We start from the raw sequence: 95,622 nt of genomic DNA, 5'->3' as shown, positions 1-95,622 counted from the left end.
AGTGACGGGGGTGGGGTTGTTGGCCGGGATCGCTTTCATGATTGGCCCCAGCGCTCTGGCGATGCCGTCCTCGGGCATGCCGTAGTCGCGCAGTGTCCTCGGCGCGTCCAGCGCCTGGCGGAGGGCGGCCAGGCCCGCGCTCGCCCCGTCGGTGGGGAAGACCGTGCTGTCGTAGACCGCTTCCTTGCCGCACCGCCCGGACTGTGCCGCGTTCCGGCGGAAGGCGACCGCCTGGCTGGCCGATCGGCCCCGCGCTCCCGGCCGCCGAACAGCGTCAACCAGGTCGGGGTCGTCCACTCCGTCGGGACCACAGAGACCGTCCTGACCGCCTTGCTCCGCCCACCTCGGTCGCGGTACGCGGAGACCCGGCTCGCCGTACTGGATTGCGGTCCTGTTCTGGGGGCCCGCGAGTGTCGGGCGGGGTCGTCGTACCCTGACCCTTGTCACGTGCCGCGAAAGGTGGACAACGCCGAGCGGCAATCGGACAGCGCGTCGGCACGAGACGCCTGGTGTGACGATGAGGCGCACGATGCCGTGAGTCGGAGGTGATTCACGGAGGTGGCAGCGGAGCGCGGCCGATGCCGTCGTCGTAGCGCCGTGGTGGGTCAGGTGTTCCAGGGGTCCGTTCGCAGGTGGCGGTCGAAGAAGCGCTCGATCAGCTGGGGGGTCAGCCGCACGGAGCCCTCGGCGTCCGGGAAGCGTGAGGACCGCACCGTGGCCGTCATGGGGTTCAGTTCCCAGGCGCCGGTGTTGAGGAGGCCGTGGTCGGCGCCGTGCACCAGCAGCAGATGGGACTCGGTGCCCGCGGCGACCAGGGTGTCGTGGAGGCGGCGGCTCTGGGCCGGGCCGATGAGCAGGTCGGCGTCGCCGTGCAGGAGCAGCACGGGCGGCACCTGCGGGTGGGCCTGCCGGGCCGGGCTGGCCTCGACCGCGGCGGCGGCCCGGTCCGACGGCGGGCCGCCCAGCAGACCCCATGCCGGATCGGAGGGATCCACGCCCAGCATTCCACCGGGCAGCGCGTCCTCATTGAGCCGGAGCAGGTCGGTCGGGGGGTAGCCCGCCACCACCGCGCGTACGTCGGGCACCGCGGGGGAACCGTCGGCGTCGGTGGCGAAGGCCGTGAGCAGTGCGAGGTGCGCGCCTGACGAGCTGCCCCACAGGCCGATCGCCGCCGGGTCCAGGCCGTAGGTGTCCGCGAGGTCGTGCAGGCGGCCCAACGCGTCCTGGACGTCGTGCAGTTGCGCGGGCCAGACGGCGACCTCGGAGGAGCGGTACTCGATGTCCGCCATGGCGTATCCGCGTTCGGCGAAGAGCCGGGGCAAGTGGGGTCCGTAGCCCCGGCGTTGATGCCGCCAGCCGCCACCCGGCAGCCATACGATCACGGGGGTACGGGCCGACGCGGACGACGTCGGCAGGTACAGATCCATCCGCAGGTCCGCGCCCGGTGCCGCGCCGTATGCGATGTCGCGCACCACCCGGACGGACGTCGGGTCGGCCCTCTCGGGCGGGAGCGGTGCCCGGCTGAGCCCTTCCATGAAGCGGCCCATGACCGCGGCGTTGTTCGCCGCCACGGTCGTCGGGTCGGGGGTGTGCGGCTGCTGTGAGGTCTCACTGGTCAACGGTTGGTCCTGTCCTGGTCATGGCGAGAAGGGGGAGGGCGCGACGCTTGTGTTCACGGTGTTGGTCGAGCCGTTGCCGGTAGTGCGGTGCGAGCCTGTCCGGGGTCCAGTCGAAGTCGTCCGCCAGCCGCACGTCCACTGCTGAGACACCGGGCAGAGCCGTGAGCCGGAGCTGGGCCTCGGTCGCGAACGAGCCGATGAGCACGCAGCTCGGCTCGGTCACGCCGACGGTGACCGCGATGCGCTGACCGCCGGCGCCGTCGTCCTGTACGCGAATGTCACCGACGAGTCCCATGTCGTCGAGTCCGGCAGGGACTCCCGCGGTGATGCTGCACGGATCGAGGATCTCGTTGAGCGTCGCGCGGACCTGGGTTTCCGTGACCGTCATCGGGCACCGGCCAACGCGTCGTCGACCGGGGCGACGCGTCCGCCCCACGGTTCCTGGAGTTCGGTGGTGTCGAACTCGTCGCCTCGGATGCGCTCGCGGAGGTCCTTCTCGTCGATGCCGTGCATCCGCAGGAAGTTGCGGCCGAGGATGTCGGCCTTGATCTCCTTGGTGAGCTCGGGCAGCCCGTACTCCTCGATCAGGTCACGGGGCATCTCGAAGTTCCAGAACGCCTCGATCGCCGGCCGGGGGTGGACGGCGTCGCAGCCGGTCGCCCAGATGATCCGCTCGGCGGCACCGGCCTGGAGGAAGGCACCCATTGCCTGGGCGAAGCGGCGGGGTGCGTAGACCGCCATGAACGACGTGGCCTCCAGGTTGACCCATATGTTGCGGAAGGACTCCAGCTGAAGGGCCGTCTCCTCGACGAAGGCCATGCCGCCGTGGACGACTTCGAAGGTGAGGTCGGGGAAGGCCAGCGCGGCGGCTTCCACGTCGCTCATCCCGAGGGCGGAGGTCGGACCGGGTCCGACCGGGAGGGCCTTGTGGATGGCCACGACCTTCAGACCGTGCTGCCGGGCCCGCTCCAGCAGCGGGAAGCAGATCTCCGGGTCACCCATGTCCAGCGCGGTCACCCGGCCCTCGACGACGTCGATCGGATAGAGCTTGAGGGCGTTGACCCGGTGCTTCTCCACCAGCTCGTCCACCCGGTCCAGGGCGCCGGGGCGCAGCGGGGACACCGCGCCGTAGATCAGCACGCGCTCCGGCCACTTCTCGCGCATCTCAAGGCCGACGCCCAGCGCCGAGCCCCCGTCCCGGAAGTGGCCGTAGATGGGCGTCTCGTGGTAGGCGATCACGTCGGTCTGGCTCTCCGCGAGCAGGGCCCGGCCGATGATGTCCGCGCCCGCGCCCCGCATGTAGGTGGAGCGTTCGAGGGTGTATTCGGGGCCGCTGACCCGCTTGTGCAGGCCGTAGAGGTGCTCGCCGATGGCCGCCCCGATATGCGGGTTGACGCAGTTCTCGGGCCGGAAGTTGTAGTTGTGGGCCACGCCCTCGACGACGAGGAAGTCCTCGATCACGGTCGTTCTCCTTCGGTGTCACGCGTGGCGGAGGCGCTCACGCGGTCAGGTCCTTCAGGCCTTCCAGGGAGTGGGAGGCGAGTCGCTCGTCGGTCTCGGCGTCGGCTCCGCCGACGCCGACGGCACCGATGACCTCGCCGTCGTCCACGGTGATGGGCACCCCGCCCGGTACGGCGAGGAGGCCGGCGTCGACGTGGTGCACAGGCGCGACCGCCATCGCGGGTGACGCGGCGAAAGCGGCGAACTTCGAGGTCGGCACGCCGGTGACGGCGGCGGTGTAGGCCTTGCGGCGCGCGGTCTCGACCCCGATGGGGCCGACTCCGTCGTCGCTGAGCAGCACCTTGGTGATGCCGCTGCGGTTGACGACCGCCACGCAGATCCGCGCCCCCTCGGCCCGGGCCGCGTCCAGTGCGGCCTCGGCCGCCTTGTACGCGATGGCGTACGACAGTGGTTCCCTCATCCCGCGGTCCCCTCATGGAGCGGGGCACCGGAGGCTGCCGGGATCCCGCGGATCAGGTCCGAGGCCTTCTCCGCCACGGCGATGACGGTGGCGTTGATGTTCGCGCCGGGCACGGTCGGCAGCACCGACGCGTCGACGACACGCAGTCCGTCGATGCCGCGCACCCGCAGCTCGGGGTCGACGACCGCGGTCTCGGAGGTTCCGATGGCGCACGTGCCGCAGGCGTGGTTGGCGGAGTAACCGGTCTCGCGCAGATAGCGCTCGAAGTCGGCGTCGGTGCGCACATCGGAGCCCGGTGCGAGCTCCGCCCGGATCATCGGGGAGACCTCCGGGCTGCGCAGGAGGGCCAGCGTGGTGCGCACGGTCTCCCGCAGCGCGGCGACGTCCTCCGGCTCGGTGAGCAGGTTGAACGTGATCCGCGGCGGGGCGTCCGGGTCGGCCGAGCCCAGCCTGACCTCGCCGCGGCTGCGGGGGGTCGCGACGGCGTTGAGGGCCACGCAGTGCCGGTCCTTCAGCGGCCGGATGGCGGGGAACCACGGCCGGGCGTCGAAACCGCCGGCCAGGATGCCGAGGAACCCGTCGGGACGGTCCAGGTCGGGGCGGGTGCGAATGTACGCGGAGAGGAACTCGGGCATCCCGGCCAGCGGACCGTTCCCCGTGAGCAGCCAGCGGAGCGCGCCCACCGCCGCGCGGTCGACGCGCAGGTGCTCGTGGAAAGTCACCGGATCCCTGACGTCGAACAGCACGGGAGCCGCCGGATGGTCCTGGAGGTTGGCGCCGACGCCGGCCAGGTCCGCCACCGGTTCGATGCCGTGCTCGCGCAGGTGATCCGCCGGTCCGATGCCCGAACGCATCAGCAGCTGCGGCGAGTTGTAGACACCCGCGCAGACCACGACCTCGCGGGCCGCCCGGATCACCCGGCTCTGTCCGCCTTTCACGACACGGACGCCCGTCACGCGTCCCCGGTCGAGCACGAGCGTGTCCACCAGCACCCCGGTGAGCAGGGCGAGGCCGGGGCGTCGTCGCAGCGCGGGGCGCAGGTACGCGGCGGCGGTGCTGTGCCGTCGCCCACGGTGGATGGCGTTCTCGACCTGGCCTGCTCCGGTGGGGTCCCCACTCTGGGTGTCGTCGGGGAACTCGATGCCCAGCGATCGGGCGGCGCGGTCCAGACGGCGGCCGAAGGGACCTCGCCGGACCGTGGTCGACACGGTGACGGGTCCATACCCGCCGTGGTGCTCGGTGTCCCCGCGCCAACTGCTCTCCGAGCGGCGGAAGTACGGCAGCAGGTCATCCCAACCCCATCCCGTCGCACCGGACTTGGCCCAGTCGTCGTAGTCGAGGCGGTGCGCGCGGACATGGGTCGAGCCGTTGATCGATCCGGTGCCGCCGACCAGCCGGCCACGCGGGACCGGGATACGCCTGCCGTTCAGGCCCGGCTCGGGCTCCGACTCGTAACCCCAGCCGATGTCCTTGCGTCCCGACAGCAGCCCGACCCCGAGGGGGAGTTGAACGAGCAGACCGCGGTCCGCGGGCGGGCCAGCCTCGATCAGCAGCACCCGTGTCCCGGTGTCCGCGGACAGGCGCGCGGCGAGGACGCAGCCGGCCGTACCCGCGCCGACGACGACGTGGTCGTACTCGGCGCCGTGCCCGGCGCTCATACGGAGGGTCCTGCGCTGGGTCCGGACATCTCGTCTCCTTCGGCTCTGGAGCGAACGCGCGCTGGAGGAGCTGCGGGAAATCGCGGGGAGGCGGTCGCATGGCTCGGCACGTTCTCGGGTGTTGTCGCGAGGTGCGGCTCAGTCCGCGAGCGGGGCGTCACCTCGGTGCCGGGTCACCGTAACAAGGGCGTCCGGCGATCCGACAGGGGTCTGCAAGTAATTCATCAAACCAGGTCGGAGTCATTGACAGTTTTTCATCAGAGCCGTACAACGGCATGAAACGCCTCAGGGGCGCACACCGCTCGCCGTGCCTGTCCGTCCCTGTCCGAGCGTGCCGGAGAGCCGCCGCACGCTCGCGCCGTAACGCCTCGCGACAACGCGAAGCAGCCTCGACCGCGGGCTGTCCGACCCCCTCGAACAGCCCTCGTACACGCGTCCCCACAGCCTCAACGCCGAGGAGATGGTCCACATGACCGACACGACCGTGCCCGACACGGGAACCGGCTACGGCCGCAAGCCCTCCTCCCACGACGCCCGCCTGACCGAGGTCGGCCCCGGCACCCCGATGGGCGAGGCGCTGCGCCGCCACTGGCAGCCGATCGCCAGCTCCACCGCCCTGACCAGCGACGTTCCGCACCGCGTGCGCCTGCTGGGCGAGAACCTGATCGTCTTCCGGGACGGCCGGGGCCGCCCCGGCGTCGTCTTCGAGCGGTGCGCGCACCGCGGCAGCAGCCTCTTCTACGGTCGCGTCGAGGAGGACGGCATCCGCTGCTGCTACCACGGCTGGAAGTTCGACGTGCAGGGCCACTGCCTGGACCAGGCCTGCGAACTCGACGGTGGCAAGCGCCGCAATCTCGCACGTCAGCCGTGGTATCCGGTGGAGGAGGCCTACGGCCTGGTCTTCGTCTACATGGGCCCGCCCGAGCTCAAGCCCCCGCTGCCGCGCTACGACAGCCTCGAGCCCCTGGGCGAGGGCGAGAGCTACCACACCAGCTGGATGGTGCCCGGCGCCGAGGTCATCGGCCTGGAGCAGGACTACAACTGGCTCCAGCTGTTCGAGAACGCCGTCGACCCCGTGCACGCCGCGTGGCTGCACTCCAACCACAGCGGGTTCCAGTTCCAGGGCACCGGCACGACCGGCTTCCCCGAGCACTACTACGACCATCGCACCGCCGCCGAGCGCACCACCTACCACCGCACCGACAACGGCGTGAAGTACGTCTGGCGCTACCAGGACACCAAGGGCGACGGTGGCGCACCCGTCGACCTGGAGTGGTCGGTGGAGTGCATGCTGCCCAACGTCATCGCCCTGCCCGACTTCATCCGCTCGACCCCCGACGTCCGCAACGACATGCTGATCTGGGTCGTCCCCGCCGACGACACCCACCACCGGCTGGTCTTCTCCATCCGCTCCGCCGACCCCGAGCGGGCCACGTCCTTCATGTTCGGCATCAAGCAGAACGGCAAGGACGGCTGGCAGCTGAGCGAGGAGGAGAAGCAGCGCTTCCCCGGCGACTACGAGGCCCAGTGGTCACAGGGCCCCATTACCCAGCACTCCGAAGAGACCCTGGCGCCGTCCGACAAGGGCGTCGTCATGCTCCGGCGCATGCTGCGCACGATGCTGGACGACGTCGAGGCCGGACGCACCTCGCTCGGCGTCGCCACCCCTGGCGAGCCGGTCCGCCGTGTGGAGGCCGGCCTCGTCACCCGGCCGGAGGCGCCCACGGAGACGGATTGGGCGGCAGCGCCCACGGCGGCAGGGGCGTGACCGAAGCGTGAGCACCATCTGGACGGACGCGGTCGTCGTGGCCCGGTACGACGCCACGCCGAGAATCGCGGTCTTCGACCTCGCCCGGGCCGACGGCGACGAACTGTGGGAGTACGAGCCCGGTGCCCACATCGACGTACAGGTCGGTACGGCGGGACTGATCCGGCAGTACTCCCTGTGCGGACCACCGGGCATCCGCAAGCAGTACCGGCTCGCGGTCCTCGACGAGCCCGCCTCGCGCGGTGGTTCACGCGCCATGCACGCCCTCGCCGAGGGCGACACGCTGCGCATCGCCGCACCGCGCAACCGCTTCGGCCTGACGTCCGCGCGCCGGCACGTGCTTCTCGCGGGCGGCATCGGCATCACCCCGCTGCTGTCGATGGCCCAGAGCCTCGACGCCACCGGGGGCGACTACCACCTGCACTACTGCGCCCGCAGCCGGAGCGAGGCCGCGTTCCTCGCCGACCTGGAGAACCACCCGCGGGTCACCCTCCACTTCGACGACGAGCCCCCGGAGCAACGCCTGGATCTGGGAAGCGACTTGGGGGACCCCGCTCCCGGGACCGCGGTCTACGTCTGCGGCCCCGGCGGGTTCATGGACTACGCGCTGGGGCGGGCGGCCGAGCTCGGATGGCCCGCGTCCGCCCTGCACAAGGAGCGCTTCAGCGCCTCGCCCCCAGTCGCGGCCGAGCCCGGCGGGGGAGGGGAGGGCGGATTCACCGTGCGCCTGTCCTCCACGGGAGCGGAGTACCTCGTTCCCGAGGACCAGAGCGTCCTGGACGTCCTGCTGGCGAACGGCGTCGAGGCGCCCAACTCGTGCGGACAGGGCATCTGCGGCGAATGCATCGTGCGGGTGCGCGCCGGTGAGCCCGACCACCGGGACGACGTCCTGACCGACGAGGAGCGCGGGGAGGGTCTGTTCACCCCGTGCTCGTCCCGGTCGAAGTCCCCGATCCTGGAGCTGGAACTGTGACCACCTCATCGACCGCGGCGAAAGACCTCGCCGCCGCTGCCCCCGTCCCCGCCTCCGCTCCCGCCACGGTCGAGGAGGCCGAGGCCGCCTGGCTCGCCGCACAGACCCTCCCGGACCCGGAACCGGCGCTCCGCGCCCTGATGCATCCCGACTGCGTGATCGTGCACTCGGCGGTGGGCCACATCCACGGCGTCGACGACTGGTTGCGGTACGCGGCACGCCTGGGCCGCACCAGTCAGGTGGACACCCATGACGTGACCGTCCAGCGCTTCGGCACCACGGCCGTGGTCAGCTGTCTCCAGGAGATGCGGGTCGCCTTCGTGCCCGAGCTCACCCCGTTCGTCATCCAGGCCGCCGTCACCCGGGTCTGGGTGCGCTCCCCGTCGGGCGGCCGGCAGCTGGCGCACCTCCAGATGGCCCGGCGACTGCCGCCCGGCTGAGCGGCGCACGGACTCCAGGAACCCGGCGATCCGGTCGGGGATCCGGTGGTCGTCAGTCCTGGGGCTCGCCGTCCACCGGCGAGCTCTCGTCCTGTGCCGCCTGTGTCGCTGTTGTCGCTTCGGCGAGCGCGGAGACGATCCGCCCTACCTGCTCCGCGTAGTGGTCGATGAACTCCGGTGATTCTGGGTCCTGTTGGCCGAGTTCACGGGCGATCCACGGGATGGCCACCGGAGCGATCGAGGCGGCGAAGAAGACGAGGGCCACGGCCCCCACGTCGAGGTCGCTCCGGAATTCACCGCGCGCCTGCCGCTCGCGGAGTTCCTCGACGTGCTTGAACAGCTCGGCGGCCCGCTCGTCCTCGGCGGGCGGGCGCGTGCCGGGCTCTTCGCGCGTCAGCGTGTGCACCCACGCGGGGTCCTCATGCGCCCAGTGGACGTAGCGCCGCGCGGCATCCGCGAAGGTACGGGCCTGGCTGACGCGCATGGACTCCTCGAGCCACTGATCGCTCAGCGCCTCGTACAGCCCGCGTTTGCCCCCGAAGTAGTAGGTGATCAGCTGATGGCTGACGCCGGCCGACTCCGCGATCCGCACGACCCGGGCCCCGTCGAAACCGTGGGCGGCGAACTCCGCGCCGGCGGCGGCCAGAATGGCCCGCCGGGTGCCCACCGGGTCGCGCTGACGACCGGGATCATCGGGGTGCCTCCGGCGCTGCTGCCTGCCGGACGCCGCTCCCGACTTTCCTGGTGTCGCCTCTTCCCCTGTCACATGGACGACCTTACCGGCGGCCTTGTTGGACAGGCCAACCACTTGCGGCGTCCGTTGAGATTCTCCGTCTGCTGGTGGTACAGCAGCTGCGTCCACATTGACCAGGCGAAACGGTAGTTGGCGCAGCCTTCGGCTGAGCTGGTCCGGACATGGTCCGGATCTTGCTCTGGAGGTGTCGGTTCGGTTCATGCTGCGACTGCAGTGCAAGCGATTGGGAGCGAGCGGGACTTGACGGCGCAGATAGTTGCCTGTCCGGACGCTGACTATCTGGGATCGAGGGGGTGGTGGTGAACCCGTAGGCCGGTCCAAGATCGTGCGGAGTCGGAGGTCGTGCCCCGGCGTCAGCCCAGCCGCAGCAGGCTCAAATCCCGGCACAGCGGACCGGTGCAGCACCCGAGAAGAAGGCCCGCACATCCGAACTCGTGGCTCGGCAGACGCTTGTGGCGACCTCAGCCGGGACTCAACACGATGACTTCCAGCTGCGCCCTGCGCCGTGGATTCAGTCCGCGACCATCGACCCGTCGTCCTACCTGCCCGTAGTGGACAACGTCTCCTTCGAGTGCCTCCAGGCAGATGGCGGGGCATTGTGACCTGCACCAAAGCTCCAACCGCTGGGTTTCTTTGCCGTTACTACGAGTTTGCGGGGCTCTGGGTTTGCTGGGGCAGCAGGCCACGGAGATGACCGAAGACCCAGGTGTCGACGGCGTCGGGGTAGCCGTTGACCCAGTCCGTGGGTGGCGGGTCGTGTGGTTCGGCCAGGCCGTGGCACCACTGCGAGATGTTGTCGCCGTCAGCGAGATCCGTGACGGCGGTGCGCAGCTTGACCGCTTACTGAAGGATGCGGTCGCGGTCCACTGACCAGATGGCACCGATCGAGGCTCCTTCGTGGGCGATCCAATTCCGGGCCTGCCTGGCTTTGTGCAGGGTGTCCATGTCCAGGGTCCTGCCCATGGCGTGTGGGGCCAGACTCTGCAGCGTGCCGCCCAGCAGTTTGTCGGCAGGGACTGAGGCGACAGCCTCTTCGAAGGTCATGGCCGGGTCGCCTTGGTGGGCAGTGATCAGGTTGCTGATACGGAGCACGTATTGGCTCCGAGAGCGCGCTGAGGCAGGTGGGGGCGTGGGCGCGGAGGGTGCACGATGTGACTGAATCTTTCAGCCCGCCACTCGATGCGCGCTGGCTCGCCGGACAGACGTGGCGGCCCCGGACTGAGCACCGGGCACCACGACGCCGCATGGTGGAACGTGCTCTGGCGCGACCGGGGCCTCGCGGGTTTCTTCGATTGTGACACCGCCAGGCCCTCAACGCGGGAGTTCGACCTGGCCTTCATGGCGTTGACCTGGTTTCCCTGCACGTACGAGGGCCCGCCGAGCGGACCGGCTTCACCGCCTTCGAGGACCGTTCTCGGCGCCTGCGCCTGCTCGACGCCTACGGATACGAGGGCGACCGCCTGCAGTTCCAAGCTGTCGTGGCGAAGCGGGCCAGAACCAACGCGGACGTCATCCGCCGCATGGCCGCTGGCGGCGACCCGGTCTACACGGCCCTGGAGCCGGTTGCCGCCGACCTCGATCAGGCGGCCCGCGAAGTCGACCTGCTGCCCGCTTCCTTCTGGCTGCCCCCGGATCGCGGCCACGACAACCCTCTGTCTCACCGGGCCGTCCGCACCGCCCGCACTGACACCACGGGACCCGACCGCCACAGCAGATACCGGGCAAATCGAACCTCTGGCCGGTTCCCCGGATCCCTGCCACGGCCGCGATACGGCGCTGCTCACAGTGATTCGATCCACTCGCCGGGCTCTTCCAGCACATAGGAGGCGCCGGCCGCCGGCGACTCGCGGGCCGTACCGTCGCACGACGCAGGGGGCTCCGGGATGGTCGCCGCCTGCGGAATCGCGACCGCGCACGCGGCACAGGCGTCGGCGAGCTGCCAGGTCCGGCCCCAGTCTGCCCGGATCAGTACCAGTTGCTCTGAGCCTCGCTCTCGCCCGGGCCTGGAGCCAGTTGCTTCGCGGGGCCGCCGCGGAGAAGGAAGGCGAGCGGCTCCGCGGCATCGTGTCCACCGCTTTCCTCTACCTGCGCGAAGCAGGAGAGGGCCGCAGGGCGGGCCGGATCGAGCGCGGCCTGAACGGGAGGTAGCTCAAGTCGGTCGGAGTGTCAGTGGTCGCCGCCATACTCAGAAGATGTGCAACTGACTTTCAGGCGCATGTCCAGGAGTCCTCGACCGAGTAGGAACGAATTGACACCCGAGAGCGACGCGGTGCCTGACCGCGACCCGTACCTTCTGGCGCAGATGCGAGAGGCCTTCGGGCGCGTGGTCTACAGCCACAAGACCCATGAGAAACAGGCGGACATCTGCTTCACCAAGCACCGGTGGCAGCAGGGCGTCCTCATTGCTCTCACGGCGATCAGCTCGGGCACCTTCCTTGCCGCGGTGGTCGGCCTGCTCGGCAACGCAGTGCTGACGAGCCTCGCGACCTCTTCTATCGCGCTCCTGGTCAGCTGGATGAGCCTTGGGACGAAGACCTTCAAGTTCGAGGAGGAGTCCGAGGCCCACCGCGGCATCGCCTCTCGGCTGTGGGACGTCCGAGAGTCCTACATCTCCCTCATCGCCGACCTGATGTCCGGCACCGTCTCCAACGCGGAGGGCCGAGAGCGGCGGGACGAGCTGCAGCAGGCCGCGCGCGACGCCTACGCCGACGCGCCCAGGACGAGCAGCAGGGCGTTCGCGCGCGCCCAGGGCGGGCTGCAGAACAACGAGGAGATGACGTTCACCTCGCGCGAGATCGACCTCTTCCTCCCGGAGGCGCTCCGGCTCGGCGAAGGCGAGGCATGACGATGAAGACCTCAGAGATCTTCGAAACATTGCTCAAGAACCTGAAGGTCGGGGAGACGGCCACGACGGTCGCCTCACGGCGGGACGAGATCACGAAGGCGCTCAACAAGGACTTCCGCGACAAGGACGGCTGCACCGACTACAAGCTGATGGTCGGATCGTTCGGCCGGCACACCGCGATCAAGGGGGTGTCCGACCTCGACATGATCTTCATCCTCCCGCCCGGGATCCGGTCAAGCTACGAGGGGGACACCGGCCCGCGGAGAATTCTCGAGAGGGTTCGGGACGACCTCAAGGCGCGGTACAAGAACACTGAGATCCGCGTCGACCAGTGTGTCGTCCGAGTGCGGTTCACGTCCAACGCCTTCAAGTTCGAGGTCCAGCCGGCATTCGAGAACGTCGACGGCAGCTTCGACTACCCGGACACGAAGGCTGAGGGCTGGAAGGTCACCAAGCCGCGCGAGGAGATCGCCGCGACCAAGGAGTGCAACGACCGCACCTCGACGAACATGCGCCACCTCGCCCGGATGGCACGGGCCTGGAAGAACGCGAACGGCGTAAACATGGGCGGCCTGCTCATCGACATCCTCGTCTACAACTTCTTCGACCAGACCGACGACTACGACGCAGCGGGCACAGGCTCGTTCGACCTCATGGCCCGCGACTTCTTCGAATTCCTCAAGGATCAGTCAGAGCAGGAGTACTACCTGGCGCTGGGCAGCCGGCAGCGGGTCCACGTCAAGGCGCAGTTCCAGCCGAAGGCGAAGAAGGCGTACAACCGATGCCTCGAGGCGATCGCGGACGAAGGCAAGACGTCCGCCAACAAGAAGTGGCGCGAGGTCTTCGGCACGTCGGTGCCGCTGGCGAAGAGCGCGAGCGAGTCGTCCCGGTCGTTCAGGGACACCGAGGAGTTCATCGAGGATGAGTTCCCGGTCGACGTGTCCGAGACTGTGTCCATCGACTGCGAGGTCACGCAGGCCGGATGGCGTCCGACCTGGCTTCGCGCGATGCGTCGCGGCGGGATCCTGCTCAAGGCCGACAAGGGCTTGAGGTTCGTGGTCACCAGTTGCTCGGTCGGGGAGCCCTACACGCTGAAGTGGAAGGTGCTCAATCGTGGTCCGGAAGCCGAGCGGCGGGACGCGATCCGCGGCCAGATCGTCGACTCGAGCAAGCGGGGAGTCCGCATCGAGCACTCGGACTTCAAAGGCGAGCACGTCGTCGAGTGCTACGTAGTCAAGGACGGGGTCGTCGTCGCTCGGGACCGGATCGACGTGCCGATCGGTAACACGAGCGTCAAGAGGGCGAACGCCTTGTAGGGAACCGATCCTCGGAGCGTGACGAGGCCTCGACGAATCTGTCGGGGTCTCGTCGCATCAGACGCATCCGCCCCTAGGGTTGAAGCATGAGCAGCTCTCTCGCTGTCATGTCCGAGTGCCTGCTCAACGCGGAGCTGGCTTCTGCGGAAGTGGTATGCTGCCCGCCGCCCGGCAGAGCTGCGTTCCGGGGATCCCGGCAGGTCCGCTGAGTAGATCGTCGATCTGCTCAGCGACGAAGCAGATGCCGCGGAAGCGGAGTTTCGGCGGGTTCGAGACCTCGGCTGAGGCTGGTTCTCCGTCGGACGCTTCCGGAGAATGGTGTCGTGGAACGGCGGATCGACTTCTGGCGAGAGCGGCAGATGTTCTGTGCGCTGCGATCATGGGTGGCGTGTCGATTTGGACTGGATCGATCGGTGGGAGCAGGCGACGGAAACCTGCCCCGGCTGCGGCATGACCTGCGAGCACGAGGATTCGCCTCGGGTGACGCTTGACTGCGAACAGGGCACCTGTGGCACCTGCCTCACCTCGGTCCTGGAGGGCCGGCCCGACCATCGTGACTCGGTCCTCGCCGATCACCAAAGGTGCTGTCGGCGATCGCGCAGATGCTGCACCGGCACGGCTTCAGCCACCAGGTGCCGGCCCGTCGCGCGATCGAGCGCGACGAGGAAGCCGTCACCGGGTGGGTGAAGGAGACCTGGCCGCAGGTGGAAACGCCGTGGCGGCGCTCGGGGCCTGGCTCTGCTTCGAAGACGAGGCCGGGTTCTCGATGACGCCGCCCACGGCCCGCACTTGGGCCAGGCGCGGACACACACCCATCAGCCGAGTGCGGGGACGCTCCCAACGCCGCTTCTCCGTTGCCGCTTTGGCTTGCTACAGGCAGGGCGAACGCTCCCGTCTGATTTACCGGCCCAAGCGAAATCTCGATCACAAGCGGGCCGGCAGACGCAGTTTCACCTGGACCGACTATCGCGACCTGCTGACCACCGCCCACCAACAGCTCGACGCGCCGATCGTGCTCGTCTGGGACAACTTGAACGTGCACAGGGACAGACGGCTGAGGGAGTTCATCGACACCCACGACTGGATCACCTGCTACTTCCTGCCGGCCTATGCACCTGACCTCAATCCCGTCGAGGGCATCTGGTCACTGCTGCGACGCAGCAGCCAGGCCAACACCGCCTTCACCCACCCTGAGCACCTGATGTGTTCACTGCGGCACGGCCTCCGCAAGATCCAGTACCGCAACAACCTCATCGATGGATGTCTCGCTGAAACCGGCCTCACCTTGACGACATCACGCCAGCAAGGTCAGTAACAGTACGTCTTGCGCTGCTGAAAGGTCGTCTCGACCTTCTTCCCGGCGTCCTCTTCCCAGCCCACCGACCCATGGACCTCGGTCGGTTACCGGGCCATGGCTCACCAGACCCCATGTCCCCGATCACAGCCGCTTGTGCCGTATCGACCAACTGGCCAGCGGCCCGAGCGCATTCAGCAGTTGTCGTCCCGCCTCCGTGATCAGGTACGTCGTGTGATAGGGAAACGTCTCCTCTCTGTCCCGCAACACAAGCCCCTCCTCCCGGAGCTTGCTGAGTGTCCGATTCAGCACGGAATCCTGGATGTAGCGCCGCTCCGACGGCTGTTGAGGATTCGCCGTTCTGTCCCGGATGGCCTGTAGTAGTACCCCGTACTGGCTCGGGCCGGCTGAAAGCACCTCCAGAACGTCGGTGACCCACTCACGCCGCAGAATCCGCAACGCGTACCTTGACTGTTGGGCGACCGTCCAGCCGGGCTGCTGCTGGTAGTCCTGTCGCTGCCGCACATGGGCCCTGCGACGTAGCAGCCCCGGCCACTGCGAGAAACGGTTGCGTCGGCGAGCGCCGTCATCCGGCGGATCCTGCACAGCAAACTCCTTGCCCCAGCAGTCAGTTGGTGGACGCGGTCACCTCTCAGTCAGGTCGAGGAAGCACCGCAAGCAAGTCGGGTCGGTGTGACGGGCCGCGTACTGCGGTCTGACGAGCCAGTGTGGTCCCAGCGGGTAGGTCCGGCAGACGTTGGGGACGACGACGTAGGAATTGCGCCCCAGGCATCGAGAGCGCGGCGCGCTCCAGTCCGCGGCTGTGCCCGGAGGGACGAGGAAGTACACGCTGGGGATCCTCATGTCGGGGTCGGCGATGACGGGGCCGAGCTGCGCGGGGTTGAGTGCTCGGAAGTAGTGGACGACTGCGATGCCGAGGGGCTCCTCGATGCGTACGGCGTCCCACCACTCGCCCGCGGCGACGGCGGACGCTCCGTCTACGGGAACCCAGGCCGCGTAGGGGACGGACTGGTGTTGTTCATCTGTCTTCATGATGTGTCCAGGGGGGCTGTGCATCGGTTGAGGAGGGTGGAGAGGACGGTGTAGACGTGCTCTACGCCGAGAGGGGACAGAGCGATCTCGTGCTCGGCGGTGCGGGGGAGACAGTGGTCGGGCGCGAGCATCAGGCGCACGCCGAGGCCCTGTGTGTCGATGGCCTGTTTGCCGGAGTCGTCGGCGAAGAGGCCGGTGCAGGGGAGTGCGACGCGCACCTGGTCGCCGCCGCTGCTCTTGGCCTGGCGCAGGGCCGCGTCGCAGTCCAGGAGCAGATCAGCCAGCGCTCCCTGCGGTAGGTCGGCGGCTACGGCAATGCCCATCGAGACCGTCTGGCCCGTCAGCGTGACGTTCACCCCTCGCTGCGTGCGCACGTCCACGGTCAGACCACGGACCCGGTCGCGCATTCTGCGGGCGATGACGAGGGCGCGGTTGAGGTCGAAGTCGGGGAGCAGGATCAGGAACTCGTCGCCGGCGCAGCCGCCGTAGCGGCCGACGAGCCCGGCTTCGCCGCTTCCGTTCCGGAGCACGTCGGCGATGGCGCGGAGCACGGCGTCGCCGGCGGGATGGCCGTACGTGTCATTGATCGTCTTGAACCGGTCGACGTCGGCGAGGATCAATGCGAGTGATCGGCGGTCGCGGCGGGCGTCTGCCAGGGTGCAGGCCGCCCAGCGATCCCAAGCGTGCCGGTAGAGCGTGCCGGTGATGGCGTCGACGAAGGACTCACCGCATGTGGTGCAGCGGCCGGCCCGGCTGTGTGCCGTCGTTGCCGAGTCGGTGGATTCGTGGAATGGCGAACCGTAGGCAGAGCCGGTCGCCGTACGCGAACGGTGTAGCGAAGTCGCTTGCGGAGCCATGTTCATCGTCCCCTCGCAGCGCGGCATGTGGCTTGCGCTGAGGCGTCTTGGGCCGACAGGCGGGGATGTGGAGCTGGTGCGAGTCGTCGGCTTTCCGGGCGCCCAAGCGGCCGTTCGTGCCTCGGCGGTTCAAGAGTGAACAACTCTGGGATGATTGACAGATTCTCTGGCTCAACTGCTGGTTGAATCTGACGGGGTGTGAGTCTAGGGTGGAACCGTTCAGTCCTGTCAACCGATGCTTTGGTAAAGGGAAGTGAAAGGGCATCGGGGGGAGTTCCGTGTTCAGGGGGATGTGGTTGTGCCTGGTGCTGCGGAGCGAACGAAGCTGGCTGAGAGGCTGGAGCGGCTCTTCGACGAGATCCGTCCGGAGGGGCCGAAGGAGCGGCGATACACCAATGACGAAGTCGCCGCAGCGCTGAAGGAGCTCAAGCCCGGGCTCCGGGTGAGCGGGGCGTATCTGTCCGCTTTGCGCAATGGTACGAAGCGCAATCCATCGATGGATCTGCTGGCAGTGCTGGCGCGGTTTTTCGGGGTCTCGGAGTCGTACTTCGTTGATTCTCTCTCGGAAACCCGCACCGACGCAGAGTTGGCCTTGGCCAGAGTCGGACACAACCCTGAGGTGAGAAACCTCGCCCTGCGGGCTCTGGAGCTCAGTCCTGAAGGACTGGCCATCGTGACGCAGATCGTCGAGCACGTGCTCGCCCAGAACCAGGCCCGGGATTCTGTGGATCCGATCAACTGAAATCTGTCACTGCCACGGAACGCCCATGACCCGCTGCGCACGGGAGGGACCCGAGACCGATGAGTGAGCGTGACTTACGCAGACGCTGTCGGCGATTACTCAACGATCTGGATATACAGCCGCCTCTGGACGTAGAGGAGCTGTGCCAGCGTTTCGCACAACAGCAGGGCAAACCAATCCGGTTGCTGCCCTACGACATCCCAGTGCCGGGGCCTTTCGGCCTGTGGATCGGCACCGATGACGCCGACTTCATCGTCTACCAGCGGCAGACCAGCCGAGCTCATCAACGGCACATCATCCTCCACGAGTTCGGCCACCGATTCGCTCAGCACCAGAGCTGCTCCCCACCTGGTCTGGCGTCGGTTCTGGGGAGAGGCGCTGAAGCCGCAGTGCGGCATGGGGAGTTACCTCTCCTCCCGGAGAGTGCGATTCGGTGCGCACTGGGACGTTCCGTGTACGACGACGAGCAGGAACGCGAAGCCGAGACCGTGGCCACGATCATCCTCGAGTGGGCATCGGTACTCGATCACGTCGTTCCCAAGGCTCGGGACGACGGCGCGGCCGAGCGAATGGGTAAGGCACTGAGCGACCGGCTGGGGTGGCTGTGAGCGATCTCCTTGCCATCTACGGAATCAGCGCGTGCGTCGTACTCGTTTGGACGGTCGTCCGTTTGATGCGAGCGCCGCACGATCGGGCCCTGTGGTCGTTGTGCGGGCTCATAACCGGTTGGACGGTGTCTTTCCCGTTCGGCCGGGCCGCCGACCGGCAAGCCGGCCTGCTTGGGGCGACGCCCATGGAATCGCGCCTGATCGAGCACTCACTTGTGGTGATGGGTGTCCATGGTCTGGTCTGCTTCTATCTCTATTCGGCTCTCAACGCCCCGCAGGCGACGAAGAGGGCCTGGCAGTACGGAGTCCCACTGGCTGTGACGCTCGCCGTGCTGATCACGGCTGCGCTGCTCACACCTGAGGGAGCCGGAACCCGCGATCACCGGGTGACGTACGTGGCGGTGTTCTTCGTGGCCGCGGACGCGTACTGCGTTTTCGGCTTCAGCCAAGCCTGGGTGTGGAACCGCCGGTATGCGCGTGGTGCGGGGCCTCGACTGCGGCGGGGGCTTCGTCTGGCTGCCATCGGCATGACCGCGATCGTGATGGCGAGTGTCCTCTTCATCGTGGCCGTTGTGCTGCGCTGGGCAGGCGGTGGTTCCGCGCCGGACTCCCTGCACGCCAATGGAGCCGCAAGCACCGCACTCGGGTGGTTCGCCGCGGTGTTCCTCCTGTTGCCGGGAGTCGTCACTTTCCTGGTGGGCGTTACGTACCCGGCCGCGGTCATGCACGCGATTGCGCTACGCCTGTGGTGGCGCCACCTGAGGCAGTTCCGCCGGCTGGCGCCTCTGTGGGGCGTGCTGCACGAGCACTTCCCGGAGAACGTACTGCCGCGCGTTCCGGTGAGGCCTTGGCGGGATGCCCTGAATCCACGTGCTGTTCACCGCCGTTACTACCGTCGGGTCATTGAATGCCGTGACGGTCTCGTCCGCATCAGCCCTTACGTCAAGGCACCCGACTGCACGAGCAGTCGAACTCCTCAGGAAGTCTCCAGCGGTTTACGACGGGCATTGAAAGCGCGTGCCGAGGGGCTTCCGGCTGCGGCGAGTGCGGTGCCCATCGCAGTGCCGGAGGACGCCTCCCTGGACGCCGACGCTCTCGAGCTCATCGCACTGTCTGACGCACTCCGTGTGGAACGCCAGAACGGAGAAACGTGATGCACGCATTGATCATCGGCGGCGGGGTCGCCGGTTCCGCCACCGCTCTCGCGCTTCAGAAAGCCGGCATCTCCTCCGTCGTGTACGAGGCCCATCCCGCGGGGGTTGATGAACGCGGAGCCTTCCTCTCGCTCTTCGCCAACGGCATCGACGCACTGAGCGCGATCGATGCCCACGAACCAGTGCTCGACCGGTCCTTCGTCGGCAGCCGCATCGACTTCGCCACATCCAGGGGGAAACAACTAGCCAGCGCCCGGCTGGACCGTGACGCGCAGGGTGCACTGCCCGCACCGCGCATCCTGACGCGCGCCGACCTCTGCCAGGCCCTGCAGGGTGAAGCGACACGACGCGGCATCCCCGTGAAGCGCGGCAAGCGACTGGTTTCCGCCGCGCGCACGTCCGCCGGGCGCGTCGTGGCCACGTTCGAGGACGGCAGCCTGGACGACGGTGATCTCCTCGTGGGCGCCGACGGCATCCACTCGGTCGTACGGCGGACCATCGACGGCGATGCGCCCCGTCCTCAGTACACGGGCGAAGACGTCGTGTGCGGGTATGCGAGGAAAGCGCCGGTGCTCGCTCCACCGGAGACGTTCCGCATGATCTACGGGAAGCGGGCCTTCTTCGCTTACCTGACCACGCCGGGGGGCGACACCTGGTGGTTCACCAACGTGCCTGGCAAAGACGGTTCGGCCACGGCTCCTTCCCGGGACTGGAAACGGCTGGCACTGACACGGGTGCGTGCAGACCTGCCTGCGGCCGCTGACCTCATCGGCGCGAGCGGCGACGACATCGTAGGGATCCGTGTCTACGACATGGCATCGACGCCCACCTGGTTTGCAGGCCCCGTGATCGTCATTGGAGACGCCGCTCATCCCGCTTCGCCGAACGCCGGACATGGAGCAGCCATGGCCCTGGAGGACAGTGTGCTGCTTGCGATGTGTCTCCGCGATCTACGGGGCGTATCGAAGGCGTTCGAGAGGTATGAGCAACTGCGGCGTAAGCGCGTTGAAGCCCTTGTCGCCACAAGCGCTCAGATGCGTAAGCGCGCAATCCCGGCTCCACTCCAACGCGTCTTACGGGACTTTATGCTGCCGCGGCTGTTGAAGGACGGTCCCCGTAATGCGGCTCCTTGGCTCACTCGGCATCACATCGACTGGCACGAGAAGCTCGCCATTGGGTAAAGGATCGGCAACTGCGGCGTACCGACTCGAAAGTCAGTACGCCCACGCACCTTGAAGTAGGACCGCCGGCGCCGAGTAGGGATGGATGCAGGCCCCCGCGCGACGCGTGGTTGGGCAGGAGCGTACGTCCTCTTCGGGAGGTGACCGCCGTGCCTGGTTTCGGAAGAGTGAATTGCCGGGCCCTGTACGTCGGTGTCGGCACGACATTGGCCCTAGTCGCCGCCGGGTGTACCGACTCGGGCCATGGCACGGCCGGTGACGAAGGCACCGGCGACCGCGATCTGTCCAGCGTGGCAAGTCCGAGTGCTTCGCCCACGTCGTCCCATGTTCAGTCCGCCCAAGAACAGGCGACACGGGTGTACTTGGGCATGTGGCAGGACATGGCCACGGCGGCCAAGACCTCGAACTGGACGTCACCCCTGCTCGCGCGGAACGCCACGGGTGATGCGCTCGGAGCGATCACTCGTGGCATGTACGCCGACCATCTCAACGGTCTCATCACCAAGGGCGAGCCGAAGAACTCGCCATCGGTCAGCCAGATATCGCCCGAGAAAAAGCCCACCGCGGTGATGATCTCCGACTGCGGAGACTCCTCCCACTGGCTGAAGTACCGCAAGAGGACGGGCAAGTTGGCGGACCAGAGGCCAGGAGGGCGCCAGCGCATCACCGCGGAGGTCAAGAAGCAGGACGACGGGACCTGGAAGGTCACGCGGTTCGCCGTCGAGGGGGTCGGATCGTGCTGAGGCGTGCGTCCGTCGTGTCAGGTGCTGCAGTGGTGCTGCTCGGCACGGGCGTTGTCCCGGCGTTCGCGGATGGGGGATGGGGATCTGTGGACTGTTCACAGAATCCGTATCCGGGGTGCGAACTGAGTGCTGGTAAAAGTGGCCGGCCGGATACGGCGCCACGGCATGCGACTCCTCGGGCTCCCTCGCCCAACGGTGGCGGCAAGGGCGGCCGCGGAAGCGGATCCGGACGGAAGGCGTATCGCGATCCGAATCTCGCGATGTGCGCCTACGAACGAAGCGATTACGAGCCTCCGCCGGAGGTGGCCGAGGCTGCCTATCACGGGCCGGCGGTGCAGGGGGCCGGGGTGGTTGCGGCGGCGGTGGTCGTCGTACGCCGCCTCGGACCCGCTGAGAGCCGGCGGGCAGGCGAACCGAAACCGGAGGGGAAGGGCGCCTGGTACGTGTACAAGTGCACTGTGGGAGGCGCACGGGATGCCTTCTACCGACCCCCGGTTTGGATTCCCGATCAGCTTCACCAGCTAGTAGCCGCTTCGGTGCCCCCGCCTGCACCTGTGGATCTCGCGCAGCGAGCTCGGAAGCAGCTCCGGCTTCCCTCTCCGACGATCGAAATGAGCCCGCCCGGCGAGCAGTTGGTGAACCTGCCGACATGGTTGTGGCTCGCCCGGAGCGCCTGGCGGCAGGTGTCCGCGACGGCTTCGGTGCCCGGGGTCTCGGTCAAGGCCGCGGCGCGGCCCACTGAGGTGATCTGGCGGATGGGGGATGGCAGCACGGTCACGTGCAGAGGCCCAGGGACGGTGTACACCTCGGAACCAGAGAGCGGGAGCGCTGCACAGGCCCAGAGGCCTTCGCCGGACTGCGGTCATACGTATCGCACTTCCTCTGCGGGACAGCTGGGCGAGGCGTATCCCGTCTCGGTAACCGTGCACTGGACAGTCAGCTGGCGCGGAGCCGGGCAGTCCGGAACTTTCCCTGACCTGACGACCACGTCGAACGCCCAAGTGCGTGTAGTCGAGAGCCAGGCATTGAACATCGCAAGCCAACTCAGGGAAGAGGGCGACAGGTGACTACGCAGATGCGCGCCAAGGGGCGAGACAAGCCCTCGGCGGCAAGGACAGACCCGCGTGGGCCGGGCCGCCGCACCGAGCGTGCCCCGAGCCGACTCTCGGTCGTAGCGCGTCGGAGGCAACTGCCGTACCTCGTGATGGGGGTTCTGCTGGTTCTCGGCTGTACGACGGGAAGCGTGCTGCTGTCCAGCCGACTGGGGCAGCGTGAGACTGTGCTCGCGCTCGCCCGGCCGGTGAGTGTGGGGCAGCAGCTGAAGAGCTCCGATTTGCGCGAGGTGAGGGTCGCTCACGGCAGCGGGCTCGGCGTCCTACCCGCCGCATCTCGTGCCACCGTGGAAGGACGCCCACTGGCCTACAGCCTGCCCGGGGACTCGCTGCTGACCGAGAGCGTGCTGGGCCCCGCACGGGTTCCAGCTACGGGGCAGGCACGAGTCGCAGTAGGACTCAAGGCCGGTCAGGTCCCTGCAGGCATCGGACTGGGGAATCACGTTTCCGCGGTAGTCGTGCCCGAGAGCGGCGGTACCACAATGCGTGCGAGCGTCAGGTCGTGGCCGGCTGTGGTCGCTGATGTGCGATCCGCCCAGGACGAGCAGCTGACGGTCGTGACGCTCGAACTTGCCGAGGACGACGCCCGACAGTTGGCCGCAGCGGACGAAGGAACGGTCCGCATCGTGGTCGTACACGGAGGTGGTGAGCGATGACGATGATCGCGGTGGGCAGTCTGAAGGGCTCGCCCGGCGCCACGACCCTTGGCTTGGGACTTGCGAGTCGATGGCCGCACGGCCATCGACCGGTAGTTGTGGAGTGTGATCCGGCAGGTGGTGACCTCGTGGCCCGCTTCCGGTTGGAACTCACACCGGGGCTGGTGAGCCTCGCCGCCGCCGCACGACGCGCCGAGCACTCCGACCTGCTGTGGCAGCACACGCAGCAACTGCCCGGAGAACTACGTGCCGTGGCCGCACCACCTGGCGCGGACCAGGCTCATGCAGCCTTGATGGAACTGACGAGCGGGAGTGAAGAGCATTCAGCCCTCCGGACTGCAGCCGAACCTGCTGGGGCGGTGGTCATCGCGGACTGCGGGCGGATCGAAGCGCGCTCGCCTGCATTGCCGATCGTCAAAGGCGCCGATGCTCTGCTGTTGCTCATGCGGGCTCGTGACGACGCGCTCGCTCATGCGGCAAGCAGAGTAGACGCGCTGGCCAAGTGGTCGACAAGTGCATCCCTCGTGCTCTTGGGCGACGGCTATCCCGCACGTGAGGTGTCCCGCGAGCTGGGGATCAGCGTGCTGGCCAGGCTGCCCGAGGATCCGAAAGGAGCCGCGATCCTGTCCGGCAGCAGCCGCCGGCGCTCCGCACTTGGGCGGTCGGACCTCGGCAAAGCCCTCGCGGCCCTCGCGGAACGACTTGCCGACCAAGTCGCCGCGCAGTCTGCCGATCCTCCCAAAACGGCCAGGGCAGCGCGATGACAGCGGAGCCGGTACGCGGATCCGGCGCCTCGAGCTCTGCTCCGCCACACAACGGAGTGCCGCGCCTGTTGCTGGGCGCGGGCGTGCACGATCCCGCCGAGGTGCCCGGCATGGGGGCGGAAGCGAACAGCGCTGCAGAACGGCTGAGGAAGCGCCTTCGCCAACAGCTGCCCCTAGGGCTCGCTGCACGCTTGCGAGTGAATGACGCCGAGGGATCGAGCCCATGGAACGTGTCCAACCGCCGGGCCGCAGCGGACGAGATCCTTGCCGACGCGGCCGAAGAATATGCGCGGGAACAGATGACCAGGGGCGGGCACGTCGTCCCGCCCGATGTTGAGCAGCAGGTGATGGAGACTGTGCTCGACGAGCTCTTCGGCCTGGCCGGCCTCGAACCGCTGCTCCGCGATCCCGACATCGAGAACATCAATATCAACGGTGATCGAGTCTTCGTTCGCCGCTCGGACGGCCGTCGGGAGCGATTGCCGTCCACGGTCGCCTCCGATGCCGAACTCATACAGCTCATTCGTGACCTGGCCGCCCGATCGGGGGTGGAGGAGCGCCGCTTCGACCGGGGCAGCCCCGGGGTGAGCTTCCAACTACCCGGTGGTGAGCGGGTGTTCGCGGTCATGGCGGTGACCGCTCGTCCTTCAGTGTCGATCCGGCGCCACCGCTACACGACGGTGTCGCTCGCTGAGCTGCGCAGCAACGGCACCTTCGACCGCCGCCTGGAAGCCTTCCTGGGAGCGGTCGTACGGGCCCGCAAGAATGTGCTGATCACCGGCGGAACCGCGATAGGCAAGACGACACTCCTCCGGGCCATGGCTGCCGAGATCCCATCTTGGGAGCGCCTCGTCACCATCGAGGACGTCTTCGAACTCGGCCTGGATGCCGATTCCGAAGCCCATCCCGACGTCGTTGCCTTGCAGGCACGTGAGGCGAACATCGAGGGCGAAGGGGCGGTCAGCCAGGCCGAGTTGGTGCGCTGGGCCCTGCGGATGGCCCCGGACCGGGTCATCGTGGGCGAGGTGCGCGGGCCCGAGGTGATCCCCATGTGCAACGCGATGAGCCAAGGCAATGACGGGTCCATGGCCACCTTGCACGCATCCAGCAGCCGGAGCGCGTTCACACGCCTTGCTTCCTACGCTGTGCAGGGAGCGGAGCGGTTGCCGCTGGAGGCCACCAACCTTCTGGTCGCCTCCGCATTGGACTTCGTCGTCCACCTGGAGCGGCCGCGCGGGGATGCCGGCGGGCGCGTGGTGTCGTCCGTACGCGAGGTCGTCGATGCCGACGGTCCACAGATCGTCTCGAACGAAGTCTTCAAACCGGGACCCGACCGTAGGGCGGACTCAGGCGTGCCATTGCGCTCCGAGACGCTGGACGAGTTGGAGGCGGCCGGACTTGACGTCGATCGGTTCGAGCCGGGGGCGTGGGGGCGGTCGCCGTGAACGCCGACGCGATCTCGGCTGCCCTCCTCGGGCTCGGCGTCGGCCTTGGGCTGCTTCTCGTCGTACGGGGATGGCGCGGTCCGGCCGCGGGGCGGTGCCTGTTCCGAAGGGAACAGGGGGGCCGCCTGGGCCGCCGGCTCGCAGTGTCACTGGGCGCGGGGTTCCTGTGTGGGGCCCTTACGGGCTGGGTGGCAGGTGGCGCGATTGCTGCCCTGGCCACCTGGAGTGTCCCGGCGCTGATCGGCTTGGGAACCCTTGATCAGCAGCGCCTCGCGCGAGTCGAAGGCATGGCCGCTTGGACTGAGATGCTGCGCGACACCCTCGCCGCGGCCGCCGGTCTGGAGCAGGCGATCAGCGCAACGGCTGATGCCGCTCCCGAGGCGATCCGGCCACAGGTGCTGGAGCTGTCTGCGCGCCTGAAGAGCGGCGAAGGACTTGGCGCTGCAGCCCGTCTCCTCGCCCATGAACTGGCCGAACCGACGGCCGACCTCGTCTTGGCCACGCTCGTCCTGTCGTCACAGAACCCGGCACGCCACCTTGCTCCACTGCTGGGAGAGCTAGCAGCGACTGCACGTGCACAGGTGGCCATGGAGCTGCGCGTGGACGCTGCGCGAGCCCGCACCCGGACGACCGTGCGCGTCGTTGTCATCACCTCCCTGACCTTCGCGTTTGGGCTCGTACTCCTCAACCGTCAGTTCTTGGAGCCGTACGACACCGCTCTTGGACAGCTGGTCCTGGTGCTCATTGGCGGACTGTTCGGGACCGGATTCCATTGGCTTCGGCGGCTGGCCCGATTCGACGTCACAGACCGCTTCTTTGGCCACGTCGAAGGCATGACCAATGACTCCATTGGTGGTCGATCGCAGAGCCGGGAGGTCAGGCGATGATGCTGACAATGCTTCTGGGAGCGGGAGTTGGCCTGGGACTCTGGGCGTTGATCGTATGGCTCGTTCCGCCGAAGCCGCGTCTGGCCGATCTCCTTACGCGATTGCGCCGCGACACGAAGCCCGCGACTCCGTCGCCTGCGGAACTGGAGGGCTGGGCGGCCCGATTGGGCGCACCGTTCGTTGGACTAATGCGATTCCTCGGGCTGCCGCGCCGAGGAATCGCAGCCGATCTGGTGATAGCGGAACGCTCGGTCGACTCCCACCTGGCAGAGAAGGCAAGCCTCGGCCTGATCGGCCTCCTCCTGCCTACGACCGTTCAGATCCTGGTTGTTGTTGGCGGCCACTCCCAGCAGTGGGCCGTGCCTGCCGGGGCCTCCTTGGCATTCGCCGGCACCGGGTTCCTGCTCCCCGACCTGACCGTACGAGCTGAGGCACGGCGCCGTCGCGCGGCCTTCCGCCACGCCCTGGGCTCGTACCTGAACCTCATCCACATCCTCCTCGCCGGCGGCGCAGGGTTGGAATCCGCACTGCACGACGCCGTTGACATCGGACAGGGACGGGCCTTCGAGCACCTTCGCCGCACCCTCAATACGGCGCGATTTACCCGCAGTTCACCCTGGACAGCGTTGGGCCGACTCGGCTCCGAGCTGCAGATCGACGAGTTGACGGAGCTTGCCGCCTCACTCTCGCTCGCCGGTTCCGAGGGAGCGAAGATCCGCGCATCGCTGTCGGCCAAGGCGGCCGCCATGCGTCACAGGGACGGTGCTGAGGCCGAGGGCCGGGCCAGCGCAGCGACCGAACGCATGGCGTTGCCCTGCATGCTCATGGCCTTCGGCTTCGTCCTCTTCGTCTTCTATCCGGCCTTCGCCCAGATCACGGCCTCGCTATGACACCGCCACGACGCAGAGAGGAGTTCGGCCATGCAACTGCTCATCCCTCGCGAGGGTTTGGCGGCCCGTGTCATCGGCTTTATCCGGCGTGCTGTGCTTCGCGGGATGTCGTACGACCGCGGTTCCGTGACGCCGGAGATGGTGATCTGGACGGCCTTCGGCGCAGCCCTGGCGCTCGCGGTGACGGCGCTGTGGGGCCCGCAAATCCTGGCTGCCGCTCGGGAAACCCTGTTCAAGTAGGACGAGTTGGCGCCGAGGGGAGCACCACAGTGGAGATGACGATCGGCATGCCGCTCGTGTTCCTCCTCGTCCTGATGCTCGCGCAGGCAGCCCTGTACTTTCATGCCGCCCACATCGCACAGGCAGCGGCTTCACATGCCCTGGCGGCAACACGGGTCGAGAACGGGAGTACGGCAGCAGGGGAGGGCCAAGCGCGGTACGTCCTCAGCCAATTCGGGCCCGGCCCTCTTCGCAATACGAGCATCGCGGTGCGCCGAGGAACCCAGCAGGCCGAAGTCCGAATCTCAGGCGTGGCAACGAGCGTCGTTCCGTTCGTTCACATCCCGGTCTGTGCACGGGCTGTAGGTCCTGTCGAGGAGTTCGCGACAAGGGATGGGCTCCCATGATCTCCGGCCCCCGCACTCAACGCGGTCGGCCGGATAGCGGCCTGGCAACGGTGGAGCTCGTACTCGTCGTTGCTGTGCCGGTGCTGATGCTGGCCTTCTTGGTCCTGTGCGGACGCATCACGGAGTCGCGGCTGCGCGTCGAAGACGCTGCGCACCAAGCAGCCCGCGCCGCGAGTACCGCTCGCTCAGCCGACGCTGCGAAGGATCGAGCCCGTACGACGGCCGCCGCTTTGCTCGGTGAGGGAGGTGTGGGATGCCGGTCCGTGGGCGTCGAGGTTGAGGGCGCTGTGCAGCCGGGGGAGACGGTCACTGCTGTGATCACATGTCGCGTCGAACTGAGCGACTTGGCCGTACTGCGGGTTCCGGGCACGGCGATCATCCGCGAGTCCTTTGCCGCCCCGATCGATGTGTATCGCGGCGCGCTCTCACCGGCTGCGAAAGGAGCGATGTGGTGATCTCCATCGTACGCCGGCTCTCGTACGACGACGGGGGCCAGATGACTGCCTTCGTCGTAGTCATCACGACAGTCACCGTGATGTTCGCGGGCCTGGTCCTGGACGGCGGTCTCGCGTTGGCGGCGAAGAGCCGAGCCCTCGGGGAGGCCCAAGAGGCGGCGCGCGCAGGAGCCCAGGCGATCGACGTCGCTGCGTATCGGCGGGACGGCACATGGGTCTTGGCCCCCGGGGAGGCGAGCAGGCGTGCGCGAACGTGTCTCGCGTCCACGAAGGACGACGGTAGCGTTTCTGCGACCACGACAACCGTCAGCGTGACCGTCACGGCTCGCCAACCAACCCAACTTCTCCGGCTCTTTGGCGTCGATGACCTTACAGTCACCGCTGTCGGGAGCGCCCGTCCGGTGCGGGGAATCGCTGGCCGCGATCCTTAGGACCTGGGCTGAGATGGGAACCGAAACTCTGCGCCGGGCTGGCCGGTTGGTGCGCACTGTTGTGGCCGCCGGTGTCCTTGCTGCGCTCGTCGCAGGCATTCCGTGGGGGCTGGCCCGGTACATCGGGTGGCCTTTGCCCGACCACATCCCGAGAGCCGCAGAAGCGGTGTCGTTCTTGGGCTCCCCATTGAGGACCGGGGTCCTGCTCGATGCCCTTGCCTGCGCTCTGTGGGTGGCCTGGGTCGCTTTCATCATCACAGTGCTCAATGTGGTGGTTGAGGTCGTAGTCGCCGTGCCCCGTCTGATCCCGCGTGTCACGAGGACCGGCCCGCTGCGGATGGTGGCGGCAGCCCTCGTCGGAGGGTTCGTATTCGCACTTGCGCCCAGCCGGGACTCTCACGCCGCATCGGCGGTTCACAGCGATACGGAGACAACAGCCGTAGTACGACCGCCCCGCAACGGCATCCATGACAGCCTGTGGCGAATCGCCGAGCGTCGACTCGGTGATGGTTCCCTTTGGCCCCAGATCTTCGAGCTGAACCGTCACCGGACACAGCCCGACGGCCGGGCGCTGACGCACCCCGAGCTCATCCAGCCGGGATGGGTGCTGTGGCTGCCTGCGCCGTCAGCACCACCAGCAGACGACGGCCATGGCGGTGAAACGCCCAGCCCATCCAGTCCGTCCTCGCCGCCGCCCGGGCGATCCTCGCCATCTGACACTGCCACTGATCATGATCAGCATGACGGGGGATCCGACTTCCCCGACGGTGCGTTCGTTGGGATCGGCGTGGGCGCGGCCATTATTGGGGTGTTGGCGGTCGTGAGGCGACGCCGTCGGGCCCGCCGTCGCCCGAGGAGCGGCGAGAGGGGCGATGTTCAAATCCCACCGGTCATACGTGCTCTGCGAGCGACGCCAGAGACCGTGCCACAACCGGCGGCACGGTCGACTCCGCCCTTCGAGTCACCAGAACCTGGCCAGCCTGTGAACGTCGTCGGTGTAAAGGACAGCAGAGCGCAGGCCTGGGACATGGCGCGGGCTCGCGGACTAGGACTTGTCGGGCCAGGTGCCAGTGACGCAGTCCGAGCACTGCTGGTCCATCTGCTGGCCAAGCAGTCGGCGTCCGGCAGCGACCGCGCCGAAATCGTCATCGCATCAGGCGACGTTCCGGGCCTTCTGGGAACAGAGGCAGGTGCGCTGAACTCCACCCACCGCTTGCATGTCGTCGCTGACGAGGCCGAGGCATTGAATGCCATGGAGGCAGAGCTGCTTTCTCGGACCCGGGCGCGGCATGAGGGCGAACGGCTCGGAGATGCCAGGCCGGCTCAACTCGTGCTCGTCACACGGGTGCAAGCCGTGGATGAGAGGCGTTTGCACGCGGTGTTGGACAACGGTTCTGCTCTGGGTTTGGCAGCCGTCCTCGTCGGACACTGGTCGTCGGGTACCACGCTGCGTATCCGAGCCGACGGCACGGTCGCGGTCGCTGCGCCTCCGAGTGCAGAGGCTGCCTTCGGCGGCTCCCGGCTGTTCTCGGCGCCAATGGAAGACACGCGCGCGCTGGTTGAACTCCTTGCCGAAGGAACAGCGTCGGGAAGCACTGCTCGGAGGAACAAGCACACCATTGGAGTTCAAGTTCTGGGAGCTGTCCGTCTGACGTACGAGGCACCGAACGCCTCCACGACGACAGATATCACCGACGCGTTTGCCCAAAAGCAGCGTGAGTTGCTCGCATTTCTGACGCTTCACCGAGACGGAGCGCGACGTGAGACGGTCGCCGGCGCATTGTGGCCAAGGGCGCCCTACAACCGTCCGTACAACAGCTTGAACGCGACTCTGAGCCAGGTACGTCGCGCTCTCCGCTCGGCCACGGGCAGCAAGGTCACAGATGCCACCCGGCTCAGTGACGGCCGCCACGTGCTGGACCAGGACCAAGTAATCGTGGATCTATGGGAATTCAAGTCCGATCTCGAGTTGTCCCGGCGACTCGTCGACGACGAGGAGGCTGCTTGTGCTGCGTTGCAGCGGGTGGTCGACCTTTACAAGGGTGACTTCGCCGAGGACGTCGTAGCCGAATGGGTGGAAACTCCGAGAGAAGAAGTCCGACGTAACTACCTGGACGCCATCTCCACGCTTGTGCGGTATCTGAGTCGGACCGACCCTCGCCACGCCTTGCACCTCCTGGAGCGAGCACGCGAGCGGGATCCCTACAACGAAGCCCTGTACCGAGACATCGCCCGCCTGCAGGCGCAGTTGGGACGCCTGGACGCGGTGCGTCGGACATTGGAGCTGCTCAAAAGGAGCCTTGCGGAGATAGACGAGGAACCCAGTGCGACTACGGTCGCGCTGTACGAGGCCCTGCTCGGTCCCGGCGGGCCTGGGACAGGTAGCCGAGCAGGGCCTGTCTGAGAGAATGCTCGGCATGGCGATTTGAAGCGCACCTGCTGGGCGAGAGCACTGGACCAAGCTCCCAACCTGGGACACGGTCCTCGACGGTGATCGACGGATCTGTGTCGTGTGCGGGGCGGCTGTCCGCTCGTACCAGTACCGCGTTCATCCACCCGAGTCCTCCTCGTTCGAGCGGTGTATCGGACTCGCGTGGTGCTCCGGTTGCCGGTTCTATTCGGGCACCATGGTTCACGTCCCCCGCGAGCGGGTCCTCGTCGATGCCCTGGTATCACTTCCGCGCGAGCAACGTGAACGGCTCGAACGCTCCGAGACACGGTTGATCGGGTTCCTCGACCGCCGGCTGGCAGGTCCTCCACGGCTTGACCCGTCAAGCAGTTCGTCGGTCGTCTCCACGAACGAGCTTCACTAGCAGTTCGGTGTCCCGCAGGTCGGGCAGCACGGCCTCCGCTCCCGCGTCACGAAGGGCCGCTTCGGCGCTACGTCCCGACGCCACCGCGATCACTCGTACGCCATTGGCATGCGCGCCCTCCACGTCGGCCGGTGTGTCACCGATCAGGACCGAATCGGCCGCGGTGGCGCGGGCGCGTTGGAGGGAGAGTCGGACGAGTTCGGCTCGCGTGTCGTCGTCCTCGCCGTACGCACCGAGGTCCCAGTGGATGTGCCGGCTGAGACCGAAGACGCCGAGTTTGATCTCGGCGGCGGGACGGATGTTTCCGGATACGACGGTCTGCTGGACGCCGGCGGCCTCGAGTGCGTCCAGGGCGGCCTCGGCTCCGGGAAGCGCACGGCCCCGTGCTCGGAGATCTTCTGCGCGTTTGACGTGTTCGTCGGCCAGTGCTTCGGCGAAGCGCTCGAAATCCGGGCGAGCGGTCACCAGGCCGTGCAGTTTCGCCGTCTCGCGGAAGATGACGGGCTCCGTGATGCCGTCGATCTTTGCCTGCTCGCGCATGGGTTGGCCCGTGGCGCGCTCGAAGGCCGAGGCCGACAGCTCGCGGCCCACACCGCGTGTGTCGATCAAGGTGTGGTCGATGTCCCACAGGACCAGCCATGCCATGGAGCGCCTCAACTTCCCGTCCGCCGCCGGTAACAAGCCGTCATGCTCTGATGCACGGATTGTGCTCCAGCATGCTCCGCTCGCTCTACGCTGACTGTAGGAGCCGCGGTCGCGGAAGGGGCTGAACAGTGAATCCGGCGAGACTGCCGGTTGGTGCCCGAGTCAAGTACTACCGGCGCAGGAACGGCAATCGCTCACAGGCCGCCGTGGCTGGCCTGTGCGGCATTACCGAGCGCTACCTTCAGCAGATCGAAGCCGGGACGAAGATCCCCTCCGCGCGTGTCCTGTCCCGGCTCGCCTCCGAGCTCGGAGTTCCGGTGGCCGCGCTGCTGGCCGAGGAACCGGTCGAGCATCGCCCTGCGCCCCTGACCGCGGCACCCACTGTGGCTCGCGCACTCATGGGGTGCGGGATGGAGCGGGACGAGGCGCCCCTGGGGACTGCCGAGCTGCGGGAGCGCGTCAATCAGGCCTGGAGGATATGGCAGTCTTCACGGACCCGGTTCAGTGAAGCCGCAGACATCCTGCCCGACCTGATCTACGACGTCGAGGTCGCCGTGCGGTTCCACCGAACGGGAAGCGATGCTGCGGAGCGGCGCGAACTTCTGCAGGTGGCGGCCGACTTGTACGGTCTGCTGCGTTCGTACTGCCGTCGCGCGGGGCGACTCGACCTCTCGCTGATGGTCGCCGATCGGGCGATCCGCGCTGCTGAGGGTGCCGACGACCCGGTGCGCATCGCGGCTGCGAAATGGAATCTTGGGCATGTTCTGCTGTCCCACGACGATCCAGGTGGAGTCGACGAGGCCAAGGACGTTGCTCTGTCAGCCGTGAAGCAGCTGAGGCAGGCTCCGACCACCACTGAGAGCAAGGCAGTTGAGGGAGCTCTCGAACTCGTCGCTGTCGTATCCGATGCGCGCCGGCATCGCTGGTGGGAGGCGCGCCAGCGGCTGGAGCAGCGCGCTGCTCCGCTCGCTCGTCAGGTCGGGGAGGGAAATGTCCAATGGACCGTCTTCGGGCCGACCAACGTCGAGATGCACGCGATGAGCATCGAGATGCTTGCGGGTGAAGCCGCCGAAGGGCTCCGCGTGGCCGACCAGATCGACACCAGTCGACTGCCCAGCCGGGAACGCCAGTTCACGTTCGGGCTGGAGCTGGCCCGGTGTCACGACCTGCGTCGGGAAGATGCCGCGGTACTGGTCCACCTCCTCGACCTCGAAGAGATCGCTCCCGAAGACCTGGCGCGCAGCGCGCTCGCACGCAGCATGATCCTCGACCTGCACAGGCGTGTCCGACCTACCTTCCGCCGCCAGGTCACAGGCCTTGCCCAGCGGCTCCAACTGGTCTGACCCGAACCCATGGTTCACCCGAACTCTCAGTTCGGGGCGCGTCGTTGGCCTTCCCCTACTTTCACCGCACAGCGATGAAGGACGGGAGACATGATCAGCGGCGTAGGAGATCTCACCTGGGTCACCGGCATGCGGCTGACGCCAGCCGGTGTCGAATGGGACGCGGTTCGGGTCGGCCGCTATCTGGGGGTACAGGCCATTGGGCGGATCGCACGGCCCGGAGCGGTTGCTGTTGATCCTGCATGTGCGGAGCCGTTCCTGTACTTCCTACTTCCCGCCGGTAGTACGGACGGTTGGGAGGTTCCGCATACGCGGCCGCTCGGCGCGAATGCGTACGTCGTCCTGCCGCCCGCGGACAAGGACTCGCCCCCAGGACCGTACTGGCTCATTCCCCCGAAGTGCGGCTTCACTCGGGCGGCAACGTTGCGCCGGGCTCTCGAGGAGGCCGTTGCCGTTGCATCGAGTCCGGCGCAGATGCTGGCGGTCGCCCGGCGCTTGATCGACGATGACGCCGAACTCGCGGATCGGCAAACGGTGTTGAGTCTGGCGCGGGACCTGCGCGGCTACTTGATGGTCCTGATCCGCGAGATCGAATACCGGTGCAGGCAACCGGGGGTCGAGACAGCTGTCCGTGAGGCTGCCCTCGCCGGCGTGGGAGAGGCGGAACAGCGCCTGGGCCAGGCCGCGGGCCGCACATCGACAAGCGAAGTCACGTACGCACGGGGCCTTGCCAGGTCTGTCGATGCGCTCCTCGATCATCGGGCGAAGCTCGAGGCGCTGTAGACCCACAAGTTCCCGTCCCGGTCAGCCCACGCTCCCGGGCCGGGGCGGGGCCCAATTGCTCCTTTCTCACACCAGGAGGGCTCAGTCATGAGCACTGCCGTTTATGCGTCTGCGGGCTCTGCATCCCCCGCCCACGGCATTCTGTCCGTCGAATGCGAGCTGACTGGCCGTTGCCAGCAGCGGTGCCTGCACTGCTGTACCGACTCCGGCCCGACAGCCAGGACAGGCACCATGACCCACGAAGACTGGGTGAAGGTCATCCACTCGATCCGTGAACTCGGCATCCTTGGTGTCCAGTTCATCGGAGGCGAACCGACGCTGTACCCGCGGCTCATCGAACTGATGGCCTACGCTCGGTCGCTCGGGTTGGCTGTCGAGGTGTACTCCAACCTCATCCATGTACGTCCCGCCCTGTGGGAGGCCTTGTCCCAGGAAGGCGTACGTCTCGCCACGAGCTACTACAGCGACGATGCGGCCGAGCACGATCAGATCACAGGTGGCCGCGGAACGCATGCCCGTATCCGCTCCAACATCGCCGTGGCACTCGGGCGCGAGATCCCGCTGCGGGTCGGGATCGTCCGGGTCCTAGGCGAGCAGCGTGTCGAGGACGCCGAAGCCGAACTGCGAGCCCTCGGCGTGAAGCGAATCCAAGTGGATGGCGAGCGGAAGGTAGGCCGCGCAGCCGAGCGCCTGTCAGCGATCCCGAGCATCGACGAGTTGTGCGGCCATTGCTTCCACCATCGCGTCGCCATCTCCCCGGACGGTGAGGTCTACGGCTGCATCCTCAGCCGCTTCCTGCCCACCGGGAACGTCAAGGAACAGCCGCTGCAGACGGTCCTCACCGGGCGTCGCTGGGCGGAGGCACGCCGCATGGTTCCTGTGGCCACCGGACGTGGTTGCACGCCGGACGACTCCGGCGACTGCGATCCTGCCAACACCGAAGCCTGCGATCCGGCGTACGGTCTCTGGGCATGAACTGGCAGCCGCACGGCGCACTACTCGCGGCACGCGTCACCCACCACACGTCACGGTGGCGCGGTTCCGTCGCCGCCGTGCCGCGCCACCAGTTCGTCCCTCGCTGGTGGGAACGTACGGAGGACGGCTGGACCCTCCGACGAGGGTCGAACGACGTGCGCATCTGGTTTTCGGTCGGCTACAAGGACAGCTCGCTGATTACGCGGGTCGGCCCCCTGCATGCCGACCACGCGCAGCCCGGCGACCATCCGCAGGGCCTGCCCACTTCCTCGGCGACTCTCCCGAGCCTGCTCGTGCGGATGTTCCAGCACGCCCGCATCGACGACCGTGACGAATTGCTGGACGTCGGTACCGGATCCGGGTACGGCACGGCCCTGGCCGCCCACCGACTCGGAGACAAGCGCGTCACGAGCGTCGACGTGGACCCCTACCTCGTAGGCGCAGCACGACAGCGACTGGAGCGCATCCGTTTGCACCCCAAGGTAGAGGCCATCGACGCCACCGGGGACCTGCCTGGAACCTACGACAGGATCGTCGCGACCGTCGGCGTGCGGCCGGTCCCCGCCAGTTGGCTCGCTGCGCTCAAGCCGAGCGGGCGTCTGGTGACCACGATCGGCGGCACTTCGCTGATCGTGACGGCGGACAAGCGCGGTGATGGCTGCGCCGTTGGGCGCGTTGAATGGGACCGGGCCGGCTTCATGCGCACCCGACAGGGCGACGACTTCCCGCCACCGCCCGACAAACTGGTCGAGCGGGCACGCTCGGACGAGGGGGAGACGATCACCACCGGGCCCTATCCGGTCATCGATGTTGAACAGGCCTGGGACCTCGCCTCGATGCTCGAGATCACCGTGCCCGGAATCCTCTACGGCTACGAGGAGACAGCGGAGCGGCGAACGACATGGTTCGCGCATGCAGACGGCTCATGGGCGAGGGCGACGGCCCACGGCAATGAACAGCCGGCCGTGCACCAAAGCGGGCCACAGCGCCTGTGGGACGTGCTGGATGAGATCCGCGCGTACTGGCTCCAGCACGGCGAGCTGCCGCTGCGAGGGGCCAATGTCCTCATCACCCCGGACGGTGAGACTCGCTTGGCCAGAGGCAAGTGGTCTGCGCAGCTGTGATTTTGGGGGTACCTCTGCCCCTTCCAACTGGGCTTCCAATACCTCCCCCTACTAGAGAGGTAGCCCCTCCGTGCACCTTTGGTGCAGGTCAGAGGGCTGTGGGGGCTACCTGAGTGTCATGCAACTTTGTCTGAGACAGGTTTTTCTCAGTAGGCGCCGGCCGGGGGAGGGGGGAGGCGAGCCACGAGGCCGTGGGCAAGTGGGCGCACTTGGTGCATTGGGTATGGAATTTGCGTAATCCTTGATTTTCAACTTGAGATCTCCTGGGTTTGAATGTCGCTGGAATTAGTTGGTCGATTGGGGATTTTGGCGTGCATTGCCTCAGTTCTTCTTGACGTATTAGTCGCACGTGTAGTCAAAAATCTTGCCATTGCATCTTGAATTGGCCCCCAATTGCGGGAAAATGGAATTGATAAGACGCAGTGCATCGGGCACGCGTCATAAGCGATCGGGGACGATCGTGGCGAACCAATCCCTTTCGGGGAACTCCTCGAAATCTGGTCGAGGTGCAGACGTCACAGCGGATGACATGAAACGCGTGACGTCGGAAGACTTCAAGGAGCTGCAACGGATGGCGCGCGGCTACTGTCGAGCCGTCGACTCCACTCGGTCTCGTAAGCGCATGGATGGCAGCGCCACAGCGGTGCGCAACGGGAGCGCACCGTACGGCACGGACGACGTGAGTGACGACGTCACCCAGGATGCCGTTCTCATATTCGCGAAACGGTTACGGGAGATCATTGCGACCTGTGAGGTCGCTGCGCTATGGGTGGCAACTCGGGAACCGTCTGCTTGGCAGTACGTGCGACGCGACGGAGAGACCATCGTGGTGACCCGTAAGACGCTGCAGTACTGGGCCGTGAGGGATGCGGCCGCGCGCAACGGATACCGGCTGGACGCGAAAGCGGGTGTGGCTGAAACTCCGCCGAGCGTGCAACTCGGCCCGTATCTGTCGGGCCTCAGCGAGACGATCTTTCGTGCTGCTTGGGGTGACGGCAGCACGTATCCCGCGCTACGCACCATTCTCGGCATCGCCGAAAAGGCCGCAGACCTAGGGCGTGCCGGTGTCATGGGGCGGGCTGCTCAGGAAATGTACGGCGGTCCCCTGAACTCATCCTCGAAAGTTCAGCGAACCAAGGATATTGCTCTGAGGGAATGGCGTTCTCTCACGGAGTCGCTCGACGCAGTGCGGGAAGATCTGGTGTACCGAGGAGCGGCGGCGCAGGAAGTCGACTAGTCGAGCACCGCAAGAGCGGCCGGTTTGCCGAACCAAAGGGGTTCGGGAAACCGGCCGCAGTCGTGCTACGAGGAATTTCCGGGCTGATCGGTAATCGGAGCCCTTTCGCGCACGTATTTAGGTGAACGCCCTGACCGTCGAGTGGAGGAGATCATGGAAAACGCAAGCGCCATTGAACTGATCCACCGCGTGATCTACAAGCCGGGCTGGTCTTTCAAGGCCCGCGATCACGTCAACCGCTTTGAGGGAACGGTTGTCGTCCGGGTGAACTATCCGGCGCGCAACAGCAACCGCGATCAAGCAAACGGAGGGTACCCCGAGGAGATCACGGCCTACGCGGAGTTTCCCATTGTGGTGAAGGACTCCACAGACGAAGATCTCTACGCCGCATTGCTGCGAGTGATCTCGTCCATTGAGGAACACGAAAGCCGTGAGTTCCTGCGGGTGCACCCTACGGGGTGGGCGCCGTTCCATCCGCATCGTGTCGACGGTATGCGTAGGTGGGCCGCTCGGCATGGGAAGGCGGACGTGCTCGCCGATCTTCAGTTCGGCGTTGCGTGATCCCGCGGCATCAGAGTCGTGGTGCGCCCCGCATCCCCTTGATCCCTCAGAGGGGATGCGGGGATCAAGGGAGATTCCTTTCAGAGATCGGTAATTGGGGCCTGTCCGGATCCGTATTTAAGTGAGCGCCGGAGGGTCCTGTCCGAAGTCCCGCCCCGGCACCTCCCGCTCGGTTGCGTAGCTCAGTTGGCAGAGCGCGGATCTTATAAGTCCTGGGTCGCGGGTTCGAGTCCCGCCGCAACCACTGGACCCGGCGGCAGCTTGGCTGCATTCCCTGCCGTTGGCCATCCCGGAATCCCCCGACGGGATGGGGAGGGTTCGCTTCCGAATCGCTCCCGGAACCGACCCTCCGTCCTCCCTTCCTTAATCGCCCGGACACAGTCACGGAATCGTAGGGATCAGCATGATGTTTGAAGCCATCTACCTTCGTCACATCGAGGAGATCGTCGCCGAGTACGGTCACGCGGTGCAGTACGTCGGCGCCGACTCGGAAACCCGCGCTCGCCCGTTCGCCTACACCGTCGGCCTGCACCGGGAGGGCAACCGGGACTACGAACTCGCTATTTCCGGACTCGGACCGCACGCCTCGGCCGGTGTGCTGGACCTGCTTGCCGAAGCGCTGCAGGCGAGCGGGACACGACCCTCCAACGGACTCGAAGTCGGGAACCTTCTCGTAGGCAACCTCGATCTTCGACTACGACCGGTGAGCCATCCCGAGGCATTGGGCACCATCCGCGCACTGTATGGAACGACTCCACCGGTCTGGCAGGCTCTCTGGCCTGACGTGGGCAACTGGTTCCCGGGCGACCCGGGATACGACCTGGCAGATCACGTCCAAGTGTTGCTGTGAGTTCCGGCGGCGAGGCGGAGGGCACCAAGACAGTCTCTGATGGACTTGGCTGCCCTGCGCCGAACCGCCCGCCCGGCTAACCTCCTGCTCGAGTAGCCGTCGAGCCAGGAGGAAACGCCCGTGGAGATCGACCTGAGCAAGGCCCGGGCGACCGTGAGGGAGCTCTCCGAGGCGCTGGAAGCGCTCGACGGCACTGTCGTGGACGAGGCGCCGACGCGCGCAGGCCGGTCACAGCGCACCAAGGTGAGCCGTACGCTCCAACGTCTTGCCCACCTCGGTGATCGCGCCTCGGTCGAAGTCATGGACGCGTACTACGTGTTCAAAGATCGTGACGAGCCGGCCGAGTAGCGGCCTTCGGTGAACCGCGAGACCGAGACGCTCCTGCGCGACGTCGTGACCCGCGTGAAGCGGGCAGTTGAAGACCAAGAATGCCCAGCTGTCGTGTCATTGCAGGGAGACAGATTCCTGACGTTGTCCGACTACGACTATCTCCGTGATGACGCCACGGCGTTGGGGTTCGAGGAAAGGGCCGGGGCGCGGGCCGAGGAGATCCACGCGGTCCGATGGGCGTTGGCCGTGCCGCAGGTTCTGGCCCTCATTGAGGGCGACGTAGCAGCGCGTGCGGTCTCGAACCTGCCTCTCCGAGAAGGGGAAAGAGAAGCCATCACGTGGATGACGTGTGATCTGCAGGACGGGGTGGACTATGGCTTGGTGCCGTACACGCGACGCCCGAGCGGCCATCCCGTGTTCGGTGACCTGGAGGTGTTCACCGTCGCGGTCCGGCCTACCGATTGGATGCCGGGCAGGCATTTGCTGCGCCGCTTCGGGGAGCATGGTGACCTGCGCTTTTAGTACTTACACGGCAGGTCGCGTAGCACCTGCGTAGTCGTCGCCCGGGTATCGGTAGGGCCCGATGCGGATCACCTTTCCCCGGCCGGGTGCGTCGATCATCTGGCCCCCGCCGATGTAGACGCCCACATGGTGGATCCCATTAGGCGTGCGGCCGTAGAAGAGGAGGTCGCCGGGGGCAAGGGCGGACGGATCAGCGACCCTCGGTCCCGCGTCGAACTGTTGCTGCGCGGTGCGGGGCAACGCGATGCCGGCAGCGGCGTAAGCCGCTTTGGTCAGCCCCGAGCAGTCGAAGCCGGCATCCCCTGCGGCCGGGCCATTACCACCCCAGACATACGGGAGGCGCAGTTGCCCTATGGCGTAATTGATGGCCGTAAGCGTTGCAGTACTCGGGACGCCCCGGCTCTCGTGCCGGTACGACTGGGCGACGGAGAGGACTTTCCCCACGTACCAGTCCGCATGGTTGTACGCGAAGATCGCCTGCCGGAGGTTGTGCCCTTCGCGTGCTCCCGCGTCGCAGAGCAGAGTTACGGCGGCATGGATCGCGTCCCGAGGGTTGTACGGGGACGGGATGTGGGACGCAGATTCTGGCAGCGGGTGCCTCGCGGTGACTTGAGCGAAAGTGGAGTCGAGGAATTGCATCGGACCGCGCGCTCCGGCGTAGTTGGCTCCACTCTGGACCCCGGGGAGTGTGGAGCGGCCGTGGTCCGTCTCCACCTTGCCGATCGCGGCGGGTATGGACCAGTCCAGCCCTGGGCAGTCGGTGGCAGCCTGCCGGTAGAGGAACAGGTAGTCCGGCGGGATGTCGGCCATGGCGTGCGCGCTGGGGCGGGCGCCGGGGCCACTGAGCGGCGAGAGGATGCCGCCGGCCCCGGCGGCCGTTGCCACGACGGCCACCAGGGCGGTCCCGACGGTGAGGCAGATCTGCTTGTGCATCGCGCCCTACCACCATCCGTGGCCGGTCCCAGGCTTGGGGCACTGAGGAACTGGCGGTGGCAGCAGCGAGTTGGCCCCGTTGCTCCCGCCGATGTCCTCTTGGGTGGCGGGCAGGAGCGGAAGCTGCGGCCAGGCAGAGAGCAAGGCCGACAGTGGCCGGCGGCGCGAGGCGGGCCCATTGAGCGGAAGCCAGCTGTCCCCCAACGGATCGCTGGCCGTGGGGAGTTCGCCATTGGTCGTGGCCACAGGCACGGTTGCCGGATCGGGCAGCGTGGCGAGGGCCTGTCCGAGCGCGTGGCGGACGCCGGATTCCCTGCGCAGGGTGGGGGTCCAGACGAGCACTGGTGTGACGATGCTGGTGTTCTCGGCGAGCTTCGCATACCGGGGCAGCTTGTCGCCCACGCGCTTGGCTGGCCGTTCCGTTCCGCGGTCGTACTCCAGAAACCACTCCAATTCTCCCGCGGGTGTCCACCAGCGGCCGTACCCGTCCGGACACACGACATCGCCGAAGTGGCGGCGGCAGCGCGCTTCGGACCACCAGGCGACCAGGAACCCGTCGACATCTGCTTGCCGGGACCGGGCTATCAGGGAGGTGAAGACGCCATTGGTGCCGACTGCGTGAGCGAGCAGGAGCGAGTAGGCGATGCTCATCGCGCGCTCGTGGCGGTAGCCGATAGCACGGAGTTCCACACCCTCTTCGCGGGCGAGCACGGTGGCACCGGCGATGTCCAGGATGTAGTGCATGGGGGCGGTGCCGTAGGAGACGAAGGGCTGGAAGCGGTCGACGACCCGCCACATGTACAGCTGACGGAGCCGAAGGTTGGCTGCCCGTACGGAGGGCCAGGCAAGTTCTGCGATCTGGCCGGACGTGAACACCCGGTGTTCGTACAGCATGCGGATCAGCCAGCGGTCGCGCGTCGTCAGTCGCGGGGCGAGGCGTGCGAGGTACTCGCCGGTGACGGCGGCTCGACGGCTGATCCGTTTGGGGCGGCAAGCGCGAAGCGTGAGTGGTGGAACTGCGTTGGTGATCAAGAGAGTTCACCTCCTGGTGAGGGGCGTGCCCGGCGCGGATCCGAAGGACGGGCCTCGATGTTTGGCCCGCTTGTCCGCCCGGCTGCGGGGCGGGCGTTGCGGCGTGCAGCGGCCCGGATGCGTCGGGCCCTGCCTGGTACGGGTGGTGGGAGCGGCATGGTGACCGCGGTGAAGGCCGGCGCCTCGGTGCCGTGCAGGACCGGCCGCACAGCCACGTGGAATGCGTCGAGATTCGAAAGATCGTGAGCGGTGAGGCGGGGCTCGGTGTGGCGCGCCAGGATGCGGGCGTCTTCGGGGGAGGAATTGAAGAAGATCTTGGTGCGGGCGTTGGTGCTGATGCCTTCCTCGAGCTCTCTGGGGAGCTGGCGGAGGTATTGGTGGGCCAGGGTCAGTGAGAGGCGGTATCCGCGGGCCTCGGCGAGCATGTCCTCCAGCGGGTAGGGGAGGTTGAGGAAGTGGTGCGCCTCGTCGATGTAGAGCGAGGCGTCGCGGCGCTGGTCCTGCGGCACGCTGGCGCGGCGGGTGGCTGCCTGCCAGGTGCGGGCGACGACGACGGAGCCGATGAGGTGGGCGGTCTCCGGTCCGAGAGCGCCGCGGGTGACCCGTACGAGGCAGAGGCCACCGCTGTCCAGGAGGTGGTCCATGTCGACGGTCGATGGCCCTCCAGCGAGGGTCTGGCGGACGAAGGGACGCAATAGGAAGCCACGGAGTTTGTTCATCAGGGGTGCGGTGATCTGAGCGCGTGCTGCAGAGGAGAGCTCGTCGTACCAGGACCAGAAGCCGCGCAGGACGTCGTCTTCGGTCTGGACCATCGCGCTCTTGCGGAAGCCGTCGTGGGACAGGAGCTTCAGCAGGTCGGTCAGGAGCGGTGTCCCGGGCAGGGCTCGGAGGGTGAGCAGGCCGGCGCGCAGGATGTCGTCGGTGCGCGGGCCCCAATAGGCGGCGTATACGCGGGAGAAGATCGAGACCAGGTTGTCCACGGTCCGTGCGGTGTCCGCGCCGTCGAGCGGGTTGAGGATCGGCGGATGCCAGCGGCTGTCCGCGTCGAGGAGGACGACCTTGTCGCCGAGGTGCTCGGGCAGGCGGGCGAGGACGTCCATGACGAGATCGCCCTTGGGATCTACAACTACTTGACCGCGCCCCGCCTCGGCGTCGGCAAGGATCATGTGAGCGAGCAGGTGCGACTTGCCGGAGCCGGTGGCTCCCAGCAGGTGGATGTGCTGGCGTGCGTCGGCAGTCCACAGGGCAACGGGGCGGCGACCCGCTGCGTCGGACAGGCCGATCGGCTTGGCCTGTGGCCCGGGCGGCGCGATGCCGGGTGGCGGTGACACGGCCCGGGCTCCGGCGCGTTGCAGGCCAGGGACGGCGACATCCCAGGGCAGGTGCGCGAGCACTGAAAGCTCGACGATGGACCACAAGTCGCCCTTGTCGAGGCGGCGTTCGGCCAGCGCGCGCAGCGCCTTCCGAGGTTGCTTGCGCCGGAAGTAGTTGTGGTCGCTGTAGCAGGCGTAGACGCTGGCGACGGCATGGGCGCGACCTCGAAGCCGGGCGCGGACATCGGTGCGGTGCTCCTCACTGCTGAGGTCTGTGATTGCGTACCGAATCCGTCCCTCGTACGCGCCGCCGTGCTGCTTTGCCACGATCGCTCGGTCTTGTGCGGAGGTCTCGAGCGTTGTCTGGCGATGGCTGGGAAGAGGCGGCGTACGGCGGGCGGATGGCATCCCGGGGGTGACGATGTCCAGCAGACGGCTCACCATCCGCGTTGAATCCTGAGCATGTGCGCGGTGAGCCGATCGTCGTGCCTTGCTCAGCCTGCGGCCGGTCACCGGCCGCGCGAGAACCTGCACGACCACCTGCTCGGAAGGGGCGAGGCCGAACGGTGCGCCGAGCAATGCCCGCAACGGGTCGGAGTTGAAGTCGGTACGCAGCGGAAGGCTCTCGTTGCGGGCCAAGCGGAGCTCGCCGGAGGCGGACTCGATTCGCGAGGCAGTCTGCACCGGCTCTGTCGCGGGGGTTGTACGGGTTCGGGCGCCTGGCCAGGCTGCTTCGACGGCCCGCTCCACCATGCCTGGAGGGACGGAGCCGGGCACCCAGAGTTGGATCTTCGTTGAATCCCGGTTCAGTACGTACTCCCAAGCCAGATGCGGTTGTCCCAGCAGTAGCCGTCGCCAGGCCGGGCGGAGCAGGCCGGTGAGGTGGGACCACAGGGCGAGTGCGCCGGCGGGATCGGCGATCGGCGCGGGAAGGATCTGGATGACACGAGCGCCGTCGGCCATCGCCCGACGGCATCGCAGGCGCCACCACCGCCGGGCGGCGAGCACGGTGCTCAGCAGCAGGACCAGAGCTGGAATGGCCAGCGGACTCCGGGACGCGACGTGATGCAGCAACCACTGCACGAGCGCTACCACGACTCCGTGGGGATCGCGAAGGAACCGCTCCAGCGGTGGTGAACCTTCGCCGATCGCCGAAGCCGGGCAGGCGCGGTCGAGTGCCATGGGCGACCCCCTTCGCGGGGAGCAGAGAGCTGAACAGGCAGCGGCTAGGCGGAATCGAGCGTGATGTGGCCGAAGGCGTCGACCTCGAGGCCTTGTGGCTCAAGGTCGGGCGGGGTCAGGTCAGGAGATGCCGGCGCTTCCTGCACCGTCGCGCCGCCGTCGGCGTACATGGCAAGCTCTGCAGGATCTGTGGTGATGAGGTAGTTCTCGGCCGGTGAGGCGATGCTCTGGAAGGCGACCCGCTGAGGACCAGCGATCAGCAAGCCCTGACCGCGGTCGGCGGTGAGCAGGAACTGCCGTTCGCCATCGGACAGGTTGAAGGTCCGGGCGATCTCGTCAACGACCTGGGGAGCCTGTCGTAGCAAGATCTGGGTAGCGGAATTGGAGACCACCGCCTTGCCCAGATCGCTGCTCAGGACATCTGCCGTGTCCTGGGTGGCGACGGTCAGTCCGGCCCAGTGCTTGCGGCTGGCTTTGGCCATCCGGAACAGGAATTCGGCGCCAGCCGACTGGCGCATCAGCAGCCAGGCCTCGTCCACGACCACCAGACGGGGAGTGTTCAGCGCCGGGTTGGCAACATGGCGCCAGATCGTGTCCAGCGTGAGGAGCGTTCCGATCGCCTTCAGCTCGTCGGGCAGGTCGCGCAGAGAAAAGACGACGAGATGCCCTTCGGGGTGGGTGGTGGTGGGAGCCGAGAAGAGTCCCGCGAAGGCGCCGTGGACGAACGGGTGTAGCCGCGCGGTCAGTTCAGTCCCGCCCTCGGTGTCCGCCAGCACTTGTGCGAGGTCGCGCAGCAGTGGAGCGGGGCGTGTCCAGGTGTGGGGATCCCCGGTGACTCCGGCCTGTTGGTAGGTGGCCACGAGCGCCCGGTCCAGGACGGCCCGCTCGGCGGACGTGAGACTGCTGCCCAGCAAGACGTCGATCACGGTGTGCAGGAACAGCGAGCGTCGGACAAGCGCATCCTTGGGCGCGCTGCGGCGCCCGTCCGGTCGAGTGTGCAGCGGCAGGTCGAACGGGTTGAGGCGTACGCCCTCCGCACCGAGCCGGATGTAGGTGCCGCCGACCGCGGCGGCCAGCCGGGCGTACTCGTCCTCCGGGTCGATCACGTGGACCTCGACTCCGCGGTACAGCGAGCGCAGCAACTCCAGCTTGACCAGGTAGGACTTTCCCGCGCCCGAACGGCCCAGCACGACAGCGTTGTGGTTGTCCTGGGCGAAACGGTCCCAGTGGACCAGGCCCTGGCTGCCGACGTTGTAGCCGTACAGCACACCGGTGGGCGCGCCGGTTGTTATGGGATCGGTCGGCGGAAGATCCGGGTTGGTGAACGGGAACGCGGCGGCAAGGGCGCTGGTGTCGAACGTGCGGCGCAACCGCAGCAGATCCAGGCCCATCGGCAGGCAGGTCACCCAACCCTGAAGACTGCGGTACGTGGCGGGCTTGGCGTCCAGCAACAGGCTGGCCGCAAGCGCGCGTACGGCGGCTGCTTCGTTTGCCAACTCTTCGTCGCTGTCGGCGTGGACGGTGAAATAGAGGCCGACGCGGTACAACTTGCCTTCCCCACGGGCGACTCGGGCCGAGAGGTCGTAAGCGTCCTCGGTCGCAGCCTCAACGTACGGGTCGAGCAGGCGGCCCTTGTCCTGGCTATAACGTCGGCCGGATTCGAGACGGGCGAGTTGCCGCTTGAGGCGATTGGCGGCGGTGACCGGATCGATCGGCTCGATGTGCAGGCAGACGTCCAAGCGGCCGGGATAGGTGAGCAGGGGCTGGAGCCAGCCGGGGTGGACCTCACGCGGATAGCCGGTGATGGCAAATGAGGCGACCCGCTCGGCGCCGATCTCCAGATGACGGGCTTTGACCATCAAGGTGTTAGGGGCGAAGGCGCCGGCGTGGTCGGCTTTTTTGTGTGTCGGCTGGCCCGGCCGTGATGTGCGGCGGTTCACTGAGAGCCAACCCCCTCCCAATGCTGGCGAGTTGTACCGGTGATCACATCGTGGGCTGTAGCCAGGGCAGGCGAGGGTGGGACCAGGCTGTCGGGGTTACAGGCGGTCGCCAGGACGGCGGTCGCTCGAGCGGAGTCGAGAGGGGTTACGGCAATACCGGCCGGACCGAGCAACTCCGAGGCTTCCGCGAGGCGTCGTACCAGCCGCGTTTCGACCGAACGTCGCAGTCCTTCGCTCGGCGCGAAGTCCCGGGGGCGGGACGCGCGCGAAGTGAGGCCGCTGAATGGGGACGAGCTGTCCGCGGGCGATACGGATCGCAGCGGCTCGCGCAGTACCAGCAGCACCTGCCGCTGGAGCAGATTCGCTTCGTGGGCCAGCTGTTGCAGATGCTCGGCGTGCTCGCGTGCGGCCGTTTCCAACCCGGGGTGCGGCAACTGGTCCGCGCACTCCCGTAGCTGGGCGATCTGGGCCGACAGATCGAGACGCTCGGCCCGGACAAGGATCTGCAAGGGGGCGGTGAGGGAGTGCAGGTAACTGCCGAACCCGCTAATGAGCGCCTCCTGTTCGGCAGGCGTGCGGAGTGCGAAGTTCACCGTGCCGCAGACTGCGAGCACGGCCAGCCCGTCCGCTCCCAGGTCGACGAGGCCGGTCTCGGTGACCTCCTTGGCGGGCAATTGCGGTGCAGCAGAAGAGGGCGTGCGCGGTTGCCCGGGTTCGTGGCCCACGACGCGCGCCTGGATCCATGCGGGCGGTTGCGGCAGGCCTTCGGGGGCGGTGATCCGGTAGCTGGGGGCGAGGTGCTGTCGGACGGCGGCCAGGGCCAGCCTGTCCAGGGACAGCCCGTCGCGTCGGCCCAGCGCGAGCAGCGCGGCCGTCGCCGCGAGGGGCAGGGCCACGATGAGGAAGACGGCGATCGGTACGGTGAGGCGGGTCAGTGACCAGAGGCCGTACAGCACGATGCCGGTGACCGTGAGGATGAGGAGTTGGCGTGCGGTGAGGTTCGCCAGCACGGTGTCCTCGCGGTCGACGTCCGAGGGGATGCGTACGGGCTGCGTCATCGCGGATCACCTCGGCGGCGATGCGGGCGCTGGGGCGGGGGCGGTGCGAGGGCTCGTTGGCCGGGGGAGCGGTAGGTGAGGGGCGGCGGGGTGCGCGTGGCGTGGCCGGAGCGCACTGGTGGCGGTGGGGGGACCGGCTGCTGGAAGCGCGGGGAGCCCGCAGGCGTCCGTGGTTGGACGAGAGGGCGTACAGCCGAACTCGAGCCTGGTTCCCGGAACAAGGGCGGTTCGGGGGCCGTGGTCGGCCGGGCCGACGGCGGAGAGGAAGGCGTCCGGGCGCCGTGAGGCGATGGGGTGTGGAAGAGAGGCGGCGCTGTCGTAGCGGCTGCGCGCGGGCCTGAGACAGTCGGCGGCTCGCTCGGAGCGGGTGCGAGGAACAGGGGAGTGCTGGGCGGCCAGCGCCGAGGTCCTGCGGCGGACGGCCCGCCAGGCGAGGGAGGGCCAGGCCGTGGCCGCCGAGGAGGCAGGCCGGGCGGCGCCCCGGGCCCTGCTGGCGGTCGAGGGTTGCCCGTCGACGGTCCCGCGCCAGCCCACGCGGATCGGGCAATCCGTGGCGCCCTCGCCCCGGCGCGCAGTAGCCCGAAAACCTTGTACGCCACTGCGGTTCGGACGATGCGTCCGGTGAAAGAGGGCCGGTGACTCACCCGCGCGGAGGCCAGGATCCAGAATGGGATCTTGAACAGGATGTACAGCAGGGCCAGGACGACGAGTCCGTTGACCAGGCCGTTGCGAACGGAGCCGAACAGGCTCAGATTCCCGGGCGTCAAGAAGATCCGGATCGCGACGACCAGTGCCATGGACTGCGCCACCTGGATGGCCAGCAGGCCGCTGAAGATGCGCCACCACCACCGTGCCACGCCGTCCGTCATCGGCAGCGCGTGGCACATCAGGGCCAGTGGGGCCCCGACCACCAGCAAGATCGTGAGAGCCACACGTACGACATAGGTGACCAACAGCGCGACCAAGAGGCCGATGACGACCCCCCACAGTACGACCTCGAAGATGTCGCTGCCGGGGGCGAAACTCTGCAGCACAAAGTCCCGCAGCGCCGCGCCGGCTGTCTGCTTGTCGAGTCCTCGGCCGGCCACCGCGACCGACAGGGCGTTGGCGAGGTCCACCGCCTTGGCTGCGACGATCAGCGACATGCAGGCCGCCAGGAATCCCAGCGGGATGCGCGGCCCCAACTCCCGTAGGGAGTACTGCGATTGCAAGCTCCCGTGGAACATCAGCACCACTCCGGCTACCATCACCAGCAGCGAGTAGGCAACGATCACGATCTCCCACGAACTCGACCACAGGTGATCCACCTGCGGCAGCGATGAGAGGGAGGGCGTGGTCAGGAGGGTCTCGCTGAGCAGCTTGAGCAACGGGTCGAGCGCCGCGCTGACCAGGGATTCGAAAAACGCATTGAGGGCCGCGGAGATGCCCTTGGCGATCCAGCCGGCCACACCACCGGGATCGCCGGCGGTGAGCATCAGTCCCCCGTCCCGACGATCCCCTTGAGGATCGCCACCACGAGCGGCGCCAGGGCAGCGAGCCCGTAGCCCCAACCGGCGCTCTTGAAGGCCGACTTGGCCTTCTCCACCTCTCCCGGGTCGCCACCGGCCATCAGATAGCGGACGCCGCCCAGGCTGAGGATTACCGTGGCCAGCCCGGCGAGGATGCCCATGATCCAGTTCCGGATGTTGTCCAGGACCTCGTTCACGGACTTCGCCAGGGCCAGCACCGAGCCGGCGTCGACGGCGCTCGCGGAGGTTGCGCCGACGAGACACAGAGCCAGCACGGCTGAACCCACGAACGTCCAGCGGCGAATCCGACCAGCACGCAGTGATGTGGTGCGCCCGGCGACATGGGCCCGGTGCGTTCGCGGGAATTGGGGCCTGCGCATGGGGGCACACCTCCGAGTGCGGTACGAACGATTCGCGGGTCGTCAGGAAACCCCCGCATTAGGAAAGGCCGCGTTTCGCGCTGTTTTTGGACACCAGTTCGCGAAAATTTGCCGTAGAAGTGTGCGGAGGGCAGGAGTTGGTCCGGGCGTGTGCCCGAACTCGCCCGACCTCGGCGCCGGTCCCTGTCCGGCCTTTGCAGGGCCGTGTCCGGCCTCGGAGGAAGGTGACCAGTCGGTCCTCGGCCCGCTGGCGGGCCTTGTAGGCCGCCTGGGCGGCCGTCCCGTGGGAGTCCGCCCAGTCCGCCATGGCCTGGCCGTCCAGCCGGGTGGCGCCGATCAGGTCCGCCTCGGTCCGAGTCAGGACTCCCTCCCGCACCGCCCGCGCCAGGACCAGGTCCGGGTGACCCCACGGGCGTTGCGGCGGGGCCGAGCAGAACCGCGGTGCGACGGGCACCGGTGCGTCCAGCGCCTCGTTGAGTGCGGCGAACCCGCGTCGGTAAGCCGTCCACCGCAGCCGCACCAGCACCCGGGGCCGGTCCAGGTCGACGGTGGCCAGGGCTTCGAGGAACCCTGCCAGTACCTCGGCCTGCATGTCGTAGGCATCCCCGGGGTATCGGGCGGTCAGCCAGCGACTGACCCCGGTGAGGGCCGGCAGGGCCATCCCCACACAGGCCAGGCTCCAGGCCGCCCCCTGCTCCCGTGCACAGCGCACCAGGTGTGCCCACACCGCATCCCGAGTCCTTTTCGGGCAGCGGCGCAGCAGCAACCACCGGCGGACCTCGCCGAGGGGGAGTGGCCGGTTCGGCAGTCCGGCGAAGGGCCGTCCGTCCAGGCAAAGCGGCCTCGGCCCGTCCGCCAGCATCGTGAACCAGGCCTGGGCGGCCTCCAACGGCAGTGGGTCTTCCGGGCGTTGAGGCCGCTGAGTTGCCTCGGCGGTCCGTTGTTCCTTCATGTCGGTCGCCTCCCTCGGGGCCGAAGAAGTGAGGGTTCGAGGCAACCGGGGCGCCGACAAGGAACGACTAAGAAGGAGCTATTTGGCGCGCCGCCACCGCGACGGCCCGTGTGGGCCGTCGATTTGGCGATCCGTTGCCTTGGCGTAGTAGTGGCTTAGCTGTGATCTAGTCGCTGGGTAGTAGTGGTGCTGCTTCCGTTGGATTCGTGGGAGCAGGGTTGTGTCCAAAACAGCGGGATTCGGCGGCCTCTATAGATGGGGGGTGAGTCGGACGGCCGGACCTACTCCGTGCGGCGACAACGGCCAGGGGGGCCTCATGCCGGGTTACGCCAGCTGGGCTGCATGGATGCGTCGCGTGGGAGCCCTGGCGGTGGCCGGGGTGGCCGCCTATGCCTCCTACGTCCATCAGTACGCGTTCGCGCTCCAGGGTGGTGCGGACCGGGCGAGCGCCGCCATCTGGCCGTTGTCTGTGGACGGTTTGCTGCTCCTGGCGACCGCCGCACTGCTCACGCGGCCGGTCCGTACCGATCGCCGCTTCCGCTGGACCGTCTGGCCGGCCTTTTGGTTGGGGATCGCCGTCTCACTCGTCGCGAACATCGCCGCCGCGCCGGCTCTGGCGTGGAAGCCGATGCTGGTCGCGGGCTGGCCGCCAGTGGCGCTGCTGCTGGCGGTGGAACTCCTGGCCCGTGGTCAGGGCCAAGAAGTGAACACCTCAGCCGGTGGCGGCCAAGGAGCCGTCATGGCGGAGGCTGTCGATCCCTTGCTCGACCAGGCGCGCCAGGTGGATGCCCGGCACCGTGAGGCGTATCAGCGTCCGGTTTCGGCCGAGTCGTTGCGCAAAGCGCTGCATGTCGGGACCGAACGCTCGAGGCACCTAGTGAGGTTGATACGCGCGGGGCAGAACGGCGACATCGTGCAGTCCTGAGTGTGCCTTCGCCTGCAGCACCATGCTACGGCGAGGTGGGCCGGTGCGGGGAGCGGAGTACGAGCAGGGTGATCTCGCTGGGGGCGAAGACGCGGAACGGCGGGCCCCAGAAGCCGGTGCCGCGGCTGGTGTAGAGGAGGGTGCGGGTGCCGTGGTGGGTGAGGCCGGCGAGGGCGGGCTGGTCGATGCGGACCAGGTGGTGGAAGGGCCAGATCTGGCCGCCGTGGGTGTGGCCGGAGAGTTGGAGGTCGACGCCGTCGGCTGCCGCCCGGTCGACGAACTTGGGCTGGTGGGCCAGGAGCAGGACGGGTAGGTCGGGGTCGGCGCCGTTCAAAGCTCCGGCGAGGTGGGCGCGGTGGCCTGGCAGGCCGGAGGACTCGGCGGTGACGTCGTCCACGCCGGCGACCACGAGGGTGTCGCCGCCGCGTTCGAGCAGCAGATGGCGGTTGCGCAGCGGCTCCCAGCCCAGCTCGCCCATCAGGTCGACCCAGCCCTGGGCCTCGCTGTAGTACTCGTGGTTGCCGGTGACGTACACACGGCCCCAGGTGGCCTGCACGGTACCGAGTGGGACGGCCTGGGCGCGGCGGCGTTCGGCCGTGCCGTCCGCGATGTCGCCGGTGTGGCAGACCAGGTCGGCTTCCAGAGTGTTCACCGTCTCGCACACCCGCGCCGACCAGCGAGTGCGATCGAGCGGGCCGTAGTGGGTGTCGGTGATGAGGACGACGCGGAGGCCGTCCAACCCCGCACCCAGCCGTGGGAGTTGCACGTCGAGGCGGCGCACCCGTGGCACGCGGCGGGCCTCGGCGTACCCCCAGGCGAGCAGTACGGCGGTTGTGCCGAGGACGGCCCAAGTGACGATTCGGGCCCGGTCCTGACTCTCACCGACGCCGGCCACGGTCAGGGCGAGCCGCAAGAGGACACCGAGCAGAACGGACCAGGTGAACAGAACCCAGCTGGTGCCCAGCAGGGTGTCGCCGACTATCGCCGTCCGGTCCTGCTGGCGTCGACCGTGGCCGCGCACCATCGCGAGCGGCATACCGACGAGGCCGAGGGCGAACAGGGCGGTGCCGACCAGCGTGACCGGCAGCGGCCAGTGCTGGCCGGTGTACAGGAGCACCCAGCAGGGCACGGCCCACAGCAGGACGGGGGCGATCAGGGGGATGTAGCGCATCAGGCGGAGCAGTCGGCTCTGCCGCGGAGCTTGCACTTCGCTGTCGGCGGGTCGGGTGTCGCTGGTGTCGGTCACGCTTCCCCTCTCGGACCGGGCTGCCGTCTCGCGCACTGTATCCGGTCGTCCTCGGGCCGGCCGGACGGGCGTTCATAAGTGCGGCGCTGTGGGGCGAAGGGTGGGGGACCCCGCGGAGCAGCGGGGTGTAACGGGCGTGCGGGCTGGTAAGTCCCGGGACTTGCTCGGCGAACGTCACTGCTGAACAACGGGAGTTGAGGCCCTTGAAGCGCCGCACCACCGACAGGACGTACTTCAGCCGATGGTCAGCGAGTGGCGGTGTCGGCGGCCAGGTCGTCCGCGTGCTCGCCGGTGACCAGGTAGACGACACGGCGGGCGACGGAGACGGCGTGGTCGGCGAAGCGTTCGTAGTAGCGGCCGACCAGGGTGACGTCGACGGCCGTCTCCACCCCGTGGTGCCAGCGGTCGTCCATCAGGTGCTGGAAGATCATGCGGTGCAGCTCGTCCATGCGGTCGTCGTCGTTCTCCAGCTGCAGCGCGGCGTCGATGTCGTGGGTGATGAGCACCTCGGCGGCCTGTGCCATCAGCCGCTGGGCGAGCTGGCCCATCTCCAGGATCGTGCGGCGCAGATCCCGCGGCACGGCGTGCTGGGGATACCGCCGCCGGGCCACACCGGCGACATGCTGGGCCAGGACTCCGCAGCGCTCGAGTTCCGCACTCATCCGCAGGGAGGTGACCACCACCCGAAGATCGGTGGCGACCGGCTGCTGGCGGGCCAGCACGGCGATCGCCTGGCTCTCCAGATCCCGTTGCATGTCCTCGGCCCGCTCCTCGATGGAGATCACGCTCTCCGCGAGCTGAAGGTCAGCGTCCAGCAGGGCGCTGGTCGCGCGCCCCATGGCCGAACCGACCAGGTTCGCCATCTCCACCAGGGCCTCGCTGATCGAATCCAGCTCCTTGTGGTACGACTCCCGCATCCGTCCTCGTCCCCTGTCCTCGGTCTGCCTGCACCAGCTGCCAGATTCGCACACGGTGGTGGCCGGGTGTCCGCGGGAGGCGCGTCAGCATCGAGGCGGTAGCCGGTGACGATCTCGGCGGCGAAGCGGATGACCCGGTCCGTGTCAGGGTGCGCGGGTGGCCGTCGTCGACGCGCTGGAGGCGCGTCGAAGAGGTCAGGCCGCCGAGTTCGCCGCAGTTCCGGAGACCGGTTTGATGTGGGCGAAGGCGCTGCGGGCGTTCCAGGTGGGGAACGCCCGTACCAGCCACGAGGGGCCGTGGAGCTGGATGCGGCGGTCGCGGACGGCTGCGGCCCAGGTCTGCCGGCCGGCGTGCCACCTGACGAAGGCTTCGGCTTCCGCCGTGATGTAGAGGTCCTCGTCGAGACCGGGGTACGTCTTGCAGATCTCAGTGTCTCCGTGCTCGATCAGCAGCCAGTACCGCTCGTGGCGCGGTCGGCCGGTGAAATCGAAGCGGATGACGACGCGCTGCTCCGGGAGCCGGTCCCGACGGAGCATGTTGCACATCGACCAGAGCGCCACAAAGGGATCGAGGTGCTCGGGGGCGATCTCGAGCCAGGCGGCACCCCACTCGCCGAGTGACACGCAGACCTTGAAGAGGTCGTGACCGGCGGGTGTGAGCTCGTAATGGCGTCCGCGTCCGTCGGGCTTGGGCGCCGACTCGACGATGCCGAGTCGTTCGAGCTGTTTGAGCCGCCCGGAGAGCAGGGTGCGGGAGAGCCCGGGCGCGCCCTGCAGGATCTCACCGAAGCTTCCGCAGCCGAGATACAGGTTGCGGATGATCAGCGGCGTCCAGCGCTCGGCGAAGATCTCGGCGCCGCGGGCGATGGGGCAGTACTGGCCATAGCTCCGCACGGCACCAGTGTCCCACCGCTGCCCGCGGCGCCGTGGTCCAGATTCTTGACTTCACGGCCGCGGGCCCCGGTGATGCGATGGATGTCGAGCGAGGAGGCGATCGCCATGGAGATCGATGGGTTCCGGGGCGAGCTGATTACCGCTGATCACGCCGACTACGACACCGCACGAGCGGTGTGGAACGGCGCCGTCGACCGGCGCCCCGGGCTGATCGCCCGATGCGGCGGGAGCGCCGACGTGGCCGCGGCCGTGCGCTTCGCCCGCGACCACGACCTGGAAATCGCGGTTCGGGGCGGAGGCCACAACGTGGCCGGCACCGCGGTGTGCGACGACGGGTTCGTGATCGACCTTTCGGCGATGCGGGCCGTGTGGGTCGATCCCGTGCACCGCACCGCCCGGGCGCAGGGCGGTGCGCTGTGGGGCGATGTCGACCACGAGACACAGGCCCACGCGCTGGCCACCACCGGCGGCATCGTGAGCCACACCGGCGTCGCCGGGCTCACCCTCGGCGGCGGCATCGGCTTCCTCATGCGCACACACGGGCTCACCGTCGACAACCTCCTGGCCGCCGAGGTGGTGACCGCCGAGGGCGACATCGTGCGGGCATCCGCCGACGAACACCCCGATCTGTTCTGGGCGCTGCGAGGCGGCGGCGGCAACTTCGGCGTCGTCAGCTCGTTCCGGTTCGCTCTGCATCCCGTCGGCCCGACCGTGCTGGCCGGCCCCGTCTTCTGGGCCGCCGACGACACCACCGAAGTGCTGCGCTTCTACCGGGACTTCGCCGGCGAGGCACCCGACGAGCTCGGTACCGTCGTGCGGCTCGGCGCCGTCCCCCCATTGCCGGCCATCCCCGAGGATCTGCACTGGCGGCCGGCCATCGCCGTCATCTGCTGCTACGCCGGCGCCGTCGAGGACGCCGAGCGGACGGTGCGGGCCCTGCGGCGGTTCGGGACGCCGCTCGTCGACCTTCTCGCACCCACTCCGTACGCCGCCTTCCAGGCCGCCACCGACGACACCGTCCTTCACGGGTGGCACTACTACTGGAAGTCCACCAACCTCGCCGGGCTCTCCGACGACACCATCGCCGTCATCGCCGACCACGCATACGCCGCCCGCTCGCCCCGGTCGTACTCCGCGATGTTCCACATGGGTGGCGCCGTCGCCCGCGTCCCCCAGGACGCCACCGCCTACGCCGGTCGCGATGTGGCCCACAACATCATCATCGACGGCGTGTGGCTCCCTGCCGAGTCCGACAAGCACGCCGCTGCCGAGACCGCCTGGGCGCGGCGATTCCTCCAGGCCCTCCAACCGCACCGCGCCACCGGCGTCTACGTCAACTTCCTCGACTCCGACGACGACACCGGCCGCGTCCGCGAAGCCTACGGCGATCGCACCTACCGGCGACTCGCCGAGGTCAAGGCCAAGTACGACCCCGACAACGCCTTCCACCACAACAAGAACATCCGCCCCGGTTGAGCATGGCCGGAAGGCGCGCTCGGGGAGGACGGCGCACCGCCACCGAGCCAACTGCGGTGCCTTCCGGTCCTTACGCCCGCCGAAAAGGGGGCGGTGAGCCGGACGCGTGACGTTTCGTCCGGCAAGGCGGCAGAGGTCGTGTGCGCCGGCCGTGCGGTGGCTGAATTGGCCGCAGCAGCCACCGACCGCAGGTAAGGAGACCGGGCATGCCACGGGCTGAAGTGAACGGCATCGAGCTCTTCTACGAGGTGGCAGGGGACGGCGATCCGCTGGTCCTGGTGCACGGGTCCTGGGGCGACCATCACAACTGGGCCCCGGTCCTCGACGCCCTCACGGCGAGGTTCCGGGTGCTGGTCTACGACCGGCGCGGGCACAGCCAGAGCGAGCGTCCGCCCGGGCAAGGGTCGCGATTCGAGGACGAGGAGGACCTGGCGGCGCTGATGGAAACCCTGGGGCTCGCGCCGGCATTCGTCGCGGGCAACTCCTTCGGCGCCTCGACCGCCCTCGGCCTGGCCGCCCGGCGCCCCGAACTCTTCCGGGGTCTTGTCGCCCACGAACCCCCGCTCATGGGCATCGTGGCAGACGACCCCGAGCTGCGGCCGCTGATGGCGTCGACCGGAAAAAAGATCGACTCTGTCATCGGACACCTACGGGCCGACGAGTTCCACGCGGGAGCACGCCAGTTCGTGGAGGAGGTCGCCCTGGGCCCGGGAGCCTGGGACCAGCTGCCTCAACAGCTGCGCCAGACGTTCCTCACCAACGCCCCCACATTCCTGGACGAGCAGGCCGACCCCGAGTGGTCCGATCTCGACCTCGACAGCCTCTCGGGCTATGCCGGGCCCGCCCTACTGACGAAGGGCACCAACAGCCCGCCCTGGTTCGCCACGATCACCACCCGGCTGGCCGGGGCGCTGCCGCAGGCGCAGACGTACACCTTCGAAGGAGCCGGGCACATCCCCCACGTCACGCACCCGGACGCCTACGCGCGCCGCGTGACCGGCTTCATCGAAGACAGCCATGGCCACTCATGACCGGTGAGCGCCCGAGGCGGCGGTCGTCCCTCAGCTCTGCGATTCGCTGATGTTGACCATCCACGGGATGCCGAACCGGTCGGTGCACATGCCGAAGACGTCGCCCCACATCTGCTTCTCCAGGGGTACGGACACCGTGCCGCCGGCGGACAGCTTCTCCCAGTAGCCGCGCAGCTCGGAGTCGTCGTCGCCGCTCAGGCTCACGGAGAAGTTGCTGCCGGGGGTGTGTTCCATGCCGGGCGGGGAGTCGGCGCCCATCAGGGTGAAGCCGCCGGCGGTCTCCAGCATGCCGTGCATGATCTTGTCCGCTTCCGGGGAGTCCGGGTTGCCGTATTCGCCATAGGTGTTGAGTGCGAGCGTGCCGCCGAAGACTTCCTTGTAGAACTCCATCGCCTGGCGGGCGTCGCCGGCGAAGCTGATGTACGGGTTGAGTCGCGAGGCCATTGCAGTCCTCCCTGAACGGGGCAGAGGGTCAGTTTCGGTTGGTCGTGTCGCCGGTGCGCTCCGCGAGCGTGTGGGCGACGAGGGCGTTGGCGTGGCCGTGGCCCAGTCCGTGTTCGGACTTCAGCCAGTTCACGAGCTCCATGTGTTTGGTCAGCGGCGAGGAACGGATGAGGTCCTGCCATTCCGCGATCGGGCGGCCGTACTTCTTCTCGATGGAGGGGAAGTAGCTCGCAGGGCCTTTCACTGGGGCGGTCATGGTGGTGGTCTCCCGTCTGTGCCGGTGTCGTCCGCCCTTTGACCGACGGCGCCGTCCGAAGTCATCGGCGATCCGGTGTGTGCTGCGTCACATGCGTGCCTCCCAGTTCGCCGCCTCACTTGGGCGGCAGACCCGCCGCGAAGGCCCGTCCCTCGGCGATCCAGGCGCCGAGCGTCTCGTCCTCCGCGACCGCGGCGCCGTCGACCACGACCCAGCCGCGCATCGGGCGGCCGGTCATGTCGAAGATCCGCGCTCCCGGCCGGGTGAGCGCCGCGTCCGTCGCCTCCGGCCCGACCCGCACCATGAGGTCGTCGCCGGTGACGCCCACGGCCATGTTGCCGTGCAGCAGGAACGCGATCCCGCCGAACATCCGCTTCTCCGTGATCGCCGGATCCGCGGCGAGTCGCTCGCGGATCCGCTCCGCCAGCCCTTCGTCGTACGCCATCGCCGTCTCACCCTCGATCCACGAGTCGCGCTTCCAGGTCGCGCAGGTCCTTGACGAGATTGCCCCGCACCTGGCGGGCGAGCAGGGGTGCCGCCAGCCGGTAGAAGCCGCCGTCGCCGCCCCGGACGCGGATCCGAGCGAGGGTGCCTTCCGGGTGGCGGTCGAAGGTGTATGTGACGTGCATGGGCATGGGGCCCGCCACCGAGATCATGTCCAGCAAGCGGGGCGGGTCGTACGCGGCCACCTGCAGCACGTAGTCGATGCGCCGGCCCAGGAAGTACGCCGTGCGCGTGACCTCGGCCCCGACGCCGAAGCTCCCGCCTTCCGCCTCCCGAGTCAGTTCCGCCGTACGGATGCCCTGGGTCCTCCCCCATAGCCCTGAACGGGCATGGGAGGTGCCCCCAGGCGTCATGCCGCCAGTCCATCGCGTACGCGGCCACCCGCTCGGGCGGCAGCCGGACGACGCGCTCGGCCGTCACGTCGATCGTCATGCCTTCACCTTCCGCGCTCCCGCCCGAGGTCACCACCCGGTGCGCAGCGGATGGCCGAAGGGCAGCGCGAGCACCACCTGGGACCTCCTTCAGCCGCCTGACGTGTGCCGCCGGGGGCGGATGACGCGGGAAGACGCCGCGCGGCTTCGCCCGGGGGCGAAGAGGGCAGGTCCTGACATCGGTGAAATAGTCGCCGCGCGCGATTGACGTTTCAGTGGTGATGTCCGTCCTGCATGCGAGCGTCGTCGTGCTCGTGTTCAGCGCTGGCGGGTGCCCCGCCCATCATCCGCAGCATGGCCGGGCCGCCGGTGCGCCAGAACCGTACGAGCAGGGCCGCGGCCAGCAACAGGAAGGCGATGTTGAGCCAGGTCGTGTAGTTCCAGGTGATGCCCTCGTCCGGGATCGTGGCGTCGGCCTGGTCGGGGATCAGCCCCAGGCCGCCGAAGACGAACTCGACGACGTACCCGGCGACGGCCATCGCGGCGAAGAAGGTGACCAGCAGGAAGGCGGCCATCCGGGCGCCGTAGTACTTCCGGTAGATGTTCAGGATCGGCAGGATCAGCAGGTCCGCGTAGATGAAGGCGATCACACCGCCGAAGCTGATGCCGCCCTTCCACAGCACGACCGCCAGCGGCACGTTGCCGATGGAGCACACGAAGGTCGCGATCGCGACGAGCGGTCCGACGAGCGGGCCGACCAGCTTGGCGGCGAGCGGATGGCCCTCCAGGAAGAGGCCGCGCCAGAAGTCGTCCGGCACCCATGCAGCGATCGCGCCCGCGATCAGCAGCCCGGCCACCAGGTCGCGCAGGATCGCCGCCCACTCCATCACGAAGATGTGCGACACGGACGTGAACCCGTCCCGAGAGAGCAGCCTGCGCCGGAAGCTGCCCGTCCCTCCCACCGACATGTCCATCGCAGCGTGGCCTTCCATGGAGCCGGCCAGCCCGTGATCGGCCTGCTCGCGAGCCTTGGCGAGAAGCCGTTGGCGCAGGAACAGGCGGAACAGCACGGCGAGTACGAGGATCATGACCGGCCCGCCGATGAACTCCGCGGCGGTGAACTGCCAGCCCATCAACAGCGCCATGATGATGCCGAGTTCGATGACCAGGTTGGTGGAGGCGATCTCGAACGCCATCGCCGCGGTGAAGTCGGCGCCCTTGCGGAACAGCGAGCGGGCGAGGGCCACGGCCGCGTAGGAGCAGGAGGACGAGGCGGCGCCGAGCCCGGCGGACAGGGCGAGCGTCCGGGGGCGATCGTCGCCGAGCAGCCGTACGACCGTGGAGCGGCGCACCACCGCCTGCACGACGGCCGAGAGTGCGAAGCCGAGGATCAGCGCCCAGGTGACTTCCCAGGTCATCGATCCGGCAATGGACAACGCGTGCCCGATCGCAGCCATGGACCCACCCCTTCCCGACGTGTTTCTGGTGTCGGCGCAGACCCTACCCCTAGGGGGTATATCTTGCGTGTCCTCGGCGTACTTGCGCTTGAGGGAGAAGGGGCTCACGGGGACTGAAGTGTCGGGCGACGGTCATCGTCCAGCCTTCGAGAGCTGGTGTGCCGCCTTCCACGTGGTCGAAGGGGTCCTGGACGAGTGGGACTGTCCGGCGTGGACTTCGCCCTGTACAACCAGTTCCCCACCGGCAGCTTGCAGGCGTTCGGCCTGACCTTCGAGCCGGCGTACGGCGAAGTGCCCGAGCGCACGTTCTCCAGCGAAGCGCCCGAGGGTGCGCCTACCGGCGCGGGAGGAGGTGGGGGACGTCTCCTCCCGCGCCACCGCCGAGAGTCTTGAGCGGCCGATGACTCAGCTGCGGGAGGGCCGTTCGGCGGGGTGATCGACAGCCGGTCAGGGCGCCGCACCCAGCATCTGGTCCATCGACGGATCCGACATCTGCAGGCCCGGCAGCAGCCAGTCCTGGAACGGAGCGAGCACGGCCAGCACGAGGAAGGCGACGCCCACCGCCCAGCTGAGCCACGGACCGCCTCGCCACAGCTTCTCCAGGAAGATCACCGCCGCCAGTGCCGCCATCGCCGCCACATTCATCACGCCGAGCGGGATCAGGACGATCATCAGCCCCCAGCAGCAGCCGACGCAGTAGAGCCCGTGGTGCGCGCCCACCCGCAGATCCTTCGCCCACGGTCGGAACCGCGCGTACCGCAGCAGCTGGAACATCGGGCTGCGGCAGTGGCGTAGACAGACCCGCTTCAGCGGCCCGAACTGCTGGACGCCCGCGAGCAGGAAGGCGCCCGCGCCGATCCAGCGGCCCGCCTCAGGGTGATCGTCCACCAGGTGCCCGGTCGCCGCCAGGGCCGCGTACACGAGCAGCCCGAACCCGGCCCAGGCCAGCAGGTAACCGCCGACGAATTCCGTCAGGCGCAGCGCACGGACGCGGCCCGCGGTGCTGCGGTTGATCGCCTGCACCCAGGTCAGAGCCACGGGTGCGAGGGACGGCAGCATCATCGCCGCCATCATGACCACCCACAGGAGGAGGAAGAGCGGAAGTGCCAGGCCCATGGTGCCCGGCTCCATCCCCATGTCGCGCGACTGCGCGGCCGTGAGCACCCACGCCAGAGCGGCGATCAGGGTCAGCAGGGACCAGCCGAGGGCCAGATCACGCCTCGGCAGCAGGACCCCCGGCCGGGTGGGCTCCGGCGGGGCCAGCCGGAGATACGGCATGGCTTGCCTCCCAAGGACGCCCACTGCTGCCGTGGCCGCGGCGAGCACTCCGAAGACATCTCCAGCAGAGCACAGAATCGAGGGCTTCAAAAGCGCAGGACCGGGACACGGGGCGCAGCCCTCACGACAGCGAGCGGGCCCCGTTCGAGGAACTGGGGTTGCCGAGTGAGGGGTCCCGATCAGCCGCTCCCGCCTCCAGAGGACACTCCGCTTTCGCGTCGGCGAGGCGCACCGTGGAAGTGACGCACCTCCGTGTCCTGGGAGAGGAGGTGCCAGATGGCTGAGCAGACCGGCAGCAGCCCGCCCTGGCGCGTGGTCGGCGATTGGTTCGAGTTCGTGGAGGACTTCCGACCCGAGATGCGCGGCATGGACATCGCTCCGATCACCGTCGAGGTCGACGAGGACCTGGGGTCGTGGCGCGCCGAAATCCTCGGCCGGGTGACCGCCCGTGCCGAGGCCCTCACCGGTCCCACCACGCCCGAGGGGGCGCGGGTCCAGCTCCACAACCCGCCGGGTGCCGAGGTCGGCCCGGGGCAGATTGCCACCTGGGGCCGGGCCACCACCGGCCAGGTCGACGCCTTCGGCTTCAGCTGGAGCCGCAGCGGCAAGTCCAGCAAGTACTTCCCCTTCGACTGGAGCGGCCCCGGCTGACGTGCGATCGGTCGGGGCTCAGTGCGGCCGGTCGTCAGGGTCCGCGCTGCCACAGCTTCTCCAGGACGGGACGACTCGGGTACTCGCGTGGAGTCGTCGGGAAGCGCTCTGAGAGGGCCGCCCGACCCGCACAGGGCGGGAGGCCCGGACTGCCGCGAGGCAGTAGGCCCTCTCAGAGGACGTCACCGACGTAAGAGCTGCCCCCCTTTGTCGCCCACTGCCTCCGCCAGGTCTTGTGTACGGGCGCGGCCGCGGACCCCGCCCAGGTCGCCCACCGGGCAGGGAGCAGCGTGGAGGGCAGCGTTCAGTATTGCTCGGTCTCCACGAAACCCGCGTCCACGTCGTTGTTCGCGCCGAAGGCTTCGGCGGCGGCGGGCGCGTTGAATCCGGGCGGGCTGTCCTTCAGGGCCAGGCCCATGCCGGCCAGCTTTTCCTTGACCTCGTCGATGGACTTCGCACCGAAGTTGCGGATGTCGAGCAGGTCGGCCTCGGAGCGGGCGACGAGTTCACCCACGGAGTGGACGCCCTCGCGCTTGAGGCAGTTGTAGGAGCGGACGGTGAGGTCGAGGTCCTCGATCGGCAGTACGAGGTCGGCGGCGAGGGCGGCGTCCGTGGGGGACGGGCCCATGTCGATGCCCTCGGCGTCGATGTTGAGCTCGCGGGCCAGACCGAACAGCTCGACCAGGGTCTTGCCGGCCGACGCCATGGCGTCACGCGGACGCATGGCCTGCTTGGTCTCGACGTCGACGATCAGCTTGTCGAAGTCGGTGCGCTGCTCGACACGGGTCGCCTCGACCTTGTACGTGACCTTCAGCACCGGCGAGTAAATGGAGTCGACCGGGATACGGCCGATCTCCTGGCCCACCTGCTTGTTCTGCACGGCGGAGACGTAACCGCGGCCACGCTCGACCGTCAGCTCCATCTCCAGCTTGCCCTTGCCGTTGAGCGTGGCGAGGACCAGGTCGGGGTTGTGCACCTCGACACCGGCCGGGGGCGCGATGTCGGCGGCGGTGACCAGACCCGGGCCCTGCTTGCGCAGGTACATCACGACCGGCTCGTCGTGCTCCGAGGAGACGACCAGCTGCTTGATGTTGAGGATCAGGTCGGTGACGTCCTCCTTGACGCCCGGCACGGTGGTGAACTCGTGCAGCACGCCGTCGACGCGGATGCTGGTGACAGCAGCGCCGGGGATCGACGACAGGAGGGTGCGGCGAAGGGAGTTGCCGAGGGTGTAGCCGAAGCCCGGCTCCAGCGGCTCGATCACGAACCGGGAGCGGAACTCGTCGACGACCTCTTCGGTCAACGACGGACGCTGAGCAATCAGCACGAGGTGTTGCCTCCAATGTGTCCGGCGCCCGCTATGTGACGCCGTGGATACCACGAAGGGTACGGGCGATACGGGCGATACGGTCGCCGCAGCGGCCGAACGGCCCGACTCTCCAACCCGGCGCGGAGGCGTGAGCCCCGAGCGGGAGAGGGTCGGGGCCTTCTTCGTGTCGTGGTCGCAGCTGGGTGAGGGGGTGTCGACCGTGGCCAGGACGCGGTTCCAGGAACTGACCGACGCACTGTGTCGGGACTCGTTGCCTGTGCGCTCAGTTTCTGTCCGACACCTGACGATTCCCGCGCCCGATGACCACGTCCCGGCATCTGTCGTCACCCTCTCCGACGCTACAATTGAAGAGTTCTTCAATTGGTTAGTTGCCGTGGAGCCTAGGTGATCCGGAGCCCGGAGGTCGGAGTGAACGAAGTCACCGAGGCACTGCTGGCGCGGGTACACGCGGCGCGGGCCGGACTGGCGGCCGCCGTGGCCGCCGACGACGCGTACGCCGTTGCCGTGGCCCAGGACGAGCTGGACGACGCGGTGCGCCTGGCGCGGCGGCACGGGCTGGACGTCGAGGCGACGGAAGCGGACGAGGGGTGATCGGGATGCCGGTTCCGCTGTACGAGGCGAAGGCCGAGTTCTTCCGGATGCTCGGCCACCCGGTGCGGATAAGGGTTCTTGAGCTGCTGCAGGACGGGCCGAAGCCGGTGCGCGACCTGCTCGCGGCCATCGAGGTCGAGCCGTCGAACCTGTCCCAGCAGCTGGCCGTGCTGCGCCGCTCGGGCATCGTGACCGCCACGCGTAGCGGTTCGACGGTGGTCTACGAGCTGGCCGGCGGCGACGTGGCCGAGCTGCTCGCCGCCGCGCGGCGGATCCTGGCCACCTTGCTGACCGGTCGGCAGGACCTGCTGGACGAGCTGCGTGCGGCGGAGCCGGCGAGTTGAGCGACAGCGGCGGGTTTTGGCTGCCGTAGCGGCGCAGCACGCCGATCGCGGCCGTCGACCAAGTGCCGCCCGCGGTGCAGCGGCACATCGCCTCGTTCAGGCTGGGGCCCGGCACGTGGGGTGAAGCGGCCGCCTCCCGGTGCCGCAGAGCGCTGTCAACTCCCGGGAGGCGGCCGCCGATTGAGGGCCGTCGCTACGACGGCGGTTTCCCCTCGACCTGGGCGGCTTGCAGGTCGGCGAGGAGTTCCGCCTGGCCGGCCAGCACGCCCTGGAGGATGGTGCGGGCCACCCGCAGCAGCTCGGCCACGTGCGGGCTGGTCAGCGAGTAGTACACGGTCGAGCCCTCCTTGCGGGTCACGACCAGGTTCGCCCGCCGCAGCACGGCCAGCTGCTGCGAGAGGTGCGCGGGCTCGATCCCCACCTCGGGCAGCATCTCCGCGACCGCGTGCTCGCGCTCGCTCAGCAGCTCCAGGACGCGGATGCGCGCGGGGTGGCCGAGGGTTTTGAAGAACTCGGCCTTCAGCTGGTACAGCGGCGTACTCACCGTGCCGTTCCCTCCCCCGTGCAGCAGCACGGCCGCACCGGCCGGGCCTTGGCGCATCGCATCCACCCACTCGTCAAGAACATGCGGCCCATCCTCGCGTGCGGCACCGGCCAGACCGAATCCGCACCGGGGATGAGAGCCGTCGATTTCAACAGTGATGACCTCAGCAGTTGCTAAGATTAGCAACTGCTGAGGTCATGTGAGGGAGGTTCGCGTGAGGATCACGCCGCTGCGCGGTTTCGGCGTCGCCTGGCTCAAGTGCCCGGCCTGCCGTCTGAAGTGCCGCCCCACCGCCGTCGCCCCGGACGGCAGCTGCCCCCGCTGCGGCGAGCCCCGCCTGCTGAAACTGTCCCTCGGCGGCCGTCCCGATCGGCCGTCCCAGGACGCCGACCGCCACTGACCCGCGCACGGCAGGCGAGCCGGGGAGAGCAGCCATGGGTGACTGGGACGTCCAGTCCTGCAGTGGGGTCCGCTTCGAATGGGGGCCCGCGGGAGCGAGCCGCCTCGCGACCGAAGCGGCCTGTCTGGTCACTGTGGATGTGCTGTCGTTCTCCACGACGGTGAGCGTCGCCGTCGACAGGGGCATCCGCGTCCTTCCCTTCCGGTGGCCGGGCGGTCTCGCCTCCGAGGACGAGTGCAGCGGTGCCGCGCAGGCCGCCGCCGCGTACGCGCGCCGGTCGGGCGCCCGGCTGGCCGCGCACCGCCACGCCGTCACACCGGACACCCCTTGGTCACTGTCGCCCGCCCATCTGCGCGCCGCCCCCTTCGTGGCCCGCCTGGTGCTGCCGTCACCCGACGGCGCCGCGGTTGCAGCCGCCGCGCCGTCCGGTGTGCGGGTGGTCGCCGCCTGCCTGCGCAACCTCACCGCGGTCGGCAACTGGCTCACCGCCCGCAACTACGGCACCCCCGAACACCCAGTCGCCGTGATAGCCGCCGGTGAGCGGTGGCCGGACGGCAGCCTGCGCCCCGCTCTGGAGGACCTGCTCGGCGCCGGAGCCCTCATCTCCGACCTGTTCTCCCAGGGCGCGGGCCCCCTCTCCACCGAGGCCGCCGCCGCGAAGGCGAGCTACGAAGGCACCGCCGACCTCGTCCACGCGGTCGCCACCAGCGCGTCCGGCCGCCGGCTGGCGGCGATGGGGTTCGTCGAGGACGTGGCGATCGCCACCGAGGAGGACGCCTCCGCCCTCGTCCCCGTACGGCACGGTGACGGCGCCTTCGCCTCGGGCTGAGAGCCGGCCAGGTCAGTCGCCCGACTCGGCCACGTCCGGCCACCCCGTGGTGCGCCACTCATGACGCCCCTCCACCTGTCGCCCGTGCACTGCGCTGTGCGCGGCGAGCGCCGCAGCCAGGTCGGCATGGACCGGGATGGGCGGGCAGTCGCCGGCGGGGACGAGGGACCCGTCGGCGGGAATGGCGGCCAGCTCCAGGCCGCGGCCCGCCTGGGCGAGGCGACGGGCGGCCTCGGTGATCGCCAGCTGTCCCTCGGCCGACCAGCTGCGCAGCTCGGTCAGGTCGACGACGACCGGGCCCGTGCCACGAGCCAGCGCCCAGCCGACCGCACCGGTGAAGCGGCGGACGGCGTCCGGGCCCAGGTACCCGGCGACGGAGAGGACGCCGAGGTTCTCCTCGACGGTGTAGCGCCAGTCGATGGTCATGGTGGTGAACTTCCTTGCCGTGCGGCCCGGTTGGATTCAAAGGGGGAGGGTGATCGAGACGCTCTTGCCGTCGGTGTCGCCATGTACGGCCGCGGTGCCGCCGAATTGCCGGGCGAGCTCCACGACCGTGCCGAGACCACCCTCGGTGCCGGCGGCTTCCCGAAGCGGCGGCTGGTGGGGGTGGCGGTCGTGGACGGCGAAGGCCAGGCGGCTTCCGCTCGCCGCATACATCACCATGATCTGCGGGGACCGCTCGGCGGCGTGCCGCACGCTGTTGGTCACCAGCTCGCTGAGGATCAGCAGCGCCGCGTCCACGACGGGCCGGTGCAGGCCGATCCCCCACTCGGCCAGCGCCTGTTCGGCGGTCTCGCGGGCGAGGCGGACGGCGGACGGCTCGGCGGGCAGCGTGACTATGTGCCGGTGGGGCAGGGCTTCGAGCTGCATGGCCGTCAACCGTCCGTAGCCCGGGTGAACCGGAAGCCGGTCACGCTCTGCGGGCGGATGCGGACGAGCGTGTCGTGCGGACCGTGCACCCAGCCGGGCAGGGTCCGCTGGTAGTGGGCGGCCTCGTCCGTATCGGTGATCACGTCGGCCTTGCCGGTCGCGGTCACCGTCCAGCCGGTGCCCGTCTCGGCACCCACCTCGTCCACCTGGTACGTCACGGACAAGGGCACCGCCGCGGCCGGGGTCGGCGTGCGGGCGATCAGGCTGCCGAACTCCCACACGTGCCGCGCGGGACGGACCACGGCCTGCTCCCGCTGCACGTACACCAGCCGCCCCAGACCGCTGCCCTCCAGCAGCCACACCGCCTCCGCACCGGAGACCTCGGACATGCGCAGTACGGCGGGACGGGGACTCATCGGACTGCTTCCTCGCTGGTGGCTTCGGTCGGCCGGGCCGCGACGGCGGACAGGACACCGGCCGTTTCCAGGTGATCGCGCGCGCCGCGGATCGCGTCGGGGGTGGTGGCGTACTCCCGGCCTTCGTGGCCCAGCAGGTCCAGGGCGCCGACGGAGTCGAGGACCTGGCGCTGGCCGGGGCGTATCCCGGAGGCCAGGACGAGGATGCCGCGCCGGTTCAGCTTCTCCACGGCGTCCTTGAGGACCAGCGCCCCGGTGGCGTCCATGGTCGACACCCGGGACATGCGCAGGATGACGACCCGTACGTCGGCGACCTCGGTCAGCTCCAGCAGGAAGCGGTGCGCGGCGGCGAAGAACAGCGGTCCGTCGATGCGGTACGCCACGATGTGCTCGGCCAGCAGGGCGTGCTCCTCGGCGCTGTGGTCGCCCCGGTCGAGCGGGACCTGGTCGAAGCGGGCCTGCTTGGCGACGGCACGCAGGGCGAGGGCGCTCGCCACGACCAGGCCGATGATCACCGCGTAGACCAGGTCCAGGGCGAGCGTGGCCACGGCGGTCAGGACGAGGATGAGCGCGTCGGAGCGAGTGGCCTTCGCCATGGCCTTCAGCGAACCGACCTCGACCATGCGGATCGCGGTGGCTAGCAGGACGCCGGCGAGCGCGGCGAGCGGGATCTTCGAGACGAGCGGTGCGGCGGCGAAGACGATCACTGCGAGGACCGCGGCATGGGTGAGAGCGGCCAGCCGCGAACTCGCACCGGTGCGGACGTTGACAGCGGTGCGGGCGATCGCGCCCGTGGCCGGAACCCCGCCGAACAGCGGGGCGGCGATGTTGGCCAGACCCTGCCCGAACAGTTCCCGGTCCGGGTCGTGCTTCTGGCCCACGGTCATGCCGTCGCCCACCGACGCCGACAGCAGCGACTCCAGCGCGGCCAGGGCGGCGACCGCCACGGCAGAAGTGAGGAGGCTGTCGAGCGAGCCGAGGTCGAGGAAGGACAACGACGGCACGGGCAGCCCGGCCGGCAGCGCGCCGATCGGCTTCGCCGCGTCCAGATGCGCGAGCTGCGCAACGATCGTCGCGGCGATCACGGCCAGGATGGAGAACGGGACGGTCGGCCGCCACCGGGCACCGAGCAGCATGACGGCGGCCACCGCGAGCGCGAAGCCGACGGCCGTCCAGTTCGGAGAGTCTGCGAACTCCTCGACGGCCCGCCAGGTCACCACCAGCACCCGGTCGCCCTCGGGCTTGGGCACGCCGAGGGCGTTCGGGATCTGCTGCAGGCCGATCACGCAGGCGATACCGAGGGTGAAGCCCTCGACGACCGGGGCGGGCACGTACTGCATGTACTTGCCGGCCCGCAGCGCGGCGAGGCCGACGAGCATGACGCCGGCCATCAGACCGACGGTGAGCACCCCGGTCGGCCCGTACCGTCCCACGATCGGTACGAGGACCACCGTCATCGCGCCGGTCGGGCCGGACACCTGCAGATTCGACCCGCCGAAGACCGCGGCGAGCGCGCCCGCGACGACGGCGGTCGCCAACCCCGCCTCCGCGCCGAGCCCCGAGGAGACCCCGAAACCCAGCGCCAGCGGCAGCGCGACGATCGCCACGGTCAGGCCGGCCAGCAGGTCCCGGCGCGGGTTGCGCCCCACTTGGGCCAGATCCTCCCGGCCGGGCAGCAGCGCGGCGATCCGGGCCCACGCCCGGCTGAAAGCCGTGGTCATCGCGCGACGACCTCGGCTTCCCGCAACTCGGCCAGCAACTCGTTGCGCCCGGCCAGCAGCTCGGTCAGGATCCGGCGCGCTGCCTTCATAAGGTCGGCCACGTCCCCGCCGGCCAGCTCGTAGACGACGGTGGAGCCTTCCCGCGTCGACGTGACGATCCCCGAGCAGCGCAGCACCGCCAGCTGCTGCGACAGGCTGGACGGCTCCACCTCGATGGCCGCGAGCAGGTCCCGTACCGGCATCGGCCCGTCCTGCAGCAGCTCCAGCACCCGTATCCGTACGGGATGCCCCAGCATCCGGAAGAACTCGGCCTTGGCCTGGTACAGCGGAACGGACACGACCCTCGGCTTCCCCTACACCCCACCCGGGGCAGACGCGAAAGGCTCTGCCCGCGGCTACCTGCGAGCACAGTCAACACAGCATCTAACCAATTGCGAAATTTTGCAATTCAGCATCCGATTGCAGCCTTGGTAGCCCCGGCACGGAGGGGGGTGCCGGCCGCGGATCAGGCCTTCTTGACCACGCTCGACTTGAGCTGCATCGCCCCGAAACCATCGACCTTGCAGTCGATGTCGTGGCCGTCGACCCCGTCGACCAGCCGGATGTTGCGCACCTTGGTCCCGGCCTTGATCCCCGAGGGGCTGCCCTTGACCTTGAGTGCCTTCACGACCACGACGCTGTCGCCGTCCTGCAGCACATTGCCGACGGCGTCCTTGACCACGCGCTCTCCGGCCAAGTCGCCGCCGTCTGCACCGGCCTCGGCGGGAACCCATTCGTGGCCGCACTCGGGGCACACCACCAGGGCGTTCATCTCGTAGGTGTACTCACAGGAGCACTTCGGACAGGGAGGAAGATTCTCAAGCATCCCGTCAGCGTATCCGGCCCGTCACCTGGGACGTTCCCCGCTGCCGGCTCGCCGATACGCCGCTGCGGGGCCCGGACGGCCGGTTCGAACGGTACGCGGACGCCTGGTCGCGGGGGTCAGCGGGGCACACCGACGGGACACTGAGAGAGCCACAAAGGCGCGTACGCAGTTTTCTGAGGGCTCGGGGCTGTCAGCGATGAGTTCTGCGGCGTCCGGCGGTCGTACTGTCGAACCCGTTATGGAGGAGGGCCTCTGATGCGCAGCGTGACCTATTCGATGAACGTCTCACTCGACGGCTACATCGTCGGGCCGGACGGCGGCTTCGACTGGACGGTGCCCGACAAGGAGGTCTTTCGCTTCTGGATCGACGAGATTCGAGAGGTCGGCGTCCACCTGATGGGACGGAGGCTGTACGAGACGATGCTGTACTGGGAGACCGCCGAGCAGGAAGCCTCGCTCGACGACGCGGAGCTCGAGTGGGCCGCGCTCTGGAATCCGCTGCCCAAGGTGGTGTTCTCCCACACGCTGTCGGCAGTGCAGGGCAATGCCCGCCTGGCCACCGGCGGCCTGGCGGAGGAGATCGAACGGTTGCGGGCCGAGCCGGGGGAGGGCGACATCGCGATCGGCGGCGCGACTCTCGCCGCCGAGGCGGCCTCGTTGGACCTGATCGACGAGTACCGGGCCATGCTCTACCCGGTGCTGATCGGCGGTGGCATTTCGTTCTTCCCCCAGCACGAGCGCCGGGTGGATCTCGAACTCGTCGAGACCCGCACCTTCAACTCGAAAGTCGTCTACCTCCGCCACCGCGTGACGCGCCCGTAGGGTTGCGGGATGCGGTGACCGGAGGTTCGGCGGCATGCACCTTCGAAGAAGGGGCCGGCTCGCGGCCGCGGTTCGCATCTGTCCGCGCACGGGACTGCGTCACGCTGTGCGGCGAGATCCTCGCCCGGTCGGCGGGCGCCGGCTCCGCATAGGACTTCGGCGAGGCGTTCGAGCACTACCGTGAATTCATGGCGGCACCCTTGGATGTACTGGTGGTCGGAGCGGGACCCACCGGGCTCGCACTCGCCGCACAACTGCGTGCCTACGGCGCGTCGTTCCGAATCGTCGACCGCTCCCTCGACCGGGCCCGTGAGTCGCGCGCGTTGGCCATCCAGCCGCGCACCCTGGAGGCACTCGCCCCGTTCGGGGTGACCGACGAACTGATCGGACGCGGCAACCCCGCGATGCGGGTGAGGATGCATCTGCCGCGGCGGGTGGTGCAGCTGCCGTTGTTCGACATCGGGCTGACCGACACCGCGTACCCCTTCCTCCTGTTCCTGTCGCAGGCGGAGACCGAAAGCGTCCTTTGCGAGCATCTGCGGGGTCAGGGCGTGGGAGTGGAGCGAGGTACGGAGCTGGTCGGCTTGGAGCGCGCGGGCTCGTCCGTCTCCTGTCGGCTCCGCCGCGGCGACGGCACCGAGGAGGCCGTAGCGGCGACGTACGTCGTGGGCTGCGACGGTGCGCACAGTACGGTGCGGGCCCAGGCGGGCATCGGTTTCGAGGGGTACGCCTATCCGCAGACGTTCCTGCTGGCCGACCTGGAGGTCGACGGGCTGGAGCCGGGGGCGGTGCACACATACATGAGCGGGGCCGGTGTGCTGTTGTTCTTCCCGCTCGGCTCGCCGGCCACCTGGCGGATGCTCACCATGCGGCCACCGGGCGCCCCGGACACCCAGGTGACCCTGGGGCTGCTGCAGGAGATCACCGACCGATACGCCGGCGACCGGCTGGCGTTGCGTGATCCGGTGTGGATGACCGACTTCCGTCTCCACAACCGGGGAGCCGCCCGCTACCGGTCGGGGCCGTTCTTCCTTGCCGGGGACGCGGCCCACATCCACAGCCCGGCCGGCGCCCAGGGCATGAACACCGGTATCCAGGACGCCCTCAACCTGGGCTGGAAGCTCGCCCTCGTGAGCCGGGGGAGGGCTCCGGAGAAGTGGTTGGAGACGTACGAGGCCGAGCGCGCTCCGGTCGGCCGCAGCGTGCTGCGCTTCACCGACCGGGCGTTCACCATCGGCACCAGCAGCAACCCGGTGATCCGTTTCGCCCGCACCCAACTCGCCCCACGCCTGGCTCCGTTGGCGCTGCGAGCGACCGGGCCGCGCGGGCTGGTCTTCCGTACGGTGTCGGAGCTGGGCATCCACTATCGGCGCGGCCCTGCCAGCACGGCGGGCCCGCAGTCGCCGAGGCGCGGTCCGCGCGCGGGCGACCGGCTGCCCGACCTGCCGCGCGGCCTTCAGGCGCGGACCGCCGGGCCGGGATGGCACCTGCTCCTGTCCGGGCCGCCGGAGCTCTGGGGCGAGGAACGGCTCGTCTCGCTGCTGAAGGGACGGGACGACCTGGTCGAGGTGCACCGGCTCGGGGACGAGGGCCCGTGGAGGGGGGTGACCCACGGGCTCGTACGCCCCGACGGCTACCTCGGCTACGTCGCTCGCGGCATCCATCTGGACGGTCTGCGTGCGTACCTCGACTCTTGGCTACTTGCACAGCACCGATGAAGAGGGCGCGTCCGTAGTCGCAGAGGCGGGCGTCGCCGCAGCCCATGGTGACGACGCCGGCGGCGCGGACAGCGCCGGGCCACTCAGCGACCCGGCAAGCCATCCGTCCGGTCCCGGCCGCTGCCCCGCCGATGGGTCCCGTAAGTTCCCGGCGAGGGGCCAGCCCAAGGTCTCTACAGCAGGGGGTGGTCATCGGTGACAGCGGGATCGGGCTCGGCCGGCCCGAGCGCCCAGAAGCCGCCGTCATCGGCCGGTCCGAAGTACGCGTCGCAGTCGGCGAAGTCCACAGTGAGCAGTGGCCCGTCGGACCCCGCGAGGGCGTCCGCGAGCCGTTCGTCGAGACCGCCCGCGCACTGCCGTACGACGTCGAAGCCGGGCGGGAGCCAGGGGGCGGGAGCGCCGTCCCGTACGAGGACGCGGCGGGTCGCCGGGGTGGCCGCCACGGTGAGCCGGGTCTTGACCCGGCCCGGCATCGGTTCCTTGGCGATGACGAGCAGCGTGGTCACCGTGCGGCCCTTCCGTCGGCCAGCACGCGGCTATGTCCCGTACAGCCTGCCAGGTGCCGTGCCAGGTGCCCGTCGCCTTCGAAGCACCGGGCCGGGGCAGATAGCAGACGTTGTGCTCGGTGATCCGTCGGCTCGCGTCGGCGGTGTGCACCACCATCTGCAGGGGATAGCCGCTGCGCCGGTCGGTGAGGCCGAGGGCGAGCAGCGGCTCGCGGCCGGCGGCACGGGGGCGAGGTCGTCCAGCCCAGCTCGTCCCGCAGGGGGGACGAGTCCGCGGTGATGTGCCGGACGTCGCCGAGCCGGTACTCGCCGATGACGAGGGGTACAGGTCCTCCGTGCGCGGCAGCCAGCGCCCGCGCCATCTTGACCACAGTGTGCGGCTCACTGCTGCCGGTGGTGTACGCCATCAGCACACCGCCCCGTGCCTCGGCCTCCAGCGCGGCCACGTTTGCGGCGGCCACGTCCCGCACGTGGACGACGTCCCGGCGCTGGAGCCCGTCCTCGAAGATGCGCGGCGCCTCGCCCCGCGCCGGTGCCAGCCGACGGGGCGCGTGCGTCAGCTGGGTGCTGCAGGATCGAGTTGGAGGTCGAGCCAGACCCGGTCGCGTATTTCGATGCCGTCGATGCGGGTGCCGGGTTCGTAGCCGGTGCGGGGGGTGAAGGCGTCCCGTTCGATCGTCTGGAGACGGAATCCCTGGCGCTGGTAGAAGCGCAGGTTGCCGATGTCGGCCGCGGCAGTGGCGACCAGCAGGCGTCTGCTCGACTCGCGGGAGACCAGGTCGATCGCACACCGCACCAGGCGTCTGCCCACACCGGTGTGCTGAAGGTCTTCCCGTACAGCCATGTTCTTGATCTCGAAGGTGTCGGCGCGGTCGGTTGCCACCAGTTGCAGGTGACCGATGGCATTCGTTCCGCGTAACGCGACGAGCACGCGCCCGTCCTGGATGTAGGAGTCGAGTTGGGTCGACGAGTCCTCGGCCAGTGCGAACAGCGGCCTGAGCCTCTCCCGCGAGCCGTTGTACTGCACCACCCGCACCCCGTCAGGGGTTTCGGCCTCTGGTCCTCGGACCGTGCGGGCCGCATGATCGGCAACCGGAGCATCGGGGCGAGTCGCGGCTTCGCTCGGCGGAACCTGCTTCACCAGAACGGAACGGGTGTACAGCAGGTGGAAGCCTCGGCGCTGCACGTTCTGCTGGGACTTGGAGCCCGGTTGGGTGGTCACGACGGCGATGTCGCAGCCGGTGGCAGCGGCGTCGGCGAGCCGGGCCGAGAGCAGGGCGGTCTGGACGCCGCGTCGGCGGTACGCGGGGGCGGTCGCCGCGCCCGTGAGCTGTGCAACGCCGTCCGCGGTGCGGAGGCTGCCGCCCCCGGCGACGGTGCCGTCGTACAGCGCGATGTAGTGCACCACACCCGCCGCGGCGAAGTCTCGCTCGGCGTTCGCGAGCACCTGACGCGGGAACTCCTCGTGCGAGGGAACCCCCTGGTCGTCGGGATGAGCGAAACCCTCCACCACCACGTCCAGCCACGCATCGAACTCGTCGTCGCGACTCACCCGGACCTCGATTCCAGGAGGAGTCACCCGCTCGTACTCGCCGTCGAGCGCGAGCCCGAGCACGTTCTCGAACGAGGCCAGCCGGTAGCCGCGCTCCGTGAACAGGGCGCCGACCGCCGGGTCGGCCAGCTCGGACACCTCGGCCTGCACGGGAACACCGCGATCGCCGAAGGCACGCTCAATGCGGTCGAGCGTGGCCGTGTCGGGTACACCGTCGAATCCCAGACCGGCGATCTTGTTGAAGGGCGAGCCGTCCTCGGCGAACGTGGCGACTGCGCCGGCTACCCGCATCATGAAACTGCCGTCGTCTCCCCGGCGTCGGCGGGCGGCCTCGGCCGCCGCTGTCATCAGCTGAGACTCGACGCGTTCGATGCGCTGCGCCATGGCGACATCGCAGAAGAGCGGCAACTGGTTCATGTCCGCCCGCACCCCATTTCCACGCTCACGATCCGAGGCTAGCGGCTGTCGCCTGAGCCACAGCGGCCGAGATTCTTACGGTTTCGGGATCGGGCCGGCCGGACACCGGGCCCCGTCTCAGGGCTTCCCGGCGGCCAGTTCCACCCACGGCTCGGCGGCAGCACTCTCCGGGCACCGCTGAGCGGAGTCGGGGGTGTTGTGCATGAGGCGCGCCTGCGCCGCACGGTTTACGGCCGAATCGTTGTGGGAGCGGCGGTCCGGCCCGCCGCTCCCACAACGGCGATGGGCTCTATACGGCGGTTCGGCCGGCGTCGGCCGCGACGATGGCGCCGGTGAGGTAGGCGGACCGGTCCGTGGCCAGGAAGAGGATCACCTCTGCGATCTCGCGAGGCGTGGCGAGCCGGCCGAGGACGGTGGTCTTGGCGAACTGCTCGGCGCCCTCCTCGCCCACCGTGTCGAGCACCATGTCGGTACGGGTCGGGCCGGGGGCGACGGCGTTCACGCGGACCCCGGCCGGGCTGAACTCGGCGGCCCAGGTGCGGGTCAGTGACTCCAGGGCCGCCTTGGTCGCGCTGTAGACGGACAGCCCGGGCAGGCCGATCCGGGCGGCCATGGTGCTGACGTTGACGATGGTGCCGGTGCCCTTGGCGACCATGGCGGGGGCCAGGGCCGCGGTGAGGAAGTACGGCGCGCGGAAGTTCGCCGCGAGAGCGGTGTCGAAGGTGTCGACATCCTGGTCCACGGTCGGCGCGCCGGGGAAGATCGCCGCGTTGTTGACCAGTACGTCCACGTCCCCTACCGCCTCGGCCAGGTGCCGCAACGACGCCAGGTCCGTGAGGTCGGCCGCGACGAACCGGGCGCGGCCCCCGGCGTCCGTGATCGAGCGCACGGTCGCCGCACCGCGCCCGGCGTCGCGGCCAGAGACGACGACCTCGGCGCCCCGCGCGGCCAGCAGCCGAGCCGTCTCACTGCCGATACCGCCGGTCGCGCCGGTGACGAGCGCACGCTTTTTGCTGAGTTCCATGCCTGGGTCCTTCCAGAGGTTGTGCCCGTGGAATGGGATGCATGACCCACAATGGGCACGAAAAAATGGGTTGTCCAATCCAGAAACTGGTAGCCTGTGCGACTATGGGGACCCAGGCGGAGACAGGACGGCCGGAGCGGAAACTGACCCGCAAGGGCAAGGAGACCCGGCGCCGGATCGTCGAGGCGGCCGCGCAGCTCATGTATGAGCGCGGCGTCACGGAGGCGACCCTGGAGGACGTGCGAGCCGCGGCCGGGGTCAGCGGCTCGCAGATCTACCACTACTTCGCCGACAAGGACGCGCTGCTGCTGGCGGTGATCGAGCACCAGACGGAAGCGGTGCTGGACCGGCAGCAGTCCCTCTTCGCCGACATGGACACCCTCGAGGGCCTACGACGCTGGCGGGACGGCCTCGTCGAGTACCAGCTGCGCCTGCAGTGCCGTGGCGGCTGCCCGATCGGCTCCCTCGGCAGCGAGGTCGCCGAAACCAATCCGGAGGCCCGGCTCGCCGCGGCCACCGGCTTCCTGCGCTGGGAGTCCGCCATCCGCTCCGGCCTGCAGGCCATGCATGACCGCGGCGACCTCGACGGCGACCCCGAAGAACTCGCCCTCGCCACCCTCGCCGCACTCCAGGGCGGCCTTCTCCTTACCCAACTGCAGCGCCAGGTCAGGCCGTTGGAGGTGGCCCTCGACGCGATGCTCGCCCACATCGCATCGCACACGAGACACCCTTGACGCTGTCGTCGGTGTCAGCGACAACCGCTGAATCCCTCGGCGGCCGCATCGGGTGCACGGTGCTCGACAAGGCGGAGCGGCGGGTGATTCCGCCGTGCCCGAACGAGTGTGGAGCGCGCCCTGCGCCGCCACCACGAGACGATCGGCGCGGGGTCGGGATTCCTGATATCCGAGAACACGCGACATCGGTCGAATTGATGACGGATGAGAGGCAAAGCGCGACAAACGGAGATCCGCGCGAGAGGCTGCGGCTGGACCGCCCCCGTTCCGGGACAGCCTGCCGTCCGACGCGAAGGAGCCCGCCGTGACCGCCACGAACCCCGACGACGCGTACCGCTTCGACGACCTCACCGCCGTGTTCATCAACTGCACGCTCAAGCCCTCTCCGCAGCTCAGCCACACCCAGGGCCTGATCGACAAGAGCGCGGAGATCATGATGTCGCGCGGCGTCACCACGTCCGAGATCCGGGCCGTCGACCACGACATCGCCCCGGGCGTCTATCCGGACATGACCGAGCACGGCTTCGCCACGGACGAGTGGCCCGCACTGTACGAGCGCGTCATGGCCGCGGACATCCTGGTGCTCGCCGGACCGATCTGGCTCGGCGACAACAGCTCGGTCACCAAGCATGTCATCGAGCGGCTCTACAGCTGCTCCGGACTGCTCAACCCCGAAGGCCAGTACGCCTATTACGGCCGGGTCGGCGGCTGCCTCATCACGGGCAACGAGGACGGTGTGAAGCATTGCGCGATGAACATCCTCTACAGCCTCCAGCACCTCGGCTACACCATCCCGCCGCAGGCCGACGCCGGCTGGATCGGCCCGGCGGGCCCCGGCCCCTCCTACCTCGACCCCGGTTCGGGCGGCCCGGAGAACGACTTCACCAACCGCAACACCACCTTCATGACCTGGAACCTGATGCATATGGCGGCCATGCTGAAACGAGCCAAGGGCTTCCCTGCCCACGGCAACCAGCGCTCGGAGTGGGACGCGGGCTGCCGCTTCGACGCACCCAACCCCGACTACCGGTGAGCCTGGACTTCTTCCGTGGACACGCGCCAGGCGCAGGTACTCGGCAGCGCCGGATCATCCTGTGCCGCGGCGTCGCAGACAACGGCGATCCGGCACACCGCGGTAGCCGAGAGCTCATGAATGAGCCGCTCGTCCCTCCCCGCGTCCGCTCTCCTCGGCGTCGAACCAGATCCGGCATCCGCCGTCTGCGCACGGGCAGCCGCAGGTGCGTATGTCTTCCCTCAGCCTGCCCTGCCGCCCACGCTTGCCGCCCTGAGGCAACTGTATGCACTCGGGATCGTGGTTCCTCTCAAGGTCGCCCGCCCGCGGTTCGAGAGAGTCCCGTCGTTACGACGGGCTCCAGCGCCGAACTGGTTACGGGGGGCCAATGACGGTGAGCATTCGGGCGAGCTTCCATGGTCGGCGGCCCCAGGCGGCGAGCTTCGCTCCAAGAAGATGAACCAGCGCGCGAACTGGCGGCCGACTTCCGCGGAGCCGTGCGGCGCCCGGGCCCCGAGCTTTCAACACCGTCTACCGGCGAGTGCGCCGCGAGGATGCCGGTACGGCCAAGGTCTCGGCCCGGTGGACGATGACGTTGAAGGTGCCGTGGTCGCGTTCGATGTGGCCGTCGAGCAGGACGGCGGGGGCCTCGAGCAGGGTGCGACGGCAGCGTTCCCACACGGGTGGGGAGAAGACCAGGTTGACCATGCCGGTCTCGTCTTCCAGGGCGCCGAAGGCGACGCCGTTCGCGGTGGGCGGGCGCTGGAGGTATTTGGCGAGTCCGCCGAGTCGTACGCGGGTCTGGTCGGCCATGTCGCGTACGGCCGCTGCGGTCAGGGCGCCGCGCTGCGCGAGGCGGGGTCGGGCGTGGCGGACCGGGTGGGTGGTGGCGCTGGCTCCGGTGGCCGACAGGTCGGCGATCGTTTCTTCCGCGGGGGTCATGACCGGCAGGTCGGGGGCGGGGGAGAGGGTGCCCAGGCCGGGGAGGTAGGGCTGGTGGGTGCGGGGGAAGGCGCCGGCCGTCCACAGGGCGCTGCGGCGGTGGCCGTCGAAGGCGGCGAAGGCGCCGGCGGTGGCGAGTTGCTCCATCAGCCGGGCGGGCAGCCGCGTGCGGCGGGCGAAGTCCTCCAGGTCCGCGAAGGGCTGCTCGGTGCGGGCGGCGACGATCGCGTCGGCGGCGTCCTCGCTCAGGCCGTTGACGCCGGTCAGGCCGCGGCGGATGGCGAACTGCCCGTCCTGGTCGTCGGGTTCGAGGGTGGCATGCACGTGGGAGGCCCGGACGTCGACGTCCCGCACGGTGATGCCGTGCCGTTGGGCGTCCTGGATGAGGGTCTGGACGTCGTAGAAGCCCATCGGCATGTTCGCCAGGATCCCCGCGGTCAGGGCGGCCGGGTAGTAGTGCCTGATCCAGGCGCTGGCGTAGATGATGTGGGCCATCGACTGGGCGTGGCTCTCGGGGAAGCCGTAGTCGCTGAACGCCTCGATCATGGAGGTGATCTGCGCGGCGGCCGCGGGCGGGATGCCGTTCGCGGCCATGCCCTCCAGCAGGCGGCCGCGCAGTTGGGCGACCTTCTCGGGGGCGTGCTTGGCGGCCATCGCCTTGCGCAGTCGGTCCGCCTCGCCGGGGGTGAAGCCGGCGCAGTCGATGGCCAGTTGCATGGCCTGTTCCTGGTAGAGGGCGACGCCGAGGGTCTTCTCCAGCGCGCGGCGGGCGAGCGGGTGCGGGTAGGTGACCGGCTCCTCGCCACGTCTGCGCCGTAGGAAGGGGTGTTTGGAGCCGGCCTGGATCGGGCCGGGCCGGATGATCGAGGCGGCGATGGCCAGGTCGTTGAAGTTCTCCGGGCGCAGCTGCGGCAGCGTGCTGATCTGCGCCCGGGATTCGACCTGGAAGACGCCGATGGTGTCCGCGCGGGCGATCATGCGGTAGACGTCGGGGTCGTCGGGCGGGATCGAGGTGAGGTCCAGGCGCACGCCGTGGTGCTCGCGGATCAGATCGCAGGCGGTGTGCAGCGCGCCGAGGGTGCCCAGCCCCAGCAGATCGATCTTGATCAGTCCGGCTGCGGCCACGTCGTCCTTGTCGCCCTGGAGCACCGAGCGGCCCTCGCGGGTGGCCCACTCCAGCGGCATCACCTCTCCGAGCGGTTGGCGGGTCAGCACCATGCCGCCGACGTGGATGCCCATGTGGCGGGGCAGGGTGTGGAGTCGGGCGGCGAGATCGCGCACGTCCGGCGGCAGGGCGACGTCGGGGCCGGGCGGGCCGTGGTCGATGTGCCGGGTCATCTCCCGGATCTGTGCGGCCGGGTGGCCCAGCACTCTGGCCGCGTCGTGCGTGGCAAGCTTCGGCTGGTAGGTGATCACGTTGGCGACCTGGGCGGCGTGGTCGCGGCCGTAGCACCGGTAGACGTACTGGATGACCTCCTCGCGGCGGCCGGCTTCGAAGTCGATGTCGATGTCGGGCGGCCCGGCCTTCTCCACGCTGAGGAAGCGTTCGAAGAGGAGGCCGTTCTTGAGGGCGTCGACGGCGGTGATGTTGAGGACGTAGCAGACCACGCTGCTGGCCGCGGAGCCGCGGCCCTGGCACCAGATGCCGCGGCCGATCGCGAACTGCACGATGTCGTGGACGATGAGGAAGTAGCCGGCCATGTCCAGCTCGGCGATCACCGACAGTTCGTGGTCGAGCTGCTTCCAGGCCGCCACCGCCTCGGGCGACGGATCGTCACGGTCGCCATAGCGGGCGGCGCAGGCCCGCTCGGCGAGGTAGCGCAGCCACGCGATCTCCGTGAACCCGGCCGGCGTGGGGAAACCGGGCAGTTGGGGCCGTAGCTCACCGAGGTCGATCACCCACGAGTGGCCGAGCTCCACAGTTGTCTCCAGGACGCCGGGATAGCGGGCGAACCGCTTGGCCATCTCCGCGTACGAGCGCAAGTGAGCGGTCGGCGCCGGCATCAGGTGGCCGGCGGCGCGGTCGAGGGTCTCGCGGCGACGCAGCGCGGTCAGCGCCTGGGCGAGCCGGGCCTGGTGCGGGGCCGCGTAGTGGACGGCCCCGGTCGCCACCACCGGCAGGCCCAGGCGGCGGGCGGCGACGACGGTGACGTCGCCCGCGACCGAGTCCTCGGGCAGGTGGTGGTCGATGAGTTCGGCGTACACGCTGCCGGTGCCGAAGACGTCGGTCAGACGCCGGAGACGATGGGCGACCGTGGTGACGTCGCACCGCTCGGCGTCCGGTGCGGGGCACCCCGGCAGCACCGCCCAGTGTCCGCTGCTCGCGGCCGCGGACAGCGCGTGCAGGTCGTAGACGGGGGCGTTCTTGGCGCCGGCCAGCTGGGCGGCACTGATCGTCGCCGACAGGAGCCGGAAGCCTTCCAGACTGCGGGCGAGCACCACGGGCGTGCCCAACTCCGGGTCGTCGAGGGTGAGTTCGGCGCCGTATAAGGTGCCGATCCCGGCCGGGCCTGCGGCCTCGGCCAGGCGTCGCGCGCCGTACAGTCCGTCCCGGTCGGTGACCGCCAGCACCGAGATGCCCAGCCGGAGGGCCTCGGCGACGAGTTCGTCCGGCTGGGCGGCGCCCTGCAGGAAGGAGAAGGCGCTGTGGACGTGGAGTTCGGCCCAGCCCGGCTCGTCCGGCACGAGACGTGCGGTGGGCAGCTGCAGGACGTCGGCGCCGTCGTCACCCATAGTGCGCCTCCGCCCACCAGCGACCGTGCTCGATCACGAGTAGCCAGGCGCGGCCGTCGGCGGCGGCGACCTGCATACGGGCGATCCGGCGGGAGCGGTCGCGATCCCACCACCACTCGAGCACCGGCCACGGGCCGGCCCACCCGTCGACCGCGGCCTCGCCGTGTCCCTCCACGGCGAGATGGGCGGGCGGGGCGGACAGAGCCAGGCGGCCGGAGACGGCGACCTGCCGCCCGCTCGCGTCGGTGAGCCGGGCCGGCAACCAGTGCGGGAAGACCGTGGCCGGGTGCGGGCTCGGCAGCCGCCCGGGCCAGGGCCCGTCGGGCGGCCGCGGCCCGGTGTCGACGTCGCCGAACGGGACGAGGCGCACCTGGTCGGCCGGGCCGCGCCCGCCGCCCAGCTCGACGCGCACGACCGCCTGGTGGCCGAGCATCGCCTGCACCCGGGCGGCGGCCCGCTCGATCTCCTCCGGGGTGTGACGCTCGCCGAACAGCGCACTCTGGCGGCCGGTGGCCGCCGTCAGCTGCTCGGGGCGCAGCACCAGACGGACGATGCCGTGCTCGCCGCCGGTGTCGAGCAGCCCGGCGTCGGTCCAGGCCTGCAGCACGCCCCGCACCCGCTCGGCGACCGCCGGCGCGGACAGCCGCCCCTCGTGGCGGAAGACCCTCGACAGGGTGCGGCCGTCGGCGAGTTCCACGGCGGCCTCCAGCCGGGCGCACACCACCCCGGCCGCCGCCAGCCGCTCATGGAGCTGCTCGGCGCTCGCCTTCGCGGCGAACACGACGGGTTCGAGGAGATCGGCGACCGGCTCGAAGGCATACGCCACGGTGTGCTCGCCGGTGTTCTCCCGCACGGCCAGCGGGCGTTCGTGCCGGCCGCGGGCGGTGCGGTGGGCGGCGATGCCCTCGGCGCCGAAGCGGGCCAGCACCTTGTTCTCGGGCAGCGCCGCGAACGCGCCGACCGTGCGGATGCCCAGACGTTCCAGCAGCTCCGCCAGCCGGGGTGCCCCCAGCACGCCCACCGGATACGGGGCCAGCCAGGCCGCGTCGCCGCCGAGGGGGACGAGGTGTCCGCTACGGGCGGCGAGCGCCGCCGTGAAGACCGAGTCGGCGATGCCCGCGCGGGCCGGAAGACGCAGCTCGGCCAGGGCGGCGACGAGGCGCTCGGCCAGCTGCGGCTCGCCGCCCCAGTAGCGGGACGGACCACGGGCGGGCGCGGCGATCAGGCCGGGCCGGATCACCTCCAGACGCGGCATGACCGTGCCCTCGAGGTGGCGGACGGCGGGCTCGAAAACCCGTATCTCGGCAGCCAAGTCCCGCTCGACCACGCGCAGTTGCGCACAGCGGGCCTGGGCGACCCGCACCCGCATCCGCCGCCGCACACCCGCCGCGCGCGCGGCCGCCGAGCACGCCACCACCTCGTCCCGGTGCACGACCGCGACCGCCTCGCCGCCCTCGGCACCGGACGCGATGACCGGGAAGTCGGGGATCCAGCCGACGATGACCCTGCTGTCCACCGCGGCTCACCCCACCACGCGCAGGACCGGCCGCCCCCTGTGTCCGGCGGGGCTTGCGGTCACGGCCGCTGGTCCGCCCGCCGCGGCGTCGGTGTGCACCGGAACGATCCGGCCGCCGGGACCGGGCAGCCACATCTCCGCATACCGCGGCGCGGCGGCCGCGCCGCGCCCGACGGACGCCACCCGGACGCGCCGTCCACGCAGCAGACCGTGCCCGCCTCCGATGCCCTCCCAGGCCGCGGAGACCACCCTCATCCGGACCTCGGCGCCCTGCCAGGAGTCGGCGGCCAGCAGCACCGATCCACCGCGCCGCAGCACGGCGGCCAGCCGACGGGCGATCCGGTCGGGCACCGCGCCGAGCCGGCCGCCCACGAGGACCACCGGGACCGCCTCGGCCACGGTGGCCACCACCTGGGCCCATTGGCGGCCGGGGTCGTCGATCCGCATCCCGCTTTCCAGCTCCAGACCGGCGGCCTGGGCCGCGAGCGCCCCCATCTGCGGCAGGCCGACCGCAGCCCAGCCGACACCGCCGCTGGACACTTCGGCGGCGAGTGCCAACAACAGCGGCATGTCCCCACCGGCGCTGACCGCCGTCCCCGGGCGGATGCGCCCCTCCGGCAGCAAGGCACCGAGCGGCGACGTGTTCGCCGACTCGGCAGGACCGCCATTCCCTCGCGCGCTCGCCACCGGTCTTGCAGACATGCCTAGATATTCGAGCATTAGTTCGAATGAATCAAGTCGCCGAGCGCTGGGGTGGCGGTGGGGGAGCGGCGTGGGCCACCAGTCCCGCACGCCGGCCGCCGTACGGGATCAGCGCAGGGTGGCGCGGACGACGTCGGTGAGTGATGTGGCGGGGCGGCCGGTGAGGCGTGGTACGGCGTCGCTGACGCCGTCGAGCTGGCCGGCGGCGATGGCCGTGTAGGTGGACACCCAGGCGTCCAGCTGCCATTGCGGGGCGCCGTAGGTGGCACGGGAGGCGTACGCCTCCTCGACCGTCTCGGGACGGTAGGTGACCGTGCGGCCCTCCACCTGGGAGAGGACGGCCGCGGCCTCGTCCAGCGTCAGGGACTCGGGACCGGTCAGGTCGTAGGTGTCGCCCGCGTGGTCGGCCGGCCGGGTCAGTACCGCGGCGGCGGCATCGGCGATGTCGTCCTGGGCGACGAAGGCGGCCCGTCCCTGCCCGGCCGGACCACGGATGACTCCGTCCTCGCCGACGAGGGCGGGGACGAAGTCGGCGTAGATGTTGTCGCGGAGGAAGGTGTACGCCAGGCCGCTCCTGCGGATGTGCTCCTCGGTGTGGAAGTGGTCGCGGGCCAGGGTGAAGACGGCATCGGGGGCGGCGCCGAAGAAGGACACGTACACCAGGTGCTCGACGCCCGCCTCCACGGCGGCGTCGACGAAGGCCCTGTGCTGGGAGAGCCGGTCGACGTTCTCGGCGGCGGACACCATCAACAGGGTCTTCGCGCCGCCCAGTGCGCGCACGGCGGCGTCGCGGTCCTCGTAGCTGCCGCGCACCGGTGCGGCACCGGGCAGCCGGGGCGCCCGCTCGGGGCTGCGCACCAGCAGCCGCTGCGCCAGGCCCCGCTCGGCGAGGCGGCGGGCGACGCGTCCGCCAAGGCGTCCGGTGGCCCCGGTGACGACCAGTGTCGGTTCAGTCGATTCGGTCATGGCTTACGTCGCTTCCGGTGAGTGGGTTCAGGAGCCGGTTCGCCTTGCACGGTACGGACGGGGCGCGGGTTTCGAGGTCGGTGGGGCCTTCGGGGTGGTCGGGATCGACCCGCACCAGGTGCGCGCCAAGGGTGTGGCGTACGACGTTCTCGGCGGGCAGGCGGATCACGCCGGGAACATTGAAACCGGCGCGGATCTCCCGGACGAGCAGCGGGGTGGCACTGGGCGCGTCGCCGAGCCACGGCACAGGTGCCTCAAGTGCCTCAAGTGCCTCAACTGTCGAAGTCGACCGTGAGGGTGTCGGAGGCGGCGTACGTCTGACATGTGAGGACGTAGCCCGCGGAGACCTCCGCCGGTTCCAGGGCGTAGTTGCGGCGCATGTCGGCGTCGCCGTCGGTGACGAGGGCGCGGCAGGTTCCGCAGACGCCGCCCTTGCAGGCGAACGGCAGGTCGGGGCGGGCCTGTTGGGCGGCGTCGAGGATGCTCCGGTGGCGTGGCGCGGTGAATGTGGTCGCCCTGCTGTCGAGGACCACGGTGACCTCGCTCGTCGGGCCACGGTCGGTGACGTCGTCGTGGTCGGCGGAGCGTGTGGGGGCCGGTTCCTCGTCCGCGTGGAACAGTTCCTGGTGGACGCGGTCCGTCGGGACGCCGAGCCCGGTGAGGAGGGTTCGGGCGTCGCGCACCATGCCGTGCGGGCCGCACAGCCACCAGTGGGACACCTCCCTTACGTCGACGAGGGCGTCCAGCAGCGCGGTCAGCCGCCCCGTGTCCAGACGGCCGGAGAGCAACTCCGCCTCGCGCGGCTCGCGGGACAGCACGTGCGCGAGGTGGAAGCGGGCCGGGTAGCGGTCCTTCAGGTCTGCGAGCTCGTCCGCGAACATCACCGTGCCGGTGCGCCGGTTGCCGTACAGGAGCGTGACGCGCGCGTCCATGTCCGCGGCGAGCACGGACGCGGCGATGGACAGCATCGGCGTGATGCCGGACCCGGCGGCGAGGAGGACATGGTGGCCGAGGCCGTCGGCGGCGGTCAGGTCCGGGGTGAACGCACCCGCCGGGGCCATGACTTGGAGGGTGTCCCCAGGCTTGACGCCGTGCACGAGCCAGGAGGAGAACAACCCGCCCGGGACCACGCGGACGCCGATGCGCGGTGCCGTACCGGCCGGTGAGCAGATCGAGTACGAGCGCCGCTCGTCACGACCGTCGATCTCGCGGCGCACGGTGAGGCACTGACCCGGCCGGAACGCGAACTCGGCGGCGAGACGGTCGGGGACCTCCAGGGTGAGGGCGGCAGCGTCCGCGCACAGCGGTTCCACGGCGGACACCCGCAGGGCGTGGAAGGCCGGGCGGCGGCGGGACTGGACGGAAGTCAGGGTCATGGCAGGTCCTTGACGTGCGGGAACGGCTCCAGACAGGCACGGCAGCGGCGAAGTGCGGTGCAGGCGGTGGCGGCGAAGTGCGAGATCTCCTCGGTGTCGGCCGAGGCGCAACGAGGGCAAGGGACATCGGCCGGCGCGGTCGTCAGGCTCAGCCAGATCCGGGCCGGCCCCGAACCCTGCACGCCTCGTGGGCCGGGCGGTGCGATGCCGTGCTCCGCCAGCTTGCGGCGGCCCTCGTCCGTGATCCGGTCCGTCGTCCACGGTGGATCGAGCACCGTGATGACCCGTACATCGGCGAAGCCGGCCGCCCGCAGCCGGGCCGCCACCTCCGCGCGCATCTCGGCCACGGCAGGGCAGCCCGCGTAGGTCGGGGTGAGCCGTGCGACGACGGTTCCGTCCGGTGTCACCTCGACGCCGTGCAGCACCCCGAGGTCGGCGAGGGTCAGCATCGGCAGTTCGGGGTCGGGGACCTCGGCGGCGATCTGCAACGCCCGCTCCGGCGAGGCCGTCACCATGACGCCCCCGGGTGGGCGCGGGCGACGCTCTGCAGTTCGGCGAGGAGCGGTGCCAGGTGCGGGGTGTGGTCTCCGTTCCGGCCGGAACCCGGGACCGGGGACGCCGGCGTGTCCAGCGGGGAGACGTCGTCGGGCCGGTTCAGCCCGGCATCGGCCAGCACGTGGAACAGCTCCAGGCGGGTCCGCGCGGCGACGGCAACCGGATCCGCGCCGAGGCGCGCGGCCGTACGGTCCGTCAGCAGCTCGTCCAGCCAGGGGGCGAGGGCGTCCAGTGCGGCCCGCACCCGGCCGGCAGACTCGTCGGTGCCGTCACCGAGCCGTACCGTCCACTCGGCGGCCCAACGGCGGTGGTAGGCAAGCTCCTTGACGCTCTTCGCGGAGATCGCGGCCAGTACCGGGTCGGGGGCGGCGGTGAGCGCCTCGCACACGGCCAGCCGCCAGATGGAGAAGACCAGGAGACGGGCGACGGTGAACGCGAAGTCGCCGCCCGGCAGTTCGGCGAGGCGTACGTTGCGGAAGTCCTCCGGGTCGCGGAAGTAGGCGTAGGCGTCCTCGCCGCGGCCCGTGCCGTCGGCGCGACCGGCGCGCGCGTACAGCAGGCGCGCCTGGCCCAGGAGGTCGAGGCCGATGTTGGCCAGCGCCAGCTCCTCCTCCAACTCCGGGGCGCGGGTGCACCATTCGGCCAGCCGCTGGGCGGACACCAGGGCGTCGTCGCCGAGCGCCACACAGCAGGCGGCCAGGTCGTCCGCGTCGACCCCGTCGGGCACCGCCTGGTCGACGCCGTGCAGCGGGTCGGTGAAGCCGGTGCCGAACGCCCAGCGCGCGCTGTCGCCGTCGACGTACAGGTCCTCGTCGTTCATGCGCTGCTCCTCGGTGTCGCTAGATGTGGGGTACGTCGTCGGGGATGTCGTAGAAGGTGGGGTGCCGGTAGACCTTGTCGCCGCTGGGCGCGAAGAAGGGGTCCTTCTCGTCGGGCGCGGAGGCGGCGATGGTGTCCGAGCGCACGGCCCAGATGCTCACGCCCTCGTTGCGCCGGGTGTAGAGGTCGCGGGCGTGGAGCAGGGCCATGTCGTCGTCGGCGGCGCGCAGGGAGCCGACATGGACGTGGTTGAGCCCGCGCTTGCCGCGGACGAACACCTCGTACAGCGGCCAGTCGGCCTTGGTGGTCTCACTCATGCTGCGCTCCCCTTCCGCTTGGCCGCGTGGACGATGGCCGCCGCGCGCACCCAGGCGCCCTCTTCGTGTGCGGCCCGGCGGCGGGCGATCCGCTCGGCGTTGCACGGACCGTCGCCCGAGACGACCCGCTTCAGCTCGTCCCAGTCGGGGGCGCCGAAGTCGTGGTGGCCGCGTTCCTCGTTCCAGCGCAGGTCCGGGTCGGGCAGGGTGACGCCCAGCTTCTCGGCCTGCGGGACGGTCATGTCGACGAAGCGCTGCCGCAGGGCGTCGTTGGTGTGCCGCTTGATCCTCCAGGCCATGGACCGCGCCGAGTTGGGGGAGTCGTCGTCGGGCGGGCCGAACATCATCAGGGACGGCCACCACCAGCGGTCGACGGCGTCCTGCACCATGGCGCGCTGCTCGTCGGTACCGCGCATCATGGTCAACAGCAGTTCGTAGCCCTGCCGTTGGTGGAAGGACTCCTCCTTGCAGACGCGGACCATGGCGCGTCCGTACGGGCCGTAGGAGGTGCGGCACAGCGGGACCTGGTTGCAGATGGCCGCCCCGTCGACGAACCAGCCGATCACTCCGACGTCGGCGAAGGTACGGGTGGGGTAGTTGAAGATCGAGGAGTACTTCTGGCGGCCGTCGATCAGCCGCTCCGTCAGCTCCGTGCGGTCGGCGCCGAGCGTCTCGGCCGCCGAGTAGAGATACAGCCCGTGCCCGGCCTCGTCCTGCACCTTGGCGAACAGGATCGCCTTGCGGCGCAGCGAGGGCGCCCGGGTGATCCACTCGCCCTCCGGCTGCATGCCGATGACCTCGGAGTGGGCGTGCTGGGCGATCTGCCGGACGAGTGTGGACCGGTAGGCGTCGGGCATCCAGTCGCGGGGTTCGATCCGCTGGTCGCGGGCGATGGTGTCCTCGAAGGCGGACATGTTCATGGAGGCGGGTGGCTCTGTCATGGGTGCTCCTTTGGGGGTGGGTGGTCAGCGGCCGTGGAAGACCGGCCCGCGCCGTTCGAGGAAGGCGGTGACGGCCTCGCGGTGGTCGTCGGTGGTGCCGAGCCGCCGCTGGACGACGGACTCGCGCTCCAGCGCCGCCGGCAGGGCCGTGGTGGCCGCCGACCGCAACAGCGCCTTGGTCTCCCGCTGCGCGGCGGTGGGTCCGGCGGCCAGCGTGCGGGCCAAAGCCACGCCCTCGGCGGCGGCCGAGCCGTCCGCCACGACGCGGTGCACCAACCCCCACCGCTCGGCGTCCCGCGCGGAGAACGTGTCGCCGAGCAGCATGAGTCCGGCGGTGCGGGAGGGGCCCAGCTGCCGGGCCAGGGCGCGGGCCACGCCCGAGTCCGAGGCGAGGCCGACACCGCCGAACGCGGTGGCGAAACGGGCGCCCTCCGCAGCCACGCGTACGTCGGCGCAGAGCGCGAGGCCCAGTCCGGCGCCGACGCAGGAGCCCTCGACCGCGACGACGAGCGGGATCGCCAGTGCGTGCAGCTCCTTCACCAGCGGGTTGTAGTGCTCGGGGATGTTGGCGAAGGCGGTGGCGGGCGAGGTCTTCAGCAGGTGGGCGTGTTCCTTGAGGTCCTGGCCGACGCAGAAGTGCCGGCCGCGGGCGGTGATCAGCGCCGCCCGCACCTCGCGCCGGGCGTCCGTGGTCAGCCGCCGGGCGGCCATGAGGAGGGCGCTGCGCAGATGGGCGTCGAGCGCGTTGCCGGTCGCCCGGCCGCGCAGTTCGATCACGGCCACGGCGTCGGTGACCTCGTACGACACGCCGTGCAATCTCGGAATCTCGGTCACTGCCATCGATAGAACCCCTGACCGCTCTTGCGGCCCAGCTCACCGCGGGCGACCTTCTCCCGCAGCAGCCGCGGCGGCGCGAACCGGTCGCCGAGCGTCGCGTGCAGGTGCTCCGCGATGGCGAGCCGTACGTCGAGTCCCACCACGTCGGTCAGGCGCAGCGGGCCCATCGGGTGCCGGTAGCCGAGGTGCATGGCCGTGTCGATGGCGTCCGGGGCGGCGACGCCTTCCTCGACCATGCGGATCGCCTCCAGACCGAGGGCGAGGCCGAGGCGGCTGCTGGCGAATCCGGGCGAGTCCCTGACCACGACGTCCTGCTTGCCGAGGGCGTGCGTCCAGCGGACCGCCGCGGCCCGTGTCGCTTCCGTCGTGTCGGGGGCCAGGACCAGCTCGACGAGGGCGGACACGGGCACGGGATTGAAGAAGTGCATCCCCAGGAACCGCCCCGGACGCATCAGCGCCGCCGCGAGTTCGGTGACGGACAGGGAGCTGGTGTTGCTGGCCAGCACGCACCCGTCGTGCACGACAGCCTCGGCGGCGGCCAGCAACTCCGCCTTGAGCGCCGCGTCTTCGAAGACGGCCTCGACGACCAGGTCCGTGTCGTGGGGCAGTTGGGCGATCGAGGAGACGACGGTGACACGGTCCGGTACGCCGAGGTCCGGCGGCCCGGCGAGGGTCCCGCGCTCCGCCGCCTGCCGAAGTCCCTTGGTGATCCGCTCCATTGCCGCGGCCGCGGTCGAGCCGTCGCGCTCCACCACGACCACCCGCGACCCTGCGGCCGCGAACGACTGGGCGATCCCGGCCCCCATACGGCCGCCGCCGATCACCCCCACCTCAGCGGGTGTTGCTGCCGTGCTCATCCCCGGCCTCCCTTCTTCTCCAGGAAGCGCGTCATGCGCTCCTCCTTGTCCGGGCTCTCGAAGAGCACCGCCTGGGCGAGGTCGTCGGCCACCGGATGAGCCCCCGAGGCGTCGGTGACGAGCTTGGTGAGCCGCAGGGCGAGCGCCGAGGAACGGGACATCCGGTCGAGCAGCGCGTGCGCCTCGGCCATCAGCCGGTCCATCGGTACGACGTCCAGGACCAGCCCGCAGGCGAGCGCGGCACGGGCGTCGAGGGTGCGCCCGGCGAGCAGGACCTGCTTGGCCACCGACTCGCCCACCAGCTCCCGCAACCGCCAGCACGCACCGGCGGCGGCGAGGATGCCCAGACCCGGCTCGGGGTTGCCGAAGACCGCGTCGGGCCCGGCGATCCTGAGGTCGCAGGCGTACGCCAACTCGGCGCCACCGCCCAGCGCCCAGCCCGGCACCGCGGCCACGGTCGGCAGCGGCAGCCTGCGCACCCGCTCGAACAGGCGGCTGTTGATCCCCTCGAGCGCCTCGTCCCGCCCGCGTCGCCGCAGTTCGCCGATGTCGGCGCCGCCGGCGAAGACCCCGCCGTGCCCGGTCAGCAGGAGAAGCTTCGGGGAGTGCTCCAACTCCTCGCACACGCGGTGGAGTTCGGCGATCATGCGCCCGTTGATGGCGTTGCGGGCGGCGGGCCGACTGAGGGTGACGACCATGCGGTCCGTGCGCTCCTCGACCGACAGCGTCTCGTACGACGGGCTTTCCGCACGGGAGTTGTCGTACGCCGGTCTCGCAGCCGCGCTCATACCCGCTCCACGAGCATGGCCACGCCCTGCCCGACCCCGACGCACAGGGTCGCCAACCCCCGTCGGCCGCCCTCGCGTTCCAGTCGGCCCAGCAGTGTGAGCAGGATGCGGGTGCCGGAGCAGCCCAGAGGGTGGCCCAGGGCGATGGCGCCGCCGTCGGCATTGACGCGGTCCGGGTCGAGCTTCAACCGGCGTATGACCGCCAGGGCCTGGGCGGCGAAGGCCTCGTTGAGTTCGATGGCGTCGAGGTCGGCGGCCGTCCAGCCCGCCCGGTCCAGGGCCTTGGCGGTGGCCGGCACCGGGCCGAGTCCCATCAGGTGCGGCTCGACCCCGGCCGAGGCGGCGGTGACGACACGGGCCCGGGGCGTGAGCCCGTACCGTTCCACGGCTGTCCCGCTCGCCACCACCAGCGCGGCCGCCCCGTCGGACAGCGGTGAGGAGTTGCCCGCGGTGACGATGCCGTTCCGGCGGAAGACGGTGCGCAGGCCGCTGAGCCTCTCCAACGTGGTGGTCGGGCGCGGCCCTTCGTCCTCGGTCACCTCACCGTCGGCCACCGGCACCGGGACGATCTCCGCGGTGAAACGGCCCGCCCGCTGCGCGGCCACGGCACGCCGGTGGCTGCGCAGCGCGAAGGCGTCCGCGTCCAGGCGGCCGATGCCGTCCAGGGCGGCGACCTCCTCCGCGGTCTCGCCCATCGACAGGGTGGTCGTCGCGGGGAAGCGCGGGTTGGTGAAGCGCCAGCCGAGGGAGCTGTCGTGGACCTCGCCCGGCCGCGCCCAGGGGGTGCCCGGCTTGGCCATCACCCACGGTGCCCGGGTCATCGACTCGACTCCGCCGGCCACGACCAGTTCGGCCTCACCCGCCCGTATCGACTGGGCGGCGGACGCGACCGCCGTGAGCCCGGACGCGCACAGCCGGTTGACGGTGTAGCCGGGCACGGTGTGCGGAAGTCCGGCCAGCAGTACGGCCATCCGGGCGACGTCACGGTTGTCCTCGCCGGCCTGGTTCGCGGCGCCGAGGATCACCTCGTCCACGCCGTCGGCCGGGATCCCGGCACGCCGCACCGCCTCGCCGACGACGAGCGCGGCCAGGTCGTCGGGGCGCACGGACGCCAGGGCACCGCCGTAACGGCCCTGCGGGGTACGGGCCCCGTCGATCAGATAGACCTCATCGGACATCGGTGTGCTCCTCGTGCTGCTCGGCCGGGGCGTGGCGGCGGGACTGGAGGACGGCGAACCGGCCGGTGACGAACGCCGGGTCGGTCAGCGTCGCGTTGGCGGCCGGGTTGGCCGAGCTGCCGTGGAAGTCGCTGAAGGCGGCGGACTGGTTGGGGAACACGTCGCCGGTCAGGTTCTCCGAGAGGTGCACGCCCGCCTCCAGGGCCGTCTTGCGGGCCGCCGCCAGCACGTCCTCGCCGGTCGCGTACACGCACGCGGTGAGCGCGCCGTGGCGCCGTACGGTGTCGTGCAGCACGCGCAGGGAGTGCGCGGTGTCGTCGGTGGCGATGACGAAGGAGACCGGCCCGAACCACTCGCTTGTGTAGGTCTTTTCGTCGGTCTCGGCGTCGAGCCGGGCCACGAGCGGGGTGCGGACGACGGCGTCCGGGTGGTCGGGGTGCGCAACGGCCCGCGAGGGATGGGCGGTACGGTCCAGGGCCGCCGCCTCCTCCAGCCGCGCGAGGACTCCGTCGTTCACGATCGCGCCGAGGGTGGCGGCGGCCCGGGCCGGATCGCCCAGCAGCTCGTCCAGCGCGGAGCCCAGATCGGCGGCGAACTCGTCGGCCGTACGCGGCCCTTGGTCGGTGTCGAACCCGTCCCGGGGTACCAGGATGTTCTGCGGGGTGGTGCACATCTGCCCGCTGTAGAGCGACAGCGAGAACGCGAGGTTGCGCAGCAGCCCGGCGTAGTCGTCCGTGGAGTCCACGACAACGGTGTTGAGACCCGCCTTCTCTGTGTGGACGACGGCCTGGCGGGCGTTGTCCTCCAGCCAGTCGCCGAACTCGCTCGACCCGGTGAAGTCCACGATCCGTACGTCGCGGTGGGTGGCCAGGGCGGGTGCGGTGCGCTCCTCCGGGCGCGAGGCGGCCAGCAGCACCACGTCCGGGTCGAAACCGGCCTCCGCCAGCACCTCGCGGGCGATCCGCACGGTGATCGCCAGCGGCAGCACGGCCCGCCGGTGCGGCTTGACGATCACCGGGTTGCCGGTGACCAGGCTCGCGAAGAACCCCGGGTAGCCGTTCCAGGTGGGGAAGGTGTTGCAGGCGACGAGCACGGCCACGCCCCGGCCGACCGGCGTGTACGTCTTGTCCATGACCAGCGGTCCGCCCCGGCGCCGGGGCTTGCTCCAGCGCGCGGTGGCCGGGTGGCGCCGCTGTGCCTCCCAGGCGTACGCCACCGCCTCCAGGCCGCGGTCCTGGGCGTGCGGGCCGCCCGCCTGGAAGGCCATCACGAAGGGCTGGCCGGTGGTGTGCTGGACGGCGTGCGCGATCTCGAAGCTCGCCGCGTTGAGGCGGGCCAGGATCTCGGCCGCCACACCGGCCCGCACATCGGGGCTCGCCGAACGCCACGCCGGGGCAGCGGACTTGGCGGTCGCCACGGCGGCCTCGGGCGCCAGATGCGGGTAGCTGACGCCGAGCGGGAAGCCGTACGGCGACACCTCTGTGGCGGGGACGGTGCCGGTGGTGGGGTGTCCGTCGAGCGGGAAGGGACGGTCGAGGAGGGCACGGAAGGCCGCCTCGCCCGCCTCGGGCGATCCCGCTCCGTACACGGAGGCGCTGGGGGTCTCCGGATAGGGCGTCCAGTAGCGGCGGTCGGTGGTGCGGGCCACGGCCTGTTCGAGCAGGTCGGCGTGGCGGGCGTAGAAGGTGGACATGAAAACTCCAGGCCGAACGTTCGGTCGGTTGGTGGGTGCAGTGCGCCCAAGTGCGGGGAAAGGAAGGTCGGGTCGGTCAGACGTCGGCGAGCAGGATCGCCGGGCGTTCCACGCAGTCGGCCACGAAGCGCAGGAAGCCGCCGGCGGTGCCGCCGTCGCAGACTCGGTGGTCGAAGCTGAACGACAGCTGCGTGACCTTGCGGACGGTCAACTCACCGTCCACCACCCAGGGTTTGTCGACGATACGGCCGACGCCGAGGAGGGCCGCCTCCGGATGGTTGATGATGGGCGTGGAGCCGTCGACGCCGAACACGCCGTAGTTGTTGAGGGTGAAGGTGCCTCCGGTCAGCCGGTCGGGCGGCAGGTTCCCGGTCCGGGCCAGCTCGGTCAACCGGGCGAGTTCCGCGGCCAGTTGGACCGTGGTCAGCCGGTGGGCGTCGCGCACGACGGGGACGACCAGTCCGCGGTCGGTCTGCGCGGCGAAGCCCAGGTGCACCTCGTCGTAGCGCAGGATCTCCCGGCGTTCGGTGTCGACGGCCGAGTTCAGCTCGGGGTAGCGGCGCAGACCGGCGACACAGATGCGGGCCAGCAGCGCCAACAGGCCGACGCGGCGGCCGGGTTCGGCGGCCTCCAGCGCCTTCTTGGCCTGGAGCAGTCCGGTCGCGTCCACGTCGACCCAGGTCGTGGCGTCGGGGATCTCGGTCCGGCTGCGGGAGAGCTTGTCGGCGACGGCCTTGCGGACGCCTCGGAGGGGGATGCGGACGGGGCCGTCGGAGGCGGGCTCCGGCCGCGCGGCCGGCGTAGGTTCGGTCGTGATCGGCGTGCTCTGGGCGACAGCCCGCTCCACGTCCCGCCGCAGGACGACCCCGGCGGGACCGGACGGCGCGAGCGCGGTGAGGTCGATCCCGTGGTCCCGGGCCATCCTGCGCACGAGCGGTGAGATGACCCGCGGAGCGTGCGGCTCGGCCGACGGTGCCGCGGCGGCCGACGGCGCGCCGGCCGCCGTGGACCCGGCACGTCGGCGGCGACGGCGCGGTGCCGGTTCGTGCCCGGTGCCGTAACCGATCAAGACGTTGCCGGACCCGGCCTGCTCCTCCTCGCGGTAGCGCTCGGCGGCGGCTTCGGGCGCCGGAGCCGCCGCCCCCACCGTGATGAGTGGTTCTCCCACCCCGAGCGCCGTGCCTGCCTCGGCGTGCAGCCGCAGCACCGTGCCCGCGTACGGCACCGGCACCTCGACCGCGGCCTTGGCGGTCTCCACCTCGACCACGATCTGGTCGATCGTCACGGTGTCGCCGACGGCGACCTTCCACTCGACGATCTCCGCGTCGGTCAGCCCCTCGCCGAGGTCGGGGAGCCGGAAGAGCTGCTCGTCCGTCGTTGCCGTGGTCACGCGACCGCTCCCTTCAGCAGATGCCGGGTGTCGGGCTCGTCGGCGAACTGCAGGCGGTCGACGGCGTCCAGGACCCGGTCCACGCCGGGCAGGTGCGCGTGTTCCAGCTTCGGCGGCGGGTACGGGATGTCGAAGCCGGCCACCCGCAGCACGGGCGCGGCGAGCGAGTGGAAGCAGCGCTCCTGCACCCGGGCGGCGATCTCCGCGCCGACCCCGGCGAAGCCCTGCGCCTCCTGCACGACCACACAGCGCCCGGTCCTGCGCACCGACTCCGTGACCGTCTCGTCGTCGAAGGGCACCAGCGTCCGAAGGTCCACGACCTCCAGCTCGATCCCGTCCTCGGCGGCGGCCTCGGCCGCGGCCAGGGCCACCGGGACCGAGGGGCCGTAGGCGACGAGGGTGGCGTCCCGCCCGGCCCGGCGGATCGCCGCCTTCCCGAACGGCAGCGCCCCGCGCGTCCGGAGGTCGGTGTCCTCGCGCGACCAGTACAGCTTCTTCGGCTCCAGGAAGACCACCGGGTCGGGGTCGGCCACCGCGTCCCGCAGCAGCCAGTACGCGTCCTCGGCCGTGGCCGGGGTGACGACCTTCAGGCCGGGCGTGTGCGCGTAGTAGGCCTCGCTGGAGTCGCAGTGGTGCTCCACTCCGCCGATCCCGCCGGCGTAGGGGATACGGATCACCATCGGCAGACCGATCCGGCCGCGGGTGCGGTTGCGGGTCTTGGCGACGTGCGAGGCGATCTGCTCGAACGCCGGGTAGGCGAAGGCGTCGAACTGCATCTCCACCACGGGCCGGAACCCGCCCATCGCCATGCCGACCGCAAGACCGACGATGCCGGCCTCCGCGAGCGGGGTGTCGAAGCAGCGCTGCTCGCCGAAGTCGCGGGTCAGCCCGTCGGTGATGCGGAAGACGCCGCCGAGCGGGCCGACGTCCTCGCCGAAGACGAGGACTCGTTCGTCCTCGCGCAGCACATCGCGCAGGGCGGTGTTCAGCGCCTGCGCCATCGTGACCTTGGCCATGGTCGTCAGTCCTCCTGGGCCTGGGTGGTTTCGGCGAGCTCGGCCGCCAACTGGGCACGCTGCTCGCGCAGTTGCGGGGTCGGCTCGGCGTAGACGTGGTCGAACAGCTCCAGCGGGTCCGGCACGGAGTCCGCGTTCAGGCCCGCGCGCACCCGCGCCGCCAGCTCCTCGGCCTCCT

The 95,622-nt window shown here is 69.5% G+C and carries 99 protein-coding genes, 1 tRNA gene and 6 pseudogenes (1 of these 106 only partly in view); 45 read left to right on the top strand and 61 right to left on the bottom strand.

Translation table 11 applies throughout. From position 1 onward, the window contains the following. From ACFY1L_RS42980 to ACFY1L_RS42955, 6 genes and pseudogenes are all read right to left on the bottom strand, one after another. Positions 1 to 297, bottom strand: a pseudogene (locus tag ACFY1L_RS42980) (hypothetical protein); the annotation flags it as partial. Positions 298 to 605: 308 nt separating this feature from the next. Continuing rightward, positions 606 to 1,619, bottom strand: a complete 1,014-nt coding sequence (locus ACFY1L_RS42975; RefSeq protein WP_388837774.1) for an alpha/beta hydrolase fold domain-containing protein — start codon at positions 1,617 to 1,619, stop codon at positions 606 to 608. After that, on the bottom strand, positions 1,609 to 2,007 hold the full coding sequence (locus tag ACFY1L_RS42970) for a metal-sulfur cluster assembly factor (RefSeq protein WP_388837771.1): 399 nt from the start codon (positions 2,005 to 2,007) through the stop codon (positions 1,609 to 1,611). Before ACFY1L_RS42970 ends, ACFY1L_RS42975 begins: the two co-directional genes overlap by 11 nt. Further along, the gene (locus ACFY1L_RS42965; protein ID WP_388837768.1) at positions 2,004 to 3,080 is read right to left on the bottom strand and encodes an amidohydrolase family protein; all 1,077 of its coding nucleotides are present in this window, start codon (positions 3,078 to 3,080) and stop codon (positions 2,004 to 2,006) included. The genes ACFY1L_RS42970 and ACFY1L_RS42965 overlap by 4 nt, the downstream gene beginning before the upstream one ends. Positions 3,081 to 3,117: 37 nt before the next feature. After that, a complete protein-coding gene (locus tag ACFY1L_RS42960; RefSeq protein ID WP_388837765.1) occupies positions 3,118 to 3,540 on the bottom strand; it encodes a heme-binding protein in 423 nt (140 codons plus the stop codon). Next, positions 3,537 to 5,198 carry a GMC family oxidoreductase gene (locus tag ACFY1L_RS42955; protein WP_388837762.1) on the bottom strand — a complete coding sequence of 554 codons (1,662 nt, stop codon included), beginning with the start codon at positions 5,196 to 5,198 and terminating at the stop codon, positions 3,537 to 3,539. The genes ACFY1L_RS42960 and ACFY1L_RS42955 overlap by 4 nt, the downstream gene beginning before the upstream one ends. A gap of 469 nt (positions 5,199 to 5,667) precedes the next feature. On the opposite strand from ACFY1L_RS42955, the gene ACFY1L_RS42950 reads away from it, so the two are divergent. The 3 genes from ACFY1L_RS42950 to ACFY1L_RS42940 are packed head-to-tail and all read left to right on the top strand — an operon-like array spanning position 5,668 to position 8,379. Continuing rightward, positions 5,668 to 6,966, top strand: coding sequence for a Rieske 2Fe-2S domain-containing protein (locus ACFY1L_RS42950; RefSeq protein WP_388837759.1), 1,299 nt, complete (start codon positions 5,668 to 5,670; stop codon positions 6,964 to 6,966). Positions 6,967 to 6,973: 7 nt separating this feature from the next. Next, complete coding sequence (locus ACFY1L_RS42945; protein ID WP_388837756.1) at positions 6,974 to 7,939, top strand: PDR/VanB family oxidoreductase; 966 nt, start codon at positions 6,974 to 6,976, stop codon at positions 7,937 to 7,939. After that, complete coding sequence (locus ACFY1L_RS42940; protein ID WP_388837753.1) at positions 7,936 to 8,379, top strand: nuclear transport factor 2 family protein; 444 nt, start codon at positions 7,936 to 7,938, stop codon at positions 8,377 to 8,379. Before ACFY1L_RS42945 ends, ACFY1L_RS42940 begins: the two co-directional genes overlap by 4 nt. 52 nt (positions 8,380 to 8,431) lie before the next feature. Here the strand turns inward: ACFY1L_RS42940 and ACFY1L_RS42935 are convergent, their stop codons facing one another. Next, on the bottom strand, positions 8,432 to 9,145 hold the full coding sequence (locus tag ACFY1L_RS42935; RefSeq protein ID WP_388837750.1) for a TetR/AcrR family transcriptional regulator: 714 nt from the start codon (positions 9,143 to 9,145) through the stop codon (positions 8,432 to 8,434). Between the two features lie 828 nt (positions 9,146 to 9,973). Next, positions 9,974 to 10,225 (bottom strand): hypothetical protein, encoded by a 252-nt coding sequence (locus ACFY1L_RS42930; RefSeq protein WP_388837747.1) that lies wholly within the window; start codon positions 10,223 to 10,225, stop codon positions 9,974 to 9,976. Between the two features lie 87 nt (positions 10,226 to 10,312). Between ACFY1L_RS42930 and ACFY1L_RS42925 the strand changes: the two genes are divergently transcribed. From ACFY1L_RS42925 to ACFY1L_RS42905, 5 genes and pseudogenes are all read left to right on the top strand, one after another. Next, entirely contained in the window at positions 10,313 to 11,281 is a 969-nt protein-coding gene (locus tag ACFY1L_RS42925; protein ID WP_388837744.1) for a phosphotransferase, read from the top strand. Positions 11,282 to 11,435: 154 nt separating this feature from the next. Continuing rightward, positions 11,436 to 11,978, top strand: a complete 543-nt coding sequence (locus ACFY1L_RS42920) for an SLATT domain-containing protein (protein ID WP_388837741.1) — start codon at positions 11,436 to 11,438, stop codon at positions 11,976 to 11,978. Then, entirely contained in the window at positions 11,975 to 13,294 is a 1,320-nt protein-coding gene (locus ACFY1L_RS42915; RefSeq protein WP_388837738.1) for a nucleotidyltransferase, read from the top strand. The genes ACFY1L_RS42920 and ACFY1L_RS42915 overlap by 4 nt, the downstream gene beginning before the upstream one ends. 599 nt (positions 13,295 to 13,893) lie before the next feature. Then, a pseudogene (locus ACFY1L_RS42910) lies at positions 13,894 to 14,064 on the top strand (winged helix-turn-helix domain-containing protein); the annotation flags it as partial. Then, a complete protein-coding gene (locus ACFY1L_RS42905; protein ID WP_388837790.1) occupies positions 14,061 to 14,609 on the top strand; it encodes a transposase in 549 nt (182 codons plus the stop codon). The pseudogene ACFY1L_RS42910 and the gene ACFY1L_RS42905, both read left to right, overlap by 4 nt. Positions 14,610 to 14,732: 123 nt before the next feature. Here the strand turns inward: ACFY1L_RS42905 and ACFY1L_RS42900 are convergent, their stop codons facing one another. Genes ACFY1L_RS42900 through ACFY1L_RS42890 form a run of 3 tightly spaced genes read right to left on the bottom strand, consistent with a single transcriptional unit; the run spans position 14,733 to position 16,498 of the window. Next, on the bottom strand, positions 14,733 to 15,194 hold the full coding sequence (locus tag ACFY1L_RS42900; RefSeq protein WP_388837735.1) for a winged helix-turn-helix transcriptional regulator: 462 nt from the start codon (positions 15,192 to 15,194) through the stop codon (positions 14,733 to 14,735). A 39-nt stretch (positions 15,195 to 15,233) separates the two neighbouring features. Beyond that, positions 15,234 to 15,641, bottom strand: coding sequence for a hypothetical protein (locus tag ACFY1L_RS42895; RefSeq protein ID WP_388837732.1), 408 nt, complete (start codon positions 15,639 to 15,641; stop codon positions 15,234 to 15,236). Then, positions 15,638 to 16,498 (bottom strand): GGDEF domain-containing protein, encoded by an 861-nt coding sequence (locus ACFY1L_RS42890; protein ID WP_388837729.1) that lies wholly within the window; start codon positions 16,496 to 16,498, stop codon positions 15,638 to 15,640. Before ACFY1L_RS42890 ends, ACFY1L_RS42895 begins: the two co-directional genes overlap by 4 nt. 298 nt (positions 16,499 to 16,796) lie before the next feature. On the opposite strand from ACFY1L_RS42890, the gene ACFY1L_RS42885 reads away from it, so the two are divergent. Continuing rightward, entirely contained in the window at positions 16,797 to 17,240 is a 444-nt protein-coding gene (locus ACFY1L_RS42885; protein ID WP_388837726.1) for a helix-turn-helix domain-containing protein, read from the top strand. A gap of 95 nt (positions 17,241 to 17,335) precedes the next feature. Here ACFY1L_RS42885 and ACFY1L_RS42880 read toward each other — a convergent pair whose 3' ends face one another. Beyond that, positions 17,336 to 17,572 carry a hypothetical protein gene (locus ACFY1L_RS42880; protein ID WP_388837723.1) on the bottom strand — a complete coding sequence of 79 codons (237 nt, stop codon included), beginning with the start codon at positions 17,570 to 17,572 and terminating at the stop codon, positions 17,336 to 17,338. Positions 17,573 to 17,692: 120 nt separating this feature from the next. Here ACFY1L_RS42880 and ACFY1L_RS42875 point away from each other — a divergent pair, with 120 nt between their 5' ends. From ACFY1L_RS42875 to ACFY1L_RS42810, 14 genes are all read left to right on the top strand, one after another. After that, positions 17,693 to 17,848 (top strand): hypothetical protein, encoded by a 156-nt coding sequence (locus tag ACFY1L_RS42875; protein ID WP_388837720.1) that lies wholly within the window; start codon positions 17,693 to 17,695, stop codon positions 17,846 to 17,848. Next, positions 17,845 to 19,002 (top strand): MAB_1171c family putative transporter, encoded by a 1,158-nt coding sequence (locus ACFY1L_RS42870; RefSeq protein ID WP_388837717.1) that lies wholly within the window; start codon positions 17,845 to 17,847, stop codon positions 19,000 to 19,002. The genes ACFY1L_RS42875 and ACFY1L_RS42870 overlap by 4 nt, the downstream gene beginning before the upstream one ends. Next, positions 19,002 to 20,183 (top strand): FAD-dependent oxidoreductase, encoded by a 1,182-nt coding sequence (locus ACFY1L_RS42865; protein ID WP_388837714.1) that lies wholly within the window; start codon positions 19,002 to 19,004, stop codon positions 20,181 to 20,183. Before ACFY1L_RS42870 ends, ACFY1L_RS42865 begins: the two co-directional genes overlap by 1 nt. 368 nt (positions 20,184 to 20,551) lie before the next feature. Beyond that, positions 20,552 to 20,926, top strand: a complete 375-nt coding sequence (locus ACFY1L_RS42860) for a hypothetical protein (protein WP_388837711.1) — start codon at positions 20,552 to 20,554, stop codon at positions 20,924 to 20,926. A 1,636-nt stretch (positions 20,927 to 22,562) separates the two neighbouring features. Further along, complete coding sequence (locus tag ACFY1L_RS42855) at positions 22,563 to 22,694, top strand: hypothetical protein (protein ID WP_388837708.1); 132 nt, start codon at positions 22,563 to 22,565, stop codon at positions 22,692 to 22,694. Continuing rightward, positions 22,691 to 23,458 carry a hypothetical protein gene (locus ACFY1L_RS42850; protein WP_388837705.1) on the top strand — a complete coding sequence of 256 codons (768 nt, stop codon included), beginning with the start codon at positions 22,691 to 22,693 and terminating at the stop codon, positions 23,456 to 23,458. Before ACFY1L_RS42855 ends, ACFY1L_RS42850 begins: the two co-directional genes overlap by 4 nt. A gap of 56 nt (positions 23,459 to 23,514) precedes the next feature. After that, positions 23,515 to 24,903: a CpaF family protein gene (locus tag ACFY1L_RS42845; RefSeq protein ID WP_388837702.1), complete on the top strand. Its 1,389-nt coding sequence runs from the start codon at positions 23,515 to 23,517 to the stop codon at positions 24,901 to 24,903. Beyond that, entirely contained in the window at positions 24,900 to 25,790 is an 891-nt protein-coding gene (locus ACFY1L_RS42840; protein WP_388837699.1) for a type II secretion system F family protein, read from the top strand. Before ACFY1L_RS42845 ends, ACFY1L_RS42840 begins: the two co-directional genes overlap by 4 nt. Then, positions 25,787 to 26,680 carry a type II secretion system F family protein gene (locus ACFY1L_RS42835; RefSeq protein ID WP_388837696.1) on the top strand — a complete coding sequence of 298 codons (894 nt, stop codon included), beginning with the start codon at positions 25,787 to 25,789 and terminating at the stop codon, positions 26,678 to 26,680. Before ACFY1L_RS42840 ends, ACFY1L_RS42835 begins: the two co-directional genes overlap by 4 nt. A gap of 30 nt (positions 26,681 to 26,710) precedes the next feature. Next, positions 26,711 to 26,920 (top strand): hypothetical protein, encoded by a 210-nt coding sequence (locus ACFY1L_RS42830; RefSeq protein WP_388837693.1) that lies wholly within the window; start codon positions 26,711 to 26,713, stop codon positions 26,918 to 26,920. Then, positions 26,872 to 27,306, top strand: coding sequence for a TadE family protein (locus ACFY1L_RS42825; RefSeq protein WP_388837691.1), 435 nt, complete (start codon positions 26,872 to 26,874; stop codon positions 27,304 to 27,306). Before ACFY1L_RS42830 ends, ACFY1L_RS42825 begins: the two co-directional genes overlap by 49 nt. Further along, positions 27,303 to 27,761, top strand: coding sequence for a TadE/TadG family type IV pilus assembly protein (locus ACFY1L_RS42820; protein WP_388837688.1), 459 nt, complete (start codon positions 27,303 to 27,305; stop codon positions 27,759 to 27,761). The genes ACFY1L_RS42825 and ACFY1L_RS42820 overlap by 4 nt, the downstream gene beginning before the upstream one ends. Continuing rightward, positions 27,758 to 28,192, top strand: coding sequence for a pilus assembly protein TadG-related protein (locus ACFY1L_RS42815; RefSeq protein WP_388837685.1), 435 nt, complete (start codon positions 27,758 to 27,760; stop codon positions 28,190 to 28,192). The genes ACFY1L_RS42820 and ACFY1L_RS42815 overlap by 4 nt, the downstream gene beginning before the upstream one ends. A gap of 982 nt (positions 28,193 to 29,174) precedes the next feature. Then, on the top strand, positions 29,175 to 30,596 hold the full coding sequence (locus ACFY1L_RS42810) for a BTAD domain-containing putative transcriptional regulator (RefSeq protein ID WP_388837682.1): 1,422 nt from the start codon (positions 29,175 to 29,177) through the stop codon (positions 30,594 to 30,596). Between the two features lie 367 nt (positions 30,597 to 30,963). Here ACFY1L_RS42810 and ACFY1L_RS42805 read toward each other — a convergent pair whose 3' ends face one another. After that, on the bottom strand, positions 30,964 to 31,650 hold the full coding sequence (locus tag ACFY1L_RS42805; RefSeq protein ID WP_388837679.1) for an HAD family hydrolase: 687 nt from the start codon (positions 31,648 to 31,650) through the stop codon (positions 30,964 to 30,966). Positions 31,651 to 31,778: 128 nt separating this feature from the next. On the opposite strand from ACFY1L_RS42805, the gene ACFY1L_RS42800 reads away from it, so the two are divergent. From ACFY1L_RS42800 to ACFY1L_RS42755, 10 genes are all read left to right on the top strand, one after another. Continuing rightward, complete coding sequence (locus ACFY1L_RS42800) at positions 31,779 to 32,993, top strand: helix-turn-helix domain-containing protein (protein WP_388837676.1); 1,215 nt, start codon at positions 31,779 to 31,781, stop codon at positions 32,991 to 32,993. Positions 32,994 to 33,083: 90 nt separating this feature from the next. Next, positions 33,084 to 33,776, top strand: coding sequence for a DUF6415 family natural product biosynthesis protein (locus ACFY1L_RS42795; RefSeq protein ID WP_388837673.1), 693 nt, complete (start codon positions 33,084 to 33,086; stop codon positions 33,774 to 33,776). An 87-nt stretch (positions 33,777 to 33,863) separates the two neighbouring features. After that, positions 33,864 to 34,751, top strand: coding sequence for a radical SAM/SPASM domain-containing protein (locus ACFY1L_RS42790; RefSeq protein ID WP_388837670.1), 888 nt, complete (start codon positions 33,864 to 33,866; stop codon positions 34,749 to 34,751). Further along, positions 34,748 to 35,875: a methyltransferase domain-containing protein gene (locus ACFY1L_RS42785; RefSeq protein WP_388837667.1), complete on the top strand. Its 1,128-nt coding sequence runs from the start codon at positions 34,748 to 34,750 to the stop codon at positions 35,873 to 35,875. Before ACFY1L_RS42790 ends, ACFY1L_RS42785 begins: the two co-directional genes overlap by 4 nt. Before the next feature lie 529 nt (positions 35,876 to 36,404). Continuing rightward, complete coding sequence (locus ACFY1L_RS42780) at positions 36,405 to 37,112, top strand: hypothetical protein (RefSeq protein WP_388837664.1); 708 nt, start codon at positions 36,405 to 36,407, stop codon at positions 37,110 to 37,112. 153 nt (positions 37,113 to 37,265) lie between these two features. Next, positions 37,266 to 37,673, top strand: a complete 408-nt coding sequence (locus ACFY1L_RS42775; RefSeq protein WP_388837661.1) for a hypothetical protein — start codon at positions 37,266 to 37,268, stop codon at positions 37,671 to 37,673. 171 nt (positions 37,674 to 37,844) lie between these two features. Continuing rightward, positions 37,845 to 37,917: transfer RNA gene (locus tag ACFY1L_RS42770), tRNA-Ile, on the top strand. Between the two features lie 159 nt (positions 37,918 to 38,076). Next, a complete protein-coding gene (locus ACFY1L_RS42765) occupies positions 38,077 to 38,523 on the top strand; it encodes a DUF4262 domain-containing protein (RefSeq protein WP_388837659.1) in 447 nt (148 codons plus the stop codon). A 120-nt stretch (positions 38,524 to 38,643) separates the two neighbouring features. Continuing rightward, complete coding sequence (locus ACFY1L_RS42760) at positions 38,644 to 38,871, top strand: hypothetical protein (protein WP_388837656.1); 228 nt, start codon at positions 38,644 to 38,646, stop codon at positions 38,869 to 38,871. Positions 38,872 to 38,880: 9 nt separating this feature from the next. Next, positions 38,881 to 39,375, top strand: coding sequence for a hypothetical protein (locus tag ACFY1L_RS42755; RefSeq protein ID WP_388837654.1), 495 nt, complete (start codon positions 38,881 to 38,883; stop codon positions 39,373 to 39,375). Positions 39,376 to 39,378: 3 nt separating this feature from the next. On the opposite strand, the gene ACFY1L_RS42750 is transcribed toward ACFY1L_RS42755, so the two are convergent. The 8 genes from ACFY1L_RS42750 to ACFY1L_RS42715 are packed head-to-tail and all read right to left on the bottom strand — an operon-like array spanning position 39,379 to position 49,673. Then, entirely contained in the window at positions 39,379 to 40,308 is a 930-nt protein-coding gene (locus tag ACFY1L_RS42750; RefSeq protein WP_388837651.1) for an NlpC/P60 family protein, read from the bottom strand. 6 nt (positions 40,309 to 40,314) lie between these two features. Beyond that, positions 40,315 to 41,340 (bottom strand): replication-relaxation family protein, encoded by a 1,026-nt coding sequence (locus ACFY1L_RS42745; protein ID WP_388837648.1) that lies wholly within the window; start codon positions 41,338 to 41,340, stop codon positions 40,315 to 40,317. Continuing rightward, entirely contained in the window at positions 41,337 to 43,835 is a 2,499-nt protein-coding gene (locus ACFY1L_RS42740) for a type IV secretory system conjugative DNA transfer family protein (RefSeq protein ID WP_388837645.1), read from the bottom strand. The genes ACFY1L_RS42745 and ACFY1L_RS42740 overlap by 4 nt, the downstream gene beginning before the upstream one ends. A gap of 44 nt (positions 43,836 to 43,879) precedes the next feature. Continuing rightward, complete coding sequence (locus ACFY1L_RS42735; RefSeq protein WP_388837642.1) at positions 43,880 to 45,775, bottom strand: VirB4 family type IV secretion system protein; 1,896 nt, start codon at positions 45,773 to 45,775, stop codon at positions 43,880 to 43,882. Continuing rightward, positions 45,772 to 46,833, bottom strand: coding sequence for a PrgI family protein (locus ACFY1L_RS42730; protein ID WP_388837639.1), 1,062 nt, complete (start codon positions 46,831 to 46,833; stop codon positions 45,772 to 45,774). The genes ACFY1L_RS42735 and ACFY1L_RS42730 overlap by 4 nt, the downstream gene beginning before the upstream one ends. Next, positions 46,830 to 48,308, bottom strand: a complete 1,479-nt coding sequence (locus ACFY1L_RS42725) for a hypothetical protein (protein ID WP_388837636.1) — start codon at positions 48,306 to 48,308, stop codon at positions 46,830 to 46,832. The genes ACFY1L_RS42730 and ACFY1L_RS42725 overlap by 4 nt, the downstream gene beginning before the upstream one ends. Further along, positions 48,308 to 48,721, bottom strand: a complete 414-nt coding sequence (locus tag ACFY1L_RS42720; protein ID WP_388837633.1) for a pilin — start codon at positions 48,719 to 48,721, stop codon at positions 48,308 to 48,310. The genes ACFY1L_RS42725 and ACFY1L_RS42720 overlap by 1 nt, the downstream gene beginning before the upstream one ends. Before the next feature lie 58 nt (positions 48,722 to 48,779). Next, a complete protein-coding gene (locus ACFY1L_RS42715; RefSeq protein ID WP_388837630.1) occupies positions 48,780 to 49,673 on the bottom strand; it encodes a hypothetical protein in 894 nt (297 codons plus the stop codon). A 346-nt stretch (positions 49,674 to 50,019) separates the two neighbouring features. Here ACFY1L_RS42715 and ACFY1L_RS42710 point away from each other — a divergent pair, with 346 nt between their 5' ends. Next, positions 50,020 to 50,598, top strand: coding sequence for a DUF2637 domain-containing protein (locus ACFY1L_RS42710; RefSeq protein ID WP_388837787.1), 579 nt, complete (start codon positions 50,020 to 50,022; stop codon positions 50,596 to 50,598). Positions 50,599 to 50,623: 25 nt separating this feature from the next. Here the strand turns inward: ACFY1L_RS42710 and ACFY1L_RS42705 are convergent, their stop codons facing one another. The 3 genes from ACFY1L_RS42705 to ACFY1L_RS42695 all read right to left on the bottom strand — a co-directional run bounded on the left by ACFY1L_RS42705 (position 50,624) and on the right by ACFY1L_RS42695 (position 53,655). Next, positions 50,624 to 51,844 (bottom strand): metallophosphoesterase, encoded by a 1,221-nt coding sequence (locus ACFY1L_RS42705; RefSeq protein WP_388837627.1) that lies wholly within the window; start codon positions 51,842 to 51,844, stop codon positions 50,624 to 50,626. A 245-nt stretch (positions 51,845 to 52,089) separates the two neighbouring features. Beyond that, positions 52,090 to 52,761 (bottom strand): phosphate signaling complex protein PhoU, encoded by a 672-nt coding sequence (gene phoU, locus ACFY1L_RS42700; protein ID WP_388837624.1) that lies wholly within the window; start codon positions 52,759 to 52,761, stop codon positions 52,090 to 52,092. A 195-nt stretch (positions 52,762 to 52,956) separates the two neighbouring features. Next, a complete protein-coding gene (locus tag ACFY1L_RS42695) occupies positions 52,957 to 53,655 on the bottom strand; it encodes a winged helix-turn-helix transcriptional regulator (protein WP_388837621.1) in 699 nt (232 codons plus the stop codon). A 105-nt stretch (positions 53,656 to 53,760) separates the two neighbouring features. Between ACFY1L_RS42695 and ACFY1L_RS42690 the strand changes: the two genes are divergently transcribed. Then, positions 53,761 to 55,131: an FAD-binding oxidoreductase gene (locus ACFY1L_RS42690; protein WP_388837618.1), complete on the top strand. Its 1,371-nt coding sequence runs from the start codon at positions 53,761 to 53,763 to the stop codon at positions 55,129 to 55,131. 206 nt (positions 55,132 to 55,337) lie between these two features. Continuing rightward, a complete protein-coding gene (locus ACFY1L_RS42685) occupies positions 55,338 to 56,162 on the top strand; it encodes an alpha/beta fold hydrolase (RefSeq protein WP_388837615.1) in 825 nt (274 codons plus the stop codon). A 30-nt stretch (positions 56,163 to 56,192) separates the two neighbouring features. Here ACFY1L_RS42685 and ACFY1L_RS42680 read toward each other — a convergent pair whose 3' ends face one another. From ACFY1L_RS42680 to ACFY1L_RS42655, 6 genes are all read right to left on the bottom strand, one after another. Then, positions 56,193 to 56,606, bottom strand: coding sequence for a VOC family protein (locus tag ACFY1L_RS42680; RefSeq protein ID WP_388837613.1), 414 nt, complete (start codon positions 56,604 to 56,606; stop codon positions 56,193 to 56,195). Positions 56,607 to 56,634: 28 nt separating this feature from the next. Next, positions 56,635 to 56,862 (bottom strand): DUF4287 domain-containing protein, encoded by a 228-nt coding sequence (locus ACFY1L_RS42675; RefSeq protein WP_388837610.1) that lies wholly within the window; start codon positions 56,860 to 56,862, stop codon positions 56,635 to 56,637. Positions 56,863 to 56,977: 115 nt separating this feature from the next. Next, positions 56,978 to 57,307, bottom strand: coding sequence for a TfoX/Sxy family protein (locus ACFY1L_RS42670; protein WP_388837607.1), 330 nt, complete (start codon positions 57,305 to 57,307; stop codon positions 56,978 to 56,980). A 7-nt stretch (positions 57,308 to 57,314) separates the two neighbouring features. Beyond that, entirely contained in the window at positions 57,315 to 57,719 is a 405-nt protein-coding gene (locus ACFY1L_RS42665) for a hypothetical protein (RefSeq protein ID WP_388837604.1), read from the bottom strand. A 290-nt stretch (positions 57,720 to 58,009) separates the two neighbouring features. Beyond that, positions 58,010 to 59,194 carry a permease gene (locus ACFY1L_RS42660; protein WP_388837601.1) on the bottom strand — a complete coding sequence of 395 codons (1,185 nt, stop codon included), beginning with the start codon at positions 59,192 to 59,194 and terminating at the stop codon, positions 58,010 to 58,012. Positions 59,195 to 59,641: 447 nt separating this feature from the next. Continuing rightward, a complete protein-coding gene (locus tag ACFY1L_RS42655; protein WP_388837598.1) occupies positions 59,642 to 60,472 on the bottom strand; it encodes a DUF2182 domain-containing protein in 831 nt (276 codons plus the stop codon). Positions 60,473 to 60,790: 318 nt separating this feature from the next. Here ACFY1L_RS42655 and ACFY1L_RS42650 point away from each other — a divergent pair. Beyond that, positions 60,791 to 61,123 (top strand): annotated as a pseudogene (locus tag ACFY1L_RS42650) (DUF1326 domain-containing protein); the annotation flags it as partial. Positions 61,124 to 61,427: 304 nt separating this feature from the next. Here ACFY1L_RS42650 and ACFY1L_RS42645 read toward each other — a convergent pair. Then, positions 61,428 to 62,450: a DNA-directed RNA polymerase subunit alpha gene (locus tag ACFY1L_RS42645; protein WP_388837595.1), complete on the bottom strand. Its 1,023-nt coding sequence runs from the start codon at positions 62,448 to 62,450 to the stop codon at positions 61,428 to 61,430. Positions 62,451 to 62,861: 411 nt separating this feature from the next. On the opposite strand from ACFY1L_RS42645, the gene ACFY1L_RS42640 reads away from it, so the two are divergent. Both ACFY1L_RS42640 and ACFY1L_RS42635 read left to right on the top strand, forming a co-directional pair. Next, on the top strand, positions 62,862 to 63,044 hold the full coding sequence (locus ACFY1L_RS42640) for a hypothetical protein (RefSeq protein ID WP_388837592.1): 183 nt from the start codon (positions 62,862 to 62,864) through the stop codon (positions 63,042 to 63,044). A 5-nt stretch (positions 63,045 to 63,049) separates the two neighbouring features. Beyond that, positions 63,050 to 63,388, top strand: coding sequence for an ArsR/SmtB family transcription factor (locus tag ACFY1L_RS42635; protein ID WP_388837589.1), 339 nt, complete (start codon positions 63,050 to 63,052; stop codon positions 63,386 to 63,388). 193 nt (positions 63,389 to 63,581) lie between these two features. Here ACFY1L_RS42635 and ACFY1L_RS42630 read toward each other — a convergent pair whose 3' ends face one another. After that, positions 63,582 to 63,932, bottom strand: a complete 351-nt coding sequence (locus tag ACFY1L_RS42630; RefSeq protein WP_388837784.1) for an ArsR/SmtB family transcription factor — start codon at positions 63,930 to 63,932, stop codon at positions 63,582 to 63,584. A 214-nt stretch (positions 63,933 to 64,146) separates the two neighbouring features. On the opposite strand from ACFY1L_RS42630, the gene ACFY1L_RS42625 reads away from it, so the two are divergent. Both ACFY1L_RS42625 and ACFY1L_RS42620 read left to right on the top strand, forming a co-directional pair. Then, entirely contained in the window at positions 64,147 to 64,332 is a 186-nt protein-coding gene (locus ACFY1L_RS42625) for a hypothetical protein (protein ID WP_388837586.1), read from the top strand. A gap of 34 nt (positions 64,333 to 64,366) precedes the next feature. Further along, positions 64,367 to 65,161 (top strand): 2-phosphosulfolactate phosphatase, encoded by a 795-nt coding sequence (locus ACFY1L_RS42620; protein ID WP_388837583.1) that lies wholly within the window; start codon positions 64,367 to 64,369, stop codon positions 65,159 to 65,161. 12 nt (positions 65,162 to 65,173) lie between these two features. Here the strand turns inward: ACFY1L_RS42620 and ACFY1L_RS42615 are convergent, their stop codons facing one another. The 6 genes from ACFY1L_RS42615 to ACFY1L_RS42590 all read right to left on the bottom strand — a co-directional run bounded on the left by ACFY1L_RS42615 (position 65,174) and on the right by ACFY1L_RS42590 (position 69,033). Continuing rightward, the gene (locus ACFY1L_RS42615) at positions 65,174 to 65,587 is read right to left on the bottom strand and encodes an STAS domain-containing protein (protein ID WP_388837580.1); all 414 of its coding nucleotides are present in this window, start codon (positions 65,585 to 65,587) and stop codon (positions 65,174 to 65,176) included. A 36-nt stretch (positions 65,588 to 65,623) separates the two neighbouring features. Further along, positions 65,624 to 66,031, bottom strand: coding sequence for an ATP-binding protein (locus ACFY1L_RS42610; RefSeq protein WP_388837577.1), 408 nt, complete (start codon positions 66,029 to 66,031; stop codon positions 65,624 to 65,626). A 5-nt stretch (positions 66,032 to 66,036) separates the two neighbouring features. Then, positions 66,037 to 66,447, bottom strand: a complete 411-nt coding sequence (locus ACFY1L_RS42605; protein ID WP_388837574.1) for a pyridoxamine 5'-phosphate oxidase family protein — start codon at positions 66,445 to 66,447, stop codon at positions 66,037 to 66,039. Then, the gene (locus ACFY1L_RS42600) at positions 66,444 to 68,168 is read right to left on the bottom strand and encodes a SulP family inorganic anion transporter (RefSeq protein ID WP_388837571.1); all 1,725 of its coding nucleotides are present in this window, start codon (positions 68,166 to 68,168) and stop codon (positions 66,444 to 66,446) included. Before ACFY1L_RS42600 ends, ACFY1L_RS42605 begins: the two co-directional genes overlap by 4 nt. Beyond that, positions 68,165 to 68,506 (bottom strand): ArsR/SmtB family transcription factor, encoded by a 342-nt coding sequence (locus ACFY1L_RS42595; RefSeq protein ID WP_388837569.1) that lies wholly within the window; start codon positions 68,504 to 68,506, stop codon positions 68,165 to 68,167. The genes ACFY1L_RS42600 and ACFY1L_RS42595 overlap by 4 nt, the downstream gene beginning before the upstream one ends. Positions 68,507 to 68,673: 167 nt before the next feature. Further along, on the bottom strand, positions 68,674 to 69,033 hold the full coding sequence (locus ACFY1L_RS42590) for a zinc ribbon domain-containing protein YjdM (RefSeq protein WP_388837566.1): 360 nt from the start codon (positions 69,031 to 69,033) through the stop codon (positions 68,674 to 68,676). A gap of 255 nt (positions 69,034 to 69,288) precedes the next feature. On the opposite strand from ACFY1L_RS42590, the gene ACFY1L_RS42585 reads away from it, so the two are divergent. Together ACFY1L_RS42585 and ACFY1L_RS42580 are read left to right on the top strand one after the other, a co-directional pair. After that, entirely contained in the window at positions 69,289 to 69,855 is a 567-nt protein-coding gene (locus ACFY1L_RS42585; RefSeq protein WP_388837563.1) for a dihydrofolate reductase family protein, read from the top strand. A 188-nt stretch (positions 69,856 to 70,043) separates the two neighbouring features. Next, a complete protein-coding gene (locus ACFY1L_RS42580; RefSeq protein ID WP_388837560.1) occupies positions 70,044 to 71,573 on the top strand; it encodes an FAD-dependent monooxygenase in 1,530 nt (509 codons plus the stop codon). A gap of 179 nt (positions 71,574 to 71,752) precedes the next feature. Here the strand turns inward: ACFY1L_RS42580 and ACFY1L_RS42575 are convergent. From ACFY1L_RS42575 to ACFY1L_RS42555, 5 genes and pseudogenes are all read right to left on the bottom strand, one after another. Then, positions 71,753 to 72,079 (bottom strand): annotated as a pseudogene (locus tag ACFY1L_RS42575) (glycosyltransferase); the annotation flags it as partial. Positions 72,080 to 72,104: 25 nt separating this feature from the next. Further along, positions 72,105 to 72,305 (bottom strand): annotated as a pseudogene (locus ACFY1L_RS42570) (glycosyltransferase); the annotation flags it as partial. A gap of 13 nt (positions 72,306 to 72,318) precedes the next feature. Further along, positions 72,319 to 72,621: pseudogene (locus tag ACFY1L_RS42565) on the bottom strand (NAD-dependent epimerase/dehydratase family protein); the annotation flags it as partial. Positions 72,622 to 72,635: 14 nt separating this feature from the next. Continuing rightward, complete coding sequence (locus ACFY1L_RS42560; RefSeq protein ID WP_388837558.1) at positions 72,636 to 74,048, bottom strand: GNAT family N-acetyltransferase; 1,413 nt, start codon at positions 74,046 to 74,048, stop codon at positions 72,636 to 72,638. Between the two features lie 289 nt (positions 74,049 to 74,337). Further along, entirely contained in the window at positions 74,338 to 75,072 is a 735-nt protein-coding gene (locus tag ACFY1L_RS42555) for an SDR family NAD(P)-dependent oxidoreductase (protein ID WP_388837556.1), read from the bottom strand. A 104-nt stretch (positions 75,073 to 75,176) separates the two neighbouring features. On the opposite strand from ACFY1L_RS42555, the gene ACFY1L_RS42550 reads away from it, so the two are divergent. Both ACFY1L_RS42550 and ACFY1L_RS42545 read left to right on the top strand, forming a co-directional pair. Continuing rightward, on the top strand, positions 75,177 to 75,806 hold the full coding sequence (locus ACFY1L_RS42550) for a TetR/AcrR family transcriptional regulator (protein ID WP_388837554.1): 630 nt from the start codon (positions 75,177 to 75,179) through the stop codon (positions 75,804 to 75,806). 304 nt (positions 75,807 to 76,110) lie between these two features. Further along, on the top strand, positions 76,111 to 76,839 hold the full coding sequence (locus ACFY1L_RS42545) for a flavodoxin family protein (protein WP_388837551.1): 729 nt from the start codon (positions 76,111 to 76,113) through the stop codon (positions 76,837 to 76,839). Positions 76,840 to 77,349: 510 nt separating this feature from the next. Here the strand turns inward: ACFY1L_RS42545 and ACFY1L_RS42540 are convergent. The 18 genes from ACFY1L_RS42540 to pdhA all read right to left on the bottom strand — a co-directional run. Then, positions 77,350 to 80,493: an error-prone DNA polymerase gene (locus ACFY1L_RS42540; RefSeq protein ID WP_388837548.1), complete on the bottom strand. Its 3,144-nt coding sequence runs from the start codon at positions 80,491 to 80,493 to the stop codon at positions 77,350 to 77,352. Next, positions 80,486 to 82,009, bottom strand: a complete 1,524-nt coding sequence (locus tag ACFY1L_RS42535) for a DNA polymerase Y family protein (protein ID WP_388837545.1) — start codon at positions 82,007 to 82,009, stop codon at positions 80,486 to 80,488. Before ACFY1L_RS42535 ends, ACFY1L_RS42540 begins: the two co-directional genes overlap by 8 nt. Positions 82,010 to 82,015: 6 nt before the next feature. After that, positions 82,016 to 82,711 carry a hypothetical protein gene (locus tag ACFY1L_RS42530; RefSeq protein WP_388837542.1) on the bottom strand — a complete coding sequence of 232 codons (696 nt, stop codon included), beginning with the start codon at positions 82,709 to 82,711 and terminating at the stop codon, positions 82,016 to 82,018. A gap of 108 nt (positions 82,712 to 82,819) precedes the next feature. Further along, positions 82,820 to 83,677, bottom strand: a complete 858-nt coding sequence (locus tag ACFY1L_RS42525; RefSeq protein WP_388837539.1) for an SDR family oxidoreductase — start codon at positions 83,675 to 83,677, stop codon at positions 82,820 to 82,822. Further along, a complete protein-coding gene (locus tag ACFY1L_RS42520) occupies positions 83,661 to 83,924 on the bottom strand; it encodes a hypothetical protein (RefSeq protein ID WP_388837536.1) in 264 nt (87 codons plus the stop codon). Before ACFY1L_RS42520 ends, ACFY1L_RS42525 begins: the two co-directional genes overlap by 17 nt. A 25-nt stretch (positions 83,925 to 83,949) precedes the next feature. Next, entirely contained in the window at positions 83,950 to 85,053 is a 1,104-nt protein-coding gene (paaE, locus tag ACFY1L_RS42515) for a 1,2-phenylacetyl-CoA epoxidase subunit PaaE (protein WP_388837533.1), read from the bottom strand. Further along, entirely contained in the window at positions 85,050 to 85,568 is a 519-nt protein-coding gene (gene paaD / locus ACFY1L_RS42510; protein WP_388837530.1) for a 1,2-phenylacetyl-CoA epoxidase subunit PaaD, read from the bottom strand. Before paaD ends, paaE begins: the two co-directional genes overlap by 4 nt. Then, the gene (gene paaC / locus ACFY1L_RS42505; protein ID WP_388837527.1) at positions 85,562 to 86,428 is read right to left on the bottom strand and encodes a 1,2-phenylacetyl-CoA epoxidase subunit PaaC; all 867 of its coding nucleotides are present in this window, start codon (positions 86,426 to 86,428) and stop codon (positions 85,562 to 85,564) included. The genes paaD and paaC overlap by 7 nt, the downstream gene beginning before the upstream one ends. A 19-nt stretch (positions 86,429 to 86,447) precedes the next feature. Beyond that, positions 86,448 to 86,744: a 1,2-phenylacetyl-CoA epoxidase subunit PaaB gene (paaB, locus tag ACFY1L_RS42500; protein ID WP_388837524.1), complete on the bottom strand. Its 297-nt coding sequence runs from the start codon at positions 86,742 to 86,744 to the stop codon at positions 86,448 to 86,450. Next, positions 86,741 to 87,685, bottom strand: a complete 945-nt coding sequence (paaA, locus tag ACFY1L_RS42495) for a 1,2-phenylacetyl-CoA epoxidase subunit PaaA (protein WP_388837521.1) — start codon at positions 87,683 to 87,685, stop codon at positions 86,741 to 86,743. The genes paaB and paaA overlap by 4 nt, the downstream gene beginning before the upstream one ends. A 24-nt stretch (positions 87,686 to 87,709) precedes the next feature. Next, on the bottom strand, positions 87,710 to 88,492 hold the full coding sequence (locus ACFY1L_RS42490; protein WP_388837518.1) for an enoyl-CoA hydratase/isomerase family protein: 783 nt from the start codon (positions 88,490 to 88,492) through the stop codon (positions 87,710 to 87,712). Between the two features lie 23 nt (positions 88,493 to 88,515). Next, the gene (locus ACFY1L_RS42485) at positions 88,516 to 89,379 is read right to left on the bottom strand and encodes a 3-hydroxyacyl-CoA dehydrogenase family protein (RefSeq protein WP_388837516.1); all 864 of its coding nucleotides are present in this window, start codon (positions 89,377 to 89,379) and stop codon (positions 88,516 to 88,518) included. Next, complete coding sequence (locus ACFY1L_RS42480; protein ID WP_388837513.1) at positions 89,376 to 90,167, bottom strand: enoyl-CoA hydratase/isomerase family protein; 792 nt, start codon at positions 90,165 to 90,167, stop codon at positions 89,376 to 89,378. Before ACFY1L_RS42480 ends, ACFY1L_RS42485 begins: the two co-directional genes overlap by 4 nt. Then, the gene (locus ACFY1L_RS42475) at positions 90,164 to 91,345 is read right to left on the bottom strand and encodes a thiolase family protein (protein ID WP_388837510.1); all 1,182 of its coding nucleotides are present in this window, start codon (positions 91,343 to 91,345) and stop codon (positions 90,164 to 90,166) included. Before ACFY1L_RS42475 ends, ACFY1L_RS42480 begins: the two co-directional genes overlap by 4 nt. Further along, positions 91,335 to 93,038, bottom strand: coding sequence for a phenylacetic acid degradation protein PaaN (gene paaN, locus ACFY1L_RS42470; RefSeq protein WP_388837507.1), 1,704 nt, complete (start codon positions 93,036 to 93,038; stop codon positions 91,335 to 91,337). Before paaN ends, ACFY1L_RS42475 begins: the two co-directional genes overlap by 11 nt. Positions 93,039 to 93,114: 76 nt before the next feature. Next, on the bottom strand, positions 93,115 to 94,428 hold the full coding sequence (locus ACFY1L_RS42465) for a dihydrolipoamide acetyltransferase family protein (RefSeq protein WP_388837504.1): 1,314 nt from the start codon (positions 94,426 to 94,428) through the stop codon (positions 93,115 to 93,117). Then, on the bottom strand, positions 94,425 to 95,444 hold the full coding sequence (locus ACFY1L_RS42460) for an alpha-ketoacid dehydrogenase subunit beta (RefSeq protein WP_388837501.1): 1,020 nt from the start codon (positions 95,442 to 95,444) through the stop codon (positions 94,425 to 94,427). Before ACFY1L_RS42460 ends, ACFY1L_RS42465 begins: the two co-directional genes overlap by 4 nt. Positions 95,445 to 95,449: 5 nt before the next feature. After that, positions 95,450 to 95,622, bottom strand: the end of a protein-coding gene (pdhA, locus tag ACFY1L_RS42455) for a pyruvate dehydrogenase (acetyl-transferring) E1 component subunit alpha (protein ID WP_388837498.1). 949 nt of this gene lie beyond the right edge of the window; 173 of the gene's 1,122 nt are visible here — the last part of the coding sequence; its start codon lies off the right edge, out of view; the stop codon is at positions 95,450 to 95,452.

Source organism: Streptomyces sp. NPDC001663, from assembly GCF_042893105.1.
In the GTDB taxonomy this organism is placed as follows: Bacteria; Actinomycetota; Actinomycetes; order Streptomycetales; family Streptomycetaceae; genus Streptomyces.
Note: the sequence above shows the minus strand (reverse complement) of the source record. Positions and strands in the feature narration are given on the sequence as shown.

What these genes read in the sequence shown, in the direction of transcription:
- ACFY1L_RS42460 (WP_388837501.1), bottom strand. Translation starts at nt 95,444, where the DNA reads ATGGCCAAGGTCACGATGGCGCAGGCGCTGAACACCGCCCTGCGCGAT.
- ACFY1L_RS42585 (WP_388837563.1), top strand. Translation starts at nt 69,289, where the DNA reads ATGCGCAGCGTGACCTATTCGATGAACGTCTCACTCGACGGCTACATC.
- ACFY1L_RS42600 (WP_388837571.1), bottom strand. Translation starts at nt 68,168, where the DNA reads ATGACCACGGCTTTCAGCCGGGCGTGGGCCCGGATCGCCGCGCTGCTG.
- paaA (WP_388837521.1), bottom strand. Translation starts at nt 87,685, where the DNA reads ATGACAGAGCCACCCGCCTCCATGAACATGTCCGCCTTCGAGGACACC.
- paaB (WP_388837524.1), bottom strand. Translation starts at nt 86,744, where the DNA reads ATGAGTGAGACCACCAAGGCCGACTGGCCGCTGTACGAGGTGTTCGTC.
- paaC (WP_388837527.1), bottom strand. Translation starts at nt 86,428, where the DNA reads ATGAACGACGAGGACCTGTACGTCGACGGCGACAGCGCGCGCTGGGCG.
- ACFY1L_RS42795 (WP_388837673.1), top strand. Translation starts at nt 33,084, where the DNA reads ATGATCAGCGGCGTAGGAGATCTCACCTGGGTCACCGGCATGCGGCTG.
- ACFY1L_RS42550 (WP_388837554.1), top strand. Translation starts at nt 75,177, where the DNA reads ATGGGGACCCAGGCGGAGACAGGACGGCCGGAGCGGAAACTGACCCGC.
- ACFY1L_RS42685 (WP_388837615.1), top strand. Translation starts at nt 55,338, where the DNA reads ATGCCACGGGCTGAAGTGAACGGCATCGAGCTCTTCTACGAGGTGGCA.
- ACFY1L_RS42750 (WP_388837651.1), bottom strand. Translation starts at nt 40,308, where the DNA reads ATGCACAAGCAGATCTGCCTCACCGTCGGGACCGCCCTGGTGGCCGTC.
- ACFY1L_RS42665 (WP_388837604.1), bottom strand. Translation starts at nt 57,719, where the DNA reads ATGACGCCTGGGGGCACCTCCCATGCCCGTTCAGGGCTATGGGGGAGG.
- ACFY1L_RS42730 (WP_388837639.1), bottom strand. Translation starts at nt 46,833, where the DNA reads ATGACGCAGCCCGTACGCATCCCCTCGGACGTCGACCGCGAGGACACC.
- ACFY1L_RS42715 (WP_388837630.1), bottom strand. Translation starts at nt 49,673, where the DNA reads ATGAAGGAACAACGGACCGCCGAGGCAACTCAGCGGCCTCAACGCCCG.
- ACFY1L_RS42790 (WP_388837670.1), top strand. Translation starts at nt 33,864, where the DNA reads ATGAGCACTGCCGTTTATGCGTCTGCGGGCTCTGCATCCCCCGCCCAC.
- ACFY1L_RS42830 (WP_388837693.1), top strand. Translation starts at nt 26,711, where the DNA reads ATGCAACTGCTCATCCCTCGCGAGGGTTTGGCGGCCCGTGTCATCGGC.
- ACFY1L_RS42835 (WP_388837696.1), top strand. Translation starts at nt 25,787, where the DNA reads ATGATGCTGACAATGCTTCTGGGAGCGGGAGTTGGCCTGGGACTCTGG.
- paaN (WP_388837507.1), bottom strand. Translation starts at nt 93,038, where the DNA reads ATGTCCACCTTCTACGCCCGCCACGCCGACCTGCTCGAACAGGCCGTG.
- ACFY1L_RS42920 (WP_388837741.1), top strand. Translation starts at nt 11,436, where the DNA reads ATGCGAGAGGCCTTCGGGCGCGTGGTCTACAGCCACAAGACCCATGAG.
- ACFY1L_RS42615 (WP_388837580.1), bottom strand. Translation starts at nt 65,587, where the DNA reads ATGACCATCGACTGGCGCTACACCGTCGAGGAGAACCTCGGCGTCCTC.
- ACFY1L_RS42780 (WP_388837664.1), top strand. Translation starts at nt 36,405, where the DNA reads ATGAAACGCGTGACGTCGGAAGACTTCAAGGAGCTGCAACGGATGGCG.
- ACFY1L_RS42820 (WP_388837688.1), top strand. Translation starts at nt 27,303, where the DNA reads ATGATCTCCGGCCCCCGCACTCAACGCGGTCGGCCGGATAGCGGCCTG.
- ACFY1L_RS42540 (WP_388837548.1), bottom strand. Translation starts at nt 80,493, where the DNA reads ATGGGTGACGACGGCGCCGACGTCCTGCAGCTGCCCACCGCACGTCTC.
- ACFY1L_RS42660 (WP_388837601.1), bottom strand. Translation starts at nt 59,194, where the DNA reads ATGGCTGCGATCGGGCACGCGTTGTCCATTGCCGGATCGATGACCTGG.
- ACFY1L_RS42905 (WP_388837790.1), top strand. Translation starts at nt 14,061, where the DNA reads ATGACGCCGCCCACGGCCCGCACTTGGGCCAGGCGCGGACACACACCC.
- ACFY1L_RS42655 (WP_388837598.1), bottom strand. Translation starts at nt 60,472, where the DNA reads ATGCCGTATCTCCGGCTGGCCCCGCCGGAGCCCACCCGGCCGGGGGTC.
- ACFY1L_RS42860 (WP_388837711.1), top strand. Translation starts at nt 20,552, where the DNA reads ATGTGGCAGGACATGGCCACGGCGGCCAAGACCTCGAACTGGACGTCA.
- ACFY1L_RS42530 (WP_388837542.1), bottom strand. Translation starts at nt 82,711, where the DNA reads ATGTCTGCAAGACCGGTGGCGAGCGCGCGAGGGAATGGCGGTCCTGCC.
- ACFY1L_RS42560 (WP_388837558.1), bottom strand. Translation starts at nt 74,048, where the DNA reads ATGAACCAGTTGCCGCTCTTCTGCGATGTCGCCATGGCGCAGCGCATC.
- ACFY1L_RS42675 (WP_388837610.1), bottom strand. Translation starts at nt 56,862, where the DNA reads ATGACCGCCCCAGTGAAAGGCCCTGCGAGCTACTTCCCCTCCATCGAG.
- ACFY1L_RS42775 (WP_388837661.1), top strand. Translation starts at nt 37,266, where the DNA reads ATGGAAAACGCAAGCGCCATTGAACTGATCCACCGCGTGATCTACAAG.
- ACFY1L_RS42865 (WP_388837714.1), top strand. Translation starts at nt 19,002, where the DNA reads ATGCACGCATTGATCATCGGCGGCGGGGTCGCCGGTTCCGCCACCGCT.
- ACFY1L_RS42925 (WP_388837744.1), top strand. Translation starts at nt 10,313, where the DNA reads ATGCGCGCTGGCTCGCCGGACAGACGTGGCGGCCCCGGACTGAGCACC.
- ACFY1L_RS42950 (WP_388837759.1), top strand. Translation starts at nt 5,668, where the DNA reads ATGACCGACACGACCGTGCCCGACACGGGAACCGGCTACGGCCGCAAG.
- ACFY1L_RS42480 (WP_388837513.1), bottom strand. Translation starts at nt 90,167, where the DNA reads ATGAGCGCGGCTGCGAGACCGGCGTACGACAACTCCCGTGCGGAAAGC.
- ACFY1L_RS42850 (WP_388837705.1), top strand. Translation starts at nt 22,691, where the DNA reads ATGACGATGATCGCGGTGGGCAGTCTGAAGGGCTCGCCCGGCGCCACG.
- ACFY1L_RS42605 (WP_388837574.1), bottom strand. Translation starts at nt 66,447, where the DNA reads ATGAGTCCCCGTCCCGCCGTACTGCGCATGTCCGAGGTCTCCGGTGCG.
- ACFY1L_RS42805 (WP_388837679.1), bottom strand. Translation starts at nt 31,650, where the DNA reads ATGGCATGGCTGGTCCTGTGGGACATCGACCACACCTTGATCGACACA.
- ACFY1L_RS42680 (WP_388837613.1), bottom strand. Translation starts at nt 56,606, where the DNA reads ATGGCCTCGCGACTCAACCCGTACATCAGCTTCGCCGGCGACGCCCGC.
- ACFY1L_RS42970 (WP_388837771.1), bottom strand. Translation starts at nt 2,007, where the DNA reads ATGACGGTCACGGAAACCCAGGTCCGCGCGACGCTCAACGAGATCCTC.
- ACFY1L_RS42915 (WP_388837738.1), top strand. Translation starts at nt 11,975, where the DNA reads ATGACGATGAAGACCTCAGAGATCTTCGAAACATTGCTCAAGAACCTG.
- ACFY1L_RS42720 (WP_388837633.1), bottom strand. Translation starts at nt 48,721, where the DNA reads ATGCGCAGGCCCCAATTCCCGCGAACGCACCGGGCCCATGTCGCCGGG.
- phoU (WP_388837624.1), bottom strand. Translation starts at nt 52,761, where the DNA reads ATGCGGGAGTCGTACCACAAGGAGCTGGATTCGATCAGCGAGGCCCTG.
- ACFY1L_RS42670 (WP_388837607.1), bottom strand. Translation starts at nt 57,307, where the DNA reads ATGGCGTACGACGAAGGGCTGGCGGAGCGGATCCGCGAGCGACTCGCC.
- ACFY1L_RS42525 (WP_388837539.1), bottom strand. Translation starts at nt 83,677, where the DNA reads ATGACCGAATCGACTGAACCGACACTGGTCGTCACCGGGGCCACCGGA.
- ACFY1L_RS42590 (WP_388837566.1), bottom strand. Translation starts at nt 69,033, where the DNA reads ATGCTTGAGAATCTTCCTCCCTGTCCGAAGTGCTCCTGTGAGTACACC.
- ACFY1L_RS42580 (WP_388837560.1), top strand. Translation starts at nt 70,044, where the DNA reads ATGGCGGCACCCTTGGATGTACTGGTGGTCGGAGCGGGACCCACCGGG.
- ACFY1L_RS42610 (WP_388837577.1), bottom strand. Translation starts at nt 66,031, where the DNA reads ATGCAGCTCGAAGCCCTGCCCCACCGGCACATAGTCACGCTGCCCGCC.
- ACFY1L_RS42765 (WP_388837659.1), top strand. Translation starts at nt 38,077, where the DNA reads ATGATGTTTGAAGCCATCTACCTTCGTCACATCGAGGAGATCGTCGCC.
- paaD (WP_388837530.1), bottom strand. Translation starts at nt 85,568, where the DNA reads ATGGTGACGGCCTCGCCGGAGCGGGCGTTGCAGATCGCCGCCGAGGTC.
- ACFY1L_RS42475 (WP_388837510.1), bottom strand. Translation starts at nt 91,345, where the DNA reads ATGTCCGATGAGGTCTATCTGATCGACGGGGCCCGTACCCCGCAGGGC.
- ACFY1L_RS42690 (WP_388837618.1), top strand. Translation starts at nt 53,761, where the DNA reads ATGGAGATCGATGGGTTCCGGGGCGAGCTGATTACCGCTGATCACGCC.
- ACFY1L_RS42725 (WP_388837636.1), bottom strand. Translation starts at nt 48,308, where the DNA reads ATGCTCACCGCCGGCGATCCCGGTGGTGTGGCCGGCTGGATCGCCAAG.
- ACFY1L_RS42960 (WP_388837765.1), bottom strand. Translation starts at nt 3,540, where the DNA reads ATGAGGGAACCACTGTCGTACGCCATCGCGTACAAGGCGGCCGAGGCC.
- ACFY1L_RS42635 (WP_388837589.1), top strand. Translation starts at nt 63,050, where the DNA reads ATGCCGGTTCCGCTGTACGAGGCGAAGGCCGAGTTCTTCCGGATGCTC.
- ACFY1L_RS42710 (WP_388837787.1), top strand. Translation starts at nt 50,020, where the DNA reads ATGCGTCGCGTGGGAGCCCTGGCGGTGGCCGGGGTGGCCGCCTATGCC.
- ACFY1L_RS42895 (WP_388837732.1), bottom strand. Translation starts at nt 15,641, where the DNA reads ATGAAGACAGATGAACAACACCAGTCCGTCCCCTACGCGGCCTGGGTT.
- paaE (WP_388837533.1), bottom strand. Translation starts at nt 85,053, where the DNA reads ATGACCCTGACTTCCGTCCAGTCCCGCCGCCGCCCGGCCTTCCACGCC.
- ACFY1L_RS42890 (WP_388837729.1), bottom strand. Translation starts at nt 16,498, where the DNA reads ATGGCTCCGCAAGCGACTTCGCTACACCGTTCGCGTACGGCGACCGGC.
- ACFY1L_RS42955 (WP_388837762.1), bottom strand. Translation starts at nt 5,198, where the DNA reads ATGAGCGCCGGGCACGGCGCCGAGTACGACCACGTCGTCGTCGGCGCG.
- ACFY1L_RS42785 (WP_388837667.1), top strand. Translation starts at nt 34,748, where the DNA reads ATGAACTGGCAGCCGCACGGCGCACTACTCGCGGCACGCGTCACCCAC.
- ACFY1L_RS42740 (WP_388837645.1), bottom strand. Translation starts at nt 43,835, where the DNA reads ATGGCACTCGACCGCGCCTGCCCGGCTTCGGCGATCGGCGAAGGTTCA.
- ACFY1L_RS42620 (WP_388837583.1), top strand. Translation starts at nt 64,367, where the DNA reads ATGGGTGACTGGGACGTCCAGTCCTGCAGTGGGGTCCGCTTCGAATGG.
- ACFY1L_RS42485 (WP_388837516.1), bottom strand. Translation starts at nt 89,379, where the DNA reads ATGAGCACGGCAGCAACACCCGCTGAGGTGGGGGTGATCGGCGGCGGC.
- ACFY1L_RS42555 (WP_388837556.1), bottom strand. Translation starts at nt 75,072, where the DNA reads ATGGAACTCAGCAAAAAGCGTGCGCTCGTCACCGGCGCGACCGGCGGT.